At 63.4% G+C, this 111494-nt stretch carries 108 protein-coding genes and 2 tRNA genes (1 of these 110 running past the window's edge); 61 read left to right on the top strand and 49 right to left on the bottom strand.

All coding sequences use genetic code 11. The features are described 5' to 3' along the window. Positions 1-402: 402 nt before the first annotated feature. The 3 genes from J1C52_RS05805 to J1C52_RS05815 form a co-directional block, all read right to left on the bottom strand. Positions 403-894 (bottom strand): HGGxSTG domain-containing protein, encoded by a 492-nt coding sequence (locus J1C52_RS05805; protein WP_227426991.1) that lies wholly within the window; start codon positions 892-894, stop codon positions 403-405. Positions 895-908: 14 nt separating this feature from the next. Next, complete coding sequence (locus tag J1C52_RS05810; RefSeq protein WP_227426992.1) at positions 909-1382, bottom strand: hypothetical protein; 474 nt, start codon at positions 1380-1382, stop codon at positions 909-911. Between the two features lie 480 nt (positions 1383-1862). Continuing rightward, positions 1863-2546 (bottom strand): GntR family transcriptional regulator, encoded by a 684-nt coding sequence (locus J1C52_RS05815; protein WP_227426993.1) that lies wholly within the window; start codon positions 2544-2546, stop codon positions 1863-1865. A gap of 87 nt (positions 2547-2633) precedes the next feature. Here J1C52_RS05815 and J1C52_RS05820 point away from each other — a divergent pair, with 87 nt between their 5' ends. The 3 genes from J1C52_RS05820 to J1C52_RS05830 all read left to right on the top strand — a co-directional run bounded on the left by J1C52_RS05820 (position 2634) and on the right by J1C52_RS05830 (position 6702). Continuing rightward, a complete protein-coding gene (locus tag J1C52_RS05820; protein WP_227426994.1) occupies positions 2634-3515 on the top strand; it encodes a fumarylacetoacetate hydrolase family protein in 882 nt (293 codons plus the stop codon). A 28-nt stretch (positions 3516-3543) separates the two neighbouring features. Further along, positions 3544-4635 (top strand): Bug family tripartite tricarboxylate transporter substrate binding protein, encoded by a 1092-nt coding sequence (locus J1C52_RS05825; RefSeq protein WP_227426995.1) that lies wholly within the window; start codon positions 3544-3546, stop codon positions 4633-4635. Between the two features lie 108 nt (positions 4636-4743). Further along, positions 4744-6702: a tripartite tricarboxylate transporter permease gene (locus J1C52_RS05830; protein ID WP_227426996.1), complete on the top strand. Its 1959-nt coding sequence runs from the start codon at positions 4744-4746 to the stop codon at positions 6700-6702. A gap of 131 nt (positions 6703-6833) precedes the next feature. Here J1C52_RS05830 and J1C52_RS05835 read toward each other — a convergent pair whose 3' ends face one another. From J1C52_RS05835 to J1C52_RS05855, 5 genes are all read right to left on the bottom strand, one after another. Beyond that, positions 6834-7823: an ABC transporter substrate-binding protein gene (locus J1C52_RS05835; RefSeq protein WP_227426997.1), complete on the bottom strand. Its 990-nt coding sequence runs from the start codon at positions 7821-7823 to the stop codon at positions 6834-6836. A gap of 3 nt (positions 7824-7826) precedes the next feature. Continuing rightward, on the bottom strand, positions 7827-8576 hold the full coding sequence (locus J1C52_RS05840) for an ABC transporter ATP-binding protein (protein WP_227426998.1): 750 nt from the start codon (positions 8574-8576) through the stop codon (positions 7827-7829). Next, on the bottom strand, positions 8573-9361 hold the full coding sequence (locus J1C52_RS05845) for an ABC transporter permease (protein WP_227426999.1): 789 nt from the start codon (positions 9359-9361) through the stop codon (positions 8573-8575). Before J1C52_RS05845 ends, J1C52_RS05840 begins: the two co-directional genes overlap by 4 nt. A 4-nt stretch (positions 9362-9365) precedes the next feature. After that, positions 9366-9974 carry a Ykof family thiamine-binding protein gene (locus J1C52_RS05850; RefSeq protein ID WP_227427000.1) on the bottom strand — a complete coding sequence of 203 codons (609 nt, stop codon included), beginning with the start codon at positions 9972-9974 and terminating at the stop codon, positions 9366-9368. A 162-nt stretch (positions 9975-10136) separates the two neighbouring features. Further along, on the bottom strand, positions 10137-10898 hold the full coding sequence (locus tag J1C52_RS05855) for a DeoR/GlpR family DNA-binding transcription regulator (RefSeq protein ID WP_227427001.1): 762 nt from the start codon (positions 10896-10898) through the stop codon (positions 10137-10139). Positions 10899-11149: 251 nt separating this feature from the next. Between J1C52_RS05855 and glpD the strand changes: the two genes are divergently transcribed. Further along, positions 11150-12748 carry a glycerol-3-phosphate dehydrogenase gene (gene glpD, locus J1C52_RS05860; protein WP_227427002.1) on the top strand — a complete coding sequence of 533 codons (1599 nt, stop codon included), beginning with the start codon at positions 11150-11152 and terminating at the stop codon, positions 12746-12748. Positions 12749-12819: 71 nt separating this feature from the next. Beyond that, positions 12820-13197: a PAS domain-containing protein gene (locus J1C52_RS05865; protein WP_227427003.1), complete on the top strand. Its 378-nt coding sequence runs from the start codon at positions 12820-12822 to the stop codon at positions 13195-13197. A gap of 6 nt (positions 13198-13203) precedes the next feature. Here J1C52_RS05865 and J1C52_RS05870 read toward each other — a convergent pair whose 3' ends face one another. The 4 genes from J1C52_RS05870 to J1C52_RS05885 form a co-directional block, all read right to left on the bottom strand. After that, complete coding sequence (locus tag J1C52_RS05870) at positions 13204-13671, bottom strand: DoxX family protein (RefSeq protein ID WP_227427004.1); 468 nt, start codon at positions 13669-13671, stop codon at positions 13204-13206. Continuing rightward, positions 13668-14417: a DNA-binding domain-containing protein gene (locus tag J1C52_RS05875; RefSeq protein WP_227427005.1), complete on the bottom strand. Its 750-nt coding sequence runs from the start codon at positions 14415-14417 to the stop codon at positions 13668-13670. Before J1C52_RS05875 ends, J1C52_RS05870 begins: the two co-directional genes overlap by 4 nt. Continuing rightward, positions 14407-15258 (bottom strand): DUF692 domain-containing protein, encoded by an 852-nt coding sequence (locus tag J1C52_RS05880; protein ID WP_227427006.1) that lies wholly within the window; start codon positions 15256-15258, stop codon positions 14407-14409. Before J1C52_RS05880 ends, J1C52_RS05875 begins: the two co-directional genes overlap by 11 nt. 66 nt (positions 15259-15324) lie before the next feature. Next, positions 15325-15636, bottom strand: a complete 312-nt coding sequence (locus tag J1C52_RS05885) for a DUF2282 domain-containing protein (protein WP_227427007.1) — start codon at positions 15634-15636, stop codon at positions 15325-15327. Positions 15637-15818: 182 nt separating this feature from the next. Here J1C52_RS05885 and J1C52_RS05890 point away from each other — a divergent pair, with 182 nt between their 5' ends. Beyond that, on the top strand, positions 15819-16367 hold the full coding sequence (locus tag J1C52_RS05890) for a sigma-70 family RNA polymerase sigma factor (RefSeq protein ID WP_227427008.1): 549 nt from the start codon (positions 15819-15821) through the stop codon (positions 16365-16367). Next, on the top strand, positions 16364-16996 hold the full coding sequence (locus J1C52_RS05895) for an NrsF family protein (RefSeq protein ID WP_227427009.1): 633 nt from the start codon (positions 16364-16366) through the stop codon (positions 16994-16996). The genes J1C52_RS05890 and J1C52_RS05895 overlap by 4 nt, the downstream gene beginning before the upstream one ends. 34 nt (positions 16997-17030) lie before the next feature. On the opposite strand, the gene J1C52_RS05900 is transcribed toward J1C52_RS05895, so the two are convergent. Genes J1C52_RS05900 through J1C52_RS05910 form a run of 3 tightly spaced genes read right to left on the bottom strand, consistent with a single transcriptional unit; the run spans position 17031 to position 19350 of the window. Further along, the gene (locus tag J1C52_RS05900) at positions 17031-17696 is read right to left on the bottom strand and encodes a glutathione S-transferase family protein (RefSeq protein ID WP_227427010.1); all 666 of its coding nucleotides are present in this window, start codon (positions 17694-17696) and stop codon (positions 17031-17033) included. A gap of 58 nt (positions 17697-17754) precedes the next feature. Further along, positions 17755-18504: a monofunctional biosynthetic peptidoglycan transglycosylase gene (gene mtgA, locus J1C52_RS05905; RefSeq protein ID WP_370633231.1), complete on the bottom strand. Its 750-nt coding sequence runs from the start codon at positions 18502-18504 to the stop codon at positions 17755-17757. Positions 18505-18546: 42 nt separating this feature from the next. Next, entirely contained in the window at positions 18547-19350 is an 804-nt protein-coding gene (locus tag J1C52_RS05910; RefSeq protein ID WP_227427011.1) for an undecaprenyl-diphosphate phosphatase, read from the bottom strand. Positions 19351-19553: 203 nt separating this feature from the next. On the opposite strand from J1C52_RS05910, the gene J1C52_RS05915 reads away from it, so the two are divergent. Beyond that, complete coding sequence (locus J1C52_RS05915) at positions 19554-20996, top strand: NAD(P)-dependent oxidoreductase (RefSeq protein WP_227427012.1); 1443 nt, start codon at positions 19554-19556, stop codon at positions 20994-20996. A gap of 29 nt (positions 20997-21025) precedes the next feature. Further along, positions 21026-25564, top strand: coding sequence for a glutamate synthase large subunit (gltB, locus tag J1C52_RS05920; protein WP_227427013.1), 4539 nt, complete (start codon positions 21026-21028; stop codon positions 25562-25564). Between the two features lie 78 nt (positions 25565-25642). Here gltB and J1C52_RS05925 read toward each other — a convergent pair whose 3' ends face one another. Both J1C52_RS05925 and J1C52_RS05930 read right to left on the bottom strand, forming a co-directional pair. Beyond that, positions 25643-25915, bottom strand: coding sequence for a glycine zipper 2TM domain-containing protein (locus J1C52_RS05925; protein WP_227427014.1), 273 nt, complete (start codon positions 25913-25915; stop codon positions 25643-25645). Between the two features lie 105 nt (positions 25916-26020). Next, positions 26021-26680 (bottom strand): histidine phosphotransferase family protein, encoded by a 660-nt coding sequence (locus J1C52_RS05930; protein ID WP_227427015.1) that lies wholly within the window; start codon positions 26678-26680, stop codon positions 26021-26023. A 15-nt stretch (positions 26681-26695) separates the two neighbouring features. On the opposite strand from J1C52_RS05930, the gene J1C52_RS05935 reads away from it, so the two are divergent. The 3 genes from J1C52_RS05935 to J1C52_RS05945 all read left to right on the top strand — a co-directional run bounded on the left by J1C52_RS05935 (position 26696) and on the right by J1C52_RS05945 (position 28564). Next, the gene (locus J1C52_RS05935; RefSeq protein WP_227427268.1) at positions 26696-26857 is read left to right on the top strand and encodes a DUF3553 domain-containing protein; all 162 of its coding nucleotides are present in this window, start codon (positions 26696-26698) and stop codon (positions 26855-26857) included. Between the two features lie 112 nt (positions 26858-26969). Then, positions 26970-27737, top strand: a complete 768-nt coding sequence (locus tag J1C52_RS05940; RefSeq protein ID WP_227427016.1) for a GNAT family N-acetyltransferase — start codon at positions 26970-26972, stop codon at positions 27735-27737. A 32-nt stretch (positions 27738-27769) separates the two neighbouring features. Further along, entirely contained in the window at positions 27770-28564 is a 795-nt protein-coding gene (locus J1C52_RS05945; protein ID WP_227427017.1) for a lysophospholipid acyltransferase family protein, read from the top strand. On the opposite strand, the gene J1C52_RS05950 is transcribed toward J1C52_RS05945, so the two are convergent. Next, complete coding sequence (locus J1C52_RS05950; RefSeq protein ID WP_227427018.1) at positions 28549-29091, bottom strand: NADPH-dependent FMN reductase; 543 nt, start codon at positions 29089-29091, stop codon at positions 28549-28551. The two genes, J1C52_RS05945 and J1C52_RS05950, sit on opposite strands and share 16 nt — an antisense overlap. 112 nt (positions 29092-29203) lie before the next feature. Between J1C52_RS05950 and J1C52_RS05955 the strand changes: the two genes are divergently transcribed. Next, a complete protein-coding gene (locus tag J1C52_RS05955) occupies positions 29204-30862 on the top strand; it encodes a thiamine pyrophosphate-binding protein (protein ID WP_227427019.1) in 1659 nt (552 codons plus the stop codon). Positions 30863-31040: 178 nt separating this feature from the next. Here the strand turns inward: J1C52_RS05955 and gap are convergent, their stop codons facing one another. Then, positions 31041-32045: a type I glyceraldehyde-3-phosphate dehydrogenase gene (gene gap, locus J1C52_RS05960; protein ID WP_227427020.1), complete on the bottom strand. Its 1005-nt coding sequence runs from the start codon at positions 32043-32045 to the stop codon at positions 31041-31043. A gap of 225 nt (positions 32046-32270) precedes the next feature. Here gap and J1C52_RS05965 point away from each other — a divergent pair, with 225 nt between their 5' ends. The 6 genes from J1C52_RS05965 to J1C52_RS05990 all read left to right on the top strand — a co-directional run bounded on the left by J1C52_RS05965 (position 32271) and on the right by J1C52_RS05990 (position 39668). Next, positions 32271-32798: a component of SufBCD complex gene (locus J1C52_RS05965; protein WP_227427021.1), complete on the top strand. Its 528-nt coding sequence runs from the start codon at positions 32271-32273 to the stop codon at positions 32796-32798. A gap of 57 nt (positions 32799-32855) precedes the next feature. Next, the gene (mfd, locus tag J1C52_RS05970) at positions 32856-36296 is read left to right on the top strand and encodes a transcription-repair coupling factor (protein ID WP_227427022.1); all 3441 of its coding nucleotides are present in this window, start codon (positions 32856-32858) and stop codon (positions 36294-36296) included. Between the two features lie 182 nt (positions 36297-36478). Continuing rightward, entirely contained in the window at positions 36479-36913 is a 435-nt protein-coding gene (locus J1C52_RS05975) for a hypothetical protein (protein WP_227427023.1), read from the top strand. Positions 36914-36978: 65 nt separating this feature from the next. Continuing rightward, positions 36979-37359, top strand: a complete 381-nt coding sequence (csgH, locus tag J1C52_RS05980) for a curli-like amyloid fiber formation chaperone CsgH (RefSeq protein WP_227427024.1) — start codon at positions 36979-36981, stop codon at positions 37357-37359. Positions 37360-37385: 26 nt separating this feature from the next. After that, a complete protein-coding gene (locus J1C52_RS05985) occupies positions 37386-37793 on the top strand; it encodes a hypothetical protein (RefSeq protein ID WP_227427025.1) in 408 nt (135 codons plus the stop codon). A 69-nt stretch (positions 37794-37862) separates the two neighbouring features. Further along, positions 37863-39668, top strand: coding sequence for an ABC transporter ATP-binding protein (locus J1C52_RS05990; RefSeq protein ID WP_227427026.1), 1806 nt, complete (start codon positions 37863-37865; stop codon positions 39666-39668). On the opposite strand, the gene J1C52_RS05995 is transcribed toward J1C52_RS05990, so the two are convergent. Then, on the bottom strand, positions 39650-41128 hold the full coding sequence (locus J1C52_RS05995) for a DNA polymerase Y family protein (RefSeq protein ID WP_227427027.1): 1479 nt from the start codon (positions 41126-41128) through the stop codon (positions 39650-39652). The two genes, J1C52_RS05990 and J1C52_RS05995, sit on opposite strands and share 19 nt — an antisense overlap. Before the next feature lie 119 nt (positions 41129-41247). On the opposite strand from J1C52_RS05995, the gene J1C52_RS06000 reads away from it, so the two are divergent. Continuing rightward, positions 41248-42207 carry an acetyl-CoA carboxylase carboxyltransferase subunit alpha gene (locus J1C52_RS06000; protein WP_227427028.1) on the top strand — a complete coding sequence of 320 codons (960 nt, stop codon included), beginning with the start codon at positions 41248-41250 and terminating at the stop codon, positions 42205-42207. On the opposite strand, the gene rmuC is transcribed toward J1C52_RS06000, so the two are convergent. Then, a complete protein-coding gene (gene rmuC / locus J1C52_RS15145) occupies positions 42204-43763 on the bottom strand; it encodes a DNA recombination protein RmuC (RefSeq protein ID WP_227427029.1) in 1560 nt (519 codons plus the stop codon). The two genes, J1C52_RS06000 and rmuC, sit on opposite strands and share 4 nt — an antisense overlap. 125 nt (positions 43764-43888) lie before the next feature. Here rmuC and J1C52_RS06010 point away from each other — a divergent pair. From J1C52_RS06010 to J1C52_RS06050, 9 genes are all read left to right on the top strand, one after another. After that, positions 43889-43962: transfer RNA gene (locus tag J1C52_RS06010), tRNA-Gly, on the top strand. A gap of 78 nt (positions 43963-44040) precedes the next feature. Further along, positions 44041-45129 (top strand): glycosyl transferase family 90, encoded by a 1089-nt coding sequence (locus J1C52_RS15150; RefSeq protein WP_227427030.1) that lies wholly within the window; start codon positions 44041-44043, stop codon positions 45127-45129. Between the two features lie 209 nt (positions 45130-45338). After that, complete coding sequence (locus J1C52_RS06020) at positions 45339-46940, top strand: ABC transporter substrate-binding protein (protein ID WP_227427031.1); 1602 nt, start codon at positions 45339-45341, stop codon at positions 46938-46940. Positions 46941-47016: 76 nt separating this feature from the next. Then, complete coding sequence (locus J1C52_RS06025; RefSeq protein WP_227427032.1) at positions 47017-48003, top strand: ABC transporter permease; 987 nt, start codon at positions 47017-47019, stop codon at positions 48001-48003. 13 nt (positions 48004-48016) lie between these two features. After that, complete coding sequence (locus tag J1C52_RS06030) at positions 48017-48946, top strand: ABC transporter permease (protein WP_370633239.1); 930 nt, start codon at positions 48017-48019, stop codon at positions 48944-48946. A gap of 14 nt (positions 48947-48960) precedes the next feature. Next, positions 48961-49938, top strand: coding sequence for an ABC transporter ATP-binding protein (locus J1C52_RS06035; protein ID WP_227427034.1), 978 nt, complete (start codon positions 48961-48963; stop codon positions 49936-49938). Further along, complete coding sequence (locus tag J1C52_RS06040) at positions 49935-50930, top strand: ABC transporter ATP-binding protein (RefSeq protein ID WP_227427035.1); 996 nt, start codon at positions 49935-49937, stop codon at positions 50928-50930. Before J1C52_RS06035 ends, J1C52_RS06040 begins: the two co-directional genes overlap by 4 nt. Positions 50931-51137: 207 nt before the next feature. Then, the gene (locus J1C52_RS06045) at positions 51138-51449 is read left to right on the top strand and encodes an ETC complex I subunit (RefSeq protein WP_227427036.1); all 312 of its coding nucleotides are present in this window, start codon (positions 51138-51140) and stop codon (positions 51447-51449) included. Positions 51450-51472: 23 nt separating this feature from the next. Beyond that, positions 51473-52669, top strand: a complete 1197-nt coding sequence (locus tag J1C52_RS06050) for a glycosyltransferase family 4 protein (protein ID WP_227427037.1) — start codon at positions 51473-51475, stop codon at positions 52667-52669. Between the two features lie 20 nt (positions 52670-52689). Here the strand turns inward: J1C52_RS06050 and dapD are convergent, their stop codons facing one another. Continuing rightward, positions 52690-53520, bottom strand: a complete 831-nt coding sequence (gene dapD, locus J1C52_RS06055; RefSeq protein ID WP_227427038.1) for a 2,3,4,5-tetrahydropyridine-2,6-dicarboxylate N-succinyltransferase — start codon at positions 53518-53520, stop codon at positions 52690-52692. A 95-nt stretch (positions 53521-53615) separates the two neighbouring features. Between dapD and J1C52_RS06060 the strand changes: the two genes are divergently transcribed. Further along, positions 53616-54434, top strand: a complete 819-nt coding sequence (locus J1C52_RS06060; RefSeq protein ID WP_227427039.1) for an LOG family protein — start codon at positions 53616-53618, stop codon at positions 54432-54434. Here J1C52_RS06060 and J1C52_RS06065 read toward each other — a convergent pair. Next, the gene (locus J1C52_RS06065) at positions 54431-55381 is read right to left on the bottom strand and encodes an L-threonylcarbamoyladenylate synthase (RefSeq protein WP_227427040.1); all 951 of its coding nucleotides are present in this window, start codon (positions 55379-55381) and stop codon (positions 54431-54433) included. The genes J1C52_RS06060 and J1C52_RS06065 overlap by 4 nt on opposite strands. Before the next feature lie 85 nt (positions 55382-55466). Between J1C52_RS06065 and J1C52_RS06070 the strand changes: the two genes are divergently transcribed. Both J1C52_RS06070 and J1C52_RS06075 read left to right on the top strand, forming a co-directional pair. Then, positions 55467-57155, top strand: a complete 1689-nt coding sequence (locus J1C52_RS06070) for an acyl-CoA dehydrogenase (protein WP_227427041.1) — start codon at positions 55467-55469, stop codon at positions 57153-57155. Then, positions 57152-58180: an MBL fold metallo-hydrolase gene (locus J1C52_RS06075; RefSeq protein ID WP_227427042.1), complete on the top strand. Its 1029-nt coding sequence runs from the start codon at positions 57152-57154 to the stop codon at positions 58178-58180. The genes J1C52_RS06070 and J1C52_RS06075 overlap by 4 nt, the downstream gene beginning before the upstream one ends. A 3-nt stretch (positions 58181-58183) precedes the next feature. Here J1C52_RS06075 and J1C52_RS06080 read toward each other — a convergent pair whose 3' ends face one another. Beyond that, positions 58184-58429: a DUF6356 family protein gene (locus tag J1C52_RS06080; protein WP_227427043.1), complete on the bottom strand. Its 246-nt coding sequence runs from the start codon at positions 58427-58429 to the stop codon at positions 58184-58186. A gap of 103 nt (positions 58430-58532) precedes the next feature. Here J1C52_RS06080 and J1C52_RS06085 point away from each other — a divergent pair, with 103 nt between their 5' ends. From J1C52_RS06085 to J1C52_RS06095, 3 genes are all read left to right on the top strand, one after another. Continuing rightward, positions 58533-58994, top strand: coding sequence for an Lrp/AsnC family transcriptional regulator (locus J1C52_RS06085; RefSeq protein WP_227427044.1), 462 nt, complete (start codon positions 58533-58535; stop codon positions 58992-58994). Positions 58995-59071: 77 nt separating this feature from the next. Then, complete coding sequence (locus J1C52_RS06090) at positions 59072-59206, top strand: aa3-type cytochrome c oxidase subunit IV (protein WP_227427045.1); 135 nt, start codon at positions 59072-59074, stop codon at positions 59204-59206. Positions 59207-59235: 29 nt separating this feature from the next. Beyond that, the gene (locus tag J1C52_RS06095; protein ID WP_227427046.1) at positions 59236-59871 is read left to right on the top strand and encodes a hypothetical protein; all 636 of its coding nucleotides are present in this window, start codon (positions 59236-59238) and stop codon (positions 59869-59871) included. Positions 59872-59903: 32 nt separating this feature from the next. Here J1C52_RS06095 and J1C52_RS06100 read toward each other — a convergent pair whose 3' ends face one another. Both J1C52_RS06100 and J1C52_RS06105 read right to left on the bottom strand, forming a co-directional pair. Next, entirely contained in the window at positions 59904-61295 is a 1392-nt protein-coding gene (locus J1C52_RS06100; RefSeq protein WP_227427047.1) for an aspartate aminotransferase family protein, read from the bottom strand. Positions 61296-61437: 142 nt separating this feature from the next. Then, on the bottom strand, positions 61438-62661 hold the full coding sequence (locus tag J1C52_RS06105; protein WP_227427048.1) for an acyl-CoA dehydrogenase: 1224 nt from the start codon (positions 62659-62661) through the stop codon (positions 61438-61440). 100 nt (positions 62662-62761) lie between these two features. Here J1C52_RS06105 and J1C52_RS06110 point away from each other — a divergent pair, with 100 nt between their 5' ends. The 7 genes from J1C52_RS06110 to J1C52_RS06140 all read left to right on the top strand — a co-directional run bounded on the left by J1C52_RS06110 (position 62762) and on the right by J1C52_RS06140 (position 71335). Continuing rightward, entirely contained in the window at positions 62762-63649 is an 888-nt protein-coding gene (locus tag J1C52_RS06110; RefSeq protein WP_227427049.1) for a LysR family transcriptional regulator, read from the top strand. 47 nt (positions 63650-63696) lie between these two features. Beyond that, positions 63697-64863 (top strand): cation diffusion facilitator family transporter, encoded by a 1167-nt coding sequence (locus J1C52_RS06115; protein WP_227427050.1) that lies wholly within the window; start codon positions 63697-63699, stop codon positions 64861-64863. A gap of 24 nt (positions 64864-64887) precedes the next feature. Beyond that, positions 64888-66246: a DNA repair protein RadA gene (gene radA / locus J1C52_RS06120; RefSeq protein ID WP_227427051.1), complete on the top strand. Its 1359-nt coding sequence runs from the start codon at positions 64888-64890 to the stop codon at positions 66244-66246. A 23-nt stretch (positions 66247-66269) separates the two neighbouring features. After that, positions 66270-66821, top strand: a complete 552-nt coding sequence (locus J1C52_RS06125; RefSeq protein WP_227427052.1) for a CvpA family protein — start codon at positions 66270-66272, stop codon at positions 66819-66821. Between the two features lie 9 nt (positions 66822-66830). Continuing rightward, positions 66831-67982: an RsmB/NOP family class I SAM-dependent RNA methyltransferase gene (locus J1C52_RS06130; protein ID WP_227427053.1), complete on the top strand. Its 1152-nt coding sequence runs from the start codon at positions 66831-66833 to the stop codon at positions 67980-67982. Positions 67983-68074: 92 nt separating this feature from the next. After that, complete coding sequence (locus tag J1C52_RS15155) at positions 68075-70399, top strand: response regulator (RefSeq protein ID WP_227427054.1); 2325 nt, start codon at positions 68075-68077, stop codon at positions 70397-70399. Between the two features lie 69 nt (positions 70400-70468). After that, the gene (locus J1C52_RS06140; protein WP_370633232.1) at positions 70469-71335 is read left to right on the top strand and encodes a DMT family transporter; all 867 of its coding nucleotides are present in this window, start codon (positions 70469-70471) and stop codon (positions 71333-71335) included. A gap of 16 nt (positions 71336-71351) precedes the next feature. Here the strand turns inward: J1C52_RS06140 and J1C52_RS06145 are convergent, their stop codons facing one another. From J1C52_RS06145 to J1C52_RS06170, 6 genes are all read right to left on the bottom strand, one after another. Continuing rightward, positions 71352-72092: a YebC/PmpR family DNA-binding transcriptional regulator gene (locus J1C52_RS06145; RefSeq protein ID WP_227427056.1), complete on the bottom strand. Its 741-nt coding sequence runs from the start codon at positions 72090-72092 to the stop codon at positions 71352-71354. 131 nt (positions 72093-72223) lie between these two features. Further along, entirely contained in the window at positions 72224-72733 is a 510-nt protein-coding gene (locus J1C52_RS06150; RefSeq protein ID WP_227427057.1) for a CarD family transcriptional regulator, read from the bottom strand. A 217-nt stretch (positions 72734-72950) separates the two neighbouring features. Beyond that, positions 72951-73289, bottom strand: coding sequence for a ferredoxin FdxA (gene fdxA / locus J1C52_RS06155; protein WP_227427058.1), 339 nt, complete (start codon positions 73287-73289; stop codon positions 72951-72953). Between the two features lie 71 nt (positions 73290-73360). Then, positions 73361-73711, bottom strand: coding sequence for an RNA-binding S4 domain-containing protein (locus J1C52_RS06160; protein WP_227427269.1), 351 nt, complete (start codon positions 73709-73711; stop codon positions 73361-73363). A gap of 30 nt (positions 73712-73741) precedes the next feature. Then, complete coding sequence (locus J1C52_RS06165; RefSeq protein WP_227427270.1) at positions 73742-76498, bottom strand: helicase-related protein; 2757 nt, start codon at positions 76496-76498, stop codon at positions 73742-73744. A 27-nt stretch (positions 76499-76525) separates the two neighbouring features. Continuing rightward, a complete protein-coding gene (locus tag J1C52_RS06170) occupies positions 76526-77086 on the bottom strand; it encodes a tetratricopeptide repeat protein (protein ID WP_227427059.1) in 561 nt (186 codons plus the stop codon). Positions 77087-77153: 67 nt separating this feature from the next. Here J1C52_RS06170 and J1C52_RS06175 point away from each other — a divergent pair, with 67 nt between their 5' ends. The 6 genes from J1C52_RS06175 (at position 77154) to J1C52_RS06200 (ending at position 80696) form a co-directional block, all read left to right on the top strand. Further along, positions 77154-77441: an SCP2 sterol-binding domain-containing protein gene (locus J1C52_RS06175; RefSeq protein WP_227427060.1), complete on the top strand. Its 288-nt coding sequence runs from the start codon at positions 77154-77156 to the stop codon at positions 77439-77441. A gap of 47 nt (positions 77442-77488) precedes the next feature. Further along, the gene (locus J1C52_RS06180) at positions 77489-78367 is read left to right on the top strand and encodes an alpha/beta fold hydrolase (RefSeq protein ID WP_227427061.1); all 879 of its coding nucleotides are present in this window, start codon (positions 77489-77491) and stop codon (positions 78365-78367) included. Between the two features lie 88 nt (positions 78368-78455). Beyond that, positions 78456-79319, top strand: a complete 864-nt coding sequence (locus tag J1C52_RS06185; RefSeq protein WP_227427062.1) for an MBL fold metallo-hydrolase — start codon at positions 78456-78458, stop codon at positions 79317-79319. A 72-nt stretch (positions 79320-79391) separates the two neighbouring features. Continuing rightward, a complete protein-coding gene (locus J1C52_RS06190) occupies positions 79392-79820 on the top strand; it encodes a YeeE/YedE family protein (protein ID WP_227427271.1) in 429 nt (142 codons plus the stop codon). 2 nt (positions 79821-79822) lie between these two features. Beyond that, a complete protein-coding gene (locus tag J1C52_RS06195; RefSeq protein WP_227427272.1) occupies positions 79823-80254 on the top strand; it encodes a DUF6691 family protein in 432 nt (143 codons plus the stop codon). Between the two features lie 16 nt (positions 80255-80270). Next, positions 80271-80696, top strand: coding sequence for a TIGR01244 family sulfur transferase (locus J1C52_RS06200; protein ID WP_227427063.1), 426 nt, complete (start codon positions 80271-80273; stop codon positions 80694-80696). 58 nt (positions 80697-80754) lie between these two features. Here J1C52_RS06200 and J1C52_RS06205 read toward each other — a convergent pair whose 3' ends face one another. Then, positions 80755-81801, bottom strand: coding sequence for a FliM/FliN family flagellar motor switch protein (locus tag J1C52_RS06205; RefSeq protein WP_227427064.1), 1047 nt, complete (start codon positions 81799-81801; stop codon positions 80755-80757). Between the two features lie 65 nt (positions 81802-81866). After that, complete coding sequence (locus J1C52_RS06210) at positions 81867-82457, bottom strand: lytic transglycosylase (protein ID WP_227427065.1); 591 nt, start codon at positions 82455-82457, stop codon at positions 81867-81869. Positions 82458-82652: 195 nt separating this feature from the next. Between J1C52_RS06210 and gatB the strand changes: the two genes are divergently transcribed. From gatB to J1C52_RS06225, 3 genes are all read left to right on the top strand, one after another. Continuing rightward, positions 82653-84167, top strand: coding sequence for an Asp-tRNA(Asn)/Glu-tRNA(Gln) amidotransferase subunit GatB (gene gatB / locus J1C52_RS06215; protein WP_227427066.1), 1515 nt, complete (start codon positions 82653-82655; stop codon positions 84165-84167). Positions 84168-84241: 74 nt separating this feature from the next. Then, a complete protein-coding gene (locus J1C52_RS06220; RefSeq protein ID WP_227427067.1) occupies positions 84242-84718 on the top strand; it encodes an acyloxyacyl hydrolase in 477 nt (158 codons plus the stop codon). Positions 84719-84751: 33 nt separating this feature from the next. After that, complete coding sequence (locus J1C52_RS06225) at positions 84752-85150, top strand: DUF4177 domain-containing protein (RefSeq protein ID WP_227427068.1); 399 nt, start codon at positions 84752-84754, stop codon at positions 85148-85150. A 6-nt stretch (positions 85151-85156) separates the two neighbouring features. Here the strand turns inward: J1C52_RS06225 and pheS are convergent, their stop codons facing one another. Together pheS and J1C52_RS06235 are read right to left on the bottom strand one after the other, a co-directional pair. Next, positions 85157-86239 carry a phenylalanine--tRNA ligase subunit alpha gene (gene pheS, locus J1C52_RS06230; RefSeq protein ID WP_227427069.1) on the bottom strand — a complete coding sequence of 361 codons (1083 nt, stop codon included), beginning with the start codon at positions 86237-86239 and terminating at the stop codon, positions 85157-85159. A gap of 114 nt (positions 86240-86353) precedes the next feature. Beyond that, positions 86354-87814, bottom strand: coding sequence for a sensor domain-containing diguanylate cyclase (locus J1C52_RS06235; RefSeq protein ID WP_227427070.1), 1461 nt, complete (start codon positions 87812-87814; stop codon positions 86354-86356). A gap of 163 nt (positions 87815-87977) precedes the next feature. Between J1C52_RS06235 and J1C52_RS06240 the strand changes: the two genes are divergently transcribed. Beyond that, positions 87978-89456, top strand: coding sequence for an NAD-dependent succinate-semialdehyde dehydrogenase (locus J1C52_RS06240; RefSeq protein WP_227427071.1), 1479 nt, complete (start codon positions 87978-87980; stop codon positions 89454-89456). 106 nt (positions 89457-89562) lie between these two features. Here J1C52_RS06240 and glnA read toward each other — a convergent pair whose 3' ends face one another. Both glnA and J1C52_RS06250 read right to left on the bottom strand, forming a co-directional pair. Continuing rightward, positions 89563-90969, bottom strand: a complete 1407-nt coding sequence (gene glnA, locus J1C52_RS06245; RefSeq protein ID WP_227427072.1) for a type I glutamate--ammonia ligase — start codon at positions 90967-90969, stop codon at positions 89563-89565. Positions 90970-91028: 59 nt separating this feature from the next. Next, positions 91029-91367, bottom strand: a complete 339-nt coding sequence (locus J1C52_RS06250) for a P-II family nitrogen regulator (protein WP_227427073.1) — start codon at positions 91365-91367, stop codon at positions 91029-91031. Positions 91368-91554: 187 nt separating this feature from the next. Here J1C52_RS06250 and J1C52_RS06255 point away from each other — a divergent pair, with 187 nt between their 5' ends. Further along, positions 91555-93111, top strand: coding sequence for an NAD(P)H-hydrate dehydratase (locus J1C52_RS06255; protein WP_227427074.1), 1557 nt, complete (start codon positions 91555-91557; stop codon positions 93109-93111). Here J1C52_RS06255 and J1C52_RS06260 read toward each other — a convergent pair. Further along, positions 93095-93565: a Hint domain-containing protein gene (locus J1C52_RS06260; RefSeq protein ID WP_227427075.1), complete on the bottom strand. Its 471-nt coding sequence runs from the start codon at positions 93563-93565 to the stop codon at positions 93095-93097. The two genes, J1C52_RS06255 and J1C52_RS06260, sit on opposite strands and share 17 nt — an antisense overlap. A 195-nt stretch (positions 93566-93760) precedes the next feature. Between J1C52_RS06260 and J1C52_RS06265 the strand changes: the two genes are divergently transcribed. After that, positions 93761-93845 (top strand) — tRNA-Leu (locus tag J1C52_RS06265). A gap of 70 nt (positions 93846-93915) precedes the next feature. On the opposite strand, the gene J1C52_RS06270 is transcribed toward J1C52_RS06265, so the two are convergent. Continuing rightward, positions 93916-96171, bottom strand: a complete 2256-nt coding sequence (locus tag J1C52_RS06270) for an adenosylcobalamin-dependent ribonucleoside-diphosphate reductase (RefSeq protein ID WP_227427076.1) — start codon at positions 96169-96171, stop codon at positions 93916-93918. 184 nt (positions 96172-96355) lie between these two features. Here J1C52_RS06270 and J1C52_RS06275 point away from each other — a divergent pair, with 184 nt between their 5' ends. The 3 genes from J1C52_RS06275 to J1C52_RS06285 all read left to right on the top strand — a co-directional run bounded on the left by J1C52_RS06275 (position 96356) and on the right by J1C52_RS06285 (position 98587). Beyond that, complete coding sequence (locus J1C52_RS06275) at positions 96356-96751, top strand: hypothetical protein (RefSeq protein WP_227427077.1); 396 nt, start codon at positions 96356-96358, stop codon at positions 96749-96751. Between the two features lie 142 nt (positions 96752-96893). Further along, complete coding sequence (locus tag J1C52_RS06280; protein WP_227427078.1) at positions 96894-98117, top strand: MFS transporter; 1224 nt, start codon at positions 96894-96896, stop codon at positions 98115-98117. A 41-nt stretch (positions 98118-98158) separates the two neighbouring features. Beyond that, positions 98159-98587, top strand: a complete 429-nt coding sequence (locus J1C52_RS06285; RefSeq protein ID WP_227427079.1) for a DUF1489 family protein — start codon at positions 98159-98161, stop codon at positions 98585-98587. On the opposite strand, the gene J1C52_RS06290 is transcribed toward J1C52_RS06285, so the two are convergent. The 7 genes from J1C52_RS06290 to purC form a co-directional block, all read right to left on the bottom strand. Then, positions 98584-99333: a cytochrome c biogenesis CcdA family protein gene (locus tag J1C52_RS06290; RefSeq protein ID WP_227427080.1), complete on the bottom strand. Its 750-nt coding sequence runs from the start codon at positions 99331-99333 to the stop codon at positions 98584-98586. The genes J1C52_RS06285 and J1C52_RS06290 overlap by 4 nt on opposite strands. A gap of 115 nt (positions 99334-99448) precedes the next feature. After that, positions 99449-102217, bottom strand: a complete 2769-nt coding sequence (locus tag J1C52_RS06295; RefSeq protein ID WP_227427081.1) for an Rne/Rng family ribonuclease — start codon at positions 102215-102217, stop codon at positions 99449-99451. A gap of 440 nt (positions 102218-102657) precedes the next feature. After that, the gene (locus J1C52_RS06300) at positions 102658-103992 is read right to left on the bottom strand and encodes a sigma-54-dependent transcriptional regulator (protein ID WP_227427082.1); all 1335 of its coding nucleotides are present in this window, start codon (positions 103990-103992) and stop codon (positions 102658-102660) included. A gap of 85 nt (positions 103993-104077) precedes the next feature. Next, positions 104078-105841: a sensor histidine kinase gene (locus J1C52_RS06305; RefSeq protein WP_227427083.1), complete on the bottom strand. Its 1764-nt coding sequence runs from the start codon at positions 105839-105841 to the stop codon at positions 104078-104080. A gap of 47 nt (positions 105842-105888) precedes the next feature. Next, positions 105889-106557 carry a phosphoribosylformylglycinamidine synthase subunit PurQ gene (gene purQ, locus J1C52_RS06310; protein WP_227427084.1) on the bottom strand — a complete coding sequence of 223 codons (669 nt, stop codon included), beginning with the start codon at positions 106555-106557 and terminating at the stop codon, positions 105889-105891. Between the two features lie 3 nt (positions 106558-106560). Beyond that, positions 106561-106806 (bottom strand): phosphoribosylformylglycinamidine synthase subunit PurS, encoded by a 246-nt coding sequence (gene purS / locus J1C52_RS06315; RefSeq protein ID WP_227427085.1) that lies wholly within the window; start codon positions 106804-106806, stop codon positions 106561-106563. A 15-nt stretch (positions 106807-106821) separates the two neighbouring features. Next, a complete protein-coding gene (purC, locus tag J1C52_RS06320; protein ID WP_227427086.1) occupies positions 106822-107583 on the bottom strand; it encodes a phosphoribosylaminoimidazolesuccinocarboxamide synthase in 762 nt (253 codons plus the stop codon). A gap of 178 nt (positions 107584-107761) precedes the next feature. Here purC and J1C52_RS06325 point away from each other — a divergent pair, with 178 nt between their 5' ends. The 4 genes from J1C52_RS06325 to J1C52_RS06340 all read left to right on the top strand — a co-directional run bounded on the left by J1C52_RS06325 (position 107762) and on the right by J1C52_RS06340 (position 110737). Beyond that, on the top strand, positions 107762-108073 hold the full coding sequence (locus tag J1C52_RS06325) for a DUF1476 domain-containing protein (protein WP_227427087.1): 312 nt from the start codon (positions 107762-107764) through the stop codon (positions 108071-108073). Positions 108074-108195: 122 nt separating this feature from the next. After that, the gene (gene bmt / locus J1C52_RS06330; RefSeq protein WP_227427088.1) at positions 108196-109218 is read left to right on the top strand and encodes a betaine--homocysteine S-methyltransferase; all 1023 of its coding nucleotides are present in this window, start codon (positions 108196-108198) and stop codon (positions 109216-109218) included. Positions 109219-109362: 144 nt separating this feature from the next. Beyond that, positions 109363-110064 (top strand): corrinoid protein, encoded by a 702-nt coding sequence (locus J1C52_RS06335; RefSeq protein ID WP_227427089.1) that lies wholly within the window; start codon positions 109363-109365, stop codon positions 110062-110064. Positions 110065-110272: 208 nt separating this feature from the next. Next, on the top strand, positions 110273-110737 hold the full coding sequence (locus J1C52_RS06340) for a YbjN domain-containing protein (RefSeq protein ID WP_227427090.1): 465 nt from the start codon (positions 110273-110275) through the stop codon (positions 110735-110737). A 9-nt stretch (positions 110738-110746) separates the two neighbouring features. Here J1C52_RS06340 and J1C52_RS06345 read toward each other — a convergent pair whose 3' ends face one another. Both J1C52_RS06345 and J1C52_RS06350 read right to left on the bottom strand, forming a co-directional pair. Beyond that, the gene (locus J1C52_RS06345; protein WP_227427091.1) at positions 110747-111397 is read right to left on the bottom strand and encodes an RluA family pseudouridine synthase; all 651 of its coding nucleotides are present in this window, start codon (positions 111395-111397) and stop codon (positions 110747-110749) included. A gap of 80 nt (positions 111398-111477) precedes the next feature. Beyond that, positions 111478-111494: the 3' portion of an ABC transporter substrate-binding protein gene (locus J1C52_RS06350; RefSeq protein WP_227427092.1), read on the bottom strand. Its footprint extends 970 nt past the window's final position; the window shows 17 of its 987 coding nt (coding positions 971-987); the start codon falls outside the window, past its right edge; its stop codon occupies positions 111478-111480.

Genomic DNA, 111494 nt, shown 5'->3' on the forward strand with positions numbered 1-111494 from the left:
TCAGGTGAATACGGCTTTGAGGTCTTCTTTCGATTCTGTTCCATAACGGGCAATCCTCCGAGAGTTTTGCCCTCCGGTAAACCCGGGGCGGTTCACTGTTCGCAATTCTCCACATCCAGGCGAGCTACTCTCGCGATCATATGCGAACGTGCGCTGCGAGGCATGGTTTCCTAGTTGATGGCTGACTCGGGCGCGCCGCCAATTGAGTGGAATGTCAGACCCTGCGTGGGCGAACTGCGACTTTGTAAACGCAACCGACTGCCACTGGTTGATCTTGGTCCCTGGAGCAGCAAGTTGCTTGACGAAGCTGAAACGCGAAAGGCTACTATCAAGTCTTCGACGGGATGCTTTCGCCTGTGCAGCGAAAGTCCGCAATCCGCCCAGCTTTTCAGTATGTGAGGTTTAATCATTGGTCTGTCTGTAGCGCTTCCACCGCAACCGTTGCGCAGCCGCAATCTTGCCTTTTCCGGCCTCTGTCTTTGGCCCAGTAGACAGCCCACCATGGAATTTGCATCTCGGCTTGACCCCGCGCTCGAACAGGGAAAGCGTGATTTCGACGTCGTCGTTATCCGTCGCATCTATCCCACGGCGCAAGCTCAGCACGGCCCGACCGCCTTCGTGAAAGAAGGTCAGGCCATAGGTGTCCCACGGATAGCCGCCGGTGCCGAGTGTCATCGAAAAGGGAATTTCCTCGACCACAGAGACCATCGGCCCTTCGGACAGCGCCGGATCAAGATACAGGGTCAGAACACCGCCGCCGGTTTCGGGATGGGCCGTGCGGCAAACCTTTATCTCTTCGGCCTCTGCGGTCAAGCACAGCACGTCGGTTTGTAAAATGCCCTCATCGCAGAACGCCTGCGCCTGCGCGGCAAGGCCAAGCCTTGCCGCGATCAAGACAGCCTATTGCCTCACGGCGAAACCTGCGCGGCGTCGATCAGGCCGAAGAATTCGGTGAATTCGTGGCGCACCGATCCGGGGTCGCAGGACAGATTGGCGATTTGGTCGCCGTTCTGAAGCACGTTGATCCCGCCGTTGAGCTCTGTATCGCCCTGTTCGGCCCACCAGAAGACCTCGTATGCGTAGCCGCCACCCGCCTGAAAGCTTACGGACTCGCTCATCAGGCCGCCCATGCCGGTGCCTTCGTCATAGATCAGCGATGCCTTGTCGGTGGTAATCTCTTTCTCGATCTCGCCACCCCGCTGGAAAAAGCCGTAGGACGCCATGTCGCCATCCAGCCAATAGGCATCGCAGAGCTCGACGGCCTTGGTGCCGCCGTTGAAGGTGCAGTAGAACATCTCGGCACCATCGAGTTCGCAATACTCGCCAGCCGAAGCCGCCGAGGCGCCGATCATTGCAAAAGTCGCAAGCAAAATGCGTTTCATGGGTTTGGTCCTTTCGGTAGGTATCAAGTCCAGTTGGTTTGTTCGGTTTTGGGCAGATCGGGCTTCGCGACACGCTCGCGGATCGACGGCAGCGCCATGAAGCCGACGCGCGTCGTTTCCGAATAATTCGACACTATGCCTTCCGGCAAAAAGGAGTGCGATTTGGTCAGTCGTTGGTGCGGCCAGGGCCAAGCGCGAACGTGACGGTCGTGGTGTTCTCAATCACTGAATAGAATTTGGCCGCTCACTGGCGGCTTCTGAAAAATTTGACCAAGTGATAAAAATATCAAGAAGAGAGGAAACGCAAGGAAATCATGCCCTTGTTTTGCAGAAAAATGAAACAGTTACCCAAGCCAAGGCGATACAGCTTGGGGGTGCCTGCGCTTGCAACAGGAAGCTGTCGGACACATTGTGCTTTGTTTGTGTTTGGTCGCACGGACGCGCGATCCAACATCGCGGTCTGTGTGCACTGAGGGGTCATCAGTCGGCGGAAGCATCCACCAGCAAATGGTTCGCTGTTTTGGCGTAATGCTCTTGGGTAAGTCGACACACCAGTTCGACATCTCGTGCCAGCGCGGCTTTTGCTAGCGCGCTGTGCTCTGTTAGCAGATCACGCTTCAGCCGCGCGTGGTATACCGACGCCCGGCGGTATCTTTCGCATTGGATCTGCAACATGTCCCGATGCCGCAGCAACCACCGGCTGCCGCAGGCGGAGACAAGTGTTGTATGGAATTTTGCGTTCAACACTTCCCATCGGTCGAAGTCTTGCAACGTGCCGTCGATAAGCTGCCTGTCAAGCTTTTCCAGTGAGTAGGCCGCCGCGACGACCTGCGCTTCCCAATCCTCGTCGCCTGCAACAACGGATAAACGCAGCGCCGCGCATTCGACGGCGATGCGCGCCGTGTTCAGGTCTTCGAATTCGGTGGGGTTCAGCGGCGCTACCAAGAAGCCGCGATTGCTTGACGCGATCACGAAACCATCCGCCGCCAACCGTTGCAGCGCTTCGCGCAGTGGCGATGCGCCGATCCCGTAAAGGCTGCGCAGTTTGTCGATGCGCAACCGTTCGCCCGGCGCGCGCGTGCCGTCGATTATGTCCTTCCGCAAGGCCGCGAAAGCCTGCTCGACCAAAGTCGGCTCGGAGTTGAACGAAGTCCCGTCTTCCATGTTTGCCGAATTTACAGAAATACCTTGACAAGTCAATATCGACGAAAACATAAATCATCGACAAAATATTAAATCAGCGAGGAAAAGATGCGGATAGCAGCCTTCAAGGGCTCGGCGGGTGAAGGGCTTGGCCTTGTCGAAGCCGGGGAAGTTTCGGTTTTGCACGAAGGTCCGGTGGGCAGTGCAGGCGTGGCGCTTCTGAAGCTGATCGAGGGCGGTGCGGCTGCACTGCAAGAGGCGCAGGCAAAGGCCGCAGACGCCCGCAAGCTGCCGCTTGCCGAGGTGACGCTTTTGCCGCCGGCGGTCTCTCGCCGTGCCGCGGTGATTTGCGTGGGCAAGAATTATCACGCCCATGCCCGCGAATTCTTTGGCAGCGGTTTCGATTCGACCGGCAAGGACGAGATCCCGCCCGAGCCTGTCATCTTCAGCAAAGCAGGGTCGAGCCTTATCGGGCACGGTGCCGCGATCCACGGCTCTTTGGACCCGACGCAGACGGTCGATTACGAGGGGGAGCTGGCGCTCATCATCGGGAAGCCTGCTCACAAGGTCACGCGTGACAATGCCTTCGATGTGATTTTCGGATACACGATCTGCAACGATGTCACGTCGCGTGAATTGCAGAAGCGGCACAACCAGTGGCTTGTGGGCAAAAGCCTCGATACGTTCGGCCCGCTTGGGCCGTGGATCGTGACCGCCGACGAAATGGGCGACATCACCCGGCAAACGCTGACAACCACGGTCAATGGCGAAGAACGTCAGCGCGCGCCGATCAGTGATCTGATTTTCGACATTCCCGGCCTGATCGAGACGCTGAGCGCGACGATGACCCTTCAGCCGGGCGACATCATTGCCACGGGCACGCCTGCCGGCGTGGGCATTGGGCATACGCCCCCGAAATACCTTGTTCCGGGAGACAAGGTTGACGTGACGATCAGCGGGATCGGGACATTGTCCAACCCCGTTGTCTGACAGCAAACCAAACTGGGAGGAGACCAACATGACACGTGAAAGCACCTATATCGCACCGGTCGCGGCCGCGCTTGCCGTCGCTGCAACGCTGGGCGCCACACCGGCGGCTGCGCAACACAGTTTCGCGGGCCAGACCATCGAGGTTGTCGTGCCTTTCGCGCCCGGCGGCGCAACCGACGTTGCCGCGCGCTTCTTGGAGAAGTTTCTGGAGCGCCACCTCGAGGGAAATCCGAATATCGAAGTGACGAACCGCCCCGGCGGCGGGTCTATTCTGGGTGCCAACTGGTTCCAGCAGAATGCAGAACCGAACGGGCAGACCATCCTGTTCACCACATCTTCGACCGCGAACCCCTATGTCTTGGGGCAGCCGGAAGTCGAATACGACCTGGCCGCAATGCGTATGGCTTACGGTCTGCCCTTCGGCAGCGTGACCTATGTGTCCAAAGGCACCGGAATTGAAACGCCTGCCGATTTCGTCAATGCCGAAGAGCCGTTGATCTATGGCGGGATTGCCGCCGCCGCCAGCGACCTTCCGACGCTCCTGTCGTTCGAGGTTCTTGGCGCCGATGTGCGTTCTGTGCTGGGCTTTACCGGGCGCGGTCCGATCCGTCTGGCCTTTGAGCGCGGCGAGACGAATGTCGATTTCCAGTTCACACCCGTCTACATGACCCAGGTCGCCGCAACCGTCGAAAGCGGCGATGCGGTTGCGCTCATGACGGGCGGGTCGATGGATGAGAATGGCCGCCTTGTCGCGCGCGATCCGGCGGTCCCGGACCTGCCCTCGGTCTACGAGGTCTATGTCGATGTCTTCGGCGAAGAACCCAGCGGCGTGGAATGGGACGCATATCAGGCCATGGGCGCGCTGACGCTTGCCTACGGTCTGACGGCTTATCTGCATCCGGATACGTCCGACGAGATCGTTGCCGCCTTTGCCGATGCCGTTGGCCGCATCAATGCGGACCCCGAGTTCATCGAGGAAGGGCAGCAAGTGGTGGGTGGCTATGCCATGACCTCGCCTGCGGACGCCGAAGCGGCGCTGAAAGCCGCCTTGCAGCCGAGTGACGAAGTGCGCAGCTACCTTATCAACCTGTTGGGCGAGAAATTCGGCGTCCAGTTCTGATAGAACACCACCAATAACCGGATCGGCGGCCTGGTCCCTCGCCGCCGATCTTTCCATGTTATGCCCCTGACTCAATTCGCCTGACCCAAACTCCGGAGTTCGACGCAAATGGATGTTGCCCTCGCAGCTCTCTCGGAACTATTCGAACCGCTGCGTCTGTTCGCCCTGTTGATGGGCGTCTTGGCGGGGATGGTGTTTGGAATGCTGCCCGGCCTTGGCGGCGTTGCCGCCGTGTCGATCATGTTGCCCTTCGTTTTCCTGTTCGACAATTACGCGGGGCTGGCGCTTTTGCTGGGCGCAATCTCTGTCGTCTACACATCAGACACGATCACCTCGGTGTTGCTTGGCGCGCCGGGGTCGCCGGCCTCTGCGCCGACAGCGATCGAAGGGCACGCCATGGCCAAGCGAGGCGAGGCTGCGACAGCCTTAGGTCTTGGGTTCCTAGCCTCTATGGTTGGCGGACTGGTTGGGGCCATCACCTTGGCGCTGGCCATTCCCGTCGCCGGGCCGATTGTTCTGGCGCTGGGCACGCCCGAATTGCTGATGTTTGCCATGGTCGGGCTGTATTTCGCGTCCAGCATGATCGGGCGCGACCTTGCGGTCGGGCTTGCGGCGGGCTGTCTTGGCCTTTTGATCGGCACGATCGGGCCGGCCCCCGCGGCAGCGAATTTCCGGTTCACCTTCGGGCAGGCCTATTTGCTGGACGGCCTGTCCTTGACCATCGTGGCGCTTGGCCTGTTCGCCGTGCCCGAAATCATCAGCATGTTGTCCGGGGGCGGCGGTATTTCCGCAAAGAAGCAGGTTGTCAGCAATTGGTCGGCGGGCTTCTCCGAGTTTTGGAAAAGCCGGTGGCTTATCCTGCGCTCGGCCTTGATCGGCACATTTGGCGGCTTCGTGCCTGCCGTCGGAGCGAATGCCTCGACTTGGGTTGCCTATGGCCATGCCATGCGGTCGACCAAGGATAAATCCCGGTTCGGCAAAGGCGAGCCGCGCGGCGTGGCCGCCGCCGAGGGGGCCAATAATGCGACCGTGATCTCGGACCTTGTGCCGACATTGCTTTTCAGTGTGCCGGGTGGCCCTGCTGCCGCGATTTTCCTTGGCGCCTTGTTCAGCTTCGGCTTCTACCCCGGCCCGCGCATGGTCACGGAAGAGCCAGTCCTGCTGTATCTGATCGTCTGGAGCGTGGCTCTTGCATCCATCGTCGGGGCGGCCATCTGCTTTGCGATCACACCGATGGTCGCGCAACTGACACGGATTCGCTTTGCACTTATCGCCGCCCCTTTGATGCTGGTGATGATCGCAGGTGCCTATCAGGCCACGCAGTCGATGGGCGATATCGCGATGCTTTTGCTATTGGGCGTCATTGGCTGGATCATGAAACAAGCGGAATGGCCCCGTGCGCCCATCCTTGTCGGCTTCGTTCTGGCCAAGCCTGTCGAGCAGTATTTCTGGCTGACCACGCAGATCCATGGCTGGACGTGGTTGGCGCGTCCGGGGGTTTTGCTGATCGCGTCCTTTATCGTCTTTCCCCTGCTGTGGCGTGGCTGGACCATCTGGCGCGAAAAACGCGGGTCCGGCGAAACCGTAAAGAACGATGACATTGCGACCCCACCGGCGGTCGAGCCTGCTGGCACAAGTGCCGCACGGCTGGCCATGGCGGGGCTGGGCGTGCTGATCTTTGGGTATGCCTTGTTCGAAGTGACGGGCTTTCGGGCCAATGCAAGGTTGTTGCCGCTTCTGGCGATCGTTCCGGGTCTGGCCCTCGCGATCTTCGTTCTTGTCCGAGAGATGCGGCGGTTCCTGTCACATCGCGACCTGTTTCATGTCGAAGCGAAATCCGACTACCCGATCATCGCGCTTCTTCTTGGCTACGCATTTGGCATCGCTCTGGTCGGGTTCCAATTGGCCACCGCCGCCTTCCTTTTGCTGGTGTTGATCCGCTTTGCCGGAATGCGGTTGCTGGGCGCAACGCTTTATGCGGCAGTTCTGTTCCTTGGCATCAACGGGCTTTTCACGCTGATGCGCATCACGCCGCCCGAGGGCATTCTGATCGCGAGCCTGTTCTAGGCTATCCGTGCAACAGGGGGCTGCGCCGCATTGCGCGCAGACGCAGCCCCCTGAGAAAGCAAGGCGCGTTCGCACGGGGCCGGGGTGGCCCCGCGCTGACAACCGGCATGAGTTGCAGGCCGTCTATCGTGTCATTCAATGCCGGACAGGAAGCGGTTGGTATACCAGCCTTCCACCTCTGGCGGGCTGGTCAGCAGGTTGCCGTCCGCGTCGCGCAAGATGCCCGCTTCGAACAGGAATTGCGTGATATTCGCCATCATGTCGGGGTCGATCAGGCCGACAGCTTCGCCGGGGTCTTGCAGGTAGCCGCCCGCGACCAGCGCCTGCATCGAGGCGCGTACAAGGTCCGGATTGCTCAGCATTCCGGCGGTTTCCGCGATCAGGATTTCAGCCGCTTCCTGCGGGTTCTGGGCCGCGAACGCATATCCGCGCTGCGCCGCCTGAATGAACGCCCGTGCCGTGTCGGCGTTCTGCTTTAGCCATGTGCCATTGGCCCCCAGAAAGGTCGTGTGCTGGTCGGGCACGCCGTAATCGGCATAGCGAAAGGCGCGCTGCGGCCGATCCAGCAGAACCGAATTGACCCCTTCCCAGGTGCTGACCTCCAGCGTGAAATCGACGCTGCCATTGGCCAAAGCCTCGTAGGCAGAGGTGCTCAGCGTGACCGTGTCGAATTCGCCTGTGCCGCCATCATTGCGGATGATCGTGGAAATCAGCGCATTCTCCCAAGCGCTGCCAAAGCCTGCATAGGTCATGCCATCCAGATCGGCAGGGCGCTGGATGTCGTCGCGATTACCGTTGAACACCAGCCGCCCGGTTTCGTGCTGCACCACGGCCATCACAACGGTCATGTCGGCGCCGGTTGCGCGCTGCGTATGAAACCCAACTGCGCTAAGGATGCCGAACTCGGCCACGCCGGTTGCGACCAGCGTGCCAGAAGATGTGTCGGTAAAGGGCAGGATGTCGACCTCTAGCCCCGCATCGGCAAACCAACCTTTGGCTTGGGCGACATAAAGGCCCACATGGTTGGTGTTGGGGGTCCAGTCCAGCGCCACGCTCAGGCTGGTCTGGGCCGCCGCGGGCAGGGCGCTGGCCAGAAGGGCTGCGGTCAGGATGTGTTTCATGGGTCACTCTCCGGTTTGGTGAAGCAGAATGTCTAGAATCTGCGCTTCCAGCGCGTGGGCCTTTGCACAGGGCGCGCGCGCGAGCCTTGGGCGCGGCAATGGCACAGGGATGTCGGCGATCACGCGCGCGGGGCGGCGCGACAGCACATAGATGCGATCCGACAGCGCCACGGCTTCGCGCACGTCATGGGTAATCAGCAAGGTGGTCCAGCGCGCGTCTTGCCAGCGCTGCTCGAACCAGCGCTGCATTTGCAACCGTGTCAGCGCATCGAGCGCGCCGAAGGGTTCGTCCAGCAGTTGGACCGCGCGCTCCTGCACCACCGTGCGCAACAGGGCCGCGCGCTGGCGCATCCCGCCAGATAATTCCGCCGGGTAATGCCGCTCAAACCCGTCCAGCCCGAATTCCGCCAGATGCGGCATGACCCGCGCCCGCGCAGCTTTGCGCGTCATGCCCTGCACTTCCAGCCCCAGCGTCAGGTTGTCGATGACCCGCCGCCACGGCAAAAGCGCATCGCGTTGCGGCATGAATGCGAAGCGGTCATTCCGGCGCGCCAAGGGTTGGCCCGCGCAGGTGATCGTGCCGCTTTGCGCGGCCAGGCTGCCGGTCAGCACGCGCAGGATGGTGGATTTGCCCGCCCCTGACGGGCCAAGGACAGAGACGAATTCGCCCTTGTCCAGCGACATCGAAACCCGGTCCAGTATGGCCGTGTCGCCAAGGCTGAGGCTGACATCCTGCAACGACAGGTAGCTCATGCCCGCCCCTCCGGGTTGCGCCAGCGCAGCACGATGCGCTGCAAAAGCGCGGCCGCCCCGAACAGCGCCAAGGTCAGAAGCGAGCTGATGACCACGGCGGCCAGCATCAGGTCGGGACGAAAGCTGTTCTTGGCGTTCAGGATCACGATGCCCAAGCCCGCCCGCGCGCCGACATATTCGGCGAAAATGGCCGCAACCACGGCATAGGTGATGGATATACGCAGGCCCGCGAAGAAATAGGGCATGGCGGATGGGAAGCGCGCGGCGCGAAACACCTGTCCGCGCGTGGCCCCCATCGAGCGCATCAGCGCCTCTATATCCGGGTCGGTTGATGCGTAGCCATCGACCAAGGCCACCAGCATTGGAAAGAAGGTGACAAGCGCGACCAGCAGCACCTTGGGCGTCAACTCGAACCCGAACCACAGCACGACCAAGGGTGCTATGGCCACAAGCGGCAAGGTCTGGCTGATGACGAAGATCGGGAACAGTGCCTTGCGCAGGCGCGGCAGGAAATCCAACACCACCGAGAGCGTAAAGGCAACGCTCAGGGACAAGGCAAAGCCGGCAAAAGTCGCGTGTAGCGTGGGTAGCGTGTTGTCCCACAACAGCGCCCGGTTCTGCACGATCTGGTCCAGCACCCGCGATGGCGGTGGCAAGACCAGCGCAGAGATACCGGACAGCCGGACATAGGCTTCCCAAAGGACAAAGGCGCTGGCCACGCTCAGCAGGGTGGGAATGCCGCGGGCCAGCCCCTTGCCGGAACGGCGGGGCAGGGGGTGTCGCATCGGATCAGCGCTTGGAGGGGCTGTTGGCCGAAACGGTCAGATCAATCGTGACATGGCCATTGGGCGGGCCGAACTGGCAAAAGGCTTGTTGCAAGGTCGCAAAGACCGGCCCCGCATCCCCCGTCAGCCTTGTGCAGAAATTCTTGGACCGGTCGAACGTGCCGCTGTCTTTCAGAAAAGCGATACAGCCCATGATCTCTGCCATGTGGTCGCCCGCGCCCATCACGTAAAGCGAGAACTGCGCGTCGGCGGGCTGCCCAAGATGTGCGGCGGTGGCCACGCGCGCGAGCGCCCGCTCTTGCCGCGTCGCCAAGGGTTCGGCGGGGTTCGCAAGGGCTGAGCTTTGGCAAATCGGGTCATCAGGTTCGCCCGGACAGCCACGCGACAGGGTGCAGCGCAACACGACATGCACGCCCGTGGACGCCGCCTGCACATAGAGGTCGCGCAGCGCCGGGAACAACACCTCTGGTGGTCCTACGATCAACGTCGAAATATCGTCTGTCTCGATCCGCAACCGGTCGCGCCACGGGTCGAGCGCGCCGAGCGCGTCGATGATGACGCCGACGAACCCGTCGGTCATTGGGTATAGAGAGACTTGTGCGCCCGCGAACATGATGTGTCCTCCTCGCTACGCTGGCATGATCCAGATCAGCTATAAGGGTCCGAGGGCTTGCCACCCTGCATCTCAGCCGCGGCACTACGCGACTCCCCTGTGGTGCGGGGAAGGTGGCACTTTCGGTGCCCGTGGGCAAGGGGGGCGGGAAAATAAATGCGGTCAGCTTGCCACGACGATCTGTGTGCCCCAAGCCGCGCAGCTTGCCGTCAGGTCGGCAGGCAGCGGCTGGTCGGTAAAGAGCGTGTCGATCGCTGAGAGGGACGCGATGCGCGCGGGCGCGCTGCGGCTGAGTTTTGTCTGGTCGGCCACCAGAAAGGTGCGTCGCGACTGGCGCAGGATGGTCTGGCTGACATCCACTTCCTGAATGTCGAAATCCAGCAGGTCGCCGTCCTTGTCCAGCGCAGAGCAGCCGATCACGGCAAGGTCGAATTTGAACTGGCGAATGGTCTCTGCGGCCAGATTGCCCACCAGCCCCCCATCGGCGCGCCGCAGCTGCCCGCCGGTAACGATGATCTGGCAGGCGCTGTTGGACGCGAGGATATTCGCCACGTTCATGTTATTCGTCACGACCAGAAGGTTCTCATGGTGCAGCAGTTCTTGGGCCACCGCCTCGGTCGAGGTGCCGATGTTCAGGAACAGTGAAATGCCGTTGGGGATGCGGGCGGCGCAGGCGCGGGCCATGGCCCGCTTGGCGGTGGATTTCAGCGCGCGGCGTTCCTCGTAGCCGATATTGGTCGTGCCAGAGGGCAGCACCGCCCCGCCATGCACGCGCTCCAGTCGGCCCGCTTCTGCCAGTTCGGTCAGGTCGCGGCGAATGGTCTGGAGGGTCACATCGAAATGGCGCGCCAGCCCCTCGACGGTGACTTTGCCATCCTTGCGCGCGATCTCCAGAATTTCAGGATGACGGAGTGTTTGCGACATGATCGCCCTTTGCCTGTTCCTGCCGACCGGCCCGAAGCCCGGCCCTGCACCGTCGCCGAGCATTCCGGGAAACGCCCGAAAAGGCAATTGGCAGTCTTTCGGTTTTGCCTGAATTCGTGTCGCTTCGGCGCGAAAAAGTCACATTTTGGCGCTAATTTCGTAGAAAACGAATTAAAACGAACAGCATTCAATTGCGATTTTCCACCATATTTGGCATAGAACGAACAGATTCGCATCCATTGGAGAGAGCCTTGACCCACGCGGACGACACAGACATCACCGACCTGTTCATCATCGGCGGTGGCATCAATGGTTGCGGCATCGCGCGCGATGCGGCGGGGCGCGGGCTGTCCGTGACGCTGGCCGAGATGAACGACCTTGCGTCAGCGACCTCGTCCGCCTCTACCAAGCTGTTCCATGGCGGGCTGCGGTATCTGGAGTATTTCGAGTTTCGCTTGGTCAGAGAGGCGCTTCTGGAGCGTGAAACCTTGCTGCAAGCCATGCCCCATATCAGCTGGCCCATGCGTTTCGTGCTGCCCTACCACCCGGATATGCGCTTCGACGCGGAAACGCCGACCTCGAAGCTGCTGGGGGCCTTCATGCCATGGATGAAGGGGCGCCGCCCCGCATGGCTGATCCGGCTGGGCTTGTTCCTGTATGACAATCTGGGCGGGCGCAAGATATTGCCGGGCACCGCAACGCTGGACTTGGCCGGCACTGCCGAAGGTGCGCCGCTGCAAAAGCGCTTCGCCAAAGCGTTCGAATATTCCGATTGCTGGGTCGAGGATTCGCGCCTTGTGGTGCTGAACGCGCGCGACGCGCAGGCGCGCGGGGCCAGGATCATGCCGCGCACCAAGGTCACAAGCGCGGTCAACGACGGCGGTGTGTGGCGGGTGGAAACGCAAGATACCGAAACAGGCCAAACGCGGGTGCACCGCGCGCGGATGCTTGTGAATGCGGCCGGCCCTTGGGTGGGCGACGTGATCCAGACGAAGGTGCGGCTGAACCTGCGCGAAGGGGTGCGGCTTGTGCGCGGCAGCCATATCGTGACCCGCAAACTGTTTGACCATGACAAGTGTTATTTCTTCCAAGGCACCGATGGGCGGATCATCTTTGCCATTCCCTATGAAACCGATTTCACCCTGATCGGCACGACTGACGCGGAACATGCCGACCCGTCGCAACCGCCGATCTGCACAGAGGCCGAGCAAGACTACCTGCTGGCCTTTGCGAACCAGTATTTCAAGCAACAGCTTGGCCGGGACGATGTTGTCTGGAGCTATTCGGGTGTCCGCCCGCTTTATGATGACGGGGCAAGCAGCGCTACGGCAGCAACCCGCGATTACACGTTGAAAGTGGATCGCAGTCTGGGCGCGCCGGTGCTGAATGTCTTTGGCGGCAAGATCACCACCTATCGCCGCCTGGCGGAAAGCGCCTTGGACAAGATCGGTGCCTGCCTGCCCGTGGCGAAGGGGCAGTGGACGGCGGGCGTGCCCTTGCCCGGCGGTGACTTCCCGGTGGATGGCGTGGCGGCGCTGGAGCGCGACCTGAAAGCGCGCTTTGCCTTTCTGACAGATTTCTGGGCGCGCCGACTGGTGCGCGCTTATGGCACCGAAGCCGCGCAAATCCTGGGTCAGGCAGAAAGTGCCGCCGATCTGGGGCAGGATTTCGGGGCCACGCTGACCGAGGCAGAGGTCAACTGGCTGATGCGGCATGAATACGCGCGCCGGGCCGATGACATCGTCTGGCGGCGCAGCAAGCTTGGCCTGCGCCTGACGCCAGAGCAGGTCCAGAATTTGGACGCGTGGATAGAACAACAGCGCAAACCCGGTTTGGCCGCCGCCGAATAAGTGCTCACCGCTTGCCTTTCAGCTCGGCCACGGGCAGAAAACAAGGGTAACAGCACCGGGGGGGCAGGCAGGTGACAGATAATCCGTTGGACCAAGGGTATTTGCGTTCTCTGCTAGAGGAAGACGAGGTCGAGATGTCCGTCGTCTTCTCGGATCCGTCGCAGCCCGACAACCCGATGGTCTTTGTCAGCGACGAATTTCAGACCCAGACCGGCTATTCCCCCGCTGAAGCGCTGGGCCGAAATTGCCGTTTTCTGCAAGGGCCGGATACCAACCCGCACACGGTCGAGGCGATCCGCCAAGGCTTGCGGGCGCAGACGCGCTTCACCATCGACATTCTGAACTATCGCAAGGATGGCAGCGCCTTCGTGAACCGGCTGCGCATTCGTCCGATCTACGACGCCGATGGCCGGCTGATGTTCTTCGCGGGCGCGCAGAACCCGGTCTGAGCGCGCCTAGCGGTCCAGCTTCAACGCATGGTCCAGCGACAGCCGCCCCGGCCCATGCGCGATGACGACCAGAAGGGCCGCCGCCCACAGGGCGTGGGTGATCCACGCCTCGGGGAAAACGAAAAGCTGGATCACGGCGGTCATCACCAACAACCCTAGTGCCGAGAGGCGCGACAACAGGCCCAGAACCAGCAACACCGGCAGAACATGCTCTGCGACGGTGGCCAGCACGGCGGCAATTGCTGGCGGGATGACGGGCAAGGCATAGACGTTTTCGAACAGGAAATAGGTCGAGTCCTTGATCGTGATCCCGTCCACCTTGGTGCGCGCGGATTGCCAGAACACGGCGGCAGGCGCGATGCGCGCGACCAGAACGACGATGTCATGGGGCAGATGCTGGCCAAGCGCATTGGCTTTGCGAATCAGCGCGGCCTTGGGCGCGGGGCGTGCGGGGGCGTCGATGGACTGGGTCATGCGGGGGTTCCTTTCCGGGCATCGGCAATCAGGCCGTGGGTCAGCAACAGGGTCAGTGCAGCGGTGAGGTCGCCATGGCGCGCCGCCGCGCCAAGCGGCGCGCCGCCTTTCAGCGCTGTCAACACCGCGAAACTCGCCGGGTCCAGCGGCTCTACCACCAGTGCGAAATCGGGGCGGCGCGCGATCAGGGCGTGATCGGGGCCAGCCTTCAGCGCCATCTTGGGCGCGCCCGGTTGCTGGCCCTGCCATATCTGCACGGCCGGGTGCGGGCTTGCGAACAGATGCACGGACGGGTGCAGCGCAAGATGCAGGGCTTCCAGATCATCGACGCCCAAGGCCGCTGGCGCGACCGGCGCGGCATCCGCCGCATGGCTGGCCCGCCCGCGCAAGTATTCCAGCCGCGCCACATCGGGCAAAAACGGCAGTTGGGCGACGGGTGCGAAGCCCTCCAGAAACGGCGCGAAGCTTTCACCCCAATGCAGAAGGACCGGGCCTTGCGGTGGGTCTGCGGCAAGATAGGCGCGTGCCAGTGCGGTGAAAAACTCGCCCCCCACAAGCCGCTCGACCACCGGAAAGCGTGCAGCCAGCGCCCGCGTCAGGCTGTGAAAGACGTTGTTGCGGTAGACCTTGAAGCGTTGGGCGATCTCTGCGGGGTTGGGCGCGGTCAGGCCATCGGGCGGGGCATCGGCCCAAAGCGCTGCGCGAAAGCCGTCTTGCAGCGCGGCGTGATGCATCTCAGGCGGCATCGGCTTGGCCCTTCGTTGCATGACCCAACAGGTCGGATGCGCGCGCGACCTCTGCCAGCAGCACGTCCAGCGCGGGCACATCATTGTCCCATTCGATCAGCGTGGGCAGTGGCCCGGTGCGGTCCAGCACCTCGGCATAAAGCGCCCAGACCGGGTCAGCCACGGGCGCGCCGTGGCTGTCTATCAGCAGCGGGCCAGAGGGCAATTCCTCGGTCTCATGCCCGGCCAGGTGAATCTCGCCCACGGCACCCAGCGGAAAGTCGGCCAGATAGGCGCGCGCGTCGAACCGGTGGTTGGTGGCCGACACGAACACGTTGTTCACGTCCAGAAGCAGGCCGCAGCCGGTGCGGCGCGTGATCTCTGTCAGGAAATCGGTTTCCGACCAGCTAGAGGCCTGAAAGGTCACATAGGTGGCCGGATTTTCCAGCAGCATTCGCCGCCCCAGATGCGTCTGGACCTCGTCGATATGGGCGCAGACGGTGGCAAGGGTTTCATCGGTATAGGGCAGGGGCAAAAGGTCGTTCAGCCATTCCGCGCCATGGCTGGACCATGCCAGATGTTCGGAAAAGCTTTCGGGCTGGTAGCGGTCGATTAGCTTGCGCAGCCGGTCCAGATGGTCGCGGTTCAACCCCTGCGCGCCACCGATGGACAGGCCCACCCCGTGGATGGACAGCGCATGATCGGCGCGCAAAGCGGTCAGCATGGCATGGGGCGCGCCGCCATCGCCCATGTAATTCTCGGCATGGACCTCCAGAAAGCCAACCTGGCCCCGTCGCGCCATCAGGTCGTGGAAATGTTCCGGCTTAAAACCCAGCCCGGCGCGCTGTGGCAAATGTGGCATGGAATCGGTCCTTTTGCTGTTCGGGAACGAGGGGGCGAGCGATGCGCCCGCCCCCGGATCGAGCGATCAGGCGGGCGGCAGGTCGCGGTCCAGCGCTTCGAGCGAACCCATGCGCGCGGTGCCATCGGCCATGGCGGGCAGTTCGATATCCATGCAGGTGCCGGCTGCCACCAGTGTCCAGGCATTGCCTTGGTAATCCACGGTAGAGCTGCCCGCGCAGGACGTGCCGGGGCCAGCGGCGCAGTCATTGGCGCCTGCCAGCGACACGCCGAAGCATTTTTCCATATCAGCCGACTGGGCCTGTGCATGGCCTGCCGACAGGGTCAGCGCGGTGGCAAGCGAGGCAGCCAAGGGCAGGGCGAGGGTTTTCATGGTCATCTGTCGAACTCCGATTTTGAAAGGGTGCGTGTTTGCAGTCCCACGAAGCGTTACGGGGCGGCGGTTCGGGTCGTTACGAAGCTCACGGTGACGTTACGGCGTTGTGATCGCGCATTCACTTCTGGTCATCCTGCCGCATTCTTCTGTAACGTTTCGGCACCCCAGTCCGAATAGAGGGCAAGATGAGCGTGAACGACCTGGATGCCCTGGAGGATCTTATGCGCGCGGCCAATCGCGGCGATCAGGTTTCCTATCATCGCGTCCTGACCGCGATCACCCCGCTTTTGCGCAAGGTCGTGCACGCGCGGGGGTCCGCTTTGGGGCGCGAGGGTTGCGAAGACGTGTTGCAAGATGTGTTGCTTGCCATCCACCGCAAGCGCCACACATGGAACGAGGATCAGCCGTTGCGCCCTTGGCTTTATGCCATTGCGCGGCACAAGGTCGTTGATGCGTTCCGCGCGCGCGGAACGCGGATAGAGCTGCCGATCGACGCGTTCGCCGAAGGCCTGCCCGCCGCCGATGCGCCCGACCCGACCACGGGGCGCGACATGGAGAAAGTGCTGAACGCGCTCGACCCGCGCGAGGCCGACATCGTCCGCGCCTTTGGCGTGAATGGCGAAACAACCGCCGAAACGGCGGCGCGGCTGAACATGAGCGAAGGCGCGGTGCGCGTGGCGCTGCACCGGGCGCTGAAATCCGTGGCGAAGCTGCGGGAAAGGATGATCGAATGAAAACCGACGATCTGATCGCGGCGCTTGCCGCCGATACCCTTCCGCAGCCCAAGGTCCGCGCGCAGGTGCTGCGTGCGCTGCCCGTGGGCTTGGCCGTGTCGCTGCTGGCTTTCGCACTGTTCTGGGGCGCGCGCCCCGATCTGGCGGCGGCGCTGTCGTCCTTGGCGGTGCTGAAAACCCTTGTGCCACTGGCAACGGTCGGCCTTGCTGCTGCGTTGGCGATGGCGCAGGTGCATCCTGCCACGCCGCGCAGGTTGCGCGGGGCGCTGTTGGTGGCGATGTTGGCGTTGGTGTTGCTCACGCTTGCCGTGTCGCTTGTGCAAGGCGGTGTGTCGGCGCTTGTCGCGGCCCTGTCCACGCCCTCGGCCGCCGTGTGCCTGCTGTCCATCCCGGTTCTGGCCGCGCCGCTGCTGGGAGCGTTGCTTTGGGCGCTGACCGCTGGCGCAGCCACCCAGCCACGCCTGACCGGCGCGGTTGCGGGGCTGATGGCGGGATGCTTAGCGGCGGCGATCTATTCGCTTTACTGCGACAAGGACATGGTGCTGTTCGTGATCCCCGCCTATTCAACCGCCATTGCGCTGGTTGTCGGGGCGGGCGCGGTCCTTGGGCCGCGTTGGCTGAAATGGTAGCGAGATCGACCGAAGGTCGGGGAACCGCTTTCGCCTAGAAATCCAGGTCGGCGTAATGCGGCGGGGGCTGGAAGCCGGGGATCTGGTCGGCCAGCAGCGTGCGAAAGGCCGGGCGCGATTTGATCTTGGCATACCACTCATGCACCATGGCAGAGCGTTTCCAGTCCACATCGTTGATGTAGTCGAGGCTGGACAGATGCGCTGCCGCCGTGAAATCCGCGAGCGTCATCTCGTTGCCGGCCAGCCAGCGGCGCTGGCCCAGTAGCCAATCCATGTAATCGAGGTGAAACTTGATCCGTGCCGAGCCCATCTTGATGCGCGCCGAATCCGGGTAGCCTTGCCCGCTGATCTTCTTGTTCACCCGCTCATAGACAAGGTTCGCCGTCACCTCGGAATGAAACTTGTCATCGAACCACGTGCAGATGCGGCGCATCTCATACCGGTCTTCCGGCGTCTTGGGCACAAGGGGCGGGTTCGGAATAACCTCGTCGAGGTATTCGCAGATCGCCTGGCTTTCGGACATGTGCACGCCGTTATAGCGCAGGATCGGCACCTTGCCCGCCGGGTTGCGGCGCATGAAATCCTGGCTGGGGTCCCAGTAGCGTTCTTCGACCAGTTCGACCTCTATGCGCTTTTCGGCAAGCGTCAGCCGCACCTTGCGGCAGAAAGGGGACAGGGGAACGTGATACAAGCGGGCCATGGGCGTGCGTGTGCCTTTTACTGAGATGTGCCTCTCTTGCCCTGCCAGCGGGACAAGTTCAACCGCCCAAGCAATCCGCGCGACCATCGCGCGCGATTGTCGCGGCCCCGTCCATGATCTGCGCGCTGCGCCGGGTCAGAAACTCTGTCGGGCGCGCCGCATCGCGCGACTTGGGGGCCGGCAGCACGGCGGCAAGGCGGGCGGCTTGCAGATCGCTCAGGCCTGCCGCAGATGTGCCGAAATAATGCTGCGCGGCGGCTTCAACCCCGAAGACGCCTTCGTCGAATTCGGCAATGTTCAGATAGACCTCTATGATCCGGCTTTTCGGCCAAGCGGTTTCCACGATCAGCGTGATCGCCGATTCCAGCGCCTTGCGGGTCCAGTCGCGGCCATGCCACAGGAACACGTTCTTCACCGTCTGCTGGCTGATGGTCGATGCGCCGCGCGTCTCGCCTTCCTCGATCACCTGACGGATCGCGGCCATGTCAAACCCCCAATGGCGGCAGAAATTCGCGTCTTCGGCGGCAACGGCGGATCGTGCCATCACGGGGGCGATCTGCTCTAGCGGCACCCAGTCATGGCTGATATCGCCCAAGCGGCGGTATTCCTGCCACATGAACAGGCCACCCGGCGGCGCGACGAAGCGGTAGAGCAGCACCCAGGCCACCAGCAAGCCAAGCGCCAGAAGCATGGCCCGGAACACCCATGTCCGAAGCCGCCTGAACCCGTTGGCCACGGCCATGAAGGCGCGGTGCGGTGCGCCCGTGCGGTAGGGTTTCGGCTTGGGTTGTGGTTTCGCGCGGGGCATGAGGGTTTAACACATGCCACGGCCCGCGCGGTCAAGAGGGTATTAGCCGTAGGCGACGCCCAGTAGCACCAGCCCCAGCGCAATGCGGTAAATGACGTATGGGGTAAAGCTGACCGACCGCAAAAGCCGCATCATCAGTGCCAGCGCCGCCAGCGCGGCGGTAAAAGCGATCAGCGCCGCAATCGCGGCATCGCGCAACAGCGCCCAATCGGCGTGCCCGATCACATCCAGCGACAAAAGCGCGCCAGAGGCAAGGATGGTCGGGATGGACATCAGCATCGACAGCTTTGCCGCGTCATGGCGCGCATAGCCCAAGGCCCGCGCGCCGGTGATGACAATGCCGGAGCGCGACGTGCCCGGAATAAGCGCCACAACTTGCCACAGGCCAAAGATGATGGCGTGGCGCAAGGTCCAGCCGGGGGCGGTGCGGGTTTCCGGCCCGCGTTTGTCGGCAATATACAAGACCACGCCGAACAGGATCATCGCCCAGCCAATGACGGCCACGCTGCGCATCAGGTCGATCCAGCCGGTCAGTTGCAGCACAAGGCCCACGGCCATGACCGGAATGGTGGCCACGATAAGGCAAAGCGCCAAAAAGGCCTCTGGGCTGGCAAGCTGCCCGCGCGCCAGTTGTGCCGCGCCGCGCAGCGCGCGCGCCACATCCTGCCGGAAATACAGGCAGACCGCGCCCAGAGTGCCGACGTGCACCGCAACATCAAGTGCCAACCCCTGATCTGGCGTGCCAAGCAGCTTGGGCAACAGGATCAGATGGCCCGAGGAGGAGACGGGCAGAAACTCTGTCACGCCCTGCACGAGCGCCAGAATGGCGAGGTATAGCAATGTCATGCTGCCGCTATACTCTTCTGCCTGAATGCTGCCAAGCCGTAACGAAACGCCCTATATGTCAGCATAACTGACATAAAAGCGACAATCCGCACCCGAGTTTCTGCGCCCGCGAAGAAATTTTTCTGCAATTTAGTCAGCATTGCTGACTTTTCATTTCTGGAAAGCCTTTGTAAAAGGCCTTTCCGAACCTTGGAGGAATGACGATGGCCAAGCAACCGATGCTGCGTTTTGTATCTGTTAGCAAGGAAATGCCCGAGAAGCGCCCGCCCAACCTGCGGACCGAGGATTTCGGCGAGATTTACCGTGAATATGCGACAGAAAAGGCCGCCGAGCAGGCAGGACGGTGCAGCCAGTGCGGTGTGCCCTATTGCCAGTCGCATTGCCCGCTGCACAACAATATCCCCGATTGGTTGCGCCTGACTGCCGAAGGGCGCTTGCAGGAAGCCTATGAAATCAGCCAGGCAACCAACACGTTTCCCGAAATTTGCGGTCGCATCTGCCCGCAGGACCGCCTGTGCGAAGGCAATTGCGTGATCGAACAATCGGGCCACGGCACCGTGACCATTGGCGCGGTCGAGAAATACATCACCGACACCGCTTGGGAAGAAGGCTGGGTGCAGGCCATCACCCCCGCCACCGAGCGCAGCGAATCGGTTGCCATTATCGGCGCCGGCCCCGGTGGTCTGGCCGCCGCTGACGTGCTGCGCCGTGCGGGCGTTCAGGTCACGGTCTATGACCGCTATGACCGCGCGGGCGGCTTGCTGACCTATGGCATTCCGGGCTTCAAGCTGGAAAAGCCGGTTGTCATGCGCCGGATCGAACAGCTTGAAAAAGCGGGTGTCGAATTCGTGCTGAATTGCAACGTGGGCGAAGACATCAGCTTCGACGCCATTCGCGGCAAGCATGACGCGGTGCTGATCGCGACCGGCGTTTACAAGGCGCGCGACCTGAGCGTGCCGAATGCCAGCGCGCCGGGTGTGCTGCCCGCGCTCGATTTCCTCACGGCCAGCAACCGCAAGAGCTTTGGCGATGACGTGCCCGAATTCGACAACGGCACGCTCGATGCCAAGGGCAAGCGCGTGGTGGTCATCGGCGGGGGCGACACGGCCATGGACTGCGTGCGCACGGCGGTGCGGCAGGGAGCGACGTCGGTCAAATGCCTGTATCGCCGGGACCGCGAAAACATGCCCGGCTCGCGCCGCGAAACCGCGAATGCCGAAGAAGAGGGCGTCGAATTCGTCTGGCTGACCGCGCCTTTGGGCTTCGTGACCGATGACGCCGGCGATTTGTCGGGCGTGCGCGTGCAAAAGATGCGCTTGGGCAAGCCCGATGCCAGCGGCCGTCGCGCGCCCGAGGTGATCGAAGGGGCCGACTACACCGAAGAGGCCGACATGGCGATCATGGCGCTGGGCTTCGAGCCCGAAGACATGCCCAAGCTGTTCGACCAGCCCGAATTGGCCGTCACCCGCTGGGGCACGATCAAGGCGAAGTTCAACACCCATGAAACCGAGATGCCGGGCGTCTGGGCCGTGGGGGACATCGTGCGCGGTGCGTCGCTGGTGGTCTGGGCCATCCGCGACGGGCGCGAAGCCGCCGACTCGATCCTGAATTATCTTTCGGCACCCGCAAAGGTCGCTGCCGAATAACCGAATTTCCTGCCTGAAAAGGAAAGCACATGACCAAGTATGATGAAGCCTGGGCCGCCCGCGAAGAAGCCAAGCGCGCCTACATGTCCGAGCACAGCCTGTATCGCGAAGAGGACGAGCATTCGTCCTGCGGTGTGGGTTTGGTGGTGTCGTTGGACGGCAAGCCCTCGCGCAAGGTGGTCGAAAACGGGATCGAGGCGTTGAAAGCCATCTGGCATCGCGGCGCGGTCGACGCCGACGGCAAAACCGGCGATGGCGCGGGTATTCATGTGCAGATTCCCGTCGCCTTCTTCTACGACGCGATCCGCCGCACCGGCCACGAACCCGCGATGGATGAACTTATGGCCGTGGGTCAGGTGTTCCTGCCGCGCACCGATTTCAATGCACAGGAACGCTCGCGGACCATCGTGGAATCGGAAGTGCTGCGCATGGGCTACGCGATCTATGGCTGGCGCCATGTGCCGGTGAACGTGGATTGCCTGGGCGAGAAGGCGAACGCGACCCGCCCCGAGATCGAGCAAATCCTGATCCACAACACCAAGGGCACGGACGAAGAAACCTTCGAGCGTGAGCTGTATGTCATCCGCCGCCGCATCGAGAAGGCGATCACGGCGGCTGGGATCACGGGCTTTTACATGTGTTCGCTGTCCTGCCGGTCGATCATCTACAAGGGCATGATGCTGGCCGAGCAAGTTGCCGAATTCTACCCCGATCTGGCCGATGAGCGGTTTGAATCCGCCTTCGCGATCTATCACCAGCGCTATTCGACCAACACTTTCCCGCAGTGGTGGTTGGCACAGCCCTTCCGAATGCTTGCGCATAACGGCGAGATCAACACGCTGAAAGGCAACCTGAACTGGCTGAAAAGCCACGAGATCCGCATGGCTTCCAGCGCCTTTGGCGACATGGCCGAAGACATCAAGCCGATCGTCGCCTCTGGCGCGTCTGATTCTGCTGCGCTGGATTCGGTGTTCGAGGTGCTGGTTCGCGCAGGCCGCAACGCGCCCATGGCGAAAACCATGCTGGTGCCCGAAGCGTGGTCCAAGACCGCAGTCGAGATGCCCGAAGCATGGCGCGACATGTATTCCTACTGCAATTCCGTGATGGAGCCGTGGGACGGCCCCGCCGCCCTTGCCATGACCGATGGCCGCTGGGTCTGCGCCGGTCTGGACCGCAACGGGTTGCGCCCCATGCGCTATGTCGTGACCGGCGACAACATGCTGATTGCCGGTTCGGAAATCGGCATGGTCGTGGTGGACGAGCTGACCGTGCGTGAAAAAGGCGCGCTTGGGCCGGGCCAGATGATCGCGGTCGATATGGCCGAGGGCAAGCTCTATCACGATGTCGAATTGAAGGACAAACTGGCCGCGAACCAGCCTTTCGGCGACTGGAACGAGAAGATCGTCGAGCTGAACGACAAGCTGCGTGACGTGCCCGAAACCCGGCAGATGGACGCAGCCGATTTGCGCCGCCGTCAGGTGGCCGCTGGCTACTCGATTGAGGAAATCGAGCAGGTTCTGGCGCCCATGGCCGAAGACGGCAAGGAAATGATCGCCTCTATGGGCGATGACACCCCTTCGGCGGTTCTGTCCAAGATATATCGCCCGCTGTCGCATTTCTTCCGCCAGAACTTCAGCCAGGTGACGAACCCGGCCATCGACAGCTTGCGCGAATACCGCGTGATGAGCCTGAAGACCCGGTTCGGCAACCTGAAGAACGTGCTGGACGAGGAAAGCAGCCAGACCGAAATTCTGGTTCTGGACAGCCCCTTCGTGGCCAATGGCGAGTTTGCCGAGATGGTGCGCGAATTCGGCGACCAGGTGTCCTTCATCGACTGCACTTTCCCCGCAGGCGCGGGCGAAGACGCGTTGCGCGCGGGGCTGGAGCGTATCCGCGCAGAGGCAGAGGATGCCGTGCGCTCTGGCGCGGGCCATCTGGTGCTGACGGATGAGCATCAGAATGCCGACAAGGTCGCGATGCCGATGATCCTGGCCACCAGTGCTGTGCATAGCTGGCTGACCCGCAAGGGTCTGCGGACCTTCTGCTCGATCAATGTGCGGTCTGCCGAATGTATCGACCCGCATTATTTCGCGGTGCTGATCGGGTCGGGGGCCACCACGGTCAACGCCTATCTGGCGCAGGAAACCATTGCCGACCGCATTGATCGCGGCCTGATCGACGGCCCGCTGATAGAGGCGATGCGCCGCTACCGCGCCGCCATCGACCTTGGCCTGCTGAAGATCATGTCGAAAATGGGCATCTCTGTCATCTCGTCCTATCGCGGCGGGCTGAATTTCGAGGCCGTGGGCCTCAGCCGCGCGATGGTCGCCGAATACTTCCCCGGTATGCCCAGCCGGATTTCCGGCATCGGCCTGCACGGCATCCAGATGAAGCTGGAAGAAGTGCACGCCAAGGGTTGGCGTGGCGGTCAGGACGTGCTGCCGATTGGCGGTTTCTACAAGGCGCGCCGCTCGGGCGAGAAGCACGCTTGGGAAGCCACCAACATGCACCTGCTGCAACAGGCCTGCAACAATTCCAGCTATGCGCTGTGGAAGCAGTATTCCAAGGCCATGTCCTCGCGCGATCCGATCCATCTGCGCGATCTGCTGGACATCAAGCCGCTGGGCCGTCCGATCCCGTTGGAAGAGGTGGAGAGTATCACCTCTATCCGCAAGCGCTTCGTGACGCCGGGCATGTCGCTGGGGGCCTTGTCGCCCGAAGCGCATATGACGCTGAACATCGCCATGAACCGCATCGGTGCGAAATCCGACAGCGGCGAGGGGGGCGAGGATCCGGCACATGCGCATCCGCTGCCGAACGGTGACAACCCTTGCGCCAAGATCAAGCAGGTCGCCTCTGGCCGGTTTGGCGTGACGGCGGAATACCTGAACGCCTGCGAGGAGCTGGAGATCAAGGTCGCCCAAGGTGCGAAACCGGGCGAAGGTGGCCAGCTTCCGGGCATGAAGGTGACGAAGCTGATCGCGCGTCTGCGCCATTCGACGCCGGGCGTGACGCTGATTTCGCCGCCGCCGCACCATGACATCTACTCGATCGAGGACTTGGCGCAGCTGATCTACGATCTCAAGCAGATCAACCCGCGCGTGAAGGTCACGGTCAAGCTGGTGGCGCAGTCGGGCGTGGGCACGATTGCCGCCGGTGTGGCCAAGGCCAAGGCCGATGTCATCCTGATCTCGGGCCATAATGGCGGCACCGGGGCCAGCCCCGGCACGTCCATCAAATACGCGGGCCTACCGTGGGAGATGGGCCTGACCGAAGCGCATCAGGTTCTGGCCATGAACAAGTTGCGCGAGCGGGTAACGCTGCGCACCGATGGCGGTTTGCGCACGGGCCGCGACATTGTCATGGCCGCGATGATGGGGGCCGAGGAATACGGCATCGGCACCGCCGCGCTGATCGCGATGGGCTGCATCATGGTGCGTCAGTGCCAATCGAACACCTGCCCGGTGGGTGTCTGCACGCAGGACGAATCCCTGCGCGCCAAGTTCACCGGCAATGCCGACAAGGTGGTGAACCTGATTACCTTCTACGCGCAGGAAGTGCGGGAAATCCTGGCCGAAATCGGCGCGCGCAGCCTGGACGAGGTCATTGGCCGCGCCGACCTGCTGACGCAGGTCAGCCGCGGTGCCGCACACCTGGACGATCTGGACCTGAACCCGCTGCTGCTGACCGTGGATGGTGCAGACCAGATCCGCTACGACCGCGACAAGCCGCGCAACGCCGTGCCCGATACGCTGGATGCCGAAATCATCCGCGATGCGGCGCGTTTCTTCGAAGAGGGCGAGAAGATGCAACTGTCCTACGCGGTGGAAAATACTCACCGCACCGTGGGCACGCGCGCGTCCAGCCATATCGTGAAGCGTTTCGGGATGCGCAACAGCCTGCAACCCGACCACCTGACGGTCAAGCTGACCGGCAGTGCGGGGCAGTCCTTGGGCGCGTTTGCCGCGCCGGGCCTGAAGATCGAAGTCTTCGGCGATGCCAATGACTATGTCGGCAAGGGCTTGTCGGGTGGCCTGATCGTGGTGCGCCCGCGCATGTCCTCGCCGCTGGTGACGCAGGACAACACGATCATCGGCAACACGGTGCTTTACGGGGCAACCGGCGGCTACCTGTTCGCCGCTGGCCGTGCGGGCGAGCGTTTCGCGGTGCGGAATTCTGGCGCGAAAGTGGTGATCGAGGGCTGCGGCTCGAATGGTTGCGAATACATGACCGGCGGTGTCGCGGTTATCCTTGGCGGCATCGGCGCGAATTTCGGCGCGGGCATGACCGGGGGCATGGCGTATCTCTATGACCCGGCGGGTGAAACGGCGGACCTTATCAACATGGAATCGCTTGTGACCTGCCCGGTCACGGTCGAGCATTGGGAAACCGAGCTGCGCGAGTTGATCGCACGTCATGCCGAGGAAACCGGATCTTCGCGTTCCGAGGACATCTTGCGCAACTGGGACCGCGAGAAGGCCAATTTCGTGCAGGTTTGCCCGAAAGAGATGCTGGTGCATCTGCCGCATCCGATCAGCTACGACGATGCGGCTATCCCGGCGGAATAACGCCGGGATATGCCACCGAGATGAAAAAAGGCCCCGTGCAGACGGGGCCTTTTTATTTGGGTACCGCGGTGCGGTGGCTTACGGGCAAGCGGCTTCGTAATAGGTGCCGTCGCCGCGTGCATAGGCGCAGGTGCCGGTCGCGGTGTTGCGTGCCAGAAGCGTGCCGGCGGCAGCACCTGCGACGGTGCCGATGATCGCCCAGTTGGTGTTGGCGCCCAGCAGGTTGGCCACGGCCAAGCCGCCGGCCGCGCCCAGGACACCTCCGGCCACGGTGCGCTCGGTCGTCGTCATCTGGCACCCGGCCAGGGCAACCGCCCCCGCAAGGATTGCCGCGCTTGCAAATCTTTTCATCTGCTCTCCTTTCCGGGGAAATTCCCCACCTGTCAGATGTATGCAGCTTAGCAAGATTTCGCCCGCTGTCACGGTCTGTCGGCGGGTTTGCACGCAAACGCTACTTCAAGCGGCGGTAATCCGCAGATCAAGCCCATCCTCGGCGAGGCGCAGCTCCAGCGACATACCCTGTTCCGCGACGGCGCGCTGCAACACCGGAAATTGCACCCGCGCGGCCTGAAGATCATGCGGCCAGTCTGCCGCGCCGATGAGCGCGTCCCAATAGGCGGGGTCGATCTTTGGCTTGTCGCTGCGCGCGGTTATATGCAGCGCGGTTTCATCGCGGGTTACAACCACGCGCCCGCCATAGGGCAAAGCGGTTTCAATGCAGAGCAGGCTAAGCAGGGCCAGCCGCACGGTTGCCTTCGGTTTGCTGACCACGGGTGTCCAGGTCAGATCGAACCGGGCCGTCGCGGCGTAATCGCGCAACAGCCCGCCCAATTCGTCGGTCCCGATCATCTGGTCGGGCCGGAAAGACCCGAACGCGACCCGAAACAGCCGGATCCGGGCCTGTGCTTGCTGGACGCTTTCGCGAACCAGGTCTATCTCTGGTCCAGCGGAAGGGGAGGGCGCCATTTGCAACAGTTCCACCCCGTTGCCGATGGCGCCGAGCGGGCTGATAAGGTCATGGCAAATCCGCGCGGCAATCAGGGCGGGCAGATCAAGACCCTCTGCCCTGTCGGGATCGGTGGGTGAGAACGAAGGGGAAAAGCGGTGTCGCATCATATTCTGGAACCCGGCATGTTCGTCAAAAGCCCCGACAACCCCGATTGGGGGCTGGGACAGGTGCAATCCCGCGTGGGCGAAACCGTCACGGTCAATTTCGCTGAAACTGGCAAACAGGTGGTTAACGCCGCCATAATTCCCCTAGAGGTTGTCTGGGATCTCGATGCCGAGAGTTAAGCAACCTAAACGTGCAGGCAACGCTTAATCGGGAAACAAACTGTTTCACTTGAACGCAAGTGCCCCTGTGCAGTATGCGCAACCGGCATTTTACCAACAGGACCGCCGCGCCGTGCCCTCATCGCCTCCGCCGCATCTTGGCTGCTTATCGACACGGCTTGCCGCCTCTGCCGAGGATCTGCGCGCCGCGCAGGCGCTGCGCTACCGGGTCTTTGTCGAAGAGCTGGGCGGCGATGGCCCCATGGTGGACCATGATGCCCGGCTAGAGCAGGACGCGTTCGACCCGCTTTTCGATCATCTGCTGCTGCTCGACACCACCGGGGCCGAGCGCGTGGTGGGCGTGTATCGCCTGCTGCCCGGCGACCGCCTTGGGCCAGACGGGCGGTTTTACTGCGATGACGAATTTGACCTTTCGAGTTTGCGGCAGTCTGGCCGCCGGTTGCTGGAACTGGGCCGCTCTTGTGTGGACCCCGCCTATCGCGGCGGGGCGGCAATGCTGCTTATGTGGCAGGCCTTGGCAGAGTATGCCACGGCGCGACAGGTGGACATCCTGTTCGGCGCGGCCAGTTTTCCGGGCACCGATCTGGCGACGCTGGCCCAACCGCTCAGTTGGCTGCACCATAGGTATCTGGCCCCGCCAGAGCTTGCGGTTCGCGCCAAGCCAGCCCATCTGGGCCACATCTTGCCGCCCGAGCAGGTTGACGAGCGTGCGGCCCGCGCAGCCGTCCCGCCGCTGATCCGCAGCTATCTGCGCCTTGGCGCGCGCATTGGCGAAGGGGCGTTCGTGGATCATGCGTTCAACACCACCGATGTGTGTATCCTGCTGGATGCCGCGCGGCTGAGCCGTCATGCAAAATCGCTTGTGGCCCGCGCCGGATGAGCACGTGGGATTCGGACGTTCCGCCGCCCCCAATGGCGCTGTCCCCGGCCGAGCGCCGCCGCGCGATCTGGCGGTTTGCGCTGTTGGCCTTGGGCCTGTTGGCGGGCATGGCCGCGCTTCTCTTGGCGCGCGGGGTTGAACACATCACCCATGCCGGGGCGCGGGCGCTTTCGCCCCATGTGGTGCGGGCCTATTGCCGCTTTTTCCTGCGCGTGATCGGGCTGCGCGTGCAGGCGCAGGGCACACCGATGCGCGGGCGCGGTGCCTTGGTCGCCAACCACGCGTCATGGCTGGACATCTTCGTGTTGAACGCGCTCACGCCCGCGATGTTCGTGGCCAAGGCAGAGGTTGCTGGCTGGCCCGGCATCGGCCCCTTGGCGCGACTGACGGGCACGGTGTTCATCCGCCGCGACAAGCGCGAAGCGCAGGCGCAAACGCATATCCTGGCGCAAGAGTTCCGGCGCGGGCACCGGCTGGTGTTTTTCCCCGAAGGCACAAGCACCGACAGCACGCTGGTGCTGCCCTTCAAGCCCACGCTGTTCCAGGCCTTTCTTGCGCCCGACATGCCCACGGGCATGGAAGTGCAACCCGTCAGCCTGCGCTATCACGCGCCCGAGGGCGCAGACCCACGCTTTTACGGTTGGTGGGGTGGCATGGAGTTTGCCACCCATTTCCTGCGGGTTCTGGGGCAAAGCCCTCAAGGGGGCGTGACAGTCACCTGCCACAGCCCCATTGCGTGCACGGCCACGACCACCCGCAAAGCCTTGGCCCAGCAGGCCGAGGCCGCCGTTCAGGCAGGCTTCGCCGACGCTCAGGCGCGTGCTTGAGCGGCTTCGCGCAGCGCGGTCATCAGTTCCGACAGAAGCTTCTGGTAGCTTTCGGTCACAAGCGCGCCGGTTTCATCGAAATGATCCTTGGGGCTGGCGACCAGCACTTCCGGCCCTTGCAAGATCAGCGGACGGAAGGGCACCATCATCAGCCGCAGCGCGAATTGCGTGCGCTCGCCACCTGCGCGGCCCGCGGCGGCAGAAACCAGCGCGACGGGCTTGTCGGTCCATGGCTGGCCGCCCCGGCTGATCCAGTCGAGCGCATTTTTCAGCACGCCCGGCGGAGCCTTGTTGTATTCCGGGCAGGCGATGACCACGGCATCGGCGGCTTTGACCTGCTCTTTCAGGCGCGTCACTTCGTCGGGAATGCCCTGCGCTTCAAGGTCTTCGTCAAACAGCGGCAGGCGCAGGTTTCCTTCGATGAATTCGGCAGGATCGAAGCTTTTCGCCGCCGCCAGCATCAGTTTACGGTTAAAGCTTTCGGCACGCAGCGAGCCGCACAGGCCCAGCAAGGTCAAATCGCTCATGGTTTTCCTTTCCTCGTTTTGCCTTAGCTAAGGGGCAGACGAATGAAAGCAACCCGGTTGTGCCTGCGCGACGATTGCCGCAGGCTTGAATGATGACAGACAGGAGAATGACATGACCCTACGCCATGGCGGCAAAATCCTTGTGGACCAGTTGAAAGCGCAGGGCGTGCGGCGGGTATTCTCTGTTCCGGGCGAAAGCTTTCTGGCGGCCTTGGATGGTCTGCATGAATCGGGGATCGAAAACATCGTCTGCCGCCACGAAGGTGGCGCGGTCATGATGGCCGAAGCCCATGCCAAGCTGACCGGGCAGCCCGGTGTGGCCTTTGTCACGCGCGGGCCGGGGGCGACGAACGGGTCGGCGGGTATCCATGTGGCGCGTCAGGATTCGACGCCGCTTATCTTGTTCGTGGGTCAGATCGACAACCGCCACCGCGACCGAGAGGCGTTCCAAGAGGTGGATTACCGCGCTGTGTTCGGCCCCTTGGCCAAATGGGCGGCAGAGGTGGACCAGACAGAGCGTCTGCCGGAATATATCAGCCGCGCCTTTCACATGGCGCAATCGGGGCGGCCCGGTCCCGTGGTGCTAGCCCTGCCCGAGAACATGCTTTCGGCGCGGGCCGATGTGCCCGACATCCCCCCGGTCGCACCCATGCCGCCCTCGGTTTGTGGCGAGCAGATCGACGCGGTGCTGGAGAGGCTCTGCCGTGCCGAGCGCCCCATGGTCATCGCGGGCGGGTCGGTCTGGTCCACGCAGGCCGCGCAAGACCTTGCGCGATTTGCCGAAACCTTCGGCTTGCCTGTCTGCGCCACGTTCCGCCGCATGGACCGCATCGACAACCGCCACCCGAATTATGCGGGTGATCTGTCTGTTGGCATGAATCCCAAGCTGGGCCAGCGGTTGCGCGATGCGGATTGTTTGCTGGTGATCGGCTCGCGCCTAGGGGACATCGTGACGGGCAGCTACACCCATGTGGACCCAGCGAACCCCCGCAAGACGATCATCCACATTCACCCCGACCCGGATGAATTGGGCCGCGTGTTCCGCCCCGATCTGGGGTTGGCCGCGCCTGCGGTCGATGTGTTGGCCCGTTTGGCCCGGCGCGATGCGCCCGCCCGGCCCGATTGGTCGGACTGGACCAAATCGGCGCGTGCCGATTATCTGGACTGGATCACGCCGCGTGAAACGCCGGGCGCGGTCAAGCTGGAGCAGATCCTCTGCGGCTTGTCAGACCTTTTGCCGGACGATGCCATCGTCACCAATGGCGCGGGCAATTTCGCGGCCTTCCTGCACCGCTATTTCCGCGCGCGCGCCTTTCCCGGCCATCTGGCGCCGACATCGGGGTCGATGGGCTACGGCTTTCCGGCGGCGATTGCGGCCAAGCTGGAACACCCTGACCGCGCGGTAGTGTGCGTGGCGGGCGACGGCGATTTCCAGATGACGTTGAACGAGCTGTCCACGGCGCGCCAATACGGGGCGAATGTGGTCGTGATCGTGTGCAACAACGGCCAGTATGGCACGATCCGGATGCATCAGGAAAAGACCTATCCCGGCCGCGTGAGCGGGACGCAACTGTTCAACCCGGATTATGCGGCGCTGGTGCGTGCCTATGGCGGGCATGGCGACTGCGTGCGGGCAACCGACGAATTCGCGCCCGCCTTGGAGCGCGCGCTGAATGCAGGCGTGCCCGCGGTGATAGAGCTGGTGCTGGACCCCGATGCGCTGTCGCCGGGATTGACCATTGAAGGGGCGCGGGCCTTGGCGAAAGGGTAGCGCTAGCGGCGGGCCGGGGACTGCCGATCCGCCCGATGTTCTGCGTCACTTTATGGTGACCATGTCCGTCCTGCGCCTGAGCTAAGCGCTTAAGGCAACCAATCGGCAGGCCGCGGGACGGCCCGCCGATGGCGCGGCGGGCTACGCCCTTGCTCCGCGCCGAAAGCAATTGATCGGATCAGTGGATCAACCGACCCATCGCGGCGGCGACATCGGCCATGCGGCAGGAAAAGCCCCATTCGTTGTCATACCATGCCAGCACGCGCACGGTGCGGCCGCCCACGACCTTGGTCTGGTCGGGTGCGAAGATCGACGAATGCGGGGTGTGGTTGAAGTCGATGGAGACCTTCGGCTCCGGGTCATAGGCCAGCACTGCGCCCATCGACCCTTCGGCCGCCTTGCGCACGATCTCGTTCACCTCTGCCACCGTCACATCGCGGCCCGCCTGGAAGGTCAGGTCAACGGCGCTGACATTGGGGGTCGGCACACGCAACGCGGTGCCGTCCAGCTTGCCGGCCAGTTCCGGCAGCACTTCGCCCAGCGCTTTCGCGGCCCCGGTCGAGGTGGGTATCATCGCCATCGCGGCGGCGCGTGCGCGATACAGGTCCTTGTGGCGGCGGTCCAGCGTCGGCTGATCGCCCGTGTAGCTGTGCACCGTGGTCATGATGCCAGCCTCGATGCCGATGGCGTCGTTCAGCACTTTTGCCAAAGGCGCAAGGCAGTTCGTGGTGCATGACCCGTTCGAGACAACCAGCTGCTCGGGGCGCAAGCTGCGGTGGTTCACCCCGTACACGATGGTCGCATCCGCGTTCTTGGCAGGGGCAGACACCAGCACGCGGCTGGCCCCGCGGCCCAGGTGAACGGCGGCCTTGTCGCGCTCGTTGAACTTGCCGGTGCATTCCAGCACGACATCGACGCCTTCCCAGTCCAGTTCCTGCGGGTCATAGGTGGACATGACCTTGATCGGGCCACGGCCCAGATCGAGCGTGTCGCCTTCGACCCGGATGCTGCCGGGGAAGCGGCCATGCACGCTGTCGTATTTCAGCAGATGGGCATTCGTTTCAATCGGGCCGGTCGCGTTGATCTTGACGACCTCGACATCGTTGCGCGCGCTTTCCGCGATATGGGCCAGCGTGCAACGCCCGATCCGCCCGAAACCGTTGATACCGATGGTGATGGTCATGTCATCTCTCCGAACTCTGGTTGCTTGCGGTATAGCCACGGGCCAAGGGCGAAAAAAGGGCGAAAACCGTTTGTTAATCAGGCGTTAGCGCAATCTTGGCTTGATAGCGCAATCATCCGGGTGGCCCGTGCGACATATCTGGGCAGCCCTTCCCATGCGGTGGCATTGCAAAAACGCCGCGCAGGGGATAACCGAATTCCACCCAAGTCACGAAAGTCCCGCGCGTTGTATCTGCTGGAAAACATATTCGAACTGATCGACATGCGGTCTTTCTCGTCGGTCTGGTTCTGGATCGTTCTGGCGATTGCGTGGTCGTCCGCGTCGCAAACCGTGATGGGCGCGCCCTATGACCTGATCGTCAAGGCCCGGCGCAAGGGCGGGCAGGCGTCTGAAGACCTGAACACCTTAGTGAGCATTTTCGTGCGCCGCCGCCTGACCGTGGTGCGCCGCGCGGGCCATTGGGTGCTGGGTTTTCAGGTCATGGTGCTGACGGCCGTGTGCATCATGGCCTTCGGCTACGGGCTGGAATTTGCCCAAGCGGTGTTTCTGCTGTTCCTGCCCTTGGCGATCACCCAGTTCCTCGCGGTGCGGCTGGCCTTTCGGATAGAGCATGACCACATGCGCGACGACCGCCTGCATCGCGCGCTTCTGCGCCACAGGCTGTGGGTGCAGTTCATCGGGCTGATCGCGATTTTCGTGACCGCGATCTGGGGAATGCTACATGTCATGACCGCCTCGGTGCTGGGCGGTTAGGGGGTTTCCCTTCGCCAAGCGCTTCGGTGCAGATCAACAAGGACAGATACCAGACCTATGAGCACGCTTGCTTCCCGGATCATCATGGGCGGTGCGCCCGAGGGTTTTGACGCGGCACTTCTGAAGCGCGAGTTGGACCGCGCTGGCGGCGCGCTTGTGCATGTCGCGCGCGACGACAAGCGGTCAGAGGCGATGGCGCAGGCGCTGGCCTTTTTCGCGCCAGAGGTGACGGTGCTGCGCTTTCCGGCATGGGATTGCCTGCCCTTCGACCGGGTTTCGCCCAACCCCGACATTTCCGCCGCGCGCATGGCCACGCTTGCGGCGCTGGCGCATGGTGTGCCGGGGCAATTCGTGTTGCTGACGACCCTGTCGGCGGCCACGCAATATGTGCCCGCGCCCGATGTGGTGGCCGAGGCGTCGTTTCAGGCCACGGTCGGCAAGCGGCTGGACGAAAACGCGCTGCGTGGGTGGCTGGTGCGGATGGGCTTTTCGCAGGCGCCCACGGTGTCAGAGCCCGGCGACTATGCCATTCGTGGCGGGATTTTCGACATTTACCCGCCGGGCGAAACCGGCCCTGTGCGGCTGGATCTGTTCGGCGATGTGCTGGATGGCGCGCGCCGCTTCGACCCGGTGTCGCAGCGCAGCCTTGAAAAGCTGGACCGCGTGGAATTCGCGCCGGTCTCCGAGATCATCCTCGACCAAGCCGCGATCACCCGGTTTCGGCAGAATTACCGCGTGGAATTCGGCGCGGTTGGCAATGACGACCCGCTGTATGAGGCCGTCAGCGCGGGCCGCAAGCATCAGGGGATGGAGCATTGGCTGCCTTTCTTCCACGTCAAGATGGCGACGCTTTTCGACTATGTCCCCGACGCCGCGCTGGTGCTGGACGAACAATTCGATGCGCTGCGGACCTCGCGTTGGGAGAGCATCGCCGACCAGTATGACGCAAGGCGCGAGGCGATGGGCGCGAAGGGCCGCATGGACACGGTCTATAAACCGTGCCCGCCAGAGCTTTTGTATCTGGACGGCGCGGCATGGGACGCAGCCCTTGCGCCCCGCCGCGTGATCCGCCTGCAAGCCGCGCCGACCGCGCCGGGGCCGGGTGTGCTGGACGCGGGCGGGCGCATGGGCCGCAGCTTTGCACCGGAACGCCAATCGGGCGCGAATGTGTTCGATGCGCTTGCCGGCCATATCGCGGCTCGCGGCAAACAGGGTGCGGTGGTTCTGGCCAGCCATTCCGAGGGCGCGCGCGAACGCCTGCGCGGCTTGCTGGAAGATCACGGCGCGGGCGCGGCCAAGGACATCGCCAGCATCCGCGACATGGATGCCAAGGCCAAGGGTTTGTTCCTGACCATCTGGCCGCTGGAAGCGGGGTTTGAGACCCCCGACCTGACGGTGATTTCCGAGCAAGACGTGCTGGGCGACCGTCTTGTCAGCCGCAAATCCAAACGCAAGCGGCCCGAGAATTTCCTGACCGAAGCGCAGACCCTCAGCCCCGGCGACCTGATCGTGCATGTCGAACATGGCGTGGGTCGCTACACGGGTCTGGAAACCATCACCGCCATGGGCGCGCCGCATGAGTGTATCGCGCTCGAATATGCCGGTGGCGACCGGCTGTTCCTGCCGGTTGAAAACATCGAGCTGCTCTCGCGCTACGGCCATGAGGAAGGCTTGCTGGACAAGCTGGGCGGCGGGGCGTGGCAGGCCAAGAAAGCCAAGCTGAAGCAACGCATCCGCGAGATTGCCGACAAGCTGATCCGCATCGCCGCCGAACGCCAGCTGCGCAAAGCGCCGGAATTTCACGCGCCCGACGGGCTTTGGGACGAATTCCTCGCCCGCTTCCCCTATGCCGAAACAGATGACCAGTTGAACGCGATTGCCGACGTGGTGTCGGACTTTGAGAGCGGGCGCCCCATGGACCGGCTGGTGGTGGGTGACGTGGGTTTCGGCAAAACCGAAGTCGCCATGCGCGCGGCCTTTATCGCCGCCATGTCGGGCGTGCAGGTTGCCGTCATCGCGCCCACGACGCTTTTGGCGCGCCAGCATTACAAGACCTTTGCCGACCGGTTCCGGGGCTTCCCGATCAATGTGCGCCCCCTGTCGCGTTTCGTGTCCGCGAAAGAGGCCACCGCCACCCGAGAGGGGATCAACAAGGGCACGGTCGATATTGTCATCGGCACCCATGCGCTTTTGGCGAAATCGGTGAAATTCGCCAATCTGGGCCTGTTGGTCATTGATGAAGAACAGCATTTCGGCGTGGGCCACAAGGAACGCCTGAAAGAGCTGCGGTCCGATATTCACGTCCTGACGCTGACCGCCACGCCCATCCCGCGCACGCTGCAATTGTCGCTGACGGGCGTGCGCGACCTGTCCATCATCCAGACACCGCCTGTCGACCGTCTGGCAATCCGCACCTATGTGTCAGAATTCGACACGCTGACCCTGCGCGAAGCGATCCTGCGCGAGCATTACCGGGGCGGGCAAAGCTTCTTCGTCGTGCCGCGCATCTCTGACTTGCCGGAAATAGAGGAATTCCTGCGCACCCATGTCCCCGAGGTCAGTTTCGTCACCGCTAATGGCCAGATGGCCGCGGGCGATCTGGATGAGCGGATGAACGCTTTCTACGATGGCAAGTATGACGTGCTTCTGGCCACCAGCATCGTCGAATCCGGCCTCGATATTCCGCGCGCGAATACCATGATCGTGCACCGTGCCGACATGTTCGGGCTGGCGCAGCTTTACCAGATACGCGGTCGAGTGGGCCGATCGAAAACCCGTGCCTATTGCTTCCTGACAACTAAGCCGCGCCTGCCCCTGACCCCGCAGGCAGAGCGGCGGTTGAAGCTGCTTGCCTCGCTCGACAGCCTTGGCGCGGGCTTCAACCTGGCCAGCCATGACATGGACCTGCGCGGCGCGGGCAACATCTTGGGCGAAGAACAGTCGGGCCATATCAAGGAGGTCGGCTACGAGCTGTATCAGCAGATGCTAGAGGAAACGATTTCCAAGATCCGCGCGGGCGAGATCGCTTCGGTCGATGATCTGGACGGACAATGGGCCCCGCAGATCAATCTGGGCGTGCCGGTGCTGATCCCGGAACCTTATGTGCCCGATCTGGACGTGCGCCTTGGACTTTATCGTCGTTTGTCCGGCCTGACCAGCAAGGTCGAGCTGGAAGGCTTCGCTGCCGAACTGATCGACCGTTTCGGCAAGCTGCCGCGCGAGGTGAATACGCTTCTGGCGGTCATGCGCATCAAGGCCGAATGCAAACGCGGCTGCATTGCCAAGTTCGATTGCGGACCGAAGGGCGCGACGATCCAGTTCCACAATGACAAGTTTCCGAATCCCTCTGGCCTGGTCGAGTTCATCCAGGACCAGAAAGGGCTGGCCACGATCCGCGACAACAAGATCGTGGTGAAGCGCGATTGGGCGACAGAGAAGGACCGCGTGCGCGGTGCCTTCGCCATCGCGCGCGATCTGGCCGCGAAGGCAGCGGGCTAGGCCCTTTATTTATATGTAAATCATATGGATAGCAGAATGCTATCCGATAACATCGCCCCGTCATGGCCTAGCGGGGCGATGATATTGTGCGGCAAGCCTTGGCTCGGCCAGTTTGGTTTTGCGGATCACCGCTGTGCCCCGAAACGGGCGACCTGATCAACCAGACAACAAGGATATACGCCATGACCATCACCAAACTGACCGCCACCGCCACCGCGATCGTGCTGACGCTGGGCCTGCTGCCCGCCCATGCCGGGTCCAACCGGGTCATCGTTCAACAATGGGGCCACGACAATGCGGGTGCCTTGGCGCAAAGCGGCCATCACCAGCGCGTCACCATCACCCAGCGCGGGCGCTCCAACCTGTCGCTGAGCACGCAGGACGGCGCACGCAACCGCGTGGTCGTGGGGCAGGACGGGCGTGGCAACGTGGCCGACACGGCGCAATCTGGGCGTCGCAATATTGCCGGTGTCGCCCAGTTCGGCCGCCATCATGACGCGACAGTGGTGCAATCGGGCCATCGCAACGCGGTGGGCGTGATCCAGACGGGCCACGGCAACACCGCGACCACCACGCAGCACGGCACCGGGAATGTGACCGTCATCATTCAGGACTGATGCCTGTGCCAGATGCCGGGGGCGCTGTGCCCCCGGTCGTTCCCCTTATACCCGGAGGACCGGATATGCCCGCACTTCCCTACACTGCCGCCGCGATCGTGATTGCCGGCGTGGCCAGCAGCGCCACCCTTGCGCTGTCCACCGATCGCGCCAGCCCAGCCGTTCTCGTCTGCGAGCTGCACCTCAGCCAGCTTGGCCAGCGGGTCACATTGCGTGCCGAAGCGGCCGCGCCCGTTGCGCTGAGCGGCACCTATACGCTGGACATCGCCCAGTACTCTGCGTCGGGCGTGGCAAATGTGCAGCAAAGCGGCGATTTCAGCCTGCAACCGGGGCAACGCGTCCGTTTGACCGAAGCGCAATTCCAGGGCCGCGCGCAAGACCTGAGCGCCAGGATGACGCTTTGGGCGGGTGGTCAAAGCCAGACATGCAGCACGCTGAGCCTGTGATCCCGGATTTGGAAAAGGAGATACCGATGTTCAACCTTATCTCTGCCTTGCCCAGAAAGGTGGCTCTTGCGGCCTGTGTGGCGTCCCTGCCTTTGGCGGGTGCGCAGGCCGAAACCCTGTCTCTGTCGCTGAACGCGCGGAATGCGCAGGAAGCGCGGGTTTTGAATGCCGCGATTGCGCTCTATGCCATTCACCGCGACATCCGCTCGGGTGCGGATATCCGCCAGATCGGGCGCAACCATGCGGCCGGAGTGTATCAAAGCGGCGGAAACAACCGCGCAATCGTGCACCAAAGGGGCCGCAACCACCGTGCGACCCTGTCGCAAACCGGTGGCGGGAACGGGCAAATCATCGTGCAGGTCGGCAATGGTGCCCATGCCGATATTGTCCAGCGCGGTGGCGAAGCGGGGGTTCTGGTGCAGATCAGCCGTTAGAAGCGGGCTTGTCCCCGGGGGGGCATTGCCGATAAGGCTACGCCGATTGCAGCCAGAAGTGACCCGCCCGTGTCAGACACCCCCGTCCAAACCCGCAAGACCCAGTCGCGCAACGATCGTGTCGTTGCGCGCTGGCTGTGGGACGGGTTCATCCGCAAACGCCTGCATTTCATTGCGCTGGCCGTGCTGTTCATGGTCATAGAAGCGGCCATGATGGGCGCCTTCAGCTACCTTGTGCAGCCCATGTTCGACGATGTGCTGGTCGAGGGGGAACGCGCGCGGGTTGTGTTTGTGGCGCTTGCCATGGCGCTTGTCTTTTTCGGGCGCGCCTTGGCGCGGCTTGTGCACAAATCCATCATGGCATGGCAGGCCGAACGCGCCATGGCAGAGTTGCAAGGCGATTTGCTGGCGCATCTGTCGACCTTGGACCAAGCGTTTTTCAAGCTGCACGCGCCCGGTATCCTTATCGAGCGTGTGCGCGGCGACTCTATCGCCATGATCATGGTGTTCAACGGCCTGATTACCGGCGCGGGTCGCGACGGTGCGGCGGTGATCGTGCTGCTGGGTGTCGCGCTCTGGACCGATTGGCAATGGACCTTGGCCGCCATCGCCGCGATCCCGGTCGTCGTCGTGCCGATCCTTGCGCTGCAACGCTTCATCCGCCGCCGCTCGCGCGAGGCGCGGCTGGCAGCGGCGGACAGCTCGAACCGGCTGGACGAGGCGTTTCATGGCATCGCCACGATCCAGCTGACGGGCACCGAGCGCCAAGAGCTGGGCCGGTTTCGCCAGATCATGGAAACCTTTGCCCGCAAGGCCACCCGCGCTGCGGTCGGTCAGGCGTCGGTCAGCACGGTGATGGATTTCGCCGCGGCACTTGGCTTTGCGCTTGTGCTGATCGTGGGTGGCTTCCAGATCATTGAGGGCACGCGCACGGTCGGGCAGTTCATGTCCTTCTTCACCGCGCTGGGCCTGTTGTTCGACCCGATGCGCCGCCTCTCGGCACTGTCGGCGGAATGGCAGAATATCCTTGCTTCGCTGGAGCGCACGCATGGGCTGTTGCAGGTTGTGCCCAAGGTCGTCAGCCCGCCCATGCCAGCCGCAACGCCGCCCGCCCGCGATGCCGCGCGTGTCGAATTGCGCGATGTGTCCTTCGGCTATGATGACACGCCGGTGTTACGGGGGCTTTCGCTGGTGGCCGAAGCGGGCCAGACCACGGCCATCGTCGGGCCTTCCGGCGCGGGCAAAACCACCATCTTCACGCTGCTGACCCGTTTGGCCGATGTGCAGTCGGGGCAGGTGCTGATCGGCGATCAGGATGTGCGCGACTATGATCTGGCAGAGCTGCGCGCGCTGTTTTCCGTGGTCAGCCAGGACACGGCGCTGTTTGATGAGACCATCCGCGACAACGTCACCCTTGGCGCGGGCGAGGTCAGCGAGGCCGCGCTGCAAGCCGCGCTGGACGATGCCCATGTGACCGATTTCCTGCCCAACCTGCCCGATGGGCTGGACACGCTGGCAGGTCCGCGCGGATCATCCTTGTCGGGCGGGCAGCGTCAGCGCGTGGCGATTGCGCGGGCGCTGTTGCGCAACGCGCCGATCCTTCTGCTGGACGAGGCGACCAGCGCGCTCGACGCGAAATCCGAATTGCTAGTGCAAGATGCGCTGGACCGTCTGGCGCAGGGCCGCACCACGCTGGTAATCGCACACAGGCTGTCGACGGTGAGGCGCGCCGACAAGATCGTGGTCATGGACCGGGGCCGCGTGGTCGAGCAGGGCACGCATGACGAATTGCTGGCGCAAGGCGGGGCTTATGCGCGGCTATATGCCATCCAGTTCGGCCAGGACGAACAGGAAGATCAGGCGAATTCGCCCTGAACACACCAGCCATCGCGCTGGGGCGTGTGAAACAGCCACAGCCGTGCGCCCCGATCCGTCTGCACCCGCCAATAGTCGCGCATCCCCGAGCGCCAGTTCGGGTCATCCAGCCACCATTCGGGGGTCAGGCGCTCTGGCCCGCTGGCGGCCACCACCTGCCATGTCTGCCCCCGCCACTTGAACCGACGCGGCAATGCGCGCCCGCTGCCCGCGATGGGTTCGGGCGGGAACATCACCAAGGGGCGCTGTGTGCGCGCGGGCGGCCAATCGGGGGCAGGGTCGCTATAGGCGGCGGCCGCAACGGTGAACGCCTTTTCCGGAATATGGCTATCGGCGGGCAACAGGCGCTGGACATGGTCAAACCCCAGCCGGTTGCCGAGCCGCGAGATCAGGTCGGCCAGATCGTCTTGCGCCTGTGCGCCGCCGGTCGTGACCTGCTGCAAGGGCAGGGGGCTTGTGTCGGGCGCGCATAGCCGCATCGCGTCTATGCCAAAGCCCGCATCCACCCCATCCAGCGCGCGGTCGAATAGCGGTGCTATATCGCCCGCGTCGCGCATGGGCCGCGCCAGCCGGATTTCCAGCCGCACCGCTTGCCCATCGACACGCGACAGGTCCAGCACCAGCCGTCGCGCGCCCATTTCGGCCCGGTGCAAATGCTGGCACAGCCGCTCCAGCAAACGCGTAAGGGCCGCTTGCAGGTCGCCCAGCAGGCCGATCGGGTCAGGCAGCGACAGGCGCACCGCCATCACGGGCGGCGCGGGCGGGGGGGCTACGGGTTCGGGCAGGTCGCCCATGGCCTGATCCAGCCGTTGCAGCAACGTGGCCCCGAAGCGCCGTGCCAAGGGCGCGCGCGGCATCTGCGCCAGGTCGCGCACCCGGCGCAGGCCCAGCCGTTCCAGTGCGGCCAGCATCTTCGCATCCAGCCGCAGCGCCGCCAAGGGCAGCGGGCCAAGGGCCGCGCGGGTGCTGCCCGGCGCGATAATCCCACCGCCCGCCACATGCGCCATGGCCCAGGCCGCGCCGCGCGTATCGGCCAGACCCGCGCGCGCGGTAAAGCCCATGCGCGCCAACCGCGCCAGCAGGTCGTCGCGCAGCGCCGCTTCCCCGCCCATCAGATGCGCGGCACCCGTGATGTCCAGCGCCAGCCCGTCCGCGCCATCGCACGCGGCCCATGGGCAGTAGCGCAGCGCCCAGCGGCGTAAAGACTCCAGCGTCTGCGCGGTGCGGTGCGGGTCGGCGGGCCGGGTCAGCAGATCGGGGCAAATGGCGCGCGCATCCGCCAGCCCCATGCCCCGCGAAAGCCCCAACCCTTCGGCCTGCGCGTTCAGGCAGACCAGCCGCTCCGCGCCGCGCTGCCGCTCGATCATGGCAAAGGGCGCGTCCAGCCCCAACCGGCGCAGGGCCAGTTCCGATTGCAGGCGGGGCAGCCAGATCACGATGATACGGCGTTGGGCGGGCATGGCGATTCCAGATGTTCCGCATTTGTTCTATCGCATTCCCGCGTTCCGGTCGAGCGTCAGGTGCATTGCAAATCGCGCCCCGATGCCGCATATCCCAACAAACTGCGTTGGAGTGGGTGATGAACTACCTCGAATTCGAAAAGCCCTTGGCCGAGATCGAAGGCAAGGCCGCAGAATTGCGCGCCATGGCCGAAGCCAACCCCGATGTGCAGATCGAGAAAGAGGCCGCCGCCCTTGATGCCAAGGCGCAGAAGATGCTGGTGGACATGTATAAATCCCTGTCGCCCTGGCGCAAATGCCAGGTCGCGCGCCACCCGGACCGGCCCCATTGCAAGCGCTATATCGACACGCTGTTCGACGAATTCACGCCGCTGGCCGGCGACCGGGGCTTTGCCGAGGACGAGGCCATCATCGGCGGGCTGGCGCGGTTGAACGATCGCCCGGTCATGGTTATCGGGCAGGAAAAGGGGCATGACACGCAAAGCCGCATCCGCCGCAATTTCGGCATGGCGCGCCCCGAAGGCTACCGCAAGGCGATCCGGCTGATGGACATGGCCGACCGCTTCGGCCTGCCCGTGGTGGCGCTGGTCGATACGCCCGGCGCTTACCCCGGCAAGGGCGCGGAAGAGCGCGGGCAAGCCGAGGCCATCGCGCGCTGCACCCAGAAATGCCTGTCGCTGGGCGTGCCGATGGTATCGGTCATCATCGGCGAAGGCGGATCGGGCGGTGCCGTGGCACTGGCCACCGCGAACCGTATCGCGATGCTGGAGCATTCGGTTTACTCGGTCATCAGCCCCGAGGGCTGCGCGTCGATCCTGTGGAAAGACGCCGAGAAAATGCGCGAAGCCGCCGAGGCGCTGCGCCTGACCGCGCAAGACCTGCTGAAACTGGCCGTGATAGACAGGGTCATTCCCGAGCCGATGGGCGGCGCGCAGCGTGATCCCGACACAACCGTGCGCGCCGTGGGCAGCGCCATTGCGGCCATGCTGGCCGAGATGGATGGCAAAAGCCCCGACAAGCTGCGCCGCGACCGCCGCCGCAAGTTTCTGGATATGGGCAGCAAGGGGCTGGCGGCTTAACCGTCGCCCATTTCGCTGTCATCGGTATGGCCCAGCAGGTGTTCGGGCATCACCTTGCGGCTGCGCGCGCCCAACTGGCGCAATTCATCTGCCTGCCGCAACACATTGCCTGCCCCGGTAGACATGCGCTTCATCGCCTCTGCCTGACTGTCGCTTGCCCGTTGCAGATGCTTGCCGATATCGTCGATGCTTTCCACCACCGACACGAACTTGTCATGCAGCTTGCCCGCTCGGTCCACGATCACCTCGACATTCTTGTTGCGTGTGTCGATGGTCCAGAGGTGATCGACGATCTTCAGGATCGGCATCAGCGTGCTGGGCGTCAGGATATGGATCCGCTTTTCGGCTGCTTCCAGCACCAGATCGGGCGCGCGTGACAGGGCGGCGGTCAAGGCGCCCTCGATCGGCAGGAACATCAGGACGGAATCGATATTGTCGAAGCCCAACTGGTCGTAAGACTTGCGCGAAAGCGTTGCCATATGCGCGCGCACGGCGGCGACATGGCGTTTGAGTGCCTCTTCCTCTGCGACCGGGTCATCGGCGGCCATCATCATGTCCTGATAGGCCACCAGCGTGACCTTGGAATCGATCACCACGTCACGCGCGCCGGGCAGATGCACGACAATATCGGGCACAAGGCGCTGGCCATCCTCGTTGATCTTGGTGGCCTGCTTGGTGAAATGCGTGCCCTCGACAAGGCCCGCGGATTCGAGCACACGCTCCAGGATCGTCTCGCCCCAATTGCCTTGGCGTTTGCGGTCGCCGCGCAGGGCCAGCGTCAGGCTGTGGGCCTCTTCCGACAATTCCTTGGCTTTCGCCTGCATCAGTTGAATCTGCTGCCCAAGGCTTTGGCGTTCGCGCTCGGCCTTTTCAGTCATGTCCTTCAGGCCGGATTTCAGGAAACCCAATTCCTGCTTGAAGGGCGAAAGCAGCTTTTCCAGCTCGTCCTTCTGCGCCTGTGTCGTCGCCCGGCCTTGGTTTTGCAAAATCTCGGACGAGATGGCCTTGAACTGGTTGACGAATTGCGCGCGGTTCTGCTCGATCTCGGCGCTCAGCTCGGCATGTTTGCGGCGTTGGGTGTCCAGCGTTTCCTCCAGCACCCGCTTGTCGGTCGTCAGCGCCGCATTGGTATCGCGCAGGGCTGTGATCTGCTCTTGCGCGCGGGCAAGATCCGCTTCCAGCCGAGTGATCTGGTCCTTGAAGCTGCTCTCGGCGCGTTCCAGCGCCGTGGCGTGGCGGTGCTTCGCGGCTTCAAGCTGGTCGCTGATATTGTCGCATTGCGTGCCAAGCCGCGCGGTCGTGATCTGCTCTGCCGACAGTGCCGCGCGCAGGCTGTCGCGTTCCCCTGTCGCTTGCGCCAGCGCGCCTTGCAGATGCGTGACTTCGGTCTTGGCGCGGGCCAGATCGGCAGCCAGTTGCGGGTCGATCACGGGCTTGGGCGGCTTGCGAAAGACAAGGAACAAGATGGCCAGCACCGCCAAGGCCAGCAGGATCAGGATCACCTGCTCGGAATTGGCGAGGATGTCTTGCCAAAGCTGTTCCAGACTGGCTTGCACGCGTGCACCTTTCGGATTGGGCTGTCGCCCCGACCTCGCCCGTCCGGCGGGCGAAAGTCAAGGCGCAGGACGCACCAGAATCGTCTTGTGGCAGGGCGGCGAATAGTGTTATTCGGCAGCCCAGAGCGGGTATGGTGTAGTGGTAGCGCGCCGGCTTCCCAAGCCTGAAGTGCGGGTTCGATTCCCGCTACCCGCTCCAGCAATTCCGAAAATCTTGTCTTTCTGTGGCCGGGCATTTGCGGCATCTTCACCTGTGCAGGCAATAGGTGAGCGTGACGTGGCAAGGCTTTCACAGGCGGAACAGGGGTTTCTGGAGGACATCCTGTCCATGTCGCGCGCGCGCCCCGGACCGATGGGGCAGGGCAGTTTCGCACAAGGCTCTGTCCTGTTCCAAAGCGCGGATTTCGACGGCGGCACGACCCGCGACCGCACCGGCGGCGTTGGGGCGTTTCGGCGCGACGCGGGCCAATGGGTGCAAACCGCAGAGGCGCATAAACCCTTGCGAAACCTTGGAACCTTGCAGGCGCTGCAAACCATGGGGGCGCAGGGCGTCGTGCATATGGACCTGCAAGACGCGCGCATTCTGGGCACGCCGCAGCGCCCCGTGCCCGCGCCGCTTCTGTGCTATTGCCGCCTGCCGCAGGCGCAGAATGTCGCGCTTTGGCCCTTGCCGCGCTACCACGACTTTGGCACCCAACGCTTCCTTGGCAAAACGCCGCCCGATCACATTGCGTTTGAGGACAAGCAGGATGCGGTTGTCTGGCGCGGTGCCTTGTCGGGGAAAACCCGGCCTACGGGCGGGGGCGGGAAGAACTGCATGGTCCTGATCTCCACGCTGGAAGCGGCCAAGAGCGCCGAGGAAGCGCCCCCGATCATCGCGGAGCTACGCCTGAACCCGCGTTTCGGGGTGGTGTTCGATCGCACCGGCCAGCCCGGTTTCGACCTGGGCCTGACCTGCGACGAGCGGTTGACCGCGATCCTGACCCGCCACGGCCTGGGCCATATCGCGGCCCCGTGGAAGCCCATGTCCTATCAGCGTCAGTTTCGCTACATCCTCAGCATACGCGGGAATGACACGGGGTCGAACTTCATCCCGGCGCTGGACAGCAATTCGGTGGTCCTGCGCGAAGAGGACGGGTGGGAGTTGTTCTATTCCGCCGCTATCCGCCCGTGGGAGCATTACATCCCGCTCGCACCCTTGCTAACGGATCTGGACGAAAAGCTGGATTGGGCGCGCGCTAACCCTGCCGAATGCAAGGCCATCGCCGCCCGCGCGAAAGCGCTTTGCGCTTTGCTGGGCGATGCGCGGTTGCGCGACCTGCATCTGCGCGCCGTCTATGACGATTACCGCGCCTTGGCAGGGTAGATATATGGGGGCAGGGTAGCGACACGGGCTGCCCCGCCGCCACAGAGATAGGCCGCTGACGCTGCGGAAAGAGGCTTTTGGTTGCAAAAGCGACAAACCCCCCTCGACTTGCGGCACCAGTGCTGGCAACCTGTGGCAATTCCGCGCGGCCTGTCGGGCCGTGCAGGGACCGAAAAAAAACGACCAATAAACGACATGGGAGATACGACATGACTGCCATTTCCTTCCGCGGAGGGCTTGCCGGCGCGTTGCGTTTGGCCTCTGTTTCGGCGCTTGCGCTGAGCTTGGGGGCCGCTGCTGTCAGCGCCGAAACCATCCGCTGGGCGCGCGTCGGCGACTCGCTGACGCTGGACCCGCACAGCCAGAACGAAGGCCCGACGCACACGCTGGCGCATCACATTTATGAAACGCTGGTGGGCCGCGCGACCGATGGCTCTCTGACGCCGCGTCTGGCGACCGAATGGGGCATTCACCCCGATGACAACACGGTCTGGGTGTTCACCCTGCGCGACGGCGTGACCTTCCATGACGGCACGCCTCTGATCGCCGATGACGTGGTCTTTTCGCTGAACCGCGCGCGGGGCGAGACGTCGGACATGAAAGGCCTGCATGCCGGTGTGGTCGAAGTGACCGCGCCCGATGCGATGACCGTGCATATCAAGATGGAAGGTCCGGCACCGCTTTATGTGCAGAACCTGACCAACACCTTCATCATGTCCAAGGCCTGGGCCGAAGCGAATGGCGCGGTCGAGGCGCAGGATTTCGCGGCGGGTGAGGAAAGCTATGCCGTGCGCAACGCCAATGGCACCGGCCCCTACATGCTGGTCGAGCGTGAGCCGGAAGTGCGTACCGTGCTGCAAGCGTTCGAGGGCCATTGGGACGAAGCGCCCCAAGTGACCGAGATCATCTACACCCCCATCGCCGAAGCCGCGACCCGTGTTGCCGCGCTCTTGTCGGGCGAAGTGGACATCGTGCAGGACGTGCCGGTGCAAGACATCCAGCGGCTGGAGCAGACGGACGGCATCAAGGTCGAATTCGGCCCGGAAAACCGCGTCATCTTCTTTGCCTATGACATGGGGTCCGAAGACCTGCTGACCGCAAGCGTCGAGGGCAACCCCTTCGCCAACCCGCTGGTGCGCGAGGCGATGCATCTGGCCGTGGACCGCGACGCGATCCGTCAGGTCGTGATGCGCGGCCAGTCGCTGCCCACGGGCGTGGCCATGCCGCCCTTCGTGAACGGCTGGACCGAAGAGCTGGATGCCTATCCCGCGCCCGATCTGGAACGCGCGCAGGCGCTGATGGCCGAAGCGGGCTATGCCGATGGTTTCTCGGTCGATCTGCACACGCCGAATGACCGCTACCTGAACGACGAGGCGATCAGCCAGGCGCTGGTGGGTATGCTGGCCCGGATCGGGATCAACGCGAACCTTGTGTCGCAGACCCGCTCCATGCATTTCCCGCTGATCCAGAACCGCGAGACGGATTTCTACCTGCTGGGTTGGGGCGTGCCGACCTTCGACAGCCAGTATGTGTTCGACTTCCTTGTGCACAGCACCGAAGACGCACGCGGCGGCTGGAACGGCTCGCGCTATTCCAACCCCGAGGTGGATGCGCTGGTCAAGGCCATGGCGACAGAAACCGATCTGGACGCGCGCGACGCGATGATCGCGCAGGTCTGGGAACAGGTGCAGGCGGATCGCGTCTTCCTGCCGATCCACAACCAGACGCTGGCCTATGCCATGCGCGAGGGGATCAACCTGCCGGTGCACCCGGAAAACCAGCCGTCCATGGCAGATGTCACCTTTGACTGATCGCTAGACGACACAGACGCGCGCGAGGCCGTAACGCCCCGCGCGCGTTTCCATTTTTCGGTGCAGGGAACACATCATGCTGGCCTTTGTCCTTCGCAGGGTGGCGCAATCGCTGGTCGTCATGCTGGTCGTGGCGCTGGTGTCATTCGCGCTGTTTCGCTATGTGGGCGACCCGATTTCGACCATGATGGGGCAGGAAGCCACCATCGCCGACCGCGAAGCCTTGCGCGAACGGTTGGGCCTGAACGACCCGTTCGTGGTGCAGTTCTTCAACTTCGTCACCCGCGCCGCGCAGGGCGATTTCGGCATTTCCTACCGCCTGCAACAGCCGGTGATGGAGCTGATCCTGTCACGCTTGCCCGCCACGCTGGAGCTTGCGCTGGTGTCGGGCCTGCTGGCCTTTGTGTTTGGCGTGGGCTTTGGCGTCTATACCGCGCTGAACCGCCGGGGGTGGCTGTCGACCACCATCATGAGCGTGTCGCTGATCGGTGTGTCATTGCCGACATTCCTGATCGGGGTGTTGCTGATCTGGCTGTTCGCGGTGGAACTGCAATGGCTGCCCAGTTTCGGGCGCGGCGATGTGGTGGCGCTGGGTGATTGGTGGACGACAGGCTTTCTGACGGATTCGGGTCGCGCGTCGCTTATCCTGCCCGCGATCACGCTGGGTCTGTACCAGATGACGCTCATCATGCGACTTGTCCGGGCCGAGATGCTGGAAGTGCTACGCACCGATTACATCAAATTCGCCCGCGCGCGCGGGCTGTCGAACCGCGCCATCCATTTCGGCCACGCGCTGAAGAACACGATGGTGCCGGTGATTACCATCACCGGGCTTCAGCTTGGCGCGATCATCGCCTTCGCCATCATCACCGAAACCGTGTTTCAATGGCCGGGTGTGGGGGCGCTGTTCATCAACTCGGTCCGCTTTGTCGATGTGCCGGTCATGGCCGCTTACCTGATGCTGATCGCCGTCATCTTCGTGGTGATCAACCTGATCGTGGACCTTTTGTATTACGCCGTTGACCCGCGCTTGCGCGTAGAGCGCGCGGGCGGCGGGCATTGAGGGGGGCATGGCCATGACAACCGACACGCAATCCCGCTTCGCCCGTGTCTGGGACAGCGATGTGATGTGGTCCTTCCGCCATAGCCCGGTGGCGATTGTCGCGGGGCTGGTTGTGTTGCTGATCGCGCTGGCGGCGATTTTCGCGCCGTGGATCGCACCCACCAACCCCTATGACCCGTCGCAACTGAACCTGATGGACGGCTTCACCCCGCCGATGGAACCCAACGCCTTCACCGGCAACAGCTACATCCTTGGCACGGACAACCAAGGGCGCGATGTGCTGTCGACCATCCTTTACGGCACGCGGATTTCGCTGTTCGTCGGCATCTCCGCGGTGCTGTTCGCCATGCTGTTGGGTATCACGGCGGGCCTGATCGCGGGCTATCGCGGCGGCTGGGTGGATGGGCTTTTGATGCGCATTGCCGATGTGCAGCTTTCCTTTCCGTCCATCCTGATCGCGCTTCTGATCTTCGGCGTCGCGCGTGGCCTGATCCCGCCCGCCTACCGCGAGACCATGGCCATCTGGGTGCTGATCGTGGCGATTGGCCTGTCCGACTGGGTTCAATTCGCCCGCGTGGTGCGCGGCGCGACGATGGTCGAGAAATCGAAGGAATACGTGCAAGCCGCCCGCGTGGTTGGCGCGCATCCGGCGAAGATCCTCATCAAGCATATCCTGCCCAATGTCATGGGGCCGGTGCTGGTGATTGCCACGATCGGGCTGGCGTTGGCGATCATCGCGGAAGCGACGCTCAGTTTCCTTGGCGTCGGTGTGCCGCCCACGCAGCCCTCGCTCGGGACGCTCATCCGCATCGGTCAGCAATACCTGTTCTCTGGCGAATGGTGGATCTTGCTGTTCCCGTCTATCGCACTTCTGGCGCTGGCATTGTCGGTCAACCTGCTGGGCGACTGGTTGCGCGATGCGCTGAACCCGAGGCTGCGCTGATGACCGGGGGAAAGATGCAAGAACCGCTACTCTCCGTCCGCGATCTGGTGGTCGAATTTCCGACCCGGCGCGGCACGCTGCGCGCGCTTGACCAAGTGTCTTTCGACATCGCTCCCGGCGAGGTCTTGGGCATGGTCGGCGAGTCTGGCGCGGGTAAATCGCTGACCGGGGCCGCGATCATCGGGCTGTTAGAGCCGCCGGGGCGCATTGCCGGCGGTGAAATCCGGCTGCGGGGCGAACGGATCGACACGCTCGCCCCTGAAGCGATGCGCCGCATCCGGGGCCGGCGCATCGGCATGGTGTTCCAAGACCCGCTGACCAGCCTGAACCCGCTTTACACCGTGGCGCGGCAGCTGATCCAAACCATCCGCACGCATATGGACGTGTCCGAGGCCGAGGCGCGCGCCCGCGCCGTGGCGCTTCTGGACCGCGTGGGAATTCCCGCTGCCGCGCGCCGGATAGACGACTACCCGCACCATTTCTCTGGCGGGATGCGGCAACGCGTGGTGATCGCGCTCGCCTTGGCGGCAGAGCCGGAACTCGTGATCGCGGATGAGCCGACAACGGCGCTCGACGTGTCGGTGCAAGCCCAGATCATCGACGTTCTGAAAGAGATTTGTGCCGAGCGTGGTGCATCCGTCATGCTGATTACCCATGATATGGGCGTGATCGCGGAAACCGCCGACCGGGTTGCCGTGCTTTATGCCGGGCGCATGGCCGAAATCGGCCCGGTGCGCGAGGTGATCCAGCACGCCCGCCACCCTTATACGCGCGGGCTGATGGGGGCGATCCCGACGCTGGAACAGACCAGCGACCGCTTGGTGCAAATCCCCGGTGCCATGCCGCGGCTGAACGCCATTCCCGCAGGCTGCGCGTTCAACCCGCGTTGCGATCAGGTGTTTGACCGCTGCCGGGCCGAACGGCCGCATCTGCGCGCGGCGGCCCCAGATCATCAGGTGGCCTGCTGGCTGACAGAGGAGGGGGGCGCATGACGCATCCGCTTGTTCAGGTCGAAGGGCTGACACGGCGCTTCGACATTTCGAAACCGTGGCTGAACCGGGTGCTGGAACGCGAAACCCGCCAATTCCTGACCGCCAATGCCGATGTGAATTTCAGCATTAACAAGGGCGAGACCTTTGCCCTTGTGGGCGAATCCGGCTCTGGCAAATCGACCATCGCCAAGATGATCGTGGGGCTGCTGGCCCCATCCGAAGGGCGCATCCTGTTCGACGGGAAGCCGATGGATTTCGCCAGCGGTGCCGACATGCGCGCGCTGCGCCGCCGCTTCCAGATGATCTTTCAAGACCCGTTCGCCAGTCTGAACCCGCGCTGGCGGGTGCGTGACATCGTGGCTGAACCCATCGTGACCTTCGGGTTGATGCAGGGCGCCGATGTCGCGCGCGAGGTGGACCGCCTGCTGGAAGTGGTGGGCCTGTCCGCCGCCGATGCCGCGAAATTCCCGCATGAATTTTCCGGCGGTCAGCGCCAGCGCATCGCCATCGCGCGGGCACTGTCCTCGAAGCCCGAATTCATTGTCTGCGACGAGCCGACCTCGGCGCTGGACGTTTCGGTTCAGGCGCAGATCCTGAACCTGATGCGCGATTTGCAGGATGAGTTCGGCCTGACCTACCTGCTGATTAGTCATGACCTGTCGGTCGTTCGGCATATGGCGAACCGCATCGGGGTGCTCTACCTGGGCCGCCTTGTCGAAGTGGCCGATGCCAAGCGCCTGTTTCTGGAACCGCAGCACCCCTATACGCGCATGTTGCTCGATGCCGTGCCGGACCTTGCCTTGTCGGGGCGGCGGCGCAAGCCTGTGCTGGGCGAGATCCCCAACCCCATCAACCCGCCATCGGGCTGCGCGTTTCACCCGCGCTGTCCGCTGGCCGCCGATATTTGCAAGGCTGACATCCCGAAACCGCGTGTCACCCCGACTGGACAGGCGGCATGTCATTTCGCAGGCCAAGCCGAGAGTGTGGCCTAAACATGTATCCTAGCTACATTTTTTCTTGCCCAGAATCCCTTCTGCCCCTAGCTTCATCTACGCAGGCAGGAAGATAACCCTGTCTCGGAAGACTTACTCCTCGTTCCCTCCTTTCGGCGGGGTCTTCCTGTCTGCACCTGTCGCGCGGGCTTGCAAAATCGGGTCCAAGGCGTGATAACAAGCCCAGCTTGAGATAGGGTTCACACCATGCGTGCACGTATTTACCGCCCCGCCCGCAACGCCATGCAGTCGGGCACGGCCAAGACAAAGCAATGGGTTCTGTCCTTTGCGCCGTCGCAGGCCCGCAAGATCGACCCGCTGATGGGCTGGACCAGTTCGGGCGACATGGACAGCCAGGTGACGCTGCGCTTTGATGATCGCGACAGCGCCGAAGCCTATGCCAAGGCACATGGCATCGACTACACCGTGGTCGAACCCAAGACCCGCCGCCCGAATATTCGCCCCACGGGCTATGCCGAGAATTTCGCGACCAACCGTCGGCAGGTCTGGACGCACTGACCCATCCATTGAGGGCATCGGCCATGCGCATCGGGTATCTGATGAACACCTACCCGGTGACAAGCGCCACCTTCATCCGCCGCGAGATCGCAGCGGTCGAAGCCTTGGGCGTCGAGGTGAAGCGTTTCGCGATAAGGCCTTGGCAAGAGCCGCTGATTGAAGCCGCCGACCGCGCAGAGGCCGCGAAAACCCATTACCTGCTGACCGCCGGTTCCCTGCGGCTTGTGGGCTACCTGCTGGCCGAGTTGCTGCGCAACCCGCGCGGTGTGCTGCACGCGCTTGGGGCGATGTGGGCCATGGCGCGCGCGGCGGGTCCGGGGGCATTTGTGCGGCATATGGCCTATCTTCTCGAAGCGGTGCATCTGAAACGCGCGGCCAAGGGCTGCGATCATATCCACGCGCATTTCACCACCAATACCGCCGCTGTTGCACTGCTGTGTCATCGTTTGGGCGGGCCGGGCTATTCCTTTACCGCGCATGGTCCCGATGAATTCGACGACCCCAAGGCATCTTCGCTGGCGCTGAAACTGGCAGAGGCGCGCTTTGCTGTCGCCATCACCCAATTCGCGCGCACGCGTCTGGCCTTGGCCGGGGGTGCGGCGATCTGGGACAAACTGCATGTCGTACATTGCGGGGTCGATGTCAGCGACCTGACGCCGACACCCCCGCCAGAGGGCGACGCGCCCTTTGTCTGCATAGGCCGTCTATGCCCGCAAAAGGCGCAGGTCTTGTTGGTGCAGGCCATGGCCGATGTGCTGGAAACCCATCCGCAGGCGCGGCTGGTCCTGATCGGCGATGGCGAAACCCGGTCCGAGATAGAGGCGCTGATCGCGCGCCATGGCTTGGCGCAGGCGGTCGAGTTGCGCGGTTGGGCCGATGGCGACGCGGTGAAAGCGGCGCTGAAGGCGTCGCGCGCGATGGTCTTGCCCAGCTTTGCCGAGGGGCTGCCCATCGTCATCATGGAAGCCTTCGCGCTGGGGCGGCCCGTGATCTCGACCTATATCGCGGGCATTCCCGAACTGGTGGACCGCGAAGCAGGATGGCTGGTGCCCGCGGGCGATGTGGCGGCCTTGGCAGACAGCTTGCGCAAATGTCTTGAAACGCCCATGCACCGGCTGGAAGCGATGGGCGAAAACGCCCGCGCCCGCGTGGAAGAGCGCCACGACCTGCGCGACAGCGCGCGCAGGCTGAAAGCATTGTTCAACGAGGCGACCAGCTAGGCGCGCCCCGCCGAGGCTGCTTAGTCGCGCAGCAATTCGTTTATCCCGGTTTTCGACCGAGTCTGTGCATCCACCCGCTTCACGATCACCGCGCAATACAGGTTCACGCCGTTCTTCGACGGCATCGACCCGGCCACGACCACCGAATAGGGCGGCACTTCGCCATACATCACTTCGCCGGTTTCGCGGTCCACGATCTTGGTGGATTTGCCGATGAAGACGCCCATGCCCAAGACCGAGCCTTCGCGCACGATGCAGCCTTCGACCACTTCGGACCGCGCGCCGATGAAGCAATTGTCCTCGATGATGGTCGGACCTGCCTGCATCGGCTCCAGCACGCCGCCGATGCCCACGCCGCCCGACAGGTGCACATTCTTGCCGATCTGCGCGCAGCTTCCCACGGTTGCCCAAGTGTCGACCATGGTGCCGCTATCGACATAGGCGCCAAGGTTCACGAAAGACGGCATCAGCACCACGCCGGGCGCGATATAGGCCGATTTGCGCACGATGCAGTTCGGCACGGCACGGAAGCCCGCGTCCTTCCAATCGGCCTTTTTCCAGTCGGCGAATTTGCTGTCGACCTTGTCCCACCAAGTGCCGCCCTGCGGGCCACCTTCGTGCTTTTCCATGTCTTTCAGCCGGAACCCCAACAGCACGGCCTTCTTGGCCCATTGGTTCACATGCCAGTCGCCATTCTCCTGACGCTCGGCCACGCGCAGCTTGCCGCTGTCCAAGGCGTCCAGCGTGGCCTCAATCGCGTCGCGGGCTTCGCCCTTGGTGTCGGGGGTAATCGTATCGCGGGCGTCCCACGCGGCTTCAATGGCGGACTCGAGGGCGGCGTTGTCGGTCATAGGGGCGCTCCATGGCTCTGGTCATCAGGGTGTGACGCATATAGCCTTAGTGCCAGACAACCGCAATTCCCGCATAACCCGCCCCGGAGGCCCATTTGAAAGACCGCGACATGCGCCACCCGTTCCCCGATGCCCGTCAGGATATGGACCTGTGGGATGGTGTGCCCGACACCCCTCAGACCCGGCACCCGGCCTATCGTCTGGCCTTTGCGGACCCTGATTTCCTTGTGCGCGACGAATTGCGGCCCGTGCGCTTGCAGCTGGAATTGCTCAAGCCCGAATTGCTGATGGCGGAGCGCGGCATTCAGTCCACCATCGTCATGTTCGGCGGTGCGCGCATTCCCCGGCCAGAGGATGCGGCAAAAGCCCGCACGCCCGTTTTGGCGGACCTGTCGCGCTTCTACGAGGAAGCGCGCAAATTCGCCTATGAGATGACGCTGCGGTCCGTGCAGGCCTATGGGCGCGAGGATGTGATTATCACCGGCGGTGGCCCGGGTGTGATGGAGGCGGGCAATCTGGGCGCAGAGCAGGCGGGCGGTGTCTCGATTGGTCTGAATATCGTGCTGCCGCATGAGCAGGCGCCAAATCCATATGTGACGCCCGACCTGACCTTCAACTTCCATTATTTCGCCATTCGCAAAATGCACTTCCTGATGCGCGCGAAGGCGATCACAGTGTTTCCGGGCGGCTTTGGCACGCTCGATGAAACCTTCGAGGCGCTGACGCTGATCCAGACCAAGCGCATGGCTAAGCTGCCCTTCATCCTGTTCGGGCGCGATTTCTGGTCCAAGGTCGTGAATTGGGACATGCTGGCAGAGGCCGGCACGATCAGCCCAGAGGATCTGAACCTGTTTCACATGGTCGATACCGCCGAAGAGGCGATTGCCGTGATCGACGGGTTTTCAGCGGATTAATCGCGTGGCGCGGCGGCGCGGCGCAAACGGTCGTTGATGGCCGCGCCTATGCCATGCTCTGGCACGGGCGCGATGGCGATGGGTTGGCCGGTTGCATCGGCATGGTGCAGCATCGCAAACAGGGCGCTAGCCGCTTCTTCCAGATCGCCCGTGGGCGAGAGCGACAGCGCAGCACCCGCGCAGTCCGGACCGAACCCGATCCAGATTTCATCGTCCTTCGGTTCGGTCACGTTCAACCGTACCCGCGCGGCGGGCGCGTAATGCGACAGCATTTGCCCCGGCGCGGCGATCTTGGTGTCGCTTCGGGCGCTGGGGGGCGGGCCCAAAATGCCCGCGATCTGTTCCGCGCTTATCCCGCCTTCGCGCAGCAGCACGGCCTCTTCGCCCTCAAAGCCCAAAATGGTCGATTCCACACCGACAGGGCAGGGGCCGCCGTCCAGCACCGCCGCGATCCGCCCGGCCAAGCCCGCCATGACATGCGCCGCTGTTGTCGGGCTGATCCGGCCAGACGGATTGGCCGAAGGGGCCGCGACTGGCCCGCCAAATTCCGCCAGCAGTGCGCGGGCCAGCGGGTGCGCAGGCACCCGCAGCGCGACCGTTGGCAAGCCCGCCGTCACGGCATCTGCCAGCCCATGACCCTCGCGCAAGGGCGCGACCAGTGTCAGCGCACCGGGCCAAAACGCGTGCGCGAGTTTGCGCGCAGCGTCGGGCAGGTTGGCAAACTGCGTCGCCCTGCCCAGACTGTCCACATGCACGATCAGCGGGTTATGCGCGGGCCGCCCCTTTGCCGCGAAGATCGCCGCGACAGAATCAGGGTTCCGCGCATCGCCCGCCAACCCGTAGACCGTTTCCGTGGGCATGGCGACAAGCTGCCCTGCACGCAGAAGTTGTGCTGCTCGCGCAACATCCGCGGGGCCAAGAAGCTCTGTTTGCGGCGATTTTTCCATAGCGTGACGTGGCGTTGGGGTTCTGCAAGGGCCAGCAACCCGCTATCAGTAGGGCAACATCCTGTCCAGCCTGACGGAGCGGCCCATGCCCTACACGCCCCCTTTGCGCGATTTCGACTTCATCCTTGAGCAGATCGTGGCTTTCGATCAGGTCCGCGCGACCGATCGCTTTGTAGAAGCGACGCCGGACATGGTTCAAGCCATCCTCTCCGAAGGCGGGCGGCTGTGTTCCGAGGTCATCGCCCCTCTGCGCCGCCCCGGCGACGTGACCCCCACGCGGCTGGAAAATGGTGCCGTCGTCAGCCCGCCCGGCTATGCCGAGGGCTTTGCTGCGCTGGCCGAGGGGGGCTGGATCGGGATTTCCGCCGATCCGGAGTTTGGCGGGATGGGAATGCCGCAAACCGTCTCGACCGCGTTTTATGAAATGATGTCGGCAGCTTGCCTGTCCTTGCAGATGAACCCGCTTCTGACCCAAGGCCAGATCGAGGCGCTGGAGCATCACGCATCCGACGACATAAAGGCGCTGTATCTGCCCAAGCTGATTTCCGGCGAATGGTCGGGCACGATGAACCTGACGGAACCGCAGGCGGGCACCGATCTGGCCGCGCTGCGGTCCAAGGCCGAACCGCAAGAGGACGGCACTTACCGCGTGTCGGGTCAGAAGATCTACATCTCTTGGGGCGATTGCGACTTTACGCAGAACATCTGCCACCTGGTGCTGGCGCGGCTGCCCGATGCGCCCGCCGGGTCCAAAGGGATCAGCCTGTTTCTGGTCCCAAAGATCATCCCGAACGCGGATGGCAGCCTTGGCGCGCCCAACAGCCTGCGCGTGGTCAGCCTGGAGCATAAGCTGGGTATTCACGGCTCTCCGACCTGCGTGATGGAGTATGAGGGCGCGACAGGCTGGTTGGTCGGCGCGCCGCATAAGGGGCTCGCCGCGATGTTTACCATGATGAACAACGCGCGTGTGGGCGTGGGCGTGCAGGGCATTGGCGCGGCCGAGGGGGCGTATCAGCACGCGCTGGCCTATGCGCAGGACCGCAAGCAAGGGCCAACGCCCAAGGGCGCGACCGCGATCATCGACCACCCCGATATTCGCCGCCAACTGGCGATCATGCGCGCCGAGGTCTTCGCGGCCCGTGCCATCGCGCTCGCGAATTGCGTGGCCATCGACATGGCCACGGCCACCGGGGGCGCGGGTTGGGCCGCGCGCGCGGGCTGGCTGACACCGATCACCAAGGCCTATGGCACCGATACCGGGATCGCCGTGTCGGACATGGGCATCCAGATCCATGGCGGGATGGGCTTCATCGAGGAAACGGGTGCGGCCCAATTCCTGCGCGATGTGCGCGTGACCGCGATTTACGAGGGCACGAACGCCATTCAGGCGCTGGACCTTGTGGGCCGCAAACTGGGCGATGGCGGCACGGCGGCCTTTGCACTGCTGGATGACATGGCGGACACGGCGCGCGCGTCCGATATGGGCGCGCCTGTGGCGGAGGCCGTGCAGGCGCTGCGCGTGGCGACCGAGTGGATGCTGTCGCAAGACATGCTGGCGCGCGCGGGCGGTGCGACCGCCTATCTGCGCGCCTTTGCGCGTGTGTTGGGCGCGCATATGCACCTGAAGGCGGCGCAGTCTGGCGAAGCGCCGCGGATTGCGTTGGCCCGCGTCTATCTGGACCACCTGCTGCCGGAACACAGCGCCCATCTGGCCGCGATGCGCGCCGACCCCGCCACCTATCTGAGCCTTGCGCCAGAGGATCTGACCGCGTGACACGCACGATCCGTTACCCGTTCGATGCCCCGCCCGACGAGGGCACGGCGCAAGAAATTGCGCCCGGCATCTTCTGGGCGCGGATGCCGCTGCCGATGGCGCTGGATCATGTCAATGTCTACGCGCTGGACGATGGCGATGGCTGGACCGTGTTCGACACGGGCTTCGACACCAAGCGCACGCGCGGTGCATGGGTCAAGCTTTTGGCCGGACCGCTGCGCGGCAAACCCGTAACGCGCGTGATCGTCAGCCACCACCACCCAGACCATATCGGGCTCGCTGGCTGGTTTCAGGCAGGGGGGGCCGAGCTTGCCACCTCGCGCACCGCATGGCTGTTCGCGCGGATGCTGACGCTGGACGATCAAGACCGCCCGCCGCCGGAAACGCTGGCCTTTTGGCGGGGCGCGGGAATGGACCCGGATATTCTGGCCAAGCGCGCCGGTGAGCGCCCGTTCAACTTCGCCGATGTTGTCGCGCCGCTGCCCTTGGGCTTCAAGCGCCTGTCAGAGGGCGATGTGCTGCGCGCGGGCGGGCGCGACTGGGACGTGCGGCTGGGCCAAGGCCACGCGCCCGACCAGATCACGCTTTGGAGTCGCGACTGCAACCTTGTGCTTGGGGCCGACCAGCTTTTGCCGTCGATCTCGCCCAATCTGGGGGTCTACGCGACCGAACCCATGGCCGACCCGGTGGCGGAATGGATGGACAGTTGCGCCCGGTTCCAGAGTGTCGCGCGACCGGACCATCTTGTGCTGCCCGGCCACAAGCTGCCCTTCACCGGGTTGCCCTTGCGGCTGCGCCAAAAAATCGACAACCACCATGGTGCGCTTGCCCGGCTGGAGGACTGCCTGTCGCAGCCCCGCCGCGCCAGCGAGTGCTTTGCACCGCTGTTCAAGCGTCAGATTACCGAAGGCACCTATGGGCTGGCCTTGGTCGAAGCGGTTGCGCATCTGAACCATTTGGAGCGCCAAGGCCGCGCCCGGCGCGAGATGGGGCCAGATGGCGCGTGGCTGTGGCGCAGGGTCTAACCGTCAGGCGCGGTGCCGGTTCGACAGACGTGCGTGCAAGGCGTGCACCATCCGGCTGGCGGTGGTTTCACACAACGCCGGGATTACAGCGTGCAGCAAGGCCGCACCGGCGGCCAATGCCAGCGTCCCGGAAAACCCCAGCGCGAAGCGCATATGCTGGAAATAGCTCTCGTCGACACTGGCCGGGTGGTCGGTGAAAAGCCGTGCAAAGGCAGAACTGGCGGGCGCTTGCGGGTCGGTGCTGGACATGGGAACTCCTATGGGTTGATGGCGACGACTTTATCGTGGCGCGACCAAAGCTGATCCCAAAGAGTGCTTTCTTTCGAGTAATTTTGGGATTACATCCCAAACTATGACAGATGCTCTGGATGAAATTGATCGCAGGCTGCTGCGTGCCCTGCAAGCCGATGCCACCTTGTCGATGGACGCGCTGGCGGAACTGGCGGGCCTGTCGCGCAATGCTTGCTGGCGGCGCGTCAAACACCTGGAGCAGACCGGCGTGATCCGCGCGCGCCCAGCCGTGCTGGACCCAGAGGCGCTGGGCTGCCCGTTGATGGCGGTCGTCCTGATCCGCACCAATGCGCACGACACCCAGTGGCGCGACCGGTTCGAGCGGGCGGTGAATGCCATGCCGCAGGTGGTCAGCGCCTACCGGATGACCGGCGATCTGGATTACATGCTGCGGGTGCGGGTGGCCGACATGGCTGCCTATGACCAATTCTACAAGGCGTTGACCGCGCGCGTGCCTGTCTCTGACATTTCCGCCAGCTTCGTGATGGAGTTTCTGAAGGAAACCACGGCCTTGCCGCTTTAGGGCGTTGCAAAAGGGATGACAGCTTCGTGCTGATGGGGTAATCACCAAGAAACGCACGCGAACACGGAGAGTTTGACATGGCCGAACACGAGCATGGCAAAATGGACATCACCACCCAGCAAAAGACCTTTGACGGGTTCATGCGCATGGTGACATGGGGTGCTGCGATCAGCATCGGCACCTTGATCTTCATCGCCCTCGTCAACGGCTGACGCGTCACGCCTTTCAAGCAGGATCGGTCATGCAAGCAATGATTCCCCGGCAAAGCCTGCCGTGGCTGCGCGCCTTCGTGCTTATGGTGGTGGCCGCCTTCACGCTGGCGGCTTGTGCCGGCGAACGCGTCTGGGCGCCTGATGCGGCAGTTCAGGCGGCGCGTTACGTGCATGGCGGGCGGCCAGAGCTGACGGTCGTGACGATCATGAACTATCGCTCCAAGCGGGGGGACCATACGGCTTTGTTCATCAATGCCGATGAGCGCGTGCTGTTTGACCCCGCCGGTAGCTGGAAACTGCCCGAGGTGCCCGAGCGCAACGATCTGCATTACGGGATGACCCCACGCATTGGCGCGTCGTTCTACCTGAGCCACACGCGAGAGACCCATTACTCGGTCATCCAGCGTATTCCGGTGTCCATGGAAACGGCCCTGCGCGCCAAGGCACTGGCTGCCGCGGCGGGTCCGGTGCCGCCCGCGCAATGTGCCGTGTCGACAATACGTATCTTGCGTGAATTGCCGGGGTTCGAGAACCTGCGCTCCAGCTATTACCCGCACAAGCTGATGGAACAGATCGCGCAGATGCCGGGTGTCATCACGCATGAGCTGCATTACGACGCCCCCGACCTGCAACGGCAGGTTTACGGTGTGCAGGCACCGCTTTAGGGGCGGCACCTGCCTTTGCCAAAGCGCACGCGTCAGGCCGCGACCATCATCCCTTCGCGGTGCAGATGTGCGAGTGTCTGGTCCAGCGTCTTGGTGGCGCGGGCGATCAGTTCGTCAATATCGGTCGGGCTAATTACCAAGGGCGGCGCGATAATCATGCGGTCGCCGACATGGCGCATGACCAGATTGTTGCCGAAAGAATATTCGCGGCAGATATAGCCCGCCGTCCCCGCGTCGGCCTTGAACGCCGCGCGGCGGGTCTTGTCTGGCGTCAGGGCAAGGCTTGCCATCATGCCGCGGCTGACGGCCTCGCCCACCAGAGGGTGATCGGCCAATCGCGCCCAGGCCTGCGCCAGATAGGGCGCAGTTTCATTGCGAACGCGGGTGATGATTGCTTCCTCGTCCAGAATGCGCAGGTTTTCAAGCGCTACCGCCGCAGCAACCGGGTGGCCTGAATAGGTATAGCCGTGGTTGAATTCATCCTGTGCGATGGTGTTGGCCACTTCATCGCAGACGATCGACCCGCCGATGGGCTGGTAGCCCGACGACAGCCCCTTGGCGATGGTCATCACATGCGGGCGGATGCCGTAGCTTTGCGACCCGAACCAATGGCCTAGGCGGCCAAAGCCGGTGATGACCTCATCCGCGATCAGAAGAATGCCGTATTGGTCGACGATCCGCTGCACTTCGGGCCAATAGCTGTCGGGAGGAATAATCACGCCGCCCGCGCCTTGCACTGGCTCTGCGATGAAGGCCGCGACGTTTTCCGGCCCCAGTTCAAGGATCTTTTTTTCCAGCAGACGCGCGCGGGTGATGCCGAATTCCTCCGGCGTCATCTCGCCACCTTCGCCCCACCAATAGGGCTGGTCGATATGCACGATGCCGGGAATGGGCAGCCCGCCCTGCGCGTGCATCGCCGCCATACCGCCAAGCGACCCGCCACCCATGGTGGACCCGTGATAGCCATTGCGCCGCGCGATGATGGTGGTGCGCTTTGGCTGGCCCTTCAGCGCCCAATATTGGCGCACAAGGCGAATATTGGTGTCGTTGGCCTCTGACCCGGAGCCTGCGAAGAATACATGGTTCAGATCGCCCGGCGCCAGTTCGGCCAGCCGCGCGGCCAAGGTCAGGGCCGGCACATGGCTGGTCTGGAAAAACGTGTTGTAGAAGGGCAATTCGCGCATCTGGCGCGCGGCGGCTTCGGCCAGTTCCTCGCGCCCGTAGCCGATATTGACGCACCACAGCCCTGCCATGCCGTCGATCAGTTCCTCGCCATTGCTGTCGGTCAGGCGCACGCCCTGCGCGCGGGTGATGATCCGCGCGCCCTTTTTGCCCAAGGCGCCATTGGCGGTAAACGGGTGCATGTGATGGGCCGCGTCCAGCGCCTGCAACTCGGCGGTGGGCAGCGTGTTTGTCAGCGACATGTCGTGCTCCGTGAAATCAGTCTGGCGCAGCATAGAAGCGGCGTTTGCGGGGTCAAGCGATGGCGTGCTGCTTCGCCGTGACCCAAGCGCTTGCACCGCTGGGCCCATGCCCGGCGGTGCGCCATCTTGGCCCTTGGCCGCGTCAGAAAAACGCCTGAAGCCCGGTTTGCGCCCGGCCCAGGATCAGCGCGTGCACGTCATGCGTGCCTTCATATGTGTTGACCGTTTCAAGGTTCACCATGTGGCGCATGACTTGGTAGTCCTCGGAAATGCCGTTGCCGCCATGCATATCGCGGGCGTGGCGCGCGACGTCCAGCGCCTTGCCGCAGTTGTTGCGCTTGATGAGCGAGATCATCTCGGGCGCGGCATCGGCTGCGTCCATCAGGCGGCCCACTTGCAGCGCGGCTTGCAGGCCAAGCGCGATTTCCGTTTGCATATCGGCCAGTTTCTTCTGGAACAGTTGCGTGCCCGCGAGCGGCTTGTCGAATTGCTTGCGGTCCAGACCGTATTGGCGCGCGGCGTGCCAGCAGAATTCGGCAGCCCCCATCACGCCCCATGCAATGCCATAGCGCGCGCGGTTCAAACAGCCGAACGGGCCTTTCAAGCCCTCGACATATGGCAGAAGCGCGTCTTCGCCCACCTCGACCCCGTCCATCACGATCTCGCCGGTGGTCGAGGCGCGCAAGCTCAGCTTGCCCGCGATCTTGGGCGCGCTCAGCCCCTTCATACCTTTTTCCAGCACGAAACCGCGAATGCGCCCGCCATGCGCGTCGGACTTGGCCCAGATGACGAACACATCGGCAAAAGGCGCGTTCGAGATCCACATCTTGGACCCGGTCAGCTTGTAGCCGTTGGCGGTCTTCTCGGCGCGGGTTTTCATGCCGGCGGGGTCAGACCCGGCATCGGGTTCGGTCAGCCCGAAACACCCAATCAGCTTGCCCGAACACAGGCCCGGCAGGTATTTCTGGCGCTGCTCTTCGCTGCCATAGGCATAGATCGGATAGATCACGAGCGAGGATTGCACCGACATCATGCTGCGATAGCCCGAATCGACGCGCTCGATTTCGCGCGCGATCAGCCCGTAGGTCACGTAATTCGCGCCCAAGCCGCCATATTCCTCGGGAAGGGTCGCGCCTAGCAGACCCGCGTCGCCCATCAGCGGGAACAGCTCTGGCGCGGCAGTCTCTTCGCGGTAGGCGTCGATCACGCGTGGTTGCAGCGTGGATTGTGCGAATTCCTGCGCGGCATCGCGCAACATGCGCTCGTCCTCGGACAATTGGCGCTCCAGCCGCAAGGGGTCATCCCAGCTAAAGCTGCCAAGTTCGGCGGCGTCTTTGGCTTTCAGGGCGGGCTTGTCCAAGGGCATCATGTCCTCCAGTATCAGGCGATTTCCGCATGTCTTAGCTTGCATGGGCACAATGATAAAAGGATAATTCTGAAAACGCTCATTCCAAAATGGAATACATATGTCCCTGCCGCGTCGCGACCTGCCCAGCACCGCCAGCCTGCAAGCCTATGAGGCCGTGGCACGCCTTGGCAGCTTTACCGCCGCCGCGCAGGAATTGGCACTGACGCAATCGGCGGTGTCGCGCCAAGTGGCGGCGCTGGAGCGGCAGTTGGGCGTCACGCTGTTACAACGCGGCCCAAGAGAGGTCGTGCCGACCCCGGAAGGGGCCGAATACGCCACCGCCGCGCGCGCGGCATTGGGGCAGTTGCAGCGCGCGGGCTTGGCCTTGCAGGCCAGCCCGAACCAGTTGACGCTTGCCATTCTGCCCACTTTCGGCACCCGTTGGCTGATGCCGCGCCTACCGCGCTTCTTGCGCAACCACCCCGACATTACCGTGCATTTCACCACGCGCATCGGCCAGTTCGACCTGGCCGCCGAGGGGCTGGCCGCCGCCATCCATGCCGGCCGCGCCGGTTGGCCGGGGACAAAAGCCACGCTCTTGTTCGAGGACCGGGTGCAGCCTTGCGCCGCGCCCGCACTCGCGCCGCTCAGCCTCTTGCAGATTGCTCGAAGCCCGCGCTTGTCACTGGCCAGCCGTCCGCGCGAATGGGCGGATTGGTGCGCGGCACAAGGCTTGCCCGACCCCGGCCCGGCGCAGATGGTGTTCGAACATGTCTCGACCATGGCGCAGGCCTGTATCGCGGGGCTTGGCGTGGCGCTTCTGCCGGGGTTCCTGTTCCAGCCCGAACTCGCGCGCGGCGAAGTTGTGCCGCTTGGTGCGCCATGGGCCAATGGCGGCGGCTACTGGCTGATGACGCCGGACACCGCGCGCCCCAACCCCGCGACCGATGCCTTTCGCGACTGGCTGCTGACAGAGGTTGCGCGCGGTGACGGGGCTTTCGCCTGACCCCTGGGCTTGGTAAGCTGGTGCATTCCCGTCCCAAGGTAGCCCAGATGACCGCGCCCTTGCTTCCCGCGTCAAAGGATCATGCGAAAACCCGCGTCACCCTTGTGGGCGCGCTGGTCAACGTGGTGCTGTCCGCAGCGAAAATCGCGGCCGGGCTTGTTCTGGCCAGCCCGGCGCTGGTGGCGGATGGGGTGCATTCGCTGTCGGACCTTGTGTCGGATGTGCTGGTCCTGTGGGCATTGCGGCATTCGCACCTTGCCCCGGACGAAGACCACCCCTACGGCCATGGCCGGTTTGAAACTCTGGCCACGCTGGCGCTGTCGGCGGTTCTGTTGCTGACGGGACTTGGCATTGCATGGGATGCGGCGGTGCGCCTTGTCACGGGCGCGGTCAGCGCGCCCGGTGTCTGGGCTTTGGGCGTGATCGCCCTGTCCATCGTCGGGAAAGAGGCGCTTTATCACTACACCCGCGCGGTGGGCGCGCGCGAAGGGTCGCGGATGATTATCGCCAATGCGTGGCACCACCGGACCGATGCGCTGTCGTCCGTCGTGGCACTCGTGGGGGTTGGGGCTGCACAACTTGGTTTTGCGTGGGGCGATCCGGTCGCGGCCATCGTCATCGCTGCCATGCTGGGCCGGGTCGCGTGGGAATTCGGCAAGGGTGCCGTCGATGAACTGGTCGATACCCAAGCCCCCGACGGGTTGCGCGCCGACCTGCAAGACAGCCTGTCACGCACGCCGGGTGTGCAAGGGCTGCGCGATCTGCGGATGCGCCAGCACGGCGCGCGGGCCGTGGCAGATGTGTCGATCATGGTGGACCCGCATATCACCGTGACCGAAGGCCACCGCATTGCCGAAGCCGCCCGCGCCGACGCCTTGGGCCGCATAGACGCGCTGGAAGACCTGATTATCCATGTCGAACCGGCGGGTCATTTCGATGGCTTTGGCGCGACCGAAGCCCCCTTGCGCGGCGAGATAGAGGGGCTGATCCTGACGCTTGCCCAAGCGCATCCGATGGTGGCCAGTGTCGCCCGCGTGCAGCTTGGCTATTTCGAAGACGGGCTGCATGTCGAACTTCTGGCCAGCCTGCACGCGAATGCCGACCATGCCGCGACAGAGGCCGATCTGACCGACTCTCTGCGCCAGACCTTGCCGGAATTGCGCGCCCTCAGCCTGCACCGCCAAGCGGACGAGCAGAGCGGCTTGCAAGCCTAGCGCCCGCGCGTCATAACCGGCGCCATGGCCAAGGCATCGCCCCAGTTTACCTGCACCGCCTGTGGTGCGACCCACCGTAAATGGGCGGGTCAATGCGATGCCTGCGGTGGCTGGAACACCATCGTCGAAGAAGCGCCCTTATCGGTCGGCCCCGGCGCGCGGGCACTGAAGGGCAAGACCATCGCGCTCGGATCATTGGCCGATGCCGAAGCCCCGCCGCCGCGCCAACGATCCGGCATGGAAGAGTTGGACCGCGTTCTGGGCGGCGGGCTGGTCGCGGCAAGCGCCATTCTTGTGGGTGGCGATCCCGGCATCGGCAAATCCACGCTTTTGTTGCAGGCCACGGCGGCCTTTGCCCGCGCCGGTGCGCGCTGCATGTATATCTCTGGCGAGGAAGCGGCGGCGCAGGTGCGCCTGCGCGCGGCGCGTCTGGGCCTGTCGGATGCGCCGGTGCAACTGGGTGCCGAAACCCATCTGCGAGACATCCTGACCACGCTCGATGCAGAGCGCCCCGATCTTGTGGTGATCGATTCGATCCAGACCATGTGGCTCGACACAGTGGACAGCGCGCCGGGGTCCGTCGCCCAAGTGCGCGCGGCGGCGCATGAATTGGTCAGCTTTGCCAAGCGGCGCGGCGTGTCGGTCATCATCGTCGGCCATGTCACCAAGGAGGGGCAGATCGCAGGTCCGCGCGTGGTCGAGCATATGGTCGACACGGTGCTTTATTTTGAGGGCGAGCGCGGCCACCAGTTCCGCATCCTGCGAGCGGTCAAGAACCGCTTCGGCCCGGCGGATGAAATCGGCGTGTTCGAGATGACGGGCACGGGCCTGTCAGAAGTGGCCAACCCCTCGGCCCTGTTCCTGTCCGAACGCGGCACGCCCGCGCCGGGGTCCGTGGTCTTCGCAGGCATGGAAGGCACGCGGCCCGTCCTGACCGAAATTCAGGCGCTCGTCGCGCCCTCGCCCTTGGGCACGCCGCGCCGCACCGTGGTGGGGCTGGACAGCGCGCGGCTGTCCACCGTTCTGGCCGTGCTGGAAGCCCGCTGCGGCATTCCCTTTGCAGGCATGGACGTGTTCCTGAACGTCGCGGGCGGGATGCGTGTCATGGAACCCGCCGCCGATCTGGCACTGGCCTGCGCGCTTCTCTCTGCGCGCGAAGATCATGCACTTCCGCCCGAAACAGTGGTTTTTGGCGAAATCAGCCTGTCTGGCGCGCTTCGCCCGGTGGTGCAGACCGAAAACAGGTTGAAAGAAGCCCAAAAACTTGGTTTTAGCGCTGCTATCGGCCCAAGCCTTGCAAAACCCATCGACATGGGCGGGATGCGGCTGAACCAGATGCCCGATCTGGCACAGGTGGTAGGACAGGTTTTCGGCGCGGGGTAAGCCGCGACAGCAGGAGTTAGGTCATGGACACGTTCACACTGGTCGATGCAGGTGTCGCCGTTATCATCATCGTGTCGGGCATTCTGGCCTATTCGCGCGGCTTCGTGCGCGAAACTCTGGCGATCATCGGCTGGATCGTGGCCGCGGTTCTGGCCTTCATGCTGGCCCCCGCCGCACAACCCCTTGTGCGTGAAATCCCCTACCTTGGCGATTTCTTGGGCGATAGCTGCGAACTGACCGTGATCGCAGCCTTTGCGGCGGTCTTCGCGCTGGCGCTGGTGCTGGCGTCCTTGTTCACGCCGCTGTTTTCCTCGTTCATCCGCAATTCGGCGCTGGGCGGGATCGACCAGGGCATGGGCTTTTTCTTTGGCGTGGTGCGCGGCATCTTGCTGGTCGCCGTGGCGCTTCTTGTCTTTGACCGCGCCGTTCCCCCCGGTTCGGTCGAGATGGTGGAAAACTCGCGTTCCGCGGCTGTCTTCGGGCAGCTTTCGGGCAACCTGAACAATGCCGTTCCGTCCGATGCCCCGAACTGGCTGGTCGCCCGCTATGAGCAACTGACCGTCGGCTGCCGCTAAGCGCGTGGCATGACCCCGGCCGCCCGGCTGCAAGCCGCCACAGAGATTCTGGATACCATCCTTGACGGCAAACCTGCCGAGCAGGTCTTGACGAACTGGGCGCGCGCCAACCGCTTTGCCGGGTCCAAGGACCGCGCCGCGATCCGCGATCATGTGTTCGACTGTATCCGCTGCAAACGCTCCTTCGCCCATCTTGGCGGGCGGGCGGATGGGCGCGGGCTGGTTCTGGGGTTGCTGCGCGACGCGGGCCGCGACCCGGCAGAGCTGTTCACGGGCGAAGGCTATGCGCCGCAGCCGCTGACGGACGCGGACGCGCCCAACCCGGCCCGCATGCCGCGCGCCGTGGCGCTGGATTGTCCCGACTGGATATTGCCCAAGCTTGACGCAGGCTTGGGTGACGAGTGTGACGCGGTGCTGGGGGCCATGCGCCAGCGCGCGCCGGTCTTCGTGCGGGTGAATATCGCCCGCATCACGGTCGAGAAAGCCGCCGACAGCCTGCGCGAGGACGGGATCGAATCCCACCCGGCCCCATTGGCCCAGACGGGTCTGGTCCTGACCGAAAACGCCCGCCGCCTGCGCCAGTCGAATACCTTTCAGACGGGGCTTGTGGAATTGCAAGACGCCGCTTCGCAAGCCGTGGTCGCGGCGCTGCCCGACCTGACTGGCCTGCGCGTTCTGGATTTTTGCGCGGGCGGTGGTGGCAAGGCGCTGGCCATGGCCGCGCGCGGCGCCGATGTCACAGCGCATGATGCAGATCCGGCCCGGATGCGGGATCTGCCCGAGCGCGCGGCCCGCGCGGAAGCGCGAATCGCGGTGCAAACGACGCCCAAGGGACTGTTCGACCTTGTGCTGACCGATGTGCCTTGTTCCGGCAGCGGCGCGTGGCGGCGCGCGCCCGAAGGCAAATGGACCCTCTCAGAGTCGCGGCTGAAACAGTTGCAGTCGCTTCAGTCCGAAATCCTGTCGCGGGCTTGGGACCATGTGCGACCGGGCGGGCATCTGGCCTATGCCACCTGTTCGCTGCTTCTGGAAGAGAATGCGCACCAAGTGGACGCGTTCGTTGCAAAAAACGCGCAGGCATCCTGCCTGTGGCAGCGCAGCTTCACGCCGCTCGATGGTGGCGACGGGTTCTTCGCGGCGCTCATTTCAAAGGCGAGTTAATAACACCTTTAGGTTGCATGACTATCGGCTCCGGTTAAAGTGAAATTAACTTTTTGCCGGCAAAGCTTGTCGCAGCAACTTCAGAGGATCGCGTGGCCGCTTCCAGTTCGGGAACTTCAATCGACTTCAACGTCGTCGGTCCGTTTCGCGGGCGGCGTCGGCTGCTGGGCCTTGTTGTGGCGCTGGGCCTCGGTCTGCTTGGTGCCGGTGTCTGGGCGCATGGCGGCGGAATCTGGCCGCTTTTGCTGGATGTCGCAGGTATGTCCATGGTCTGTTCGGGTACCCTGATCTGGCTTTGGGCCAGCATCTCACGGTGGCGGCTTGGACGCGACATCGCAACGATCGAAGCGCTCTATGGCGGGTCGCAAGAGGGTGTCTTTTTGGTTGGCGACGGGTCTCGGCATATCCTCTGGATGAACGCCAGCGCCACCGCCTTGGGCCATGCGACGGCGGGTGAAAATGTTGCCCGGCTGCTGGCCGACATTACCGCTCAACCGGCCACGCTGGCCGAACGCCTGCACGAAATGGCCCATGCCTCTGGTGTAGCGCGCCACAATGTTCCGCTGGATGAAGGCGACTGGCAGGCATCTGTTCGGCCCGCAGGCCATGGCAAAATGCTATGGCAAATCACCTTGCAAGAACGGGCCGACACGCGCGATGACCTGCCGTTCCAACTCGTTCAGGCGGATCGCACCGGCGCGATCCGATATGTCTCGCCTTCGCTGGTGAAGCCCGACAGGCTGCGCCCGCGTCGGTTGTCCGACCTGTTCGACCTGCCTTTGCCGCAGCCGGGGGTTTTGACCAGCCTCTCCGACCGGCTGAACGGGCTGCGCCATCAGGCCATGCGCTTGGTCGCAGAGGATGGGACCGAAACGATCGCGCTTTTGGGGCGGGCCGAGGATGTGGTGCTGGAAGGCAGCGATCTTGACGCCTTGCAAACGCTTCCCGTTGCGATCGCCCTGATAGATTCCGATGCGCGGCTATCCTGGTTCAATGACGAAACACAGCGTTTGCTGCGACTGCGTGGTAACAGCCACCCCAGTTTTTGCGAGCTGCTGGAAGGGCTTGGGCGCCCGGTCGAGGAATGGTTGGCGGATTTGCGCGCGGGCCGACTGGGCACGGCGACCGAAGTGCTGCGCACTGTTAGCCCGGCGGGCGAACGCTTTTTGCAAGTCACCCTGCGCCCTTACGGCGCGACCGGCGATCTGCTGGCGATCATGCATGACGCGACCGAATTCAAGGCGCTGGAAGCCAAGTTCACCCAAAGCCAGAAGATGCAGGCAATCGGTCAGCTTGCGGGCGGGGTCGCGCATGATTTCAACAACCTGCTGACCGCGATCTCGGGGCATTGCGACCTGATCCTGCTGCGCCATGACCGCAGCGACACGGACTACCCTGACCTGATGCAGATCCAGCAAAACACCAACCGCGCGGCGGCTCTGGTGCGGCAATTGCTGGCGTTCTCCCGCAAGCAAACGCTCCAGTTCGAAACGCTGGACCTGCATGACCTGCTAGCGGATACGATCCACCTTTTGAACCGCCTTGTCGGCGAACGCGTTACGCTAACGCTGCGCTACGGCGCCGATATGCCGCTGATCCGCTCTGACAAGCGGCAATTCGAACAAGTGCTGATGAACCTTGTCGTCAACGCGCGCGATGCGATGCCGATGGGCGGCGAGGTCGTGATCGAAACTGAACGCTGTCATCTTGCGAACGGGCTTGCCCGCGACCGGGCCACTGTGCCGCCGGGCGATTATGCCGTGATCCGGGTGCGCGATGAGGGCATGGGCATGTCGCCAAGTGTCAAGGCGAAAGCCTTTGATCCGTTCTTCAGCACCAAACGTCAGGGCGAGGGCACGGGGCTGGGGCTGTCAACGGTCTACGGCATTATCAAGCAATCGGGCGGTTTCATCTTTGTCGACAGCGAAGAAGGTGAGGGCACGACCTTCTCGATCTATTTCGCGGCGCAGGCACCGGTTGCACAGCCGCAGAACACGGCACCTGCGGCAAAGCAGCCCGCAGTCGCAAGCGTTGCCCGCAGCACCGTGTTGCTGGTCGAGGATGAAGCGCCGGTCCGGTCTTTCGCGGCGCGCGCGCTGCAATTGCAGGGCCACCGTGTGCTGGAAGCCGATTGCGGCGAAGCGGCACTCGAGATCTTGCAAGAGCCCGGCCAGCGCCCCGATGTCATCGTGACCGATGTCATCATGCCGGGGCTGGACGGGCCGGCATGGGTCTCTCAGATACGCGACAGCTTTCCCGACACGCCCATCGTGTTCATGTCTGGCTATGCCGAGGACAGCCGCGTGGCGGCACAAGCGGCTTTTGGCAAGGCCGTCTTCATCGGCAAGCCGTTTTCGCTGGCAGAGTTCACCCAGATCGTGAACGATCAGCTGCGATCCGTGACCGAAGCGGCATAACTTGCGCCGCGGCGCGCCGCGTGCAAACTGTTACACATGATAAACACTGCGCCCGACTCGCGCCCTATCATGGGCATGCTCTGGATGTTCCTGACGGGCCTGTGCTTTGTCGCGGTGACGGCCCTTGTCAAATACCTGGGCGACGATCTTCCCGCCGCGCAGCAAGCCTTTTTGCGCTACCTGCTTGGGTTGGTTTTTCTTGTGCCGATGTGGCCCGCGCTGCGCGACAGCCGGTTCAGCCGCATGGTGTTGGGCGTGTTCGCGCTGCGCGGCGCCATACATGCGTTGGGCGTGGCGCTTTGGTTCTATGCCATGACCCAGATCCCGATCGCCGAGGTAACGGCGATGAATTACCTGACGCCCGTCTATGTCACCCTCGGCGCGGCGTTGTTCCTAGGGGAACGCTTGGCCCTGCGCCGCCTGCTCGCCGTGCTCGTGGCGTTTCTGGGTGCGCTCGTCATCCTGCGGCCGGGGTTGCGCGAGGTGTCAAGCGGTCACTTGGCCATGCTGGGCACCGCGATCTTCTTCGCCGCGTCCTACCTGATGGCAAAGCGTCTCAGCGGGCAGGTTTCGGCCAGCATGGTGGTTGCGATGCTGTCGGTGGCCGTGACGGTCGCGCTTTCGCCCTTGGCCTATGCCGTCTGGGTGCCGCCGACGGCTGCGCAGCTTTTGGGGTTGCTGGCGGTCGCGGCCTTTGCCACGGCGGGGCATTACAGCATGACCCGCGCCTTCGCCGCCGCGCCCGTCACCGTCACGCAGCCCGTCACTTTCCTGCAACTGGTCTGGGCCGTGGCCATCGGTGCCATGTTCTTTGCCGAACCCGTGGACCTGTTCGTGGTCTTGGGCGGCATGGTCATCATGGCGTCGGTGCTGTTCATCACCTGGCGCGAGGCCATGTTGCGCAAGCAGGCGAAGCGCGCGGTGCCGGCCCCCTGACCGGCACCGCAGGTATTTACAGCTCTGCCATTACCTCGTCAGAGACCTCGAAATTCGCGGTCACGTTCTGGACGTCGTCATCATCTTCCAGCGCGTCGATCAGCTTCATCAACGCGCGCGCACCCTCCAGGTCCAGCTCTGTCGTGGTTTGCGGCTTCCAGACCAGCTTGGTGCTTTCGGCCTCGCCCAGCGCGGCTTCGAGCGCGGTGGACACCGCGTTCAGGTCGGTATCGGCGCACCAGATGACATGCTCTTCCTCGCCGCTTTCCACGTCTTCCGCCCCGGCATCAATCGCGGCCAGCATGACGCTGTCGGCATCGCCCGCGCTTGCGGGATAGACGATCCGGCCCATGCGGTCGAACATGAAGGCCACCGACCCTGTTTCGCCCAGATTGCCGCCATTCTTCGAGAAGGTCGAGCGCACGTTCGAAGCGGTGCGGTTGCGGTTGTCGGTCATCGCCTCGACAATCACGGCCACGCCGCCAGGGCCATAGCCCTCGTAGCGGATTTCATCGTAGCTTTCGGCATCGCCGCCCTGCGATTTCTTGATCGCGCGCTCGATATTGTCCTTGGGCATGGACACCGATTTCGCCTCTTTCACCGCAAGACGCAGGCGCGGGTTCTTGTCGGGGTCCGGATCGCCCATTTTGGCGGCGACCGTAATTTCCTTGGAAAGCTTGGAAAACAGCTTCGCACGGACCGCGTCCTGACGGCCCTTGCGGTGTTGGATATTGGCCCATTTGGAATGGCCTGCCATAGCAATCTCCGAGAGTTTGATTGTCTTGCGCGTGTTTAGTCCAGACGGGCTGCCCAAGACAAGCCCGCCCGGCCAAGCAAAACGCCCGCACGGGGGCCGTGCGGGCGTTCGCCAGTCGTGTTTACCGGGTCTTACGCGGCGCGCGAGACCAGAACGTCATTCACCTGCTTCTGCGCAACCACTTCGTCACCACCGGCCACGGCGGCGACTTCGCGGGTCAGACGCTCGAGCGCGGCTTCATAAAGCTGACGTTCCGAATAGGATTGCTCGCGCTGGTCGTCGCTGCGGTGCAGGTCGCGCACCACTTCGGCAATCGCCAGCAGGTCGCCGGAATTGATCTTCTGCTCGTATTCCTGCGCCCGGCGCGACCACATCGCCCGCTTCACGCGCGCCTTGCCTTTCAGCGTGGCAAGCGCCTTGTCGACGATTTCGGGCGAAGAGAGCGAGCGCATCCCCACGGTGACGGCCTTGTTGGTCGGCACGCGCAGCGTCATCTTCTCTTTCTCGAACGAGATAACGAAAAGTTCGAGTTTCAGGCCCGCGATTTCCTGTTCTTCGATCGACACGATCTGGCCGACACCATGGGCCGGATAGACCACGTATTCATTCGCGCGAAACTCGGATTTTTTCGTTTTTGTCATACTGGTTTTCCCCACTAGGCCCCGGACGCATGGCGCAAAATTTGGCAACAGGAACGCGGGTTCCTGAAGCACTTAAGCGTTGGCGACAAAAAAACGGCAGTTGGCAAGACCACCGATGCAGAGCGTGTTCATATTGCCCGATTCTATAACACAAAAATGCCGCAAAACCAAGCGGCTTGGCGACGATCGGATGACAGCTCTGTTTTCAGGGGCGGGATCAGCCGCCTTCGCCGGGGGCTTCCGAGAAATACTTTTCGCGCTTTCCGGTCTCGCCGTCGCGCGCCTCTGCCTCGGGCAGCGGATCTTTCTTGGTGATAATCACCGGCCATTTTTCCGAGTATTTGCGGTTGAATTCGACCCACTCATCCATATCCGGCTCTGTATCCGGGCGGATGGCGTCGGCGGGGCATTCGGGTTCGCACACGCCGCAATCAATGCATTCATCGGGGTGAATGACCAGCATGTTCTCGCCCTCGTAGAAGCAATCTACCGGGCATACTTCGACGCAATCGGTGTATTTGCAGGCGATGCAATTGTCGATCACCACATAGGTCATGGGGGCGAAACCTTCTGTTTGTCATCCGCGCGATGCTGTCATCTGCGGCTGACATAAACCCGTGACCGGGATCAATCAAGCCGATCCGGCGCAGGTGCGGCAAATCGGCGGCGGTCGCGTTTGTCGGGGCGCGGGCCAGAGGCTTTGGGCGCCGACAAATCGGGCGGTGGCGGGGGTGGCGACAGGTCGTCATAGAGCGCCTGGGCCTCGGGGGCCGGGCCGCGCCGCGTGCCAAGCGCAAGCACCTTGACCACCCGCACCCGTGGACCGATGGCGAAGGTCAGCACATCGCCGGGGCCGACCTGGGCGGCGGGCTTGGCGATGCGCGTGCCATTCAGGCGCAGCCCCGCCTTGACCAGCCCCGCGGCTATGCTGCGGGTTTTGGCAAAGCGCGCGTGCCACAGCCATTTGTCCACGCGCATGGTCTGGGGCGCGGGAGCGTCAGGCACGCGTCAGTCCTTGGCCTTGAACCCCGCAAGGGCGGCGGCAAAGGGGTTGTCGGGGTCGATGCGCTGGGGCTTTGCTTCGCTGCGCGCCGGGCGCTTGTCGCGCTCTGGCTTGCGGCCATCGCCTTTGCGCCCCTCCCCCTTGGGCTTGCCGCCCTTCGCGCCCTTGCGCGGGCTGCGTGCGTCGCCCTCGGCCTTGCGTGGGCCACGGGCTGCGTCGCGGCGCGGGCGCGGGGCCCATGTGAAGGTATAGAACACCTCGACCGTGTCGGCCTCGGGCGGTGTCGGGGCGTCCGCCTCTGGGGCCGCGGGGTCGGCGGCGGCATCTGCCGGTGCCTCGGCGGTTTCGTCCGCTGCCGTATCGGGTGCGGGGTCCGCCACGGGTTTCGCCTTGTCGCGCTCACCACGTTCCGCCGCGTAGCCAAGCCCCTGCATGAGGTCGGCGAATTGCTCGAGCGTGGTGCCCGTGATCGACAGCATGTCCGGCGTCGCTTCGAAACCCGACCGGCTGTCGCAGGCGCGCAAGAGGTCGGCCAACCGTTCCAGCATGTCGATCCGGATCGCGCGCGCACCCGCCGGGTGATAGCCCGCCATGGTATAATGCGCGCCGGGCACTTCGGTCACATGGGGGATGGTCACAAGACCGGGCGGCGGGCTTTCGGGGAATTCGTCCAACCCCTCATGCAGCGAGCGCAGCACAAGCCGCAGCCGGGTCGGCGCGGGCTTCAGCAGTAGCGGCAGGAAGATGGTGAACTGGCCAAACCGCACGCCATGCTTGCGCAACATGCCGCGCGCGTCTTGGTCCAGCGCCTTGATGTCATTCGCGATCTGGGCGCGCGGGATCACGCCCATCGCCTCGACCAGCTGAAACGCGACGCCGCGCGCCAGGCCCGACAGGGTTTCGTCCCGCGACATGTTCAGAAGCGGCTCGAACAGGGCCGCGATCTTGCGGTCGATGAAATGTTGCAGGCGGCGGCGCACCTTGTCGGCCACATCCGGGCCGGCCTCGTCATCGACAAAAGCCTCTACCTGCGGGCGCAGCGCTTCGTCAGAGCGCACCAGCTTGCCCACGGCGGAGTTGCCCCACATCAGCCCGCCCTGTTCGGTGAAATCGAACTCTGTATCGGGGGCGTTGTAGAACGTGTCCGCGCGCAGATGGAACAGCGGCACAAGCGCGGCAATCGACGCTTGGCGCAGGGTTTTCGCCTCGTCGGGGCTGGCGGTCTTGTCCTGCTTGAAGCGGAACCCTTCCAGACGGCCGATCAGCTCGCCTTCTACCGTCACTTCGCCCTTGTCGTTCACATCGGCCACAAGGCTCTCCTTCTGCTTCAACCGGCGCAACAACACGGATGTGCGCCGGTCAACAAATCTTTGCGTCAACCGCGCGTGCAGCGCGTCCGACAGGCGGTCTTCTACAGCGCGCGTCGCCTCGCGCCAATGCTTTTCATCATCGACCCACGCCTTGCGCTGCGCGATATAGGTCCATGTGCGGATATACGCCAAGCGTTTCGACAGCGCGTCTATATCGCCCTCGGTGCGGTCGATGCGCTGGATGTTGCGCGCCAGCCAATCCGTGTCGATGCGGCCCGCTCCATGCAAGAAGTCGAACACGCGGCCCAGAAGGCCCGCGTGCTCCATGGGTGAAATGCCGCGAAAATCGGGGATGCGGCAGACGTCCCACAACAGCCGCAAGTCGCGCGGGTCGCGCAAGCGGTCCAGCACTTCGGGCAGGGCGAGCAGGCTTTTCAGTGCAACCACGTCATCTGCATCGCGCGCGCGGGTCAGCCAGTCGTTGTTGGTATGCAATTCAAGCGAATCTAGCAGCCGTTTCGCAGACCCGAATTCCAGCCGCGCATTGCGCCATTGCAATTTGCGCACGGGCAGGAATTGATGGTTCTCGATGGCCTCGATCACCTCGTCGGCCAAGGGGCTGGCTTCGCCGGTCACGCCGAAAGACCCGTCATTCTGATAGCGCCCGGCGCGGCCCGCGATCTGGGCCAGCTCGTCGGGGTTGAGCGTGCGCATCCGCCGCCCGTCGAATTTGCGGGTGGCCGAGAAAGCGACATGCTTGATGTCCAGGTTCAGGCCCATGCCGATGGCATCGGTCGCGACCAGGTAATCCACATCGCCATTCTGATAGAGTTCCACCTGCGCATTGCGCGTGCGCGGGCTGAGCGCGCCCATCACCACCGCGCAGCCGCCTTTCTGGCGGCGGATCAGTTCGGCGATGGCATAGACATTTTCAACACTGAAGCCCACGATTGCGCTGCGCGCGGGCATCCGGCTTAGCTTTTTCGAACCTGTATAGCTGAGCTTCGACATGCGTTCGCGGCGGTTGAACTGCACGCCCGGTACCAATGCCGCAATCGCGCTGCGCATCGTGTCCGACCCCATGAACAGGGTTTCATGCAAGCCCCGCGCATGAAGCAGCCGGTCGGTAAAGACATGGCCGCGGTCGGGGTCGGCGCATAGCTGGATCTCGTCGATGGCGACGAAATCGGCGCCAATTTCCAGCGGCATCGCTTCGACCGTGCAGACCCAATACTGGGTGCGGTCGGGCACGATGCGTTCTTCGCCCGTCACCAGTGCCACGCAATCGGGGCCGCGCAAGGCCTTGATGCGGTCGTAAACCTCGCGCGCCAGCAGGCGCAGGGGCAGGCCGATGACGCCGGTGCGATGCGCCAGCATCCGCTCTATCGCGTAATGGGTCTTGCCGGTGTTCGTCGGTCCCAGAACCGCCACCACCCGCGCATTCGCGCGCATGTTCATGGGCCTTGCCCCTTCGCGATGTCAGAGCCTGACGCCCTGCACAGCCTTGTCCAATCGTTCCACGGCGGCTTTTACGTCGTCCCGGTGCGGATGTATAGCTTGCACACGCCGCATCACTTCGAGCGCCTGTTCGGGGTGGCCAAAATCTTCAAGGATGCGCCCCAACCCCATCATGGCAAGGAAATGCTGAGGGTTCAGCGCTAGCGCATATTCCAGATCGGCCAGCGCAAGACCAAGCTTCCCGGCCATGAACCACGCGGTCGCGCGGGCGTGCCAGCCTTCGGCAAAGTCGGGCGCGTGGTCTATGACGGCAGAGAAATGCTCGATCGCGGCCTCTGTCTGGCCCTCGCGCATCGCCTCGCGCCCGCGTTGCAGCAGATAGTCCACGCTGGCAGAGCCAGAGCGCGACCAGATGCGGGTGATCTGGCGCTCTATCCGTTGCCAGCGTTCTTGTGTCGGGTCAGCCAGCCGGTCCAGCAAGACCTGCGGGTCATCGCTGGGCGCGTCTTGCGCGACCACGGGGGCAGACCACGCAAGCGCTGCCGCCACGACAAGATTGAGAATGGACCTGCGAACCGTCATAGTGAAAGTGTAACGCAACGGCGCTGCGAATCCAGCGCGCAACGATCACAAATTCGGAGTATTCCCCATGAGCGACATTCTCGACCACGCCATCAAAGCCCTGAGCGAAAAGCTGGGGGATGGCTATGACGGAACGGCGAAATTCCAGATCGAGGGTGAGGGGTCGATCATGGTCGACAGTGACGGCGTGCGCGAAGGCGATGACGAGGCTGATGTGACCATGATCGCCAGTGTCGACACCTTTCGCGGCATTCTGGACGGCAGCGTGAACCCGACCATGGCCTTCATGTCGGGCAATCTGAAGATCGAGGGCAGCATGGGCGCGGCGATGAAACTGGGCAGCGCGCTGAGTTGAACCCGCCCTTTCACGCCGAAGTTGCGGGCGCGCCACCGCCTGCTTGCGTGGACTGGCTGACGGCCAGCGACGGTGTGCGCTTGCGCGCGGCGCGCTGGGGGGTGGGGCATTTGCCTTGTGTGGCCATCTTCCCCGGCCGCACCGAGATGATCGAGAAATACGGGGCTACCGTGACCGAACTGGTCGCGCGTGGGCATGATGTGGCCGTGATCGACTGGCGCGGGCAAGGGCTGTCGGATCGGTTATGCGACCCGCCCCTGCGCGGCGATGTGCCCGATTTCGCCGATTACCAGAGGGATGTCCACGCCTACTGGGCCTGGCTGGAGGGGCAGGGGCGCGCGCAGCCGCGTTTCGTTCTGGCGCATTCCATGGGCGGGTGCATCGCGCTCAGGGCGCTGACCGACGGGCTGGCCGCCCGCGCGGTGGCGTTCAGCGCGCCGATGTGGGGCTTGCCGCTGTCGCGCGCCACCCGCGCGGCGGTCGCTCCCTTGGCCGCGTTCCTGCGCGCCTTTGGTCAGGATACGGCAGAGGTGCCCGGTGCTGGCGAGGAATTCGCCTTGTGGAACTTCCCGTTTGACCGCAACGAACTAACCCGCGACCCGGATGCCTATGCCACGGCGCAGGCGCAGTTGCGCGCGCATCCGGAGTTGCGGCTTGGCGCACCCTCTATCCGGTGGCTCGCCGCCGCGCTGCGCGAGATGGCGGCGCTGCAAGCCTTGCCCGCGCCCGCTATCCCGGCCTTTTGCGGGATAGGCACGGGCGACAAGATCGTCAGTCAGGACGCCATTCGCCGCCGCATGGCTGACTGGCCACAAGGCAGCCTGACCGAATATGACGCCGCCTTGCACGAGTTGCTGATAGAGCGGGCCGAGGTCCGGCAGGATTTCTTGTCGAAAACCATCGCGCTTTTTGCCCGAAACGGGTAATGCTCCCGCGCCAATAAAATACATTCGATTATTGCAATGTATTTTTCTTGCCCTATATTTTCGGTCAATCGCTACTGGAGATGTCAGCATGAAACCCGAAGTCACGTCTTTCTTTGATGAAGCCACCAACACCATCACCTATGTCGTGCGCGATCCTGCCGGGTCTTCTTGTGCGATCATCGATTCGGTGCTGGATTTCGACTATGCCTCTGGCCGGACCGATACGTCCTCTGCCGATGCCGTGATCGCCTTTGTTCAAGAAAAGGGCTACCGCGTCGAGTGGCTGCTGGAAACGCATGTCCATGCCGACCACCTGTCCGCCGCACCCTATTTGCAGGAAAAGCTGGGCGGCAAGATCGGGATCGGCCGCAACATCACCATCGTGCAGGACACGTTCGGCAAGGTCTTTAACGAGGGCACCGAGTTCCAGCGCGACGGCAGCCAGTTCGACCAGCTGTTCAGCGATGGCGACAGCATCCATATCGGCCAGTTGCGGGTCGATGTGCTGCACACGCCCGGCCATACGCCCGCCTGCCTGACCTATGTCATCGGCGACGCGGCCTTCGTTGGCGATACGCTGTTCATGCCCGATTTCGGCACCGCGCGCTGCGATTTCCCCGGCGGTTCTGCGGAAACCATGTGGGACAGCGTGCAGAAAATCCTGTCGCTTCCCGATGACACCCGCATCTTCGTCGGCCATGACTACAAGGCCGAAGGACGCGACCACTACGCATGGGAAACCACTGTTGGCGCGCAGAAGGCGGCGAATGTCCATGTCGGCGGCGGCAAGTCGCGCGAGGATTTCATTTCCATGCGCACCACGCGCGATGCAAAGCTGGGGATGCCCAAGCTGATCGTGCCGTCCTTGCAGGTGAATATGCGCGCGGGCCAGATGCCCGAAGCGGAAGATAACGGAACCGTCTACCTGAAGGTGCCGGTCAACAAGCTCTGACCCGGAAGGGTTATCAACCGGCGTGCGGGCCTTGCTCGCACGCCCCTGAAGTCGCGAACAGGAAACACAATGATTGAAATGGATTGGGTATGGGGCCTCGTCGGAGGCCTTATGATCGGTTTGGCCGGTGCCGTGTTCTTGCTGGGCAATGGCCGGATCATGGGCGCAAGCGGCATTATCGGCGGGCTTGTGGACCGCAGCGGTCTGTCGAACTGGCAAGAACGCACGGCCTTTCTGGCCGCGCTGGTGGTCGTGCCGGCGCTGATGCTGCCGATTTACAATGTCGAGGTTCAGACCAACATCACCGATAATATGGTGCTGGTCGTGGCCGCGGGCCTGCTGGTCGGCATAGGCACCCGGCTGGCGAATGGCTGCACCTCTGGCCACGGGGTTTGCGGGATTTCGCGCTTCTCTCTGCGGGGCATGGTTGCCACCGTGTTCTATCTGCTGGCCGGTGGCATCGCGATGGTGCTGTTCCGTCATGTTCTGGGGGTGATCTGATGTTGCGCACAATTCTTGCCGCCGTGTCTGGCGGGCTGTTCGGGGCCGGGCTGCTTGTGTCGGGGATGACCGACACGACCAAGGTGCAAGGCTGGTTGGACGTGTTCGGTGACTGGGATCCGACGCTGGCCTTCGTGCTGGGCGGGGCGATCTTGCCAATGGCGCTGGCGTGGTATGTCACGACGCTGCGCACGAAATCGGTGGTTGGCACGGAATTTCCGGCCCGGCCCGACCCCAAGCTTAGCCACAACCTTGTCATCGGGTCTGTGCTGTTCGGCGCGGGTTGGGGTCTTGTTGGCCTGTGCCCCGGTCCGGCGATTGCCTCGCTTAGCTGGGGGGGCACCGGCGGGATCGTCTTTATCCTTGCCATGGTTGCGGGTATGTTGGCCGCCAACCCCATTCGCGCGCGCATCGACCAGGTCGCTGCCGCCTGAGCTTAAGGAGTAAGCCATGGACATCCGTCCTTTGACCGACGGCTATGCCGTGTCGCCCCAGATTGCCGCGGAAGAGGCGGCCGAGATTGCGGCAGCCGGGTTCAAGACCGTGATCTGCAACCGCCCCGATGGCGAAGTGCCGCCCGAATTTCAGGCCGATGCCATTCGCGCGGCGGTCGAAGCGGCGGGGATGACCTTCGTGGTCAATCCCGTTGTGGGCGGGGCCATCACGCAAGACAACGTGACCGAGCAGGGCCGCGCGATCGCAGAGCAGCCCGGCCCGATCCTGGCCTATTGCGCGTCTGGAAACCGGTCGTCCATTGTCTGGGCCATGTCGCAAGCGGCAGCCCGGCCGGTGGACGAGCTGATCGCAACACCCGCGCAATACGGCTACAACCTGGAGCCGTTCCGCCCCATGCTGGAGCAACTTAGCAAGGGCTGACACCGGGCGTAAATCGGGACGGGTTCGAACAGAGGGGCCGCGCTATTTGGCGCGGCCTTTAGCGTTCGGGCAGGTCGTGGGCGGGGTCGTCATCCGCATGTGCGTAGGTCGCGGCGCGTTCTGGTATTGGCGCAGAGGTCGGGGCGGGCGCCGCTTTAGACAGGCGGAGCGTGGGCAAGGTTGCCGCGCCGGGCGGTTGATGCGGCGTCGGATCGGCAATCAGACGAACCGCGCGGAACCCGCGCGCCTGCCCAAGCCGCCCTGTCGCGATCTGGGCCGCACTGATCGTGGTCAGCCCAAGGGTTTCCAGCGCCGAATCCGGCACGCGCAACACATCGCCCACCGACAGGTCCAACGCCTCTTTCAAGGTCAGCTTGAAGCGGCACAGCACCGCGTTCAATGTGACCGGGCTGTTCTCGACCGCGCCGGCCATGCGGGTCTGCCACTCTTCAGCCTCTGCCATCGGGGCAGGCGTGTCTTGCGTGGGGGCAGGGCGGGGCAGTGCCAAGGTCCATGTGCCGGAAACGCGGCCCTGTGCCAGGTCCAGATCAAGGCTAAACAGGTCATAGTCGACATCATCCATCACGACGCCGACGGGGCGTCGGTCATCCAGAAAAGAGCCGTAGACGAAGCCGCTGACCGCCTCTGCCTCTGGCAACTCGGCGCAGCGCTGCGAAATCTGGTGCAGGAACGAATCGATCATCGGGGCCAGAAGCGCCGCGTCGGTGCGCGTGGGCAAACGGGGCGGGGCGGAAGCCGCCGCGCCGGGCGTGACCTGCCCGGTAGTTTGTGCTTCGATCAGCGCGGCCAGCGTTGCCGGGCAGAGCCATGCCATGCCCATCGCGTCGCCCGGCCCTTCCAGAAGGGCGAGGAACATGCCCGGTTCGGTCAGGTCCACCAATTCGGCAAGGGAAACCCGGCGCCGGGCGACATGTGTCACCGCGCCGGTCAGCCCCGGATAGCCCGCGCACATCCGGCCAAAGGCTTGCGACAGCGCTGCCTGAAATGCAGCCCCCTGTTGCGCAGCCTTTGCCCGATTGCGTCGCGTCATCCGCAAAAGCGGATCGGTTCCATCCTCGCCCTGTTGCACCTTTGCCTGTTCCATATTGCCAGAATCCACCCGTTCCGGGCCATCTTGGCAAAGATGGGTTAGCAAAGGGTGAACGCGGCTCAGCCTTGGCAGGCGGGCAGGGAGCGGGTGTAGGCGGCAATGTCGCGGCGCTTTGACCCATCGCGCAGCGGCGGCCAATCGGCGGCCACGCCGCCCCAATTGCCCGGATTGCCCGCAACGACGCCGTCACGCTCGACCGCTTGGGCGGCAATGCGCACGGCGCAGCGCAGGTTCGTCGCGCCGTCATACAGCCCCTTGGGGTGCGACAGGTCGCAGCCGTAAAACTCGGCAGAGGTCGGCCAGATTTGCAGCAGACCGCGATAGCGCCCGCCCGCGCCCGCCGCTTCGGGCCGCCATGTGCTTTCATAAAAGGCCAGACCAGAGAACAGCCCGATCCAGAACGCCTTGCGCTCGCTCTCTGACGCATCGACATAGCCGGGGCAGAACCTGTCGATATCGGCGGGCACCGTTTCGATCAGGGCGCGGCCTTCGCCGCCAAGGGCGGTGTATTGCGCCGCCGTCCAGCGCGCGGCCTCTGGCCGGTGGTCCCAACGCGCGGCGATCTCGGGCGCGGCTTGGGTGGTCGCGGTGGTTGTGCAGCCAGCGGCAAGGGCAATCGCCACGAAGGCGGCAAGGGCAGGGAAACGCATTCTGGTGTCCGAAGGTAACGAGGCCGGACTTGCGGCCACGCGCGCCCTATGCGCCTGCGCCCGCCCCCTTGGCAAGCCTGCCAAAAATCGGGTGGCGGCATTCCGCCGACGCCCAAATGCCGCGAAAACCCGTTTCCCCTTGCCGCGCATTTGCACTAGAACGCAGCAAAGACAGACGATGCAAGAGTGTGGCCCATGCTAGACCTGACCTACGACTCCCCCAAACCCAAGGTAATCTCGGGCGCGACCGGCGATTGGGAGCTGGTCATCGGGATGGAAATTCACGCCCAGGTGGCGAGCGAAGCGAAGCTGTTTTCCGGCGCATCCACCCGCTTCGGGGCAGAGCCGAATTCGAACGTGGCCTTCGTCGATGCCGCCATGCCCGGCATGTTGCCGGTGGTGAACGAATATTGCATCGAACAAGCGGTGCGCACCGGCTTGGGGCTGAAGGCGCAGATCAACCTTGTCAGCGCCTTCGACCGCAAGAACTATTTTTACCCCGACCTGCCGCAGGGCTACCAGATCAGCCAGCTGTATCATCCGCTGGTGGGCGAGGGCGAGGTGCTGGTCGATATGGCGCCGGGCGTGGCGCGGCTGGTGCGGATCGAGCGCATCCATGTCGAGCAGGATGCCGGCAAATCCATCCATGACATGGACCCGAACATGTCCTTCGTGGACCTGAACCGCACGGGCGTGGCACTAATGGAAATCGTCAGCCGCCCCGACATTCGCGGGCCAGAAGAAGCCGCCGCCTATGTCGGCAAGCTGCGCCAGATCCTGCGCTATCTGGGCACCTGTGACGGCAATATGCAGAACGGCAACCTGCGGGCGGATGTGAACGTATCGGTCTGTCGCCCCGGCCAGTATGAGAAGTACCAGGAAACGCAGGATTTCAGCCATCTGGGCACGCGCTGCGAGATCAAGAACATGAACTCCATGCGGTTCATTCAGGCGGCGATCGAGTATGAAGCGCGCCGCCAGATCGCGATTCTGGAAGATGGCGGCAAGGTCGATCAGGAAACGCGGCTCTATGATCCGGACAAGAACGAAACCCGGTCCATGCGCAGCAAGGAAGAGGCGCATGATTACCGCTATTTCCCCTGCCCCGACCTGCTGCCGCTTGAAATAGAGCAGGCTTGGGTCGATGACATTGCGGCCAAGCTGCCGGAACTGCCCGATGCCAAGAAGGCCCGCTTCATGGGCGATTTCGAGCTGACGGATTACGATGCCTCGGTTTTGACCGCCGATCTGGCCGATGCCGCTTATTTCGAGGCCGTGGTCGCCGGTGCGGGCGACGGCAAGCTGGCTGCGAACTGGGTGATTAACGAACTTTTCGGCCGTCTGAAAAAGGACGGGCGCGAGATCGGCGACAGCCCGGTTTCCGCCGAGCAACTGGCGGGGATCATCCGGCTTATCAAATCGGGCGATATTTCCGGCAAGATCGCCAAGGATTTGTTCGAAATTGTCTATACCGAAGGCGGCGACCCGGCGGCTATTGTTGAAGAACGCGGCATGAAGCAGGTCACGGATACCGGCGCGATCGAGAAAGCGGTGGACGAGATTATCGCCGCCAACCCAGCGCAGGTGGAGAAAGCCAAGGAAAATCCGAAGCTGATCGGATGGTTCGTGGGGCAGGTGATGAAAGCCACCGGCGGCAAGGCCAATCCAGCCGCGGTGAACGAGATCGTGGCCAAGAAATTGGCATCTTAGTCTGCTAGCGTGAAGACATTTGGTGCTTCACGCTAGGCAAAATGAAACCGAAGCAGTTGTTTGGAGGGAAAACAATGCGTCGTTTGTTGGTAGCTGTTGTTTTCTTGTTGAGTGCTTTTAGCAGCAGTGTTGTTGCCGACGAAGCACGCGTTGTCATGGGTCTTGGGAACCAGATGGGACCGGGCAGCCCGGAGCTTTCAGCCCGTTACATCGCCGCAGAACCTGTTTTTGGCCATCTGCACCCGACGGTCGGTATGTCCGTTGCGGGAAATGGGTCTGCTTTTGTCGGTCTTGGGGCAGCAATTACCTTTGGCAAACACAGCGAAGGTATTTTTGCGAGGTTCACGTCCATGGTTGGTGCCCACCGTCAGGGAAATGGCCGCAACCTTGGGGGCCCGCTTCAATTCCGAAACGCTCTGGACATCGGGTATCGTTGGGCTTCGGGCGTAGAGGCAGGCTTGGGCGCGGATCACCGTTCCAACGCTGGCCTAGACAGACCGAATCCGGGTTTGAACACGATCTACCTTTTTGCGTCTATCCCGCTGGACTGACCGAAGCCTCTTGCACGAAACAAGGAAACGAGCATGGAACGTTACGAGTATCTGGCTGTCCCGGCACCCGGCAAAGGGATGAAGGTCAAAGGGTTGAAAACGGCCTCTGATCGCTATGCGCATCAGTTGACACTTCTCTTGAACGATCTGGCAGCCGAGGGTTGGGAATACTGGCGCGCCGACACTCTTGCCAGCGAAGAGCGCAAGGGGCTGACCGGAACCACGCGTGTGAGCCATGAACTGCTGATTTTCCGTCGCCTGAACGCCGACGCCCTTGCCGCGCAGATGCCGCAAGAGAGCTATGACGACAGTCAGGATGCGCCAGAGCAGGCCTATGCCACCACTGGCGAGCGGACAGAGCCGCAGCTTGGCAGTTCCGAGCGTTACTATGAGGATACCGGCCCGCGGCTGAGCGCCCCCAGCCGGGACTGACGCGCCTTAGCGCGACAGGCCCGCGGGCAGCGACGGCTGGTCGAGGGCTGCAAAGCCGTAATGGCGCAGCCAGCGCAGGTCGGATTCGAAGAAGGCGCGCAGATCCGGGATGCCGTATTTCAGCATCGCGATGCGGTCGATCCCCATGCCGAAGGCAAAGCCTTGCCATTGGTCAGGGTCGATCCCGCCCGCGCGCAGCACGTTCGGGTGCACCATGCCAGAGCCGAGGATTTCCAGCCAGTCTTTGCCCTCGCCCAGTTTCAACTGCCCATTGTCCCAAGAGCAACGGATGTCCACCTCTGCCGACGGCTCGGTAAAGGGGAAGTGGCTGGCGCGGAAGCGCAGCTCGACCTCGTCCAGCTCGAAAAAGGCGCGGCAGAATTCCTCCAGCACCCATTTCAGCTGTGCCATGTTGATGTCGCGGTCGATCGCAAGCCCTTCGACCTGATGGAACATGGGCGTGTGGGTCTGGTCCATGTCCATGCGGTAGACACGGCCCGGCGCGATCACGCGGATGGGCGCGCCCTGCGCCTGCATGGCGCGGATCTGCACCGGGCTGGTATGGGTGCGCAGCACATGCGGCGGGCGGTCGTCGCCTGCATCGCGGTGCATGAAGAAAGTGTCATGTTCCTGTCGCGCCGGGTGTTCGGGCGCGATATTGAGCGCGTCGAAATTGTACCAGTCGGATTCGACTTGCGGGCCCTCGGCGACGGCAAAACCCATATCGGCGAAAATAGCGGTCAGCTCGTCCATCACCTGGCTGATCGGGTGGATCGTGCCCATCGGGCGCGGGCGGCCCGGCAGGGTGACGTCCAGCCATTCGGTTTTCAGCCGCGCATCCAGCGCCGCATCGTCCAGCGCGACCTTGCGCGCTTTCAGCGCCGCGTCGATCTCTGATTTCAGGCTGTTCAGCACCGGGCCGGCGGCTTGGCGCTCCTCGGGGCTCATCTGGCCCAATTCGCGCATTTTCAGCGCGATCTCGCCCTTCTTGCCCAAGGCGGCCAAGCGCACGGCTTCCAGCGCGCCGGCATCGGCGGCCGTGCCGATCTGTTCGAGGTATTTCGCGCGAAGCTCTGAAATTCCGTCCATGGTCCGCCCTTGGCTAAACTGTATCGCGCCCGTGGCATAGGCAATGCCGCCACCGGATGCAAGCATACGCTGGACCGCGCCGACGCTTGGGCGGTGTGAATCGCATCGCGGCAGCTAGTCGGGCGCAAGGGGGGTGTTTGTGACGGTGCAATTGCGCCCGCTCTCCTTGGCCTTGTAAAGCGCGCGATCGGCGCTTTTCATCAGCGGATCGAGCGCGCGGGCATCTTGCGGGTAGCTGGCGATGCCGCAGGAAACCGTCACCGTCGGAAGCGTCACGCCGCCCGCGTCCAGCTGTAGCCCCGCCACCTGTTGGCGCAGGGTTTCGGCAATGTCGCGGGCGCGCGCGGTGCCAAGGCCGGGGCAGAGAAGCGTGAATTCCTCGCCACCCATGCGGCACGGGTAGATGTTCTGCTCGGTCAAGGGGGTCATCAGCTTGGCCACCTCGCGCAGCACAAGGTCGCCCGCATCATGGCCGAACTGGTCATTGAACCGTTTGAAATGGTCCACATCCAACGCGATCAGCGACAGGTCTGCATCGTCGCGTTCGGCATTCGCCAAATCGCGGGTTGCCTGTTCGCCGAACCAGCGGCGGTTCCAAAGCCCGGTCAGCGCGTCGCGCAAGGAACGTTCCTGCAATTCGTGGCGCAGGCGCACATTGGCCACGGCAAGGCTGATCTGCTCGGCGCAGATCAGCGAGATGTCCCAGCGATTGCCCAACACCTCTGCCCGCATGTGGCGCATCAGCCCGTCCTCTTCGAACCCGTCGAAGATGATGTGCATCAGTCCGATGGTTTCGCCATGCGCAATGATCGGCAGGCAGAAATAGGGTGTGTCCGCCTTGTGGACATGGTCGCACGGAAACTGGATCGGTTTCAGCCCATAGGCATAGGCGCGGCCACGCCGCAGCGCCCAGCAATCATCGGGCAGGATATGGTCGGGGAAATCGGGAATGGTGCCCCAGCTTGCGACAAGGTCCAGCGTCATGCGTTGCGCGCCGTAAATATAAAGCGCGCCATCCGCTTCCGGGATAAGTGTGTGCATCGCGCGGCGCACGACCATCAACAGCTCGTCAAAGGATTTCGCGGAATAGAGCCACTCGCTGGTCAGCGCCAGAAGCTGGCGTTCGGACTGGCGCAGCGCTTCAGCCTGGCGCATTTCCTCATTCTGCTCTTCCAGCGCCTTGCGTTCGGAAATGTCGCGCATGGTCGAGATGAAATGCGTATGCAGCCCGCCCGCGTCGTAGACCGGCGTAATCTTCAGATCGACCCAAAAGGGCGTGCCGTCGCGGCGGTAATTCAGAATATCCAGCCGCAATTCGCGCCGCTGGGCGCAGGCCTGGTTTATCATGCGCGCGGCCACCGGGTCAGTGTCTGGGCCTTGCAACACGGATCCCGGTTCGCGGCCAAGAATATCGTCCAGCGCGAAGCCGGTTTCGATGCTGAAGGCGGCGTTTACCCAAAGCGCCTTGCGATCCGGGCCGCTGATGACAACTGCGTCGGACGAATGGCGCGCGACCAGCGCCGCGAAGAAATTTTCATTTTGCTCATCCGGACCAGAGCAATCTTTTGCGCACATTGCCAACCTCTACCTGCACCCGGGCAGCATGGCGCAGGCGGGTTAAGAAATCGTGACGCAGGCCCGCCGGTCACAGACCGTGACATCAGCGCTTTGCCGCGTTAGCCTGCGCGCAAACGGGGCTGTCCCCGTGCTCGCTGAAATCCCGATTCAAGGAGAGACCATGCGCGATTCCGTGACCGATCTGAAATCCCTGCTGAACGACCCCGGCTTGCTGCAAACCCAAGCCTATCTGGCGGGCGATTGGGCAGACGCAGATGACGGCGCGACCTTCGAGGTGACGAACCCCGCGCGCGGCGACGTGATTGCGACGGTGGCCGACCTGTCGCGCACAGAGGTGGCCCGCGCCATAAACGCAGCCGAATCCGCCCGTCACGCCTGGGCTGCGCGCACCGCCAAGGACCGCGCCGGCATCTTGCGCCGGATGTATGAGCTGATGATGGAGAATGCCGATGATCTGGCAATCATCCTGACCGCCGAAATGGGCAAGCCCTTGGCAGAGGCGCGGGGCGAAATCGCCTATGGCGCCAGCTATTTCGAATGGTTCGCCGAGGAAGCCAAGCGCATCTATGGCGAAATCCTGCCCGGCCACCAGCCCGACAAGCGCCTGTCGGTGCTGAAACAGCCTATCGGTGTGGCTGCGGCGATTACGCCGTGGAACTTCCCGAATGCCATGATCGCGCGCAAGATCGCGCCCGCGCTGGCCGCCGGATGCAGCTTTGTCGGGCGTCCGGCGTCGGAAACGCCGCTCTCGGCGCTGGCGATTGGTGTGATCGCGGACCGGGCGGGGCTGCCGAAAGGGTTGATGTCCATCCTGCCCTCGTCGCGCGCGTCCGACATTGGCAAGGAATTCTGCGAGAATCCCAAGGTGCGCAAGCTCAGCTTCACCGGCTCGACCGAGGTGGGGCGCATCCTGATGCGGCAGGCGGCCGATCAGGTCATGAAATGCTCTATGGAGCTGGGCGGCAATGCGCCTTTCATCGTGTTCGATGACGCCGATCTGGATGCCGCCGTGGAAGGTGCAATTGCCTGCAAGTATCGCAATAACGGGCAGACCTGCGTCTGTGCGAACCGCATCTATGTGCAGGACGGTGTCTATGACGCCTTCGCCGAGAAGCTGGCCAAGGCTGCGTCGGAATTGCGCGTGGGCGATGGGCTGGAGGATGGCATCCAGCTTGGCCCGCTGATCCACGACGAAGCGTTGACCAAGGTCGAATCCCATGTCGAGGATGTGCTGGCGCATGGCGGTTCCGTTCTGACCGGCGGCGCGCGGCACAATATGGGCAGCAACTACTACCAGCCCACGGTTCTGACCGGCGTCACCCAGCAGATGAAGGTGGCCAAGGAAGAAACCTTTGGCCCGGTCGCCCCCCTGTTCCGCTTCAAGACAGAGGAAGAGGCAATCGCCATGGCCAATGACACGATCTTCGGCTTGGCCAGCTATTTCTACAGCCGCGACATTGGCCGCATCACCCGCGTGCAAGAGGCGCTGGAATACGGGATTGTCGGGGTCAATACCGGCATCATCTCGACCGAGATGGCACCCTTTGGCGGGGTCAAGCAGTCGGGTATCGGGCGCGAGGGCTCGCGCCACGGGATCGAGGATTACCTGGAAATGAAATATGTCTGCCTGAGCGTCTGACGCCGCGGGGCCGACAGATGCCCCGCGTTGTCCTCAAGCCTGACAGGTCATAGCCCATGAAAAAAGCCCCCGCGATCTGCGGGGGCTTTCGTTTTCGTCCAACTGCTTAGCAGCTGTAATACATGCTGTATTCGATCGGATGCGGGGTGTGCTCGTAGGCGTAAACTTCTTCCCACTTCAGGTCGATATAGGCCATGATCTGGTCCTTGGTGAACACGTCGCCAGCCAGCAGGAAGTCATGGTCCGCAGCAAGGCTTTCCAGCGCTTCACGCAAGGATGCGCAAACGGTGGGGATGCCTTCCAGCTCTTCCGGCGGCAGGTCGTACAGGTCTTTGTCCGACGCTGGGCCCGGATCGATCTTGTTCTTGATCCCGTCGATACCGGCCATCAGCAGCGCTGCAAAGCACAGGTAGGGGTTCGACGAGGGATCGGGGAAACGAGCTTCGACGCGCTTGGCTTTCGGGCTTTCCGTCCACGGGATACGCACACAGCCAGATCGGTTGCGCGCGGAATAGGCGCGCAGAACCGGGGCTTCGAAGCCGGGGATCAGGCGCTTGTAGCTGTTGGTCGACGGGTTGGTGAACGCGTTCAGCGTTTTCGCGTGCTTCAGGATGCCACCGATGAAATACAGCGCTTCCTGGCTCAGATCGGCGTATTTGTCGCCTGCGAACAAGGGTTTGCCGTCTTTCCAGATCGACATGTTGACATGCATCCCGGTGCCGTTGTCGCCCTTGACGGGCTTGGGCATGAAGGTTGCGGTCTTGCCATAGGCGTCAGCCACGTTCTTGATGACATACTTGTATTTCATCAGCTCGTCGGCCTGCTTGGTCAGCGAGTCGAAGATCAGGCCAAGTTCGTGCTGGGCCGATGCAACCTCGGTGTGGTGCTTGTCGACCTTCATCCCCATGTCTTTCATGGTGGTCAGCATTTCCGAGCGCATGTCCTGGTTGGCATCGGTCGGGTTCATCGCGAAGTAATGACCCTTCACGCCCGGACGATGGCCGCTATTGCCATGCTCGTAATCGGTGTCGCTGTTCCAGGCCGCTTCTTCTGCGTCCACTTCGTAGCCGACCTTGTTGATCTTGTCGCTGAACTTGACGCTGTCGAAGACGAAGAACTCGGCTTCCGGGCCAAAATAGGACACGTCACCGATACCGGTCGATTTCAGATAGGCCTCGGCTTTTTGCGCGGTGCCGCGCGGGTCGCGCTCATAGGGCTCGTTGGTGTCGGGCTCGACAATCGAGGCGTGGATGGCGAGGGTCTTTTCCGCGTAGAACGGGTCGATATAGACGCTCTCGGTGTCCAGAACCAGTTTCATGTCGGATGCTTCGATGCCCTTCCAGCCGGGAACCGAAGAGCCGTCGAACATGAAGCCTTCTTCGAGGAAGTCTTCATCAACCATGTCGTTGATGATGGTCACGTGCAGCATACGGCCGCGCGGGTCGACGAAGCGGATGTCGAGATAAGCGACATCTTCCTCTTTCATTAGTTTGAGAACGTCAGCAGCACTCATGTGTTTTCCCTTTGCTTTTGAAACATGTGATGGGAGCGGGTCGCGGCACGAAGATGCGCTTACAGCGCGTCGTCGCCGCTTTCGCCGGTGCGAATCCGGATCGCCTGTTCCACCGGAGAGACGAAAATCTTGCCATCGCCGATCTTGTCGGTGCGGGCCGCAGCCACGATGGCCTCGATCGCGCTTTCAACCTGCTCGTCGGGTAAGACCACTTCGATCTTCACCTTCGGCAGGAAGTCGACCACGTATTCTGCCCCGCGATACAGTTCAGTATGGCCCTTCTGACGGCCAAAACCCTTGACCTCCAGCACCGACAGACCTTGAACGCCCACGTCTTGCAGGGCTTCTTTCACCTCATCCAGCTTGAAGGGCTTGATGATGGCTTCGATCTTTTTCATACGGATGCCTCCTCGGGTCTCGCAGGCGACTGCGCTGGCTTGCCACTGACAGATCATGTTCAGCTAAGGGCCACAATCTGATAAGGCGTTGGACTTGACCGGCTTTGGGCCGAAAGCGACGCGTGCGGTCAAAAAAAAGACAATACGCACAAAAAATAAGCTATTTGAAAATTATTGGTGCAGGAAAGTGACTGAAATTCTGACATCTGCCCAAATGCGCGCCATTGAGGGGGCGGTAATTGATTCTGGCGCGGTCACGGGACTGGCGCTGATGGAGCGCGCGGGTCAATCCGTTCTGGATGCGATCTTCGGACAATGGCCCGATATGGCCCGTCAGCCGGGCTTGGCGCTGGTGCTGTGTGGTCCCGGCAATAATGGTGGCGACGGGTTTGTCATCGCGCGACTGCTGGCGGGGCAGGGGTGGCGGGTGCGCGTGGCCCTGCTGGGCGATCCCTCTCGTCTGAGTCCGGACGCGCAGATAAACCATGACCGTTGGGTGCAGGGCGGTGGGGTCGTGCAGGCCTGGGCCGAGGCTGTCGCGCAAGGCAAGGCCGGTAGTCGCGATGTCACGCTATTGATTGACGCGCTGTTCGGCACGGGCCTGACCCGTCCGTTGGGGGTGTTGCACGATGACCTGTCGCGGCTTCTGGCCCCCGACATGGCCCCGCGACCCAAGATCATTGCCGTGGATGTGCCGTCGGGCCTGTGCGCCGATAGCGGCCGCGTGCTTGGCCCCATGGCTCCTTTCGCCCTGCGCGCGGATCTGACCGTCAGCTTTCACCGTATGAAACTGGGGCATGTGCTGGCAGATGGGCCGGAACTGTGCGGCAAGGTGGTGGTTGCCGATATCGGCCTGTCATCCGGGCAGGTGCCGGGGATCGTGCAGGCCGTGACCCGGCCCGAGGGCGCGCGTCTGGACAAGCACATGGGCCACAAATTCAACCATGGGCACGCGCTGGTTCTGTCCGGTGGGGCCGGTCGCACTGGCGCTGCCCGGCTGGCGGCGCGCGGTGCCTTGCGCATGGGTGCGGGGCTGGTGACGCTGGGCGTGCCGGGGGCGGCCCTGTTCGAGGTCGCCGCCCAGATCACCGCGCTGATGCTGACGCGCATCGACACGGCCGAATCCCTTGCGCAGGTGCTACAGGATACACGCATCAACGCGCTGTGCCTTGGGCCGGGGCTTGGGGTCGAGGCAGAGCAAACCGCGCTGATAGAGGTCGCGCTGGACGCGCGCCGCCCGACCGTGCTGGACGCCGATGCGTTGACCTGCCTGGCGCAGACGCCAGAGCTCTTTGCGAAGTTGCATGACACTTGTGTTCTAACCCCGCATATGGGCGAGTTTGCGCGGCTCTTTCCCGATATCGCGGCCAAGCTATCCGCCCCGCCGCTGCATGGCCCTGCCTATTCAAAGGTCGACGCCACGCGTGCCGCTGCCGCGCGGGTTGGTTGCGTGGTGCTGCTGAAAGGGCCGGATACCGTGATCGCGGCGCCGGATGGCCAGTGTCGTATTCACGCGGCGGCCTATGATCGCGCGGCCCCTTGGCTTGCGACGGCGGGGGCAGGCGATGCGTTGGCCGGGTTCATCATCGGCTTGCTGGCGCGCGGGCAGACGCCACTGGAAGCGGCCTGCACGGCAGCATGGCTGCATGTCGACTGCGCCCGCGCGTTTGGGCCGGGCCTGATAGCAGAGGATTTGCCAGAGGTGTTGCCAAGGGTCTTGGCCCAGATCACCGGGCAGGCGTGAGCACAACCTGCGCGCCGTCCAGATCCAGCGTGACGGGCGTGTCAAATTCCAGTTGAAACAGCACCGCGGCACGCGGCTGGCCGCGGCGCAGCTTTGCCCCATCGACCAAGCGCGCGGCGGGGCTGGCCGTGGGCTGGCCAAAGATAACCTGCGCGCGCCAATCATCCGCGATCATGGATTGCCCGGCACCCAGCACCAAGGGCGCGCGGCCTTTGCGGGCCATGCGGACAATATCGGCCCCATCCACGCGCTTTTGCCGGATTGCGCGCAATTCGTGCAGGTTGCCCACGCTGTCCAGAACCAGGTCGCCCGCCATCAACCGATCGACCGGCTGCCAGCCCATCAGCGTGCGCACCCGCGTCGTGGGGCCAAACCCGTTAGGCTCGGTCTTGACGGGGCGTGCATCAATCGTGCGGGCCGCGCGAAGAGGAGGAGCAAGCGAAATGGTCGTCATGGTCTTAATCCTTTGGGGCAGGCTATCGTCGAAATGTGACGAAAGGGTAAATGCCGAAATCTTTGTTCACTGTTTCAGTTCCGGCGACAATCGCGGCCAAATGCGGCCAGAATCGGGCGCGCCCGTGTCGGTTCTTTGGCCGGCTGTGCTTTTTCCCCTCGCGCCCGCGCCACGGCTTTGCTACATCGCCCCTATGCGGGTGTGGCGAAATTGGTAGACGCACCAGATTTAGGTTCTGGCGCCGCAAGGCGTGGGGGTTCAAGTCCCTCCACCCGCACCATTGAAGCAGTTCGAAAACGCAAAAAGCGCGCCCAAGTGGCGCGCTTTTGCCTCTCCAGCGGTCGCTTAGCCTAGCCGCATTTACTGTGCCCGCAGGCGCGGCAGGTCATGCAGCCTTCGATCATCACCATCTCGAACGCACCGCAAGACGGACAGGCGGCGGGCGTGCCCCCGACAGCCATTTTCAGCGCCTGCGGGTCGGTTTTCAGGCCCAGCCCGGCCCCACCGATAAACCCGATTCGCACAAGGTGCTGTTCGATCACCCCGCCGATCGCGGCCAGAATAGAGGGGATGTATTGCCCCTGCACCCAAGCCCCGCCGCGCGGGTCGAACACCGCTTTCAGCTCTTCCACCACGAAGGACACATCGCCCCCGCGCCGGAACACGGCCGAGATCATGCGCGTCAGCGCGACCGTCCACGCATAATGTTCCATGTTCTTGGAGTTGATGAAAATCTCGAACGGGCGGCGGTGCCCCGCGATCACCGTGTCGTTGATGGTGACATAGATCGCATGTTCGGAGCCGGGCCATTTCAGCTTGTAGGTCTGGCCGTCCAAGGTCTCTGGCCGGTCAAAGGGTTCGGCCAGATAGACCACATCGCCCGCAGCCGGTGCCTTGGGCGCGCTGTCGCTTTCAGACACCGACAGGACCGACCCGGTCACATCATTCGGACGGTAGGTGGTGCAGCCTTTGCAGCCCATGTCCCAAGCGGCCAGATACACGTCCTTGAACGCGTCGAAGGAAATATCCTCGGGGCAGTTGATGGTTTTCGAGATGCTGCTATCGACCCATTTCTGCGCCGCAGCCTGCATCTTCACATGGTCGATGGGCGCAAGGTTCTGCGCCGTGACCACATGCTCGGGCAGGGGTGTGTCGCCATGCAGCTTCCGCCACAGAGAGACGGCATAATCCTCGACCACTTCCTCGGTGCGCGAGCCGTCCTTTTGTAGCACCTTGCGGGTGTAACTGGTGGCGAAAATGGGTTCGATCCCGGAGCTGACATTGCCTGCATAGAGGCTGATCGTCCCGGTCGGCGCGATAGAGGTCAGAAGCGCGTTGCGGATGCCATGCTTGCCAACGGCGTCGCGCACATCGGCATCCATGGCCTGCATCGTGCCAGAGGCGAGGTAGGCGTCGCGGTCGAACAGCGGGAACGCGCCCTTTTCGCGCGCAAGGTCGACGCTCGCCAGATAGGCGGCGCGGGCGACTGCGCGCATCCACGCATCGGTTTGCGCCACGGCCTCGTCAGAGCCGTAGCGCTGCCCCGTCAGCACCAGCGCATCCGCCAGCCCCGTCACGCCCAGCCCGATGCGGCGTTTCGCCTGCGCCTCTTGCGCCTGCGCGTCCAGCGGGAAGCGGCTGGCGTCCACGACATTATCCATCATCCGCACCGCCACGCGCACCAGGTCGTCCAGCGCGGCCATGTCCAGGCTGGCCTTTGCGGTGAACGGGTCACGCACCAGCCGGGCAAGGTTGATCGACCCCAGCAGACACGCACCATAGGGCGGCAAAGGCTGCTCGCCGCAAGGGTTGGTGGCGGCAATCGTCTCGCAATAGGCAAGGTTGTTGGCCTTGTTGATCCGGTCGATGAAGATCACGCCCGGTTCGGCGTAATCATAGGTCGCGCGCATGATGCGGTTCCACAGATCGCGCGCCTGCACGGTGCGGTAAACCCGCCCGCCAAAGACCAGATCCCAAGAGGCATCGGCCTTGACCGCATCCATGAACGGGTCTGTCACCAGCACCGACAGGTTGAACATGCGCAGGCGGGCCGCGTCTTGTTTGGCGGTGATGAAATCCTCGATGTCGGGATGGTCGCAGCGCATGGTGGCCATCATCGCGCCGCGGCGGCTGCCTGCCGACATGATGGTGCGGCACATCGCATCCCATACATCCATGAACGAGAGCGGCCCCGACGCATCTGCGGCGACCCCATGCACCGCCGCGCCCTTGGGGCGGATGGTGCTGAAATCGTAACCTATGCCGCCACCTTGCTGCATGGTCAGCGCGGCCTCTTTCAGCATGTCGAAAATGCCGCCCATGCTGTCGGGGATCGTGCCCATGACAAAACAGTTGAACAGCGTCACGCTGCGCCCGGTGCCGGCGCCTGCCGTAATACGGCCTGCGGGCAGGAATTTGAAATCCTCCAGCGCTGTGTAGAACCGGTCTTCCCAAAGGACAGGATCTTTTTCCACCTGCGCCAGCGCGCGGGCGATCCGGCGCCATGTATCTTCCACCGTCTTGTCCTGAACCGTGCCATCCGCCGCTTTCAGGCGGTATTTCATGTCCCAGATCTGCTCTGCAATCGGGGCTTCGAAACGGCTCATGAGGGGCATCCTTTGGGGGTCGTGCGCGGGAAGGGACAAAATAGGCCGTGGCGCGGCAGCGGTCAACGCTTTGCCGCCGATGCTGGTGTTTAGGTGGCCTTGGGCCGGGATCGCATTTTGCAACAGGTTTCCCGACTTCTGTGATAGGCTGGCGACAGGCGCATAAAAACGAGGGGGCACAGGAATGCGGTTCTTTACTGTTTTCATGGCGGGATTGCTGGCCGCTGGGACGGCGGCGGCCGATAGTTGTTGGTGGCATAACGGCTCGCTCATGCGCTTGGCCGACCGCGGCAACCAGCGCGCCTTTTACTACGAAGAACCGCGCTCTGGCCTGCGCAGCGTTGGCGTGCGCCGGGGCACGTTGTTGTTCAACGGCACCAAGGACGGCAACTGGTATTCGGGCTGGGCCTCGGTCTTTTCGCCGGGCTGCGAGCCGTTGCAATACTGGGTCGAAGGTCCGGTTGCATCCAGCCAGCGCGAGGTCACGATGCGCGGCACCCGCGAGGTGCATCGCGACTGCCGCTGGACAGGCGATTACGCCACCGATGTGCTGGTCTTCACCTATTCGCATCAGTGCTAGGCGGTGCCAGCGCTGACAAGCGCCCTTTGAAAGCGATCTGAAGGAGGGTCATTTCACTCCGCCACGCTGTGTTGGCTGGTGCGCGCCGCGAAAATGCCTTTAGCTGCCCGGATCAGGGGCAAGATCCAAGCGAGAGCGGCCCTTGTTCGGAACCTGTTGCGGGGCGTGGCTGGGCATGGCCGAGTTGTCAAAAGGATGGGCGGGCGTCGTGGCCGCGTTGGGGGTGACGACCATCCTTGGCTATGGCGCGATTTTCTACGCGTTTCCCATCCTTGTGCCCCATGTCGCTGCCGAATTCGCCGTTGCACCGGCAACCTTGTTCGGGATGTTTTCCATCGGGTTGTTCCTTGGCGGACTTTTGTCCAGCCGGTTCGGTGGCTGGCTGGACCGCTTCGGCGCGCCGCGTGTGATGACCGTTTGCAGCGCCGCCGTGGCCGCCCTATTCGCGGCGATGTCCGTCGCGCCGAACCTTTGGGTCTATGGGGCGCTGGTCATTCCACTGGAAGCGATCAGCTTCATGGTGCTCTACGACGCGGCTTTCGCGGCGCTGGCGTTGCGGGTGCCCAAGGGCACACGGCAGGCAATCACCCGGCTGACATTGATCGGCGGCTTCGCCTCTACCCTGTTCTGGCCGCTGACCGGCTGGCTGGCAGAGGCGTTCGGCTGGCGGATGACCTACCTGGTTTTCGCCGGTCTTCACCTGCTGGTCGCGCTGCCGCTGCATGGCTGGATCGCGGCACTGGGGCGCAAGCCCGGTATCGCTGCGGAAGAAGCGCCACCCGCGCCAGACTGGCCCCCCGTGCCACCTGCCCAAACGCGGCGGGCATTCTGGCTGCTGGGTGCTAGCTTCGCGCTGACGGGCATCGTGATCGCGGCGCTGGGCGTGCATCTGGTGCCCGTGCTGCTGGAACGGGGCCTTGGCCAGACAGCCTACCTGATCGGCATGGCGATGGGGCCGACACAGGTTCTGGTGCGTATTGTCGATGCAACGCTCTGGCGCGGGCTCCACCCGCTGGGCGTGGCCATAATCTCTGGCAGCGCGGTGGTCTGCGCGGTTCTGGCGCTGCTCTTGCCCGGAAGCGTGGCGCTTGCCTTGGCCTTTGCGGTGCTGTTCGGCGCGGGGCAGGGCTTGGCCAGCATCGTGCGCGGTGCGGTGCCCCTCGCGCTGTTCGGAACGCCCGGCCTTGGGCGGCGCTTGGGGCAATTGGCGGGATTGCGCAATGTCAGCGCGGCTGCGGCGCCCGTTCTGTTCGCGGTGGCGCAGCAGGCGATCGGGCTGGCGGCAACGCTCTGGTTGTCCTTGGTCATAGCGCTTGCGGGGCTGGCCCTTCTCTGGCCCTTGCGCAAACTGGCCATGCCGCGTTGATCGCGCTTGAAGCCACGGTCGCAAAGGTTAATTTGGCCCGCATGGCGAAGCTGCATCTCATCAAACTCTGTGTCGGGGCCGAAACGGTCGAGGACTTGCTGGACTGGCAGCGCAACCCGCGCGCCAAGGGGCCGGACGGATTGCCGCGCCACATCACCCGCATGTGGCCGAAACGCGCCGAGGAATTGCTGGATGGCGGCTCGCTCTACTGGGTGTTCAAGGGCGCGATCCTCGCACGCCAGCGCATCTTGCGGCTGGACGAGGTGACAGGTGTCGACGGGATTGCCCGCTGCGCCATCGTTCTTGACCCGGAGGTGGTGCGCACAACCGCAGCGACACGCCGACCCTTTCAGGGCTGGCGCTATCTGAAAGCCGAAGATGCCCCGCGCGACCTGCCCAAGGCGCGCAAGGGCGATGACAGCCTGCCGCCGGAACTGGACGCAATGCTGGCCGAAATCGGCCTGCGCTAACCGATCTGCGACAGGGCCGGGAAGGTTTCCAGAAGCCACCAGCTGAACCGGGTAAACGCGCCCGTGACCATGGCGATGCCGACAAGCAGCAGCAGACCGCCCATCACTTTCTCGATCACGCTCATATGCCGCTTGATGCGGTTCATCACGGTGATCGAGCGTTGCACGAAAATCGCGGCCAACAGGAAAGGCAGCCCCAGCCCCAGCGCATAGACGCCCAGCATGACCGTGCCGCGCGTGGCGTCAGCTTCGGTTGCGGCCATGGACAGGATCGCGCCCAGAACCGGGCCGATGCAGGGCGTCCAGCCAAAGGCGAAGGCCAGCCCAAGGACATAGGCGCCAAAGGCTGACCCGCCTTGGTCGCCGGCATCTATCCGCGCCTCTCGCATCAGGAAGGGGATGCGGAACACGCCCAGAAAATGCAGGCCGAATATGATGACCACCGCGCCCGCGATCTGGCCGAACAATTCGGCATTGCGCAGGAACAGGTTGCCCATGGTGGACGCGGTGAAGCCCAGGATCAGGAACACCGTCGACAGGCCCATCACGAAGAACAACGCCGGCACGATGGTGCGGCGGCGCTGCGCACCCGATGTCATTTCCTGCATCGAGACGCCACCCATATAGGCCAAATAGGGCGGCACGATGGGCAAGACGCAAGGCGACAGGAACGACAAAAGGCCGCCTGCAAAGGCGATCAGCAAAGCGGGCAGCAGGGCTGCGTCGAACAGGTCTATCCCGAACATGGGTCGCTTTCACTCACGGACGTATGGCTTTGGCATAAAGCATCGCGTGCCCAAGATCACCAGCCTGCGCCCTCACATTCCCGTGGACCGGGGCGAGGGCGCAAGCCGGTCGCTGTCAGCGCGACCACCATCCCCGGCGGCGTGGCTTTTCTGCGACCACGTCAGCGCTCTCGCTGTCAGCGGTTTCCGCCGCCTGTGGCTCTGCGATGGGTGTTTCCACGATGGCCGCTTCGGGCACCGTGGTTTCCACGATCTCTGGCTGCGGGGCAGGCTCTGGCGCGTCCTGCGGCGCGGCCTCTGCCGCAACCTTGGTTACCGGTGCATCTGACGTCGCGTCTGGTGCAGGCGTGGGTTCTGCGTCCGGTGCAGCGGTTTCAGACACGGCTGCCTCGTTGGCCGCAGGCTTGCGACGGCTGCGGCTGCGCCGCGCCGGCTTCTTGGCGGGGGCGTCCTCGGTAGCTGCGGTGTCGGATGCTGCCGCATCTGTCGGCTCTGCTGGTGTCGCGTCCGCGTCGTCTGCCGGAGAGGCGGCTTTTTTCGATCGCGAAGCCCGCTTGCGCTTGGGTTTCTCGGCCGGTGTTGCCTCGGCATCAGGCACGTCGGACCCGTTCGCATCATCCTCGGATGTGGCTGCGGAATCCGCTTCGGATTCCGCACCGGATTCCGATTCGGAATCCGGGCCCGCGTCCTCTGACGTGGTCTCGCCATCCTTGCCGCCGCGCCGCCGCCGACGACGCCGGCGCTTCTTGCGCGGCTGCTCCTCGGTATCGGTGCCCGTCTCTTCGACAGGGGCGTCGGCTTCTTCCGGCTCTTCCTCCAGCTCGGGCATGAGCTTCGCGTCCATCGACACCACCGCCGCTTGCGGGGTGGGCACGCGCGTTGCCGTTTTAAACTTCTCGACCGTGAAATCGGGGCTGACGAGCGAAGGATCAGCTTCCAGACGCACCGCCATGTTGAAGCGCGCCTCGATCATCGCCAGATGTTCGCGCTTGTAGTTGAACAGGAAATTCACCACGGCGGCAGGGGCGCGCACCAGCACTTCGCGCGATTTCCCGCGTGTGCCCTCTTCCTCGATCTGGCGCAGCACCGTCAGCGCCATGCTGTCATCCGAGCGGATCAGACCCGTGCCATGGCAATGCGGGCAGGGCTGCGTGGTCGCTTCCAGCATCCCCGGACGCAGGCGCTGGCGGCTCATTTCCAGCAGACCAAAGCCCGAGATGCGGCCCACCTGAATGCGCGCGCGGTCGGATTTCAGCTTGTCTTTCAGCATCTTCTCGACAGCGGCGTTGTTCTTGCGCTCTTCCATGTCGATGAAGTCGATCACGATCAGCCCGGCCAGATCGCGCAGGCGCAACTGGCGGGCAATCTCTGCCGCGGCTTCAAGGTTGGTCTTGAGCGCGGTTTCCTCGATAGAGCCTTCGCGCGTGGCCCGGCCAGAGTTGATGTCGATGGCGACAAGCGCCTCGGTAATCCCGATCACGATATACCCGCCCGAGGGCAGTTGCACCGTGGGGTTGAACATCGCGGTCAGCGTGGTTTCAACTTGGTAGCGCGAGAAGAGCGGCAAGCCCTCGTCATAGAGCTTCACGTTCTTGGCGTGGGACGGCATGATCATCTTCATGAAGTCCTTGGCCACGCGATAGCCCGCCTCGCCCTCGACCAAGACCTCGTCGATGTCCTTGTTATACAGGTCGCGGATCGAGCGTTTGATGAGGTTGCCTTCCTCGTAGATCGGGGTCGGCGCGATGGATTTCAGCGTCAACTCGCGGATCTGCTCCCACAGCCGCAACAGGTATTCGTAATCGCGCTTGATCTCTGCCTTGGTGCGGTTCGCACCGGCGGTGCGAATAATCAGCCCCGCGCCTTCGGGCACGGTGATCTCGGACGCGATGGCCTTTAGTTTCTGGCGGTCGGTGGCGTTGGTGATCTTGCGGCTGATGCCACCGCCACGCGCGGTGTTCGGCATCAGCACGCAATAGCGACCCGCCAGCGACAGGTAGGTGGTCAGCGCGGCACCCTTGTTGCCGCGTTCTTCTTTCACCACCTGCACCAGCATGATCTGGCGCACCTTGATGACTTCCTGGATCTTGTAGCGGCGCATCCGCGGCTTCTGGCGCGGGCGCGCCTCTTCCATCGGGTCGCCTTCAGAGACGGCCTCGATACGGTCGTCGATCTCGGTCGCGTGTTCGGCGGCGACATAGGTTTCTTCTTCGCCGGATGCGTCGGTATCCTGCACGGCGGGCGTTGCGTCGTCGTTGGCATCGTCTAGCGAAGCTTTTTCCGCTGCGGCGTCATCAGCTGAGGAGGCCGTTTCGTCAGGTGCCTCGGCGGCATCGGTGTTGCCTTCGTCGGCACTGACCTGATCCGCGTCCGAAACTTGCTCAGACGTCGCACCCTCTGCGGGTTCCGACACCCGCTCGTCGCCGTCGCCCAACGGCTCGACAATGTCCATGCCGGACACGGATGCGGTCTGGACCTGGTCCTCGGCCTCTACGGTTTCGGCCTTGCTGGACGACCGGCGCCGATTGCTGGACCGGCGCGGCTTGCGCGCGGGTTTCTCGGCCTTGGGTGCGTCGTCCTCGTCACCGTCGCCGGCCAGCGCACGCTCTTCTTCCAGAAGCGCCGCGCGGTCTGCCGCCGGGATCTGGTAGTAATCCGGGTGGATTTCGTTGAAGGCAAGGAAACCGTGACGGTTGCCGCCATAATCGACGAAGGCCGCCTGAAGCGACGGTTCGACCCGTGTGACCTTTGCGAGGTAGATATTGCCGGCTAGCTGACGGCGGCTTGCAGTTTCAAAGTCGAATTCCTCGACCTTGTTTCCGTCCACCACCACGACGCGGGTTTCCTCCGCGTGGGTGGCATCGATGAGCATTTTCTGTGCCATGAAGTTCCGTTGCATCCGGGCCCATGCAAATCGGGCCGCGCGGGCCATTGGCCGGGCGGTGCGCTTGACAGGGGCGGATGGCTTGTCTGAGCGATGCACAGGGCCGGTGCGGCGCATTGGTCTATCAACAACGCGGCAGGTGCCCTGCTGCGGGATAGGTTCATGATGCGCCTCGGTCCGGTCATCGCGGTTCCAAAAATGCCACGCGAAGGTGGCTGTTCAGTTCAAGCCCGGCATTTGTGAAAATGACATGGGCTGTAAAAGCCTTGCGGCCTATCCATCTGCCAAGACGAGGCGGCGAAACTGCCGGTCCTTGCCGCCAAGGCAGCGAAATCTGTCGGGGTTTGCAGTCGATATGCAGACCGTAACCCCGTTAGCATATCTATGATCCACCGGAAAATACAATGCTTATTCCGTCCGGCGTGCGAATTGACGGCATTTCACACGTAATCAGAGCGCACCAGCCCGTATTTGGCCATCTTTTCGTTCAGTGTTCGGCGCGGCAGGCGCAATTCCTCCATCACCGCGGTGATAGAGCCCTTGTGCCGGCGCATGGTGTTGTCGATGAGGATGCGCTCGAACGCTTCGACATGTTCTTTCAGAGGCTTGCCCTCGGTCGTCATGGCCTCGCCCGAGGCCTCGTTATCGGCCATGATAAGCGACATGAGCGCCCCATCCTCGCGGCGGCTTTGCAAAACGCAGCGCTCTGCGATGGTGACAAGCTGGCGGACATTGCCGGGCCATGGCGCTTGCAGAAGCTGCGCGGCCTCTGGCATCGAGACCTCGGGCACGGCGCAGCCGTAATCCTCTGCGAACTGACCAAGGTATTCGTTGAAAAGCGCGAGAATGTCTTCCTCGCGGGCGCGCAGGGGCGGCAGCACGATCTGATGCGCGCCAAGGCGGAAGAACAGGTCCGGGCGCAGCGCGTCTTCCAGCGTCTGGTCCTGCTTATGCGCGTTACAAACCGCGATGATCCGGGTTTCGGGTGGCGTGCCTTGTGCGTTGATGAAGGCCAGAAGCCGGGCTTGCACGGCTTCGGACAGTGCCTCGACATCTTCCAGCACCAAGGTTCCGCCGCGTGCCTGATCGGTCAGCGGACGTTCGGCGCTGTCGGCGGGCGAGGGGCCGAAGAGGCGGGAAATCAGCTCTGCCTCGTCCAGCCCTGCGCAATTGACAGAGACCAGCTTGCGGCCCGCGCGGCTGCTGACCGCGTGCAGCGCATGGGCGACAAGGGTCTTGCCGGTGCCGGTTTCACCGTCGATCAGCACATGCCCGTCGGCTTGGCCAATATCCAGAATATCCTCGCGCAGGCGCTGCATCACGGCCGATTCGCCGATCAGGCGGCGCATCATTGTCGCGCCATCGGCCAGTTCGGTGCGCAGCGCGCGCGCTTCCATGGCCTGCGCGCGTGCCTTCGCGGCGCGTTCCGCCAGCGCCATCATCTTTTCGGGGTCGAAGGGCTTTTCCAGGAAGTCGAACGCGCCCAAGCGCATGGCTTCGACCGCCATGGGCACGTCGCCATGTCCGGTAATCAGGATCACCGGGATCGTGCTGTCCAGCGCATTCAGCCGTTTCAGCAAGCCCATTCCGTCCAGACCCGGCATCCGTATATCGGTGATGACCACGCCCGGAAAATCGCTGCCGATGGCGGCGATGGCGTCCATCCCGTCGCTGTAGGTTTCGGTCGTAAACCCCGACAGCGCCAGCCATTGGCTGATGGATTGGCGCATATCCTGTTCATCATCGACAATGGCGACATGCATGGCGCGGCTCATGGGCGGTGTCCTTCTGATAGCGGCGGCCAGATGGCCGGGAAGCCCGGCAAAGGGCAAATCACGTCAGACCACATTCGCGTGACGATCATGGCGTCTTGTCCTCGGGGGCGATGTAGCGGGGGAACTCGGCTTCGAACACCGCGCCACCGTCGCCGGGGTTCATGGCGGTCAGGCGCCCGCCGTGATCTTGCACAATGCCCGATGAAATGGCCAGCCCAAGCCCCACACCCTGCCCGGCGGGCTTGGTGGTGTAGAACGGTTCAAACAGGCTGTCGATGTCGGCAATCCCCGCACCATTGTCGCGGATGGTCAGCTTGGCGGTTTCGCCCTGGCTGAGGATGATGTCGATCTGCGGCGCATTGATGCCGCGCGTGGCATCGACCGCGTTGCGCACAAGGTTGACGATCACCTGCTCTACCCGAACGCTGTCGCCCATGATCATGACCGGATCGGGCGGCACGGTGCGCACCAACAGCACGCGGCTGTCGCGCAGCAGGGGTTCGGTCATGGTCAGCGCATCTGCCACGCAGGTGCGCAGGTCGATGGGGGCAAAGGCCTCTCCGCCCTTGCGGGCAAAGGATTTCAGCGTGCGCGCAATAGCCCCCATGCGGTCGATCAGGTCGTCGATGCGCTGGAAAGAGGCCAGCGCTTCCTCGGTGCGCTTGCGCTTCAGCAGCAGGCGGGCACCGGCCAGGTAGGTTTTCATCGCGGCAAGGGGCTGGTTCAGCTCATGGCTGACAGAGGCCGACATTTCGCCAAGGCTGGCCAGTTTCGACGATTGCGCAAGTGTCTGCTCGGCCACGGCCAGATCCTTTTGCATCCGCACCCGTGCCGCGATTTCGCGCTGCAAACGGGCATTGAGCGCGCGCAATTCTTCCGATTCGCGCAGGAACACGGCCGATTGCGTATAGGCGCGGCGGCTGAGGATATAGAAGGTCAGCGCCAATAGCAGCGCGAAGCCGGTCAGCACCAGCGCCAGCGCCGCGTTCACCTGCTCGCGCACCGAATCGTAGCGCGTGAAGCTGACGATGCGCCAGCCCCGGAACGGCACGCGCACTTCGGAGCGCAGCACCGCTTCGCCGCGCAGAAACGCGTCGGGGGCGGGTTGGGTCCAGTCTGTGGTTGCACGGAAGGCGCGGGCGATGGCCGACGGGGCGTCGCGGATGGCCAGCGCTTCCTCCAGGCTGCGCCCGCGCCAGCGCGGCTCTGTCGCCAGCACGATCCGGCCAGAGGATTCGACCAGCGCCACCGCATCGGCGAACCCGGCCCAGCTGCGTTCGAACTTGGACAGATCGGCCGAGACGACCACCACGCCCAGCACATCGCGCCCGTCGCGCACGGCCCGCGAGAAGGTGAAGCTGAAGGCACCGCTGTCCAGCTCTTGTGTCTGGAACACCGTGTCGGGCGTGCGCCGTGCATCGACAAAAGCCGCGTCATTGGCGCGCATCGTGCCCAAGATATTGCGATCCGTTGCGCCGACCGTGCGGCCGCTGGCATCCAGCAATTCGATGGAAGCCGCGCCTATTTCGTTTTGCAGGTCGATCAGGCGTTGCGAGATGGTGGCGAAATTCATGTCGCGCAGCGCCGTCGCGATCACCGGGTCGCGCGCCAGCAGCAGCGGCACGACAGAGTTGCGCTGCAATTCCGACTGGATATTCCCGGAATACAGCACCAGCCGCAATTCGGCGCGGTTGCGGGTGCTTTCGGTAAAGTTCTGCGACAGCCAGCCGTTCAGAAACCACGTGCTGACGGCTGTGATGACCAGCAACCCAAGCACCGCCGCCCGCCCCCAGAGCGGTATGCCAAGAATGCTGGTGCGGCGGTTGTCCAGATCGGGCGGGCTAATCATGGGCCCAACGATATGGCGATTGCGAAAAGCGCTCAAGCGAGGCGTTTTCAGCCGGGCACGAAAGCGCCGATCAGCCCGGCAAACAGCGCGCGACCATCGGCGCTGCCATGCGCCGCTTCCATCGCGCGTTCGGGGTGGGGCATCATGCCCAGAACACGGCGGTTTTCCGACAGGATCCCGGCGATGTCCCCGTCAGAGCCGTTGGGGTTCTCGGCATAGGTAAAGGCCACGCGCCCCTCGCCTTGCAGGCGGGCGACGGTTTCGGCATCGGCGGTGAAATTGCCGTCATGATGCGCAATCGGGATGCGGATTTGCGCGCCTTGCGCATAGCCAGAAGTAAAGGCGCTGTCGGTCGTGGCCACGTTCAGCGTGACCGGCTTGCACAGGAATTTCAGACCCGCATTGCGCAACAGCGCGCCCGGCAGAAGCCCCATTTCCAGCAGAACCTGGAACCCGTTGCAAATGCCCAGCACATAGCCGCCCGCCTTGGCATGGGCCGCGATCGCGGTGCCGATGGGCGAGCGTGCGGCGATTGCGCCGCAGCGCAGGTAGTCGCCATAGGAAAACCCGCCGGGCAGGCCCACGACATCGGTGCCCGCGGGCAAGACGGTGTCCTTGTGCCAGACGCGCACGACCTTTGCCCCGGCCTGTTCAAAGGCCACGGCCAGATCGCGGTCGCAATTCGACCCCGGAAAGGTGATGATGGCGGCTTTCATGGCTTACCCTTCCAGCGGTTCCAGCGCGTAGCTTTCGATGACGGTGTTCGCCAGCAGCTTTTCACACATGGCGCGGGCCTGCTCTTCGGCGCGGGCCGGGTCTGTTTCGGCCAAATCCAGCTCGATCAACTTGCCTTGGCGCACTTTGTTGACCCCTTCAAACCCGAGCGAGCCAAGCGCGTGGCGCACGGCCTCGCCCTGCGGGTCCAGAACACCGGGTTTCAGGGTGACGATGACACGCATTTTCATGGAACAAACTACCTTTTAATTCATCAACTTGGGTTTGGTGATTGGGGTCGCGTTGCGGGGCATGACGCCAAGGCGGCGCGCAACCTCGGAATACGCATCGGTCAGGCTGCCAAGGTCGCGGCGGAACACGTCCTTGTCCAGCTTCTGGCCGGTCTTGTTGTCCCACAGGCGGCACGAATCGGGGCTGATTTCATCGGCGATGACCAGGCGCTGCATGTCGCCTTCGAACTGGCGGCCGATCTCTATCTTGAAATCCACCAGCGTGATGCCGACGGCCAGCATGATGCCCGACAGGAAATCATTCACCCGCACGGCTAGCGCGACCATGTCGTCCAGGTCCTGATGGCTGGCCCAGTTGAATGCAAGGATCTGGTCTTCGCTGACCAGCGGATCGCCCAGCTTGTCGTCCTTGTAATAGAATTCGATGATCGGGCGGGGCAGGCGGGTGCCTTCCTCGATCCCCAAACGCTTCGACATGGACCCGGCAGCAATGTTGCGGATCACCACTTCCAGCGGGATGATTTCCACGGCGCGGATCAACTGCTCGCGCATGTTGATGCGCTTGATGAAATGCGTGGGCACACCGATCTGGTTCAGCCCGGTCATGAAGAACTCGGACAGCATGTTGTTCAGCACGCCCTTGCCCTCGATCACGTCGCGCTTTTCGGCGTTGAAGGCGGTGGCGTCGTCCTTGAAATACTGCACCAGCGTGCCCGGTTCCGGGCCTTCATAGAGAATCTTGGCTTTGCCTTCGTAGACCTTGTTGCGGCGTGCCATGGGCATTCTCCAAATACGGGCAGCACCGCGCGATGCGGTGTTTCTGGCGTGCCTATACTCCAGCCCGGTCGCGCTCGCAAGCAAAGCCGTGCGCCTGTTTGCCCCGGTTTGACCTTGCAGCGTTGCGCCCTAGGGGGCATATGGTATCCAACGCCACACAAACCGACGAGGACCAGCCATGTCCACCTTCAACGACCGCGAGCGCGCATTCGAAAACAAATTCGCCCATGACGCGGAAATGCAGTTCAAGGCTTTCGCGCGCCGCAACAAGAAGCTGGGCCTTTGGGCGGCAGACCTGCTGGGAAAGACCGGCGCGGATGCGGAAAGCTACGCGATGGAAGTGATCCGCTCGGATTTCGAGGAAGAGGGCCACGAGGACGTGTTCCGCAAGGTCGCCGCCGATCTGGACGGCAAAGCCGACGAAGCGACGATCCGCGCGAAGATGGCCGAATTGCTGACCGAGGCCAAGGCAGAGCTGGCCGAGGGCTAAACCAACCGGCACGCCGTTCAGATTGCATTTGATCTGTGCGCGGCCTTTGCGCTATGCGCGCCCTCAACCGGGCGCCTGACAAGAGGGGCCAGCCGCCCCTCTTTCTTGATTGGACCTGACCCATGAGCGATGCGCTGAGCGATCTTCTGGCAACCCGCGACTGGCTGCTGGCCGATGGCGCGACCGGCACCAACCTGTTCAACATGGGCCTGCAATCGGGCGATGCGCCCGAATTGTGGAACGCGGATCAGCCGGACAAGATTCGCGCGCTCTATCGCGGCGCGGTCGAGGCCGGGTCCGACCTGTTCCTGACCAACACTTTCGGCGGCAATGCCAGCCGCCTGAAGCTGCACAATGCCGAAGCGCGGGTCCATGAATTGAACCGTCTGGGCGCAGAACTGGGTCGCGAGGTCGCAGATGCCAGCGGGCGCAAGGTGATCGTGGCCGGGTCCATTGGTCCAACGGGCGAGATCATGGCGCCTATGGGCAGCCTGACCCATGCGCTGGCGGTCGAGATGTTCCACGAACAGGCCGAAGGGCAGAAAGCGGGCGGGGCGGATGTGCTTTGGGTGGAAACGATTTCGGCGCCCGAGGAATACAAGGCCGCCGCAGAGGCCGCCGCCCTGGCCGGAATGCCATGGTGCGGCACGATGAGTTTCGACACCGCCGGGCGCACCATGATGGGGCTGACATCGGCAGCGATGGTGCAGATGGTCGACAAACTGAGACACAAACCGCTCGCTTTTGGTGCGAATTGCGGGGTGGGCGCGTCGGACCTGTTGCGCACGGTTTTGGGTTTTGTCGAGGCTGGCGCAAGCCTGCCGATCATCGCCAAGGGGAATGCCGGCATCCCGAAATATGTGCATGGGCATATCCATTACGACGGCACGCCAGAGCTGATGGCGGATTACGCCGTGCTGGCGCGCGACGCGGGCGCGCGCATCATCGGCGGGTGCTGTGGCACCATGCCCGTGCATCTGCGCGCCATGCGCGAGGCGCTGGAGACGCGCGCGCCCGGCCCGCGCCCTGATCTGGAGACGATCAAGACCCGGATCGGCGGGTTTTCGTCGGCGGTCGATGGCACCGAAGGCGATAGCGGCGAAGCGCCCGCGCGCCGGGGCAACCGCCGCCGCCGCGACGCATAAGCCGCCGCCGTGCCGCGCCGATTGGTCGCCAAGCCCCGCGCCCATGTCGCAAATGGACGCGTGGGGCGGTGCAAAATGTCCGAATGCTCGATCATGTTTATTTCCGACGCGCCTGTCGGCGTGTCACCTTGAAGGGCAACGTGAATGTCTGACGACGACGAAATCATCCTGGCCGACCTGTCCGACGACGAGCTTGTCGAGCAGATGATGGATGATCTGTATGATGGCTTGCGCGAAGAAATCGAAGAAGCCGTCCGTATCCTGCTGGACCGCGGCTGGACCCCTTACGATATCCTGACCAAGGCGCTGGTCGCGGGCATGACCATCGTGGGCCATGATTTCCGCGACGGTATCCTGTTCGTGCCCGAAGTGCTGCTGGCCGCGAATGCGATGAAGGGCGGCATGGCCATCCTGAAGCCGCTGCTGGTGGAAACCGGCGCGCCGCGCATGGGCAAGATGGTGATCGGCACGGTGAAGGGCGACATCCATGACATCGGCAAGAACCTTGTGTCGATGATGATGGAAGGCGCGGGTTTCGAAGTGGTCGATCTGGGCATCAACAACGCGGTCGAGGCGTATCTGGAAGCGCTGGAGCGTGAACAGCCCGATATTCTGGGCATGTCGGCACTTTTGACCACCACGATGCCCTATATGAAGGTCGTGATCGACACGATGGCCGCCAAGGGGCTGCGCGACGACTATATCGTTCTGGTCGGTGGCGCGCCGCTGAACGAGGAATTCGGTCGCGCCATCGGTGCGGACGCCTATTGCCGCGATGCCGCCGTCGCTGTCGAGACGGCGAAGGCGCTGGTCGCGCGCAAGCATAACCAGATGTCGGCGGGCTGAGCGCTGCGCACATCCCCGCGAAACCGTGGTTGACGGCGAGGCCCCGGATCAAGTCCGGGGCACGTTCGCTTGCGTCCGAAGCTTGGGCTCTCGTAGCCTATGGTTTTGCCTCGTTTTTTTACCGTAAGGGCAAATTCTGGCAATTCCGCGCTGGGTTTTTCGGCCTTGTCCGTGCAAACTGTTGCAAAAGACAAAGCCGGAGGGACCGATGACCAATTTCATGAAACTATGCGCTGTGGCGTGCCTTGGCGCGCTGCCATCGACCGGCATGGCCCAAAGCCTGTTGGATGCGAGCGACCCCGCCGCCATTGCCGAGATTGCGCGCGGCTACGGTGCGGTCGAGGTCACGACCGACGCCGTCGGCGACCCCATGCTGCGCGGACGTATGGACGGGGTGCAATACCTCGTTCTGTTCTACGGCTGCGACAATGGCCGCAACTGCACCACGATCCAGTTTCAGGCGGCCTGGGTCAACAATGGCCGCACCAGCGAGCAGGATCTGCACGCGTGGAACCGAGACAACCGGTTCGGCAAGGCGCATATGGATGCCGATTATGACCCGGTCATCCAATGGGATGTGAATCTGTTTGGTGGTGTCAGTCGCGCCAATTTGGACGACACATTCGACTGGTGGCGCGTCGTTCTCGACAATTTCGAGGATTACCTCGACTAACAACGCGGCCTAGAACGGCACCGGCGCGGTCACTGTCAGGCCGCGCCCGCCATCGGGATGGCGCAGGCGCAATTCGCGCGCGTGCAGCATCAGGCGCGGAAAATCGCGTGCCGCCCCTTCGGCATAGAACGGATCGCCCAAGATAGGGTGGCCCATGGCCAGCATATGCACGCGCAACTGGTGGCTGCGGCCCGTTACGGGGGACAGGCGTAGGCGCGAGCCGGTATCTTCGTGCCGCAACAAGGCCCAGTCGGTTTGTGCAGGACGCCCCGTGTCATGGCAAACCATCTGGCGCGGGCGGTTCGGCCAATCGACCGTCAGGGGCAGGTCGATGCGCCCGCTTTTCTCGGCAACCTGCCCCCAGACACGGGCGACATATTGCTTGCGGGTTTGGCGGTTCTCGAACTGCAGGCCCAGATGGCGCTGGGCCATGGGCGAGCGCGCGAAGACGATCACGCCCGAGGTGTCGCGGTCCAGACGATGCACCAGCAGAGCTTCGGGAAACACCGCCTGAACCCGCGCGATCAGGCAATCCGCCAGATGCGGGCCGCGACCGGGGACCGACAAAAGCCCCGCCGGTTTGTCCAGAAACAGCAATTCGTGATCCTCGTGCAGGATCACAAGATCGTCTTGCGGGGGATTATAGGCAGCGTTGTCCATGCGCGGGATGTGCCGGATGCAAAGGCGCGGCGCAAGGGCGTGCTTGGCAAAAGGGCGGGGTTTCCCCCGCCCTGATGGCTTTAGTTCAATGCCGCGT

The organism is Roseibaca sp. Y0-43, assembly GCF_020667835.1.
Classification (GTDB): domain Bacteria; phylum Pseudomonadota; class Alphaproteobacteria; order Rhodobacterales; family Rhodobacteraceae; genus Roseinatronobacter.

Excerpts from the sequence above, each read along its gene's own strand:
- J1C52_RS05810 (WP_227426992.1), bottom strand. The coding sequence starts at position 1,382 with ATGAAACGCATTTTGCTTGCGACTTTTGCAATGATCGGCGCCTCGGCG.
- J1C52_RS05815 (WP_227426993.1), bottom strand. The coding sequence starts at position 2,546 with ATGGAAGACGGGACTTCGTTCAACTCCGAGCCGACTTTGGTCGAGCAG.
- J1C52_RS05820 (WP_227426994.1), top strand. The coding sequence starts at position 2,634 with ATGCGGATAGCAGCCTTCAAGGGCTCGGCGGGTGAAGGGCTTGGCCTT.
- J1C52_RS05825 (WP_227426995.1), top strand. The coding sequence starts at position 3,544 with ATGACACGTGAAAGCACCTATATCGCACCGGTCGCGGCCGCGCTTGCC.
- J1C52_RS05830 (WP_227426996.1), top strand. The coding sequence starts at position 4,744 with ATGGATGTTGCCCTCGCAGCTCTCTCGGAACTATTCGAACCGCTGCGT.
- J1C52_RS05835 (WP_227426997.1), bottom strand. The coding sequence starts at position 7,823 with ATGAAACACATCCTGACCGCAGCCCTTCTGGCCAGCGCCCTGCCCGCG.
- J1C52_RS05840 (WP_227426998.1), bottom strand. The coding sequence starts at position 8,576 with ATGAGCTACCTGTCGTTGCAGGATGTCAGCCTCAGCCTTGGCGACACG.
- J1C52_RS05845 (WP_227426999.1), bottom strand. The coding sequence starts at position 9,361 with ATGCGACACCCCCTGCCCCGCCGTTCCGGCAAGGGGCTGGCCCGCGGC.
- J1C52_RS05850 (WP_227427000.1), bottom strand. The coding sequence starts at position 9,974 with ATGTTCGCGGGCGCACAAGTCTCTCTATACCCAATGACCGACGGGTTC.
- J1C52_RS05855 (WP_227427001.1), bottom strand. The coding sequence starts at position 10,898 with ATGTCGCAAACACTCCGTCATCCTGAAATTCTGGAGATCGCGCGCAAG.
- J1C52_RS05870 (WP_227427004.1), bottom strand. The coding sequence starts at position 13,671 with ATGACCCAGTCCATCGACGCCCCCGCACGCCCCGCGCCCAAGGCCGCG.
- J1C52_RS05875 (WP_227427005.1), bottom strand. The coding sequence starts at position 14,417 with ATGCCGCCTGAGATGCATCACGCCGCGCTGCAAGACGGCTTTCGCGCA.
- J1C52_RS05880 (WP_227427006.1), bottom strand. The coding sequence starts at position 15,258 with ATGCCACATTTGCCACAGCGCGCCGGGCTGGGTTTTAAGCCGGAACAT.
- J1C52_RS05885 (WP_227427007.1), bottom strand. The coding sequence starts at position 15,636 with ATGACCATGAAAACCCTCGCCCTGCCCTTGGCTGCCTCGCTTGCCACC.
- J1C52_RS05890 (WP_227427008.1), top strand. The coding sequence starts at position 15,819 with ATGAGCGTGAACGACCTGGATGCCCTGGAGGATCTTATGCGCGCGGCC.
- J1C52_RS05895 (WP_227427009.1), top strand. The coding sequence starts at position 16,364 with ATGAAAACCGACGATCTGATCGCGGCGCTTGCCGCCGATACCCTTCCG.
- J1C52_RS05900 (WP_227427010.1), bottom strand. The coding sequence starts at position 17,696 with ATGGCCCGCTTGTATCACGTTCCCCTGTCCCCTTTCTGCCGCAAGGTG.
- mtgA (WP_370633231.1), bottom strand. The coding sequence starts at position 18,504 with ATGCCCCGCGCGAAACCACAACCCAAGCCGAAACCCTACCGCACGGGC.
- J1C52_RS05910 (WP_227427011.1), bottom strand. The coding sequence starts at position 19,350 with ATGACATTGCTATACCTCGCCATTCTGGCGCTCGTGCAGGGCGTGACA.
- J1C52_RS05915 (WP_227427012.1), top strand. The coding sequence starts at position 19,554 with ATGGCCAAGCAACCGATGCTGCGTTTTGTATCTGTTAGCAAGGAAATG.
- gltB (WP_227427013.1), top strand. The coding sequence starts at position 21,026 with ATGACCAAGTATGATGAAGCCTGGGCCGCCCGCGAAGAAGCCAAGCGC.
- J1C52_RS05925 (WP_227427014.1), bottom strand. The coding sequence starts at position 25,915 with ATGAAAAGATTTGCAAGCGCGGCAATCCTTGCGGGGGCGGTTGCCCTG.
- J1C52_RS05930 (WP_227427015.1), bottom strand. The coding sequence starts at position 26,680 with ATGATGCGACACCGCTTTTCCCCTTCGTTCTCACCCACCGATCCCGAC.
- J1C52_RS05935 (WP_227427268.1), top strand. The coding sequence starts at position 26,696 with ATGTTCGTCAAAAGCCCCGACAACCCCGATTGGGGGCTGGGACAGGTG.
- J1C52_RS05945 (WP_227427017.1), top strand. The coding sequence starts at position 27,770 with ATGGCGCTGTCCCCGGCCGAGCGCCGCCGCGCGATCTGGCGGTTTGCG.
- J1C52_RS05950 (WP_227427018.1), bottom strand. The coding sequence starts at position 29,091 with ATGAGCGATTTGACCTTGCTGGGCCTGTGCGGCTCGCTGCGTGCCGAA.
- J1C52_RS05955 (WP_227427019.1), top strand. The coding sequence starts at position 29,204 with ATGACCCTACGCCATGGCGGCAAAATCCTTGTGGACCAGTTGAAAGCG.
- gap (WP_227427020.1), bottom strand. The coding sequence starts at position 32,045 with ATGACCATCACCATCGGTATCAACGGTTTCGGGCGGATCGGGCGTTGC.
- mfd (WP_227427022.1), top strand. The coding sequence starts at position 32,856 with ATGAGCACGCTTGCTTCCCGGATCATCATGGGCGGTGCGCCCGAGGGT.
- J1C52_RS05975 (WP_227427023.1), top strand. The coding sequence starts at position 36,479 with ATGACCATCACCAAACTGACCGCCACCGCCACCGCGATCGTGCTGACG.
- csgH (WP_227427024.1), top strand. The coding sequence starts at position 36,979 with ATGCCCGCACTTCCCTACACTGCCGCCGCGATCGTGATTGCCGGCGTG.
- J1C52_RS05985 (WP_227427025.1), top strand. The coding sequence starts at position 37,386 with ATGTTCAACCTTATCTCTGCCTTGCCCAGAAAGGTGGCTCTTGCGGCC.
- J1C52_RS05995 (WP_227427027.1), bottom strand. The coding sequence starts at position 41,128 with ATGCCCGCCCAACGCCGTATCATCGTGATCTGGCTGCCCCGCCTGCAA.
- J1C52_RS06000 (WP_227427028.1), top strand. The coding sequence starts at position 41,248 with ATGAACTACCTCGAATTCGAAAAGCCCTTGGCCGAGATCGAAGGCAAG.
- J1C52_RS06020 (WP_227427031.1), top strand. The coding sequence starts at position 45,339 with ATGACTGCCATTTCCTTCCGCGGAGGGCTTGCCGGCGCGTTGCGTTTG.
- J1C52_RS06025 (WP_227427032.1), top strand. The coding sequence starts at position 47,017 with ATGCTGGCCTTTGTCCTTCGCAGGGTGGCGCAATCGCTGGTCGTCATG.
- J1C52_RS06030 (WP_370633239.1), top strand. The coding sequence starts at position 48,017 with ATGACAACCGACACGCAATCCCGCTTCGCCCGTGTCTGGGACAGCGAT.
- J1C52_RS06035 (WP_227427034.1), top strand. The coding sequence starts at position 48,961 with ATGCAAGAACCGCTACTCTCCGTCCGCGATCTGGTGGTCGAATTTCCG.
- J1C52_RS06040 (WP_227427035.1), top strand. The coding sequence starts at position 49,935 with ATGACGCATCCGCTTGTTCAGGTCGAAGGGCTGACACGGCGCTTCGAC.
- J1C52_RS06045 (WP_227427036.1), top strand. The coding sequence starts at position 51,138 with ATGCGTGCACGTATTTACCGCCCCGCCCGCAACGCCATGCAGTCGGGC.
- J1C52_RS06050 (WP_227427037.1), top strand. The coding sequence starts at position 51,473 with ATGCGCATCGGGTATCTGATGAACACCTACCCGGTGACAAGCGCCACC.
- dapD (WP_227427038.1), bottom strand. The coding sequence starts at position 53,520 with ATGACCGACAACGCCGCCCTCGAGTCCGCCATTGAAGCCGCGTGGGAC.
- J1C52_RS06065 (WP_227427040.1), bottom strand. The coding sequence starts at position 55,381 with ATGGAAAAATCGCCGCAAACAGAGCTTCTTGGCCCCGCGGATGTTGCG.
- J1C52_RS06070 (WP_227427041.1), top strand. The coding sequence starts at position 55,467 with ATGCCCTACACGCCCCCTTTGCGCGATTTCGACTTCATCCTTGAGCAG.
- J1C52_RS06080 (WP_227427043.1), bottom strand. The coding sequence starts at position 58,429 with ATGTCCAGCACCGACCCGCAAGCGCCCGCCAGTTCTGCCTTTGCACGG.
- J1C52_RS06085 (WP_227427044.1), top strand. The coding sequence starts at position 58,533 with ATGACAGATGCTCTGGATGAAATTGATCGCAGGCTGCTGCGTGCCCTG.
- J1C52_RS06090 (WP_227427045.1), top strand. The coding sequence starts at position 59,072 with ATGGCCGAACACGAGCATGGCAAAATGGACATCACCACCCAGCAAAAG.
- J1C52_RS06095 (WP_227427046.1), top strand. The coding sequence starts at position 59,236 with ATGCAAGCAATGATTCCCCGGCAAAGCCTGCCGTGGCTGCGCGCCTTC.
- J1C52_RS06100 (WP_227427047.1), bottom strand. The coding sequence starts at position 61,295 with ATGTCGCTGACAAACACGCTGCCCACCGCCGAGTTGCAGGCGCTGGAC.
- J1C52_RS06105 (WP_227427048.1), bottom strand. The coding sequence starts at position 62,661 with ATGCCCTTGGACAAGCCCGCCCTGAAAGCCAAAGACGCCGCCGAACTT.
- J1C52_RS06110 (WP_227427049.1), top strand. The coding sequence starts at position 62,762 with ATGTCCCTGCCGCGTCGCGACCTGCCCAGCACCGCCAGCCTGCAAGCC.
- J1C52_RS06115 (WP_227427050.1), top strand. The coding sequence starts at position 63,697 with ATGACCGCGCCCTTGCTTCCCGCGTCAAAGGATCATGCGAAAACCCGC.
- radA (WP_227427051.1), top strand. The coding sequence starts at position 64,888 with ATGGCCAAGGCATCGCCCCAGTTTACCTGCACCGCCTGTGGTGCGACC.
- J1C52_RS06125 (WP_227427052.1), top strand. The coding sequence starts at position 66,270 with ATGGACACGTTCACACTGGTCGATGCAGGTGTCGCCGTTATCATCATC.
- J1C52_RS06130 (WP_227427053.1), top strand. The coding sequence starts at position 66,831 with ATGACCCCGGCCGCCCGGCTGCAAGCCGCCACAGAGATTCTGGATACC.
- J1C52_RS06140 (WP_370633232.1), top strand. The coding sequence starts at position 70,469 with ATGGGCATGCTCTGGATGTTCCTGACGGGCCTGTGCTTTGTCGCGGTG.
- J1C52_RS06145 (WP_227427056.1), bottom strand. The coding sequence starts at position 72,092 with ATGGCAGGCCATTCCAAATGGGCCAATATCCAACACCGCAAGGGCCGT.
- J1C52_RS06150 (WP_227427057.1), bottom strand. The coding sequence starts at position 72,733 with ATGACAAAAACGAAAAAATCCGAGTTTCGCGCGAATGAATACGTGGTC.
- fdxA (WP_227427058.1), bottom strand. The coding sequence starts at position 73,289 with ATGACCTATGTGGTGATCGACAATTGCATCGCCTGCAAATACACCGAT.
- J1C52_RS06160 (WP_227427269.1), bottom strand. The coding sequence starts at position 73,711 with ATGCGCGTGGACAAATGGCTGTGGCACGCGCGCTTTGCCAAAACCCGC.
- J1C52_RS06165 (WP_227427270.1), bottom strand. The coding sequence starts at position 76,498 with ATGCGCGCGAATGCGCGGGTGGTGGCGGTTCTGGGACCGACGAACACC.
- J1C52_RS06170 (WP_227427059.1), bottom strand. The coding sequence starts at position 77,086 with ATGACGGTTCGCAGGTCCATTCTCAATCTTGTCGTGGCGGCAGCGCTT.
- J1C52_RS06175 (WP_227427060.1), top strand. The coding sequence starts at position 77,154 with ATGAGCGACATTCTCGACCACGCCATCAAAGCCCTGAGCGAAAAGCTG.
- J1C52_RS06185 (WP_227427062.1), top strand. The coding sequence starts at position 78,456 with ATGAAACCCGAAGTCACGTCTTTCTTTGATGAAGCCACCAACACCATC.
- J1C52_RS06200 (WP_227427063.1), top strand. The coding sequence starts at position 80,271 with ATGGACATCCGTCCTTTGACCGACGGCTATGCCGTGTCGCCCCAGATT.
- J1C52_RS06205 (WP_227427064.1), bottom strand. The coding sequence starts at position 81,801 with ATGGAACAGGCAAAGGTGCAACAGGGCGAGGATGGAACCGATCCGCTT.
- J1C52_RS06210 (WP_227427065.1), bottom strand. The coding sequence starts at position 82,457 with ATGCGTTTCCCTGCCCTTGCCGCCTTCGTGGCGATTGCCCTTGCCGCT.
- gatB (WP_227427066.1), top strand. The coding sequence starts at position 82,653 with ATGCTAGACCTGACCTACGACTCCCCCAAACCCAAGGTAATCTCGGGC.
- J1C52_RS06220 (WP_227427067.1), top strand. The coding sequence starts at position 84,242 with ATGCGTCGTTTGTTGGTAGCTGTTGTTTTCTTGTTGAGTGCTTTTAGC.
- J1C52_RS06225 (WP_227427068.1), top strand. The coding sequence starts at position 84,752 with ATGGAACGTTACGAGTATCTGGCTGTCCCGGCACCCGGCAAAGGGATG.
- pheS (WP_227427069.1), bottom strand. The coding sequence starts at position 86,239 with ATGGACGGAATTTCAGAGCTTCGCGCGAAATACCTCGAACAGATCGGC.
- J1C52_RS06235 (WP_227427070.1), bottom strand. The coding sequence starts at position 87,814 with ATGTGCGCAAAAGATTGCTCTGGTCCGGATGAGCAAAATGAAAATTTC.
- J1C52_RS06240 (WP_227427071.1), top strand. The coding sequence starts at position 87,978 with ATGCGCGATTCCGTGACCGATCTGAAATCCCTGCTGAACGACCCCGGC.
- glnA (WP_227427072.1), bottom strand. The coding sequence starts at position 90,969 with ATGAGTGCTGCTGACGTTCTCAAACTAATGAAAGAGGAAGATGTCGCT.
- J1C52_RS06250 (WP_227427073.1), bottom strand. The coding sequence starts at position 91,367 with ATGAAAAAGATCGAAGCCATCATCAAGCCCTTCAAGCTGGATGAGGTG.
- J1C52_RS06260 (WP_227427075.1), bottom strand. The coding sequence starts at position 93,565 with ATGACGACCATTTCGCTTGCTCCTCCTCTTCGCGCGGCCCGCACGATT.
- J1C52_RS06270 (WP_227427076.1), bottom strand. The coding sequence starts at position 96,171 with ATGAGCCGTTTCGAAGCCCCGATTGCAGAGCAGATCTGGGACATGAAA.
- J1C52_RS06275 (WP_227427077.1), top strand. The coding sequence starts at position 96,356 with ATGCGGTTCTTTACTGTTTTCATGGCGGGATTGCTGGCCGCTGGGACG.
- J1C52_RS06285 (WP_227427079.1), top strand. The coding sequence starts at position 98,159 with ATGGCGAAGCTGCATCTCATCAAACTCTGTGTCGGGGCCGAAACGGTC.
- J1C52_RS06290 (WP_227427080.1), bottom strand. The coding sequence starts at position 99,333 with ATGTTCGGGATAGACCTGTTCGACGCAGCCCTGCTGCCCGCTTTGCTG.
- J1C52_RS06295 (WP_227427081.1), bottom strand. The coding sequence starts at position 102,217 with ATGGCACAGAAAATGCTCATCGATGCCACCCACGCGGAGGAAACCCGC.
- J1C52_RS06300 (WP_227427082.1), bottom strand. The coding sequence starts at position 103,992 with ATGAGCCGCGCCATGCATGTCGCCATTGTCGATGATGAACAGGATATG.
- J1C52_RS06305 (WP_227427083.1), bottom strand. The coding sequence starts at position 105,841 with ATGATTAGCCCGCCCGATCTGGACAACCGCCGCACCAGCATTCTTGGC.
- purQ (WP_227427084.1), bottom strand. The coding sequence starts at position 106,557 with ATGAAAGCCGCCATCATCACCTTTCCGGGGTCGAATTGCGACCGCGAT.
- purS (WP_227427085.1), bottom strand. The coding sequence starts at position 106,806 with ATGAAAATGCGTGTCATCGTCACCCTGAAACCCGGTGTTCTGGACCCG.
- purC (WP_227427086.1), bottom strand. The coding sequence starts at position 107,583 with ATGGCACGCCGCAACAAGGTCTACGAAGGCAAAGCCAAGATTCTCTAT.
- J1C52_RS06325 (WP_227427087.1), top strand. The coding sequence starts at position 107,762 with ATGTCCACCTTCAACGACCGCGAGCGCGCATTCGAAAACAAATTCGCC.
- bmt (WP_227427088.1), top strand. The coding sequence starts at position 108,196 with ATGAGCGATGCGCTGAGCGATCTTCTGGCAACCCGCGACTGGCTGCTG.
- J1C52_RS06335 (WP_227427089.1), top strand. The coding sequence starts at position 109,363 with ATGTCTGACGACGACGAAATCATCCTGGCCGACCTGTCCGACGACGAG.
- J1C52_RS06340 (WP_227427090.1), top strand. The coding sequence starts at position 110,273 with ATGACCAATTTCATGAAACTATGCGCTGTGGCGTGCCTTGGCGCGCTG.
- J1C52_RS06345 (WP_227427091.1), bottom strand. The coding sequence starts at position 111,397 with ATGGACAACGCTGCCTATAATCCCCCGCAAGACGATCTTGTGATCCTG.